The following is a 107,590-nucleotide window of genomic DNA, read 5'->3' as shown; positions in this document are numbered from 1 at the left end:
GGTGTTGGTGGCGGTGAGATCCAGTGACCAACAGCGCACGAGCGCCCGAAATCGGGCCTCGCTGATTTTCGAACGGCGGTAATACCTGTTTTTCTTTTGCATTTCAGGAAGATAGCTGCGTTATGGGGCAGCTTTGCTTCCTAAGACCCAAACAAAATCCCGCCGGTGAGGGCAGAGTTTGTATTCAGAAGGCATGGCTATTTGGACTGGCAAACGGCGTCAGCATTGCCCCAGTTGACTTGCAGAGCGTATGCGCCGCCCGATCCTAACGGGGTGATTTCCGCAACGAGATCGCCTTTGCAGTAACGATCAATGCCTCCGTACGCCACACGCACCTTGCGCCAGCTATGCGCTTCCATCCGCTTCTGGCCATCCTCCGCGGCGAGCACATAGCGTGCCCCCTTCATTTGCACGCGAGCAGAAATGTAGACAGATTTTTTGTCAAAAATTTCCACGGCGGATAACTTGTCACCGGGGAACGCTGCAATCACCTCTTCCAGCTCTCTATTGATGACCTCTCGACTTGGCCTCACTGATTTACTCAGGTAACGCATGTGGCTAACAACGAAGTACAAGCAGAAGGCTATGAAAGCCAAGCCAAGCACATTCTTGATAATGGATCGCAGCGACATCACCACCCCGGAAGCGACCACGACGTCTGAGCACCGACGGAACCAGGCGAGACTTCCACGCCAGCCCCCACGCCGTAGAGGACCGCACCACCACTGCCTGGGGAATATGCAACACCTCCGCCGAACACGTCGTGTGCAGTGGCGGAATAGCCAAGACTCGTAAGGAACTTGTCGGTTTTAGCTCCTTGCTCTTTTGCATTGGGGCAATACGACATCAAGCTTCCTCCGTTCAACGAGAAGCTAAGTCCACGTACCCAGTTTGGATATGCTTTCGCGAAACCGCCAGACGCAAAGATATTGCCGCTACGGCTCAGTGTGAGGCTGGCGCCAATCACATATACCGATGCCGACAACTGAATGAAATCTGGCGCTCGCCCCCCTGTGCTTTGCCCAGTTCCACCGTCGGCAAGATAGACCACTCTGTATGCTGCCCCCGCCTCCAATCCAAGTGGGTCGGTATACGAGATTGGGTTCCCCCCGACATAGGCATATGTATTTATCCCACCTGCCAACCCAATCGGATCCTCACTGATAAACCGCGCCATCCCGGGATGGTAGTAGCGGGCCCGATAGTAATACAGTCCGCTATCGTCCCGTTCGCGCCCCGCGTACTGGTATGGATTACTAAACCCGCCCTGCGACGCCTCAGTCTGACCATAGGGCGTATAGTCGTAGCGCTGCACCACCGCGCCACTCGCGTTCGACAACGCCTTCGTGCTGCCCAACGCGTCGGTCAGAAAATACGTTCGGCCTGATACGTCAGTGCGCGCAAAGCGTTCGTCGATGCCCATACCGGTCAAGATGCCACTCACCACCGCGCCGCGCGTCTCTTGCACCGCGTCCAGGCCATCGTGCAAATATTGCACCGTCTGGCCGTTCTCGGTTTTTCCCGCACGGCGGCCCAGCGGGTCGTACACATAGCTGGCGATCGTCTGGCCGCCCTGCTGGATCGACACCAACTGATCGCGGTTATTCCACACATAGGTGCGGGTGCCGTCGTCGATCAGGTTGCCATTGGTGTCATAGCGCAATGTTTGGGCGTGGTATTGGATCTGCCGATGATTGTCGTCGAACGCGCTGCCGTCACTCGCCGCAGGCAACAAGGTGTTCGCCCATGAACCCGTTTGCGCTATGCGGCGACCGATTCGATCATAGCCGTAGCCCATAGCGCCCAATACCGCCCCATCAGCCTTGGCGTAAGCCAGTCCGACCAGATCGCCCGCATCGTTGAAGTCGTATGCCGCCGTTACGCCATTCGGCAATGTCATCGTCTTACGACGACCAATCTCGTCGTAGTCGAATGCGACTTCTTCCGTACCCTGCAAGATCCGGCGCAACTGATCGCCGTCGTCGTAACGGTACTCGACCTTGGCCTGGCTCCCAGCGGTCATGCCGATACGCCTCCCTACTTCGTCGTAATCGTACGTCACCGTGCCAGCGGCGCTGGTTTCGCTGCGCACGCGGTCGAACTCGTCGTACTCCCAGCTCAAGGTTCCGGCGGCCGTGTCTATCAGCTGGCGGCGGCGGTCGGCGGCGTCGTACACGACGGTCTGGGTGCTGCCGTCCGCGAGCGTCACCTTATCTGGACGTCCCAATACGTCGTAGCTGACAGTCGAGATTTGATCGCGGCGGTTCTTATGGGCCTTGACCCGGTCGCCGTCAAAATACGTCCACGTCTCGACCTGATCCAGGCTGTCGCGACGCTCCTTTACCCGGTCCCGTTCGTCGTAGACGTAGGTAATGCCGTTGCCATGCGGCAATAGCACCGCCGAGACGTTGCCGTTGTTGTCGTAACTGATCTCGGTGGTCCGCTGCATCGGATCGGTCACGGTCCGCACCCGATCGTTACTATCGTAGGTGCGCCGTGCGATCCGGCCTTCCGTATCACGCACCACCACCACCCGGCCCAGCGTGTCATAGGCCATACCGGTGGCACGGCCCAACGGATCGATCACCGCCGCCAATTCGCCGCCCTCGTAGTGGTAGGCCATCGTGTAGCCCTTCGCATCGGTGGTCGTCAGCGGCTGGCCCGCGAAATTGCACACGATCTGGGTGCTGCGGTTCAGCGGATCGGTAATCCGGCTCAAACAGCCGTCCGTGTATTGCAGTGTCGTCGTGCGATTCAACGGATCGGTCACACTGCGAAGGTCGCCATTATCGTAGTACGACATCCGGATCGATTGCGCCTTCGGCGTACCCGCCATGCCCGTCACCTGCGTGACCTGGCTTGCGGCGTTGTACTGATACTCGGTCTTGCGCCCCAACGGATCGGTGCGCGCCTTGACTTGCCCCGACGCATAGCGCTCGAACAAGTACGTCTGCGCCTTGTCCGTGCCGTATCCATAGGTATCGCTGATCGGATACGGCGCGGCGTTTTCGTCGAACAACACTCGGCGCTTGACTCCGTCCGGACGCGTCACCAGCACTGCCAACAGCCCTTCCGGCGTGTTGCTATAATTGAATGCGTAAACGCTGTTATCCGCCAGCGTCTGCCTGGATATCCGGCCGATCCAGCTACCGTACTTCGGATATTCGTTATAGACCACGCGATTCCCACGGCGGTCTGTCACCGACTCCATCACATGTTGCTGTAGGTACGTGCCGAACTTCTTGTGGTCCTTCGCATACAGGCAATAGCGCGGATCGACGTTGATCCCCGACGGGCATACGTCGAAGTCATCGGCAAACGTACTCACCAAATAGGTGTAGCGCTTGGCCGTCTGGTCCGGATAGGTCACCGTCGAGAGCAGACCCTTGTCGTTGTAGTCGTAGGTCCAGCTGCGACCGGTGTGATCCTGCGCCGTTTTGATCCGGTTCTGTGCATCATACGTAAACTTCACAGTTCGTCCGTTCGGCGATACCAATTGAGTCAGCAGGCCCGCGCTGTAGACCAATCGGGTCTGGTTGCCGAACCGGTCCTGCACCCATTGAAGCCGAGTGTTGTTATAGCTACCGAACTGCATCGTCGCGCCGTCGCGCAAAGTCACCCGGTACGCACGGCCATATGGTTGTTCCGGATCTGAGTCGAAGATCGAGCGCATCACGGCGCCCGCATAGCCGGTGCGCGATCCATTCTGGCGCCATTCGCCTTGCGGACCGGTGCCCGATAAGCGATCGAACTGCACGGCCGAACCATTCGGAAGCACGATGCGGATGGCCGCATAGTCATCGGAGGTGCGCTGCAAATAATGGCCGTACCCAAGCGACATGCCCAGCCCGAATTCGCGCTTGCCCATGTCACGCGGCCGGTAGTGCCGCTCGAGCGACAGCGGCACCACGTCGTTGATCGTCACGTCGGTGTCGGCGTAGATGAAATCGCCAGTGTGCAAGTCGACCGGGTCGCCCTCGGTGCCCGCACCACCCGCCTTAGCGTTCTGGTCCGCGCACTTCGAATCGGGGCATTCGCCGCTCTGATCCGGCGGCATACCATCCTTCGGCGGCGGATCGTTATTGGGCACGCTGTACATACCGCCCATCGTCTGGTGCAGCGCCACCCCGCGCTCGGGTTCGAACTGGCGTCCGTCCGCCGATACCGTGCCTTGGCCGTACACGCGCCAGCCTTCGCGCGGGTCGTAGATCCAGAAGTCCGCCACTGTCCCCGCCGGCTTGCGGTCGTAGTTCGGGTAATACACCCGGATCCCACCCGACGCCGTCGGCGTCAGACCTTGCACCTGCGCGCCACCCGGTTCCAGCGTGAACGCCATCGGGTGATTTTCCTTCACCGGGAACGGCGCGCGGTTCACCGGCGTCGGCACGATCGCCAGTTCGGTCACCAACCGCCCCTTGCGGTCGCGGATCACCGCGCCCGCCGGGATCCGCAACTCCAGGCCCGGCATGTCCGGATGGCCGATGCGCATCTCCTGCTTCAACGGCGAGGCAATCTGGATCTTGTCGCGCGCGGTGATCCGCGGCAGGTGCAGTAGATAGTTCAGTTCCGTCAGCTTGCCCTTGGCCACGCGCATGCCGACCACGAATTGGCCGTACTCAGCCTGCGCGCTATTGGCCGTACTGCCGTCCACGTACAGTTCCTGCCAGCCCGGCGTCGCGTCCAGCAAGGTGAACCAGCCGTCCGCGTCGGTCCGCGCCTTGTTCGCGCCGATGCTGACTTCCACGTTCGCCACCGGCTGTTCGTCGATCCGCACCACCCGTCCGCGCACCACCGTCACGCCGTACAGCGCCGCGGTCTTGGCCATCGACGGATTCGGCGTCGGCGCCTCATCCTGAGTATAGATACGCCAGCGACTGTCGGTGTTATCCGCGCCGGGATACCACACGGCGTCGTTGAGTTCCGAGCGCGCTCGGCATGGCGCGTACCACGCGCCCTTCTGCGCGCATCGACGTGCTTCGCCTTCACCTGTGATCTGCACTTCGCTCTGCGCCGTTGCCGGCAACTGGGCAGCGTTCAACGCAGCGGTGCGGAAATCGATCGCCGTGGTCGCCAGCGACTGGCCGTTGCGGCCGCGCACGCCATCGATCAGCAGCGTGTACGGCGAATCCGGAAACAGCGCCTGCTGCGGCGTTACGAACGCCAAGCGACCGCCTTCGGCCGGCACCACCTTCGCGGCGGTGCGGCCGCCGGGGCCGAACAACACCACACTGCTGGCGTTCACTTCCGCCGCTTGCAGCGGCTGGTTAAAGCGCAGCCACAGCCGGCCGTCCGGCGACACGTTCTGCGCCTTCGCCGCCGGCCACGAACCCGACAGCACCGGCGCCGCATTCTTGGCATCGGCCACGGCTGGCACCGCCGGCCCGAAGCGCTGTGCCTGCGGATCGAAGTGGGCATCGCCGCTCACCCGCCGGCCCTGCGCGTCCACGCCTCCAGACAGCCGCACCGTGCCGTCGCCTTCCAGCGAACCGGTATGCCCCAGCCGCGGCTGCGTCCAGGCGCCGTCCACCACCTGCACCACTCCGTCGCGCGCATCCCACACTTCCGCCTTGGCCACGCCCGCCACGCCCGGCGTCCAGCCGCCGCTCACCAACAACCGGCCATCGCTCAGCAACGTCGCCGCATGGCCCGCACGCGGCGCCAAGCCCGGCACCTGCGCCGGGGATAGCGTCTGCGCCGCCGGATCGAACCACAGGCCTTCGTCCTGCACCCTGCCAGCATCGTCCACGCCTCCCCACACAAGCACCCGACCGTCGGCCAGCACGTTCACGCTCGCTAGGCGGCGCGGCGAGATCAGCGGCCAGCGCCGCACCTGACTGCCCTTCGAATCGTCGCGGCGCAGGCTGAGGCCACGGCCGTCGCGCTCGAGCACCAGCCAACGGCCGTCGGGCAACTGCGCGCTTACTTCGCGCGATTGCAGCGCCAGCTGTTGCGACAACGATACCGGTAGCGGATCCAGCGCCGCGACCACTTCGCCCGGCCGCAGCAATGCCGCGCCCAGCGATAGCCCCAGGGCCAGCGCGATCGTGCCGATCCGCCAAGATTTGCGCTTTCCCTGCTCGATACGGTTCATGACCTAGATCTTCCTGAAGCTGTTTTATCAATTAGAGAACCACAGCGCCGAGATACTCGCCTGGCGGGAGCCGATGCTCAGTTGGGCAACGTACGCAATGCCGCGGAAAAACTCATCGTCCCGCTACCATTTGCAGGAGCAAAAATTGAAACGGTATGACGCCCCGCCGACAGGTTGCGCAGGTCCACACCACACCCGCCATCGGAGGCGTAGCAGGCTAGGCTGGTCACCTGAGTGCCGTCGCTGCGATAGATGTAGACCATCGCAGCGGCAACTGTATTCGGCGTCGTCAAAGCGCTGATCGCCAGACGGAAATTGGCACCTTGCGCGGCAGTAAAATCCAGATAAGCGTTCTGCCCGGACAATTGCGTCGACAAGTTCGCCGAAGTGCCATCCGCCATCAAGGTGGAAGACTGTCCGGCCAGCAGCCCCACCACCGCACTCACCGCCTCGCCACTGTTCGGATCAACGAACAACAGGTACTCACCGCTGACCGGCACATTGGCGATATTCATAGTCAGCGTCGTCGTGGTGTAGCTCTGCTGCAGAACGCTGCCATCGGGCTTGTATACGGTGTAGTAGACGCGGCGCCCCGTCGGCACCGTGTTTTGCCCGGATACGCTGAAAGCGAAGGACTCACCGGCGCTGGCAGAGAATCTGAGCCGAGCGTTCTCGCCGATTCGCGCAAGTGCCAGATTCAACGACGAGCCCGGCGTCAGTACATGCGCAGCATCCAGACTTACGGCAGCGTTGAAGCTCATCGTCGCGGTGTTGACGTTCGGGATGACCGTGACGGTGTAACGCCCAGCCTCCAGGTTCCACAGATCCAGATCGCAGCCGTTGTCATCGGTGCTGCAGCCTCGGCTGGTGACGCGCGATCCGTTCGCTCGATCCACATACACGGTCGCCGAGCCTTGGCTGATGATCAGGCTGCCGATGCCTATTCCGACATTCGCGCCCTGTTGGGCATCGAACCGGATGTAACCGTACTGCCCGGGCGACTGAGTGGAGAAGCTGCGCTCCGCACTGCCTGGCTGCAATTCCGCGGTTTGGCCCGTCAGCAGAGTCACCTGCATATTCGCGGTTTCGCCGCTTTCGGGATCAACGAAAAGCATGTATTCGCCGCTGACCGGCAGCTCATAAAGATTCATCGTCGCCGGCCCGGTGGCGTAGGCCTGCTGAAGCACGGTGCCATCCGGCCTGTAGACCGTGTAGTACACCTTGCGACCGCTTGGCATAGTGGTTTGGCTGGCAATGCCGAATGCGAAGCTCTGGCCCGCGTTAGCGGCGAACTTCAGGCGCGCATTCTCGCCGCGGCGCGACAGAGTCAGCGCCTTCGCAACGTCGGGAGTCAAGACGTGCACGGCGTCCAGACTGGCTGAAACACTGAAGTTCAGCACTCCCGCACCGCTGTTCGGGATGACCACGACGGAGTAACGACCGGCCGCCAGATTCCATAGATCCACGTCGCAGCCGTTGTCGCTCGGGCTGCAGCCACGACTGGTTACTTGAGAACCATCCGCGCGATATACGTACACCGTCGCCCCTGCACCGTTCGATCCGGCTATGGTCAGATCAGCGATACCGATGCCGACGTTGGCGCCTTGCTGGGCATCGAACTTGAAATAAACATTTTGTCCAGGCGCCTCGGCGGTGAAGCTGTGTGGTGCGCCACCGAATTGCAGGTCCGCCGACTGACCGACTGACAGCTTTACCTGCGAGCTCGCGGATTCGCCGCTCTCTGGATCGACGAAAAGCGTGTAATCGCCACTGACCGGTAGATCGGGCAGGTTCATGGTCAGGCCCGACACTGCGTAGCCCTGCTGCAACAATCCCCCGTCGGGCTTGTTCACTGAGTAATAAACTTTGCGCCCCACCGGCATAGAGATCTGGTTGGTCACGTTGAACACAAATGTCTGGCCAAGGTTGGCAGCGAATTTCAGCCGCGCATTCTGGCCGCGGCGTGGCAACGACAAATCCAGAGGCGTGTTCGGCGTCAAGCTATTAACGACGTCGGGGCTGACAGTGAGATTGAAGGTCATCACCCCATTTCCGTTGCTCGGCGGATAGACGATGGCCGTGTAGCGGCCGGCGGCAAGTCCTGCCAGATCGAGGTCGCATCCGCCGTCCGTCGCGTAGCACGAGCGACTGGTCAACTGGGTGCCGTCGGGGCGATACACGTATACCGATGCTCCGGCGATCGTTCCCGGCGTGGCCAGGTCGCTGATGCCCAGACCCAGGTTGGCTCCTTGGGTCGCATTGAACGAGAAATAGGCGTATTGACCGTTGATTCGAGTCAGGAAACTGGTCGGATCACCGCCGACGGCGATCGACTGCGACTCGCCCGAGCCCAGGATTACTTGCGCAGACACGGTTTCGCCCGCGCGAGGATCGACGAATACGAAATACTCTCCACTCGCCGGCAGCTCGAACAGATTCATCGCCACCGCGCTACTGGTACTGGCCTGTTGTAGCAACGAGCCGTCTGGCTTGTGGACCGTGTAACTGACGCTACGGCCACCCGGCACGGTGTTTTGCCCGCTGACACCAAAGGCGAAGGTTTGACCCGCGTTGGCGGAAAAGCGCAACCGTGCATTCTGGCCACGCCGATTCAGCGCCATGTTCACCGGCATGTCAGTGGCTAGCGTGATCACCGCATCGGCGCTTACGGTGGCATTGAAGCTCATCGTGCTTGCGGCCGCCGGCGGCGCCACCAGGACGCTGTAGGTGCCGGCAGTCAGGTTACTCAAGTCCAGATCACACCCACCATCGGTGGCGTAGCAGGCACCGCTGGTCAATTGCGTGCCATCGGGGCGATAAACGATCACTTGAGCACTGGCGATGGTGCCGACGGTCAGCAGATCGGAAATGCCCAAGCCAAGATTCGCGCCTTGCTCGGCGGTGAACTCGAAGTACACGTTCTGGCCGGGGGCTTTGGTCGCGAAGCTTCGCGGCGGCGTACCGCCATCGACCACGCCAACCTCTCCGGGCAGCAATGTCGCTTGCGCGATATAGGTTTCCCCATGATCAGGATCAATGAACAACGTGTACTGCCCGCTTACCGGCAACTTGGACAGATTGATCGTCAGATCGCCCGAGATGATGGTGTTGTACAGCGAGGCACCGTCGGGCTTATACAACCGATAGTTCACTTTGCGGCCCGCCGGCGAGGTCTTCGCACCGGTCAAACTTAGGGCAAATGTCTGCCCCGCCTCGGCGGAGAAAGTCAGCCGACCGTTCTCACCCGGCCGGGGCAGTTCGTAATTCAACGGAGCGTTGAGTGTCAATGGGGAAACCTTGTCCTCACTCAACGTCGCCTTGAACGACATCGTCCGATTGCCGTTGCTCGGCGGCATGACGGTGACGTTGTAGGTGCCGGTTTCGGGAATGGCCAGATCCAGATCGCAGCCGTTTTCAGAAGTGGAGCAGTTGACCGAAGCCAACTCGCTGCCGCCAGGCTTGTAGACGTAAACAAGCACCGAAGCCACGGTACCCGGTGTCAGCAGGTCGCTGATGCCCAGTCCCAAGTTCGCATCCTTGGCAGCATCAAATGTGAAGTAGACGTTCTGTCCCGGCGTTTGCGTGGCAAAGCTTCCGAGCGAGCCACCCGGATCCGGGCCGCCGACCTGGCCGGACACGAGCTTCGCCTGCATCGAAGCCGCTTCACCCTGCCCCGGATCCATGAAAATCGTATATGTGCCGCTTGCAGGCAAACCCGGCAAGTTCAAGGTCAAGTCGTCGCGTGTGTCGGCCTGATGCAACACACTTCCGTCCGGCTTATAGACTGTGTAGTAGACCTTTCCGTTCTCCGGCTGAGTGGACTGCGCAGATACGTTAAAGGCTCGCGTTTGCCCGGCTTGCGCCTGGAATGTCAGTCGCGCGTTCTGTCCTGGACGGGGAACAGTGATGGCCTGGAGTTCGGCGTCTAGGCTCAGAGGCAGAATCAGGTCCGTGCTCAAACTAGTCTTGAACGACATCGTGCGCGCGCCGGTGGCCGGAGGCGTCACCATCGCCCGATAGGCTCCTGCCGGCAGATTCGCCAAGTTCAGGTCGCACCCTTTGTACTCGGCGTAGCAGTACTCATAGGACAGTTGACTGCCGTCGGGACGATAAACATAAACGGTAGCCGGGCCCGTGCCGCCTGGCGTGGCCAACTCGCTCAGGCCCAACCCCAAGTTGGCGCCCTGTTCGGCCGAAAAGCTGAAGTAGATGTTCTGTCCGGCAGCGGCTGTGGAAAACGACAGCGGATCCTGTCCAGCCCCTATAGCGCCAGTTTCGCCTGGAATCAGTGTGATCTGGGCGGTAGAAGTCTCGCCATTCTTCGGATCCACGTACAATAGATAGCTTCCCGCGACCAACGCCTCCAGGTTCAAGGTGAGATCCGACTTGCTTTGTGCCTGCTGCAGCACGCTGCCGTCGGGTTTGTAGACCGTGTAGTAAACATCACGATCTGCGGGCGTGGTTGATTGCCCTTCGACTCGGAAAGCGAATGTCTGACCAGCCTGAGCGGAGAATGACAAGCGGCCGTTCTGTCCAAATCGGTCCAATATCAGCGTTGTAGGCACTGCGGGCGCCAAGCTAAGCGCACGATCCTCGCTCAGGCTTGCCTTGAACGACATCGTCCGGTCGCCTATAGAGGAGGGCTGCACGATCAAGCTGTATTGTCCAGGCATGCCGACGGTTAGGTTCAGGTCGCAACTACTGGTTTGGGCGTCGCAGTTCTCATAGCTCAATTGGCTACCGTCCGGGCGATACAGCCGAGCCTGGACTGCGCCAACCGAGTTTGGCGTAAGCAATTCGTGCAGACCGATACCGATATGACCGCCGACGTCGAGCTTCATCGTCAGGCGCTTGCTCTGGTTGGCCACGATCGTCGCCATCGCTACTGGTTCTGCCTGCGGGCCCAGCACGGGATTCTTTTCCCAGGCGAGATTCCACGAGGCTGGCGCACCGGGCTTCAACAACAGCAAGTTCACGCCAGCGGAAAGCGGCGGCAGATGCAACGACGGCACCTCTCCACTCGCCTCCCCTGTTATCAGCAGGCGATTGTCGGGCGCATAGACGCTGTACGTGAGCTTCGTAGAGCCCAGCCCGGAGAACTGCAGGCTGGTCATTTCCGCGCCCATCGTCGGCAACAACAGCGCAACCGATTGGCCTGCTGTGTTCGTCGCCACGGTACGCTCGCCCGCATCGAGCGCTATGCGCCCGACATTGATCACATCGGCCGGATTCGTGCCGGTGGGCAAGACGACGAAATCCGATTCGGTTTGTGCGCTGCCGTACGGTGTACTGATCGAAATTTTACCGGACCCGGCACGGCTGGGCACAGCGAATATGACCTGCGTGTTACTGGCATCACTGTGCACCGCCACGCGCGTGCCGATCAGGACCCGGCTCATGTCCGGCGCGGGATACAATCGTTGCCCCGTGACGGTGACGACCGTCGAGGCGTTGCCGATCATCGGTGTCACACCGGTGATCACCGGCGGCATGGCGCTCTCGTCAACGACGAAATCAGCCGGCCCCGATACGGTCTGGCTGCCGACAGTGACGGTCAACGGGCCAGTGGTAGCGCCGGCGGGGACAAGCACGTCCAACTCGGTGAGCTTGGCGACGATCACTGGCGCAGCGACGCCGTTGAAGCGCACCAGATTGTCGGTGGGAATCTCGCTGAACCCCTGACCTTCGATCCGGACGGTGATCCCACTGGCGCCGCGTGCCGGCGTAAATGAGAAAATCGCCACCTGTCCGGCCGCCAGCCGATCGATTTTCAGCAGATTGCCTACTTTGTCGTAGACGTAGCGCGCGCTCTCCCCAGACTGTTCATTGACGGTCACCACCAGGCGGCCGTTGTCGTCGTAGACATATTTGGTGGCCACAGCCCACGATGCGGTGAGCAAGGCCAGCATGCCAATGAACGGGGCCAGCCAGAACAGACGTGAGCGGCCCGCGGCATTCCGTTCCGATGATCGAAGCGTCCGCAGCAAGGGGAGCGCAGTCCGGGCGATTTCAGCAACGCGGTCTTCCATGCGACTTTCTCCGAGGGCTCCACCAACGCGGGTATTTGCCCTCAATCCGATGATTCATCGCAAACCGCCCGGCAGCGTCTGGCATGCCGGCCGGTCTGCTCGCGCCCTCACTGCCCGCCGTTAGGCGAAGGCGGCTGCGCCACTTCGATTTCCTGCTGTCCAACCCGCTTACTGCCGAAGTCCACTTCGACCAGGTAACGACCGAGACTCCAACCGCCGTCGCCTTGCTTGACGAACTGCAAATTCGTAGTGGCAGGCGCCGACAGAGTGACGGTCCTTTGCAACTCGGTCACCGTAGCGCCGTTGGCCATGGCGATGAGACGTGCGGAGATCGGCACGTTCTCGCCCTGTCCCGTGGTGCGGATCGAGGCGATGAGCTTGTCGTGCGGAGCGAAGCGCGTGGCCGCAGCGACGGAACCGTCGTCCTTGGATTCGTTACCGATGTCCAGGGCGAACAGCATCAAGCCGACGTCTGGTTGCGAATCGGCTCGGAGCGCGGGCGCCTGCTGCGAGATCGGCGGGTCGCCGTCGCTCTTGCCGCATCCGGCCGCGGTCGCTGCGAACAGCAGCACCGCCCAGAGCGTCTTGTGTCTCCACCACGACATCTTCGCCACCTCGTTTAGGTTTGTTGTCTTATGTACGCGCCGGAAACGGCAGACCGACTCCAGGCCAATCGCGCATGCAGATGGATCGTCGGCGTCGCCGGCGACCGTCGGTGTTGATGTCGGTATCCCCAATCGTCCATCCATGAGACTTCGCTGAGCGCTTGCAACGGCTAGCACCCATCGCCGCCGCCCCATTGGCCATGTTTCAGTATCGAAACATACAGCTCCGACACGAAGCTAGATAGCTATTCGATTTCGTTAATGAATCGTACAAAATCATATTTATGTGACGAACAACACCGATTCTGAAATTCTACGCGTAGCCATTCGCCACCGTACGCGCCTTATGGCAGACCCGTCTGCACTGTCACTGTGCCCATTGGTCCGACAGCGCTCTAGTAGATGAAGTAATGCGTGTGCCGCCGCCACAGCACGACTGGTATCCGTCTCAAGATGAGGCCGTTAAGGCCAACAGCTACTCCGAGCGAGCTCGCAATGCAGCCTGCTCGGCGATGGTGAGAGCGACGTTGTTGCGTAGGTACGCCGGTTCGATACGCTCGGGTGCGACGCTCTCGCCACGTGCGTAGGCGGCTGCGGCAAGGCGGGCGAGGTCGGCGGCGTGCGGCAGCGCGTTGGGGTCGATCGCGGCGAAACGCGCGCCCAGGCGCTGGCGCAGGGCACCGTCGGCGGCGGCGAAGCCGGTGCCGACGCCGAACCATACATTATCGGCTGCATTGTCGCCGAGGTCGGGCAGCGCTACGGCGTCGGGACCGAGCACTGCTTCGCGGTCGAGCACGAGCGGTTCGCCATCGCGCAGTTCGTAGGCGGCGGCATAGATCTCACCCATGCGCGCGTCGATCGCGCTGAGCACGCATCGCGGGCCTGCGCCGGTGGTCAGCGGCTGCGCACGCAGAGCCAGCACGGCGAGGGTGGAGATCGGAATCACCGGCACGTCCAGCGCGAGGGCCACACCTTGAGCCAGGGAGATCGCCAGGCGCACGCCGGTGAACGCGCCAGGGCCGCGGCCGATCGCGATTGCGTCGAGCTGGCTGCGCTTGAGGCCGGCTTCGTCCAGCAACTGCTCGGCCCACGGCAGCGAGAGCTCGGCGTGACGGCGCGGCGCGAGTTCGTAGCGTTCGCGCACTTCGCCGTCCAGCCACAGGGCGACGGAGCAGGCTTCAGTGGAGGTTTCGAAGGCTAGGAGGTTCATTGTTGCTCGTGGTTGTTGCTTTGGGTGTTGCGCGGTCGTTGGTGCGGCCTGGGTCTCGCATTCGTTTTTTGCTCGTCATTCCCGCGAACGCGGGCTCTGCTTTACTTCGGCGGAGCCGAACATCCAGGGCCTTTCGTGCGAGAACGCTTGAAGTCGCTGGATTCCCGCGTTCGCGGGAATGACGGGGTGAGGGAGCCGCGGCAACTGGATAGGTCGAAGTGTGGGCGCGCGCGATCGGATGAGGGGAAGTAGTCGCGCGAAAATCAATCACCCGCAACACAACCCCTCACCCACCTCACTCCGCAACCACCGCCGGATCATTCGGATTCGGCTGCCACAATTCGATCAGCCCGCCTTCCGGATCCACCACATACCCGAACTTGCCCTGCTCGCTTTCCTCATAACGATCGAGCACCTGACAGCCTTCCTCGCGCAGCGCCTGCAGCGTGGCCTTCAGATCATCGACGCGGAAGTTCAGCATGTAAGGCTTGTCGCTGGGCTTGAAATACTCGGTGTTCTCCGCGAACGGCGACCAGATGGTGTAGCCGGTCTCGCCGGTCTCCTCGCGCTGCCACGAGAACATCGCGCCGCCCCAGCCCTGCCCGCCGATGTCGAGGTGGCGCTCGTACCAGGCCGACAAGGCCGACGGATCGCGCGCCTTGAAGAACACGCCGCCCAGTCCGTGCACGCGCGGCTTGCGCGCCGACGCAGTCTGATTGTCTTCGCTCATGCTCTCACCCTCCCAGGTCAGCGGTAGTAATCGTCGTCGTCCGACGACGAGGCCGAAGCCGATTCTAGTACCACCGGCCGGCCGGAGAAGAAATCGGCCACGTCCTCGATCCGGCGCGTGCGCGGCAGCGGCGGCAGCGAGTCCAGGAAGGTCTTGCCGTAGCTCTTGGACAGCAGGCGCGGGTCGCACAGCACCAGCACGCCGCGATCGGTTTCGCTGCGGATCAGGCGGCCGGCGCCCTGCTTCAGCGCGATCACCGCCTGCGGCAGTTGCTCGTCGCGGAACGGGTTGCCGCCGCCGCGCTTGATCGCATCCAGGCGCGCTTCGAACACCGGATCGTCGGGCGCGGCGAAAGGCAGCTTGTCGATCACCACCACGCTCAGCGCCTCGCCGGCCACGTCCACGCCTTCGCGGAAACTGGCCGCGCCCAGCAACACGCCGTTGCCGGAGGCGCGGAAGCGTTCCAACAGCACGTGCCGCGGCGCCTCGCCCTGCACGAACAACGGCCACGGGCCGCCGCGCAGCAACTCGGCGGTTTCGCGCAGGGCGCGGTGCGAGGCGAACAACACGAAAGCGCGGCCGCCGGAGGCTTCCAGGATCGGCCGCAGCTTATCGACCAGGCTTTCGTTGTAATGCCGCACCGCCGGATCGGGCAGTCCCGGCGGCAGATACAGCAGCGCCTGTTGCGCCCAGTCGAACGGACTGGGCGCCAGCAAGGTCGTGGGCTCGGCCAAGCCGAGCTTTTGCGCGTAATGCTGGAAATGCCCGCCGACCGCGAGCGTGGCCGAAGTGAACACCCAGGCCGCGCGCGAACGTTCGCGATGCTCGGCCAAGGGCCCGGCGACATCCAGCGGCGTGCGCGCCAGGCGGAAGCCGCGCGCGGTGAGTTCGTACCACAACACGCTGGTGTCGGGCGCGGCCGGCGCTTCGGCGTCCTGCCCGGCATCGGCGGTTTCGTCCGCCTCGGCGCTGACCACCGGCTCGCGCGGCGGCGGCGAGAAGTCGTCGTATTCGGCTTCTTCCTGCACCGGCCGCGGCACCGGCGCACCGCGCCAGCGCTTGAGCTTGGTTTCGAAATCCTTCGCCCGCGCGTGGCAGCTGTCGAACCCCGGCGCCGCGGCACGCAGCGAATCGAGCGCGTTCTGCATCGCCCGCAGCGCTTGCTCCAGTTCGTCGAAGGCCGCTTCCACCGCCGGCAATTCGGCGGCGCGGCGGCGGGTCGCGCGCACCGGCAGGTCGTCCATCGCCGCGCGCAGGCCGCGCACGGCTTGTTCCAGATCGCGCGCCGGCACCTGCACCGTCGCCAGCGCGCCGGTCACCGTCTTGCATTCGGCCAGCGCGTCGCGCGCCAGTTCCACCAGCGGACGCGCGCTGATCGCTTCGCCGAAGAATTGCGAAGCCAGCTCCGGCAGCTGATGCGCCTCATCGACCACGAAGGCCTGCGCGCCGGGCAGGATTTCGCCGAAGCCTTCCTGCTTGAGCGCCAGATCGGCGAGCAGCAGATGATGATTGACCACGACCAGATCCGCCGCCTGCGCGCGCTGGCGCGCCTGCACGACGAAGCAGTCGGCGTACATCGGGCATTCGCTGCCCAGGCAGTTTTCCGCCGTGGAGGTCACCATCGGCAGCAGCGGCGAGTCTTCCGGCAATGCGTCGAGTTCGGCCAGATCGCCGGCGCGGGTGCGCCCGGCCCAGCTGACGATGCGCTGGAACTGGGCGGCGTATTCGCGGCTGGTGAAGCGCGGCTCGCCCTTGGCCTGCTCGGTGCGGTACTTGCACAGATAGTTGGCGCGGCCTTTCAGCAAGGCCGTCTTCAAGCCGATGCCCAGCGCGTCGCGCACGCGCGGCAGGTCGCGGTGATAGAGCTGATCCTGCAGCGCGCGGGTGCCGGTGGAGACGATGGTCTTCAGCCCCGACAACAGCGCCGGCACCAGGTAGGCGAAGGTCTTGCCGGTGCCGGTGCCGGCCTCGGCCAGCAGGGTCGAGCGCGACTCGAACGCATCGGCGATCGCCACGGACAAATCCTGCTGCGCAGATCGCGGCGCGAACGCGGCGATGTTGCGCGCGAGGTCGCCGCCTTCGCTCAGCGCGGCACGACTGGCGACGCCAAGGCGGCTGGGTTCCATGTAAGGCTCAGTAGCGCGGTTGGGCGGCGACGGTGCACACGCCGATCTTGGCCTGCGCTTGCTTGCGCGCCTCGGTCAGCGCGGTGCGCTGCGGAATCAACGCGTCGTAATGATCCTGGCGCTGGGCCAGTTTCATCGCCGCGTTGACCCCGTCGAGCTGGCCCTGCTTGGCCTGGGCGATGGTCGCCCAATGCCGGCGGCACAGCGGCCCGACCCGCGAGCCGCCGTTGTAGGCCTGCTGCGCGTAGCGTTCGGCGTCGTCGAGGCGGTGCAGATACAGCGCGGCTTCGGCGCGTTCCTGCAGCAGCGCCGGATCGTTGCCGTTGATCTGCAGCGCCTGATCCAGCGCGGCCGCGGCTTCGGGGTATTTGCGGGTTTTTTCCAGGGCATCGGCGCGCTGGCGCAGATCCTCGACCTGAGTGTCGCGGATCGGCTGCACGTCGAGCTCGCGCGCGTCGGCGCCGCCGGCGGCGCGCACCGCGGCGACCGCGGCCTCGCCGTTGAAATTGGCTTCGGCCAGCGCCGAGGGTTGCGGCGGCGCGACCGTGCAGGCCGCGGCCAGTGCGGTCAGGACCGCGATTGCGGCGCCGCGGGGGACGGCGCCGGCTAAGGAACTGCGCTTCATTGCTTACTGCTCCGGGGGCGGGGGATTGTTCGACGGCGCCGGTTCGCGCGCGGGTTCATCCTTGTCCTTGCCGATACCGAACCACGAGCGCCAGCCGCCGCCTGATTCCTCCGCGCCGGCCTCGGGCTGCGGCTCGGGACACGGCGCGTACTGCGGCGCGAAACCGGCGACGAACGGGAAGCGGCGCGCGCCTACGCAGGCGGCGTCGGTGGTGTTGGTGCCGATCACCGACTGCCAGTCCAGGCCCTTGTCGGTGACTTTCAGCGGCGCGGTGGGAAGGCGCGAGAAGATCGCCGACCACACCCGCATCGCGCCGGTGGCGCCGTACAGGCCGGTGGTCTGGTTCTGATCGTTGCCGACCCAGATCACCGCCAGATGATCGCCGGTCCAGCCGGCGAACCAGCTGTCGCGGCCGTCGTTGCTGGTGCCGGTCTTGCCGGCCGGCGACAGACGGCCCAGGCCGTCGCCGACCAATTGCCGGCCGGTGCCGTTGGTGATCGCCTGCTGCAGGGCGATGGTGATCAGGCGCGCGGCGATCGCGTCGCCTTCCTGCGCCGGCGCCGGTTCCTTGTCGTAGCGCTTGACCGCCTTGCCGTCGGCACCGAGCACGCCGCGCACCGCGTGCAGCGGCTGCACTTCGCCGCCGGAGGCGAGGAACTGGTACAGCTGCGCCATCGCGTACGGGCTTTGATCGACCGCGCCGAGAATCAGCGAGGGATTGTTCGGCGCCTGGATGCCGGCAAGCTTCTGCACCAACTCGCCGATGCTCTCCGGCGAGACCTGCATGCCGATGCGCACCGTGGCCTGGTTGTAGGACATGGCCAGCGCATCGACCATGCGCACCAGGCCATGGCTGCGGCCGTCGGAGTTGCCCGGATTCCAGTTGCGACCGCGGCCGAGCTTCACCGTCACCGGCGAATCGTCGATCCAGCTGGCGAGGTTGAACTCACTGGGCCGCGCCAGCGCCAGCAGATACACGAACGGCTTGAGCAGCGAACCCACCGGCCGCTGCGCTTCCACCGCGCGATTGAAACCGGGCTGGGTGAACTCGCGGCTGCCGACCACCGCCACCACTTCGCCGTTGTGCACGTCGGTGACCACCAGGCCGCTTTGCAGCGGCGGGCGGCGCTTGTTGTCCAGGCTCTTGAGCGTGCGCGCCACCGCGCCTTCGGCCTGCGCCTGCGCCGACGGCGACATGCCGCTCATCACGCTCAGGCCGGCGCCGGCCAGCGCATCGGCCGGATAGTCGCGCGCCAGTTGGCGGCGGACCAGATCGACGTAGGCCGGGAAACGGTTGGCGGCGATATTGCCCGGGTTCTGGGTGATTTCCAGCGGCGCCTTGATCGCGCGATCGTATTCTTCCTGCTTGATCAGCTGGGTCTCAAGCATTTCGCCCAGGACGAAATTGCGCCGCTGCAGCGCGCGCTCGGGATTGCGGCGCGGATCGTAGTAGGACGGGCCGCGCACGATGCCGATCAGCAGCGCGACCTGCTCGGTGTTGAGGTCGCGCAGATCGCGGCCGAACCAGAACTCCGACGCGGCGGCGACGCCGTGAATGGCCTGCGAGCCGCGCTGGCCCAGATAGACCTGATTGAAATAGGCCTCGAGGATGGTGCGCTTGTCGTAGCGCGCCTCGATCAGCAGGGCGTAGATGATTTCCTTGCCCTTGCGCGTCAGGGTCTGTTCCTGGCCGATGCCGAGCAGACCGCTGCGCGCGAGCTGCTGGGTCAGGGTGCTGGCGCCCTGCTTGGCGCGGCCGGCGGCGACGTTCTTGAACGCGGCGCGGATCATGCCGCTGATGTCGATGCCGATGTGGTGGTTGAAGTCGCGGTCCTCGACCGCCTGCAGGCCGGTGACCAACAGCTCGGGCACCTCCTCGATGCGCACCAGCCGCCGTTCTTCCTGCTTCTGCCCGTACAGCGTGGCGATGCGCGCCGGGTCCAGGCGCGCGACCCGGATCGCCTTGCGCGTGGTCAGGTCGCGCACGCCGGCGACGCGGCCGCCGGAGACGATCACTTCGATCCGGCGCGGTTGCACCACGCCGTCGACATCGTTGAAACCGCGGCTGGCGATGGTGAACTTGCCGCCTTCGCGGGCGTAGGTGCCCGGACGCTCGCCGCCGTCCTCGCGATAGGAAGCCGCGTCGAGTTCGGTCTTCAGCGTGGCCGGATCCAGCGCCAGGCCCGGCGCGAGTTCCAGCGGCCGCGCATAGACCCGCGTGGGAATCTGCCATTGCAGCTGGCCGAAGCGCTGGCCGACCTCGTGATTGAGGTAGAGCGTGTACGGAATCAGGAAGCCGAGCCCCAGGCCGACGGCGGCCAGGGCCCAGGTCACCAGACGGCGGCGCCAGCTCGGCGCGCTGCCGTTCTCGTCGCTGTCGTCGTCGTGCTCGTCTTCGTCGTAATCGATTCGGGCCACAGGGGTGCCGTACAGGGGGTCGCGGGGAAGTCTAGCGCAGGCGTCCGGGGGCCGTGCTCAGGCCGGACGGCAGGGGCATTGCGCATTCAGACCCTGTGAATAAGCGATGGTTCAGGCAGATGGGCCGTTTCCCGGCGTGTCTTCGATGTGGGAGGGGCTGTTCTAGTCCGCTTGGGTTGGCATCGGCCCTTGCCGACCCAGCACACCATCGCGCAGACCGCGCAGCATCGCGCCCAGATACGCCAGCCGCGGCTTGAGGAACAAAGCGGTGCCGACGAACTTCAACACCAGCCGCGGCAGATCCTGCGCCGCCCAGCGCCCGGGCACCTCGGCGCGGCGGTACAGCAGCACGCGGTTGCGCATCATGTAGTACAGCCGGGTCGGGCTGTGGACGACGGTGCGGTACGGCAACAGGCTCGACACCCGCACCAGATCACCGATGCGGTGCTGCATGCGCGCATCGCACACGCCGAACAGCTTGTAGCCGCGATGGCGCGCGCGCGAGCTCCATTCGATATCGACGTTGTCGATGAACAAACCCTCGTCCATGCCGCCGACGACATCGAGCACGTCCAGCGGCAGCAAGGTGCCCGAGGTGATGAGGAAATCGCAGTCGATTACCTGCCCCGGCCCGCCGAACAGCTTGCGGTTCATCGGAAAAGCGATGCGCACGAACGGCGCGACTTCGCCGGTGCGCTGGTCGCGGAACTGCGGCCCGACCGCGGCGACCGGGCCGTGCGTCTGCAACTGGCTGAGCTGATGGTGCAAGGTCGCGACCATGCCGGCATCGACGATGCTGTCCTGGTCCATCAGCAGGATCTGGGCGAAACCGGCCTCACGCGCGGCGCGCGCGGCCTGGTTGATGGCGCTGCCCAGGCCGACGTTGCGCGGCGAGCGCAGCACCTTCACGCCGCGTGCGCGCAGTTCGTCGAAATAGGCCTCCAGGGCCGCGCCGGTGCTGGCATTGTCGAAAATCGCGACCTGTCCGACCTGCGGCAACACCGCGGCGATCACCTGCTCCAGCAATTCGATCTGCGGGTGGTAGGTGACTATGGCGGCGCAAATCCCGGACACGCCGGATCGTGCGGAAGCGCTCATGCCGGACCGATTCCCGAATGCGGCCGGGCGCGTCCGCGCACCGGCAGGTAAGGCGCGCGCGGCGACGGAAGGCTGCAGAGAAAGGGCATGCGACCATTATCGCCCATCGCCGCGCCGAGGGTGCGGCGCGGGCGCGGGCAAGGCCATCGTCACGGCCATGCGGGCCGGACACGCAAACCGGACGGCGCCCGATCCTGCGATCGGAAAGCGCCGCGACCCGGCGCCACCGCGCCCGCCGGCAACCCCGCCCCGGCCGCGTAAAAACAACGGCCCCGGATCTTTCGATCCGGGGCCGATTTCAAAGCCGGTCGAACCGTCGATCGCTTTCGATCACGGCTCCTGGCACAACGGGCAGGTCGGATTGGTCGGCCCGCCCGGCGGCGGCTCGTCGGACCTCACGCCACGCACGTCGACGCTGGAAATCGTCGTGGCGCCGCTGCGCAGGGAAAAGCGCACGGTCTGTTCGGTGATCCAGGGCGCGGCCTGGGTGCCGGTCTGCGCGCGCGCGAACAGCACCGGGTTGGTGTTCTGCGTATCGGCGACCCAGACCTCGGCGTCGGCACGGTTGGAGTTCCAGCCGATATTGACCGTGCAGGCGCTCTGCCCCGCATAAATGATGCAGGGACTGGGGCTGACGCCGATCGAACCGCTCGGCCCGGGAGTGACGTTCACCGTCGTGAGCGCCGTCGCATCGCCGAACCACGCCTGCGTGTCGGCCACCATCCGCCATTGGAACGCGTAGTGGCCCGGCGCCGACGGCGCCAGCGCGTTGAACTGGAAGGTCACGCTCTGCTGCGGCGCGACCGTCGCCGGCAAGGCGACGCGATGCGTGCCCCAGGTGCTGTTGTCGATGGGGTTCTGCGAACCCAGGCGTACATGGCTGCCGGCAACCCAGGTGCCGGTGCCGGTGTTCTTGACGGTGATGCTGACCGGATAGAGCTGCCCCGCCGTCATCGTCGCCGGCACCGACTGGCCGAGGAACTGCGCCGCCAGCCCGAACTTCACCCTCGAACCGATTTCGCGGTATTGGTCGCGCAAGGCCGGAATGCCGCGGGTGCCGTTGGTGTCGGCATGCCCCCACAAGAACGGCATCAACATGATCACGCGCGCTTCGCTGTTGGCGTAGGCGGCCATCCGTCCCGGATCGTGATAGCTGTTGTCCAGCATGCCGCCCTGCGCGGCTTGCGGAACCACGATGATGCGCTGCTGCGGCCGCAGATTGAAGCTCAGCATCAGCAGGTCGTACAAGTAGCCGTCGTTGTCGGTGCCGTAGTTGTCCAGGCCGACCCAATCGAACAGGCGCAGGCCCTGGATCGCCTCGTCGTATTTCTTGCTGCCGATGCTGGCGACGGGAAAGTTGCTGGTGCGGGCATCGCCGCGAATGGCGTTGACCGCGTTGGCGAGCGCGGGATGCGGCGCGCCGCCCTGATCCTTCAGCCCGCACAGTTCGGGTTCGTCGATCGGATAGAACGCGACCACGGTGCTCGCTTCCGGATCGTTCGGCACCAGATAACCCGCGGTCACCAGATCGTCCACCAGCACGCGGAAATCGGCGGCCGCGCTGGGCGAGTTCGCGTACGGGCAGCCGCCGGAGGCGGCGAACACGAAGGAGTCGACGGACACGACCGCCTTGATCCCATAACTCTTGGCCTGTTGCAGTTCCGCCAGGATGATCGACCTGGCCTGGGTCCGGTCAGGGCCGGTCCATACATGGGTGATGTTGGTGTGCGCCTGATTCTCGGATTGATACGTGTTGTTGGCGAAATAACCGAAATAACGCAGGTGCTCCTGCGCCGATGCCGGCCGGGCGCAGACTAAAAGCAGAACGATCAGGATTCTGTAGAACATGGTCTTCTTCCATTCGTGCATGCATGACAGCTCGCGCGACGCCGAAACCAAACGCTCCCGCGACGCGCTCCACCGGCTCGTCCTTTCTGGGCCGGTCGGCGCCAATCATGCACAGACGAATCTCAAAGTCCGAATCGGACCCGAGCTATTACACAAAAAAACGCTGATACATCGCCGAAGCTGCGCAAGGACAACGGCCCGTCGATGAAATAAAAGCGTCTGCGCGCCGCGCACGCTGTTCGGATACGAAGCCGCGCTTCAGTCGCCGGCGGCCCGCGCCGTCTTCACCCGCTCGGTCAACTCGTGCAAGCCCGGGGCGGACGCATCGAGCGAACGCGCGGCCTGCAGGGCAGCGCGCGCGGCCTGCACTTCGCCCGCGCCCAGGCGCTCGTCGCCGACCGCGATCCAGCGCAGGGCCAGGCGCGAAGCGGCTTCGCGCAACGGCGCGCTGCTGCCTTCCAGAGTGCGGCGCGCGTCCAGGCATTCGCCGGCGCGGCCCAGACGGTTGCCGCTGAGTTCGCGTTCGAAGCAGCGCTTGGCGGTCGGCAGCAGCCGCGCCACGGCGGCGCGCACGGCCGGATTCTGCGGCGCGATAGCCTGCGCCGCGCGCAATTTGTCGTAGGCGCTGTCGCCGGGCGGGGTCAGCAGATCGCCGCGCTGTTCGGCGGCCGCGGCCTGCGCCAACAGGCGCTGCAAGGACTGGCGCTGCTTGCCCGGCGCCTCTTGGTCGAAACGTTTGTGCGATTCGCGCGCGCGGTCCAGATGCTGGCGCGCGACCGCGATCGAGGGCGCAGCCACCGCGATCTCGCGCGCCTGCGCCAGCTCGGCCTCGGCCTGGACGAAGTCGAAATCGGCGGCCAATCGCTCGGCGCGCGCGGCGTGGGCATCGGCGATGGCGACCAGGCCGTTGCGCGCGGCGCCGTCGTCGGCGCGCACCGCGAGCAGGTCGCGATAAGCGGCCAGGGCGAGATCCAGGCGCTGCCGGCGCAGAGCCTGATCGGCTTCGCGGCGGCGGCGTTCCAGATGGCGCTCGAGCACGGTGAGGCTGTCGGGCAGATCGGCATGGCCCGGATCGGCCTCCTGGGCGCGCTGGATGCCCTGCGCGCCGCGCACCAGCTCGCCGTTTTCCAGGGCCTGGCGCGCCTGTTGCAGCAGTTCGGCCAGGGTGTCGTCGCGGCCTTCCAGGGCGTCGTTGCGCTGCGGCTGCAGCTCCAGCACGCGCTGGTACAGCGGCAGGGCGGTGTCCGGCGCGCCGTCCAGGCGGCCTTGCTCGCGCGCGCTCGCCGCGGCGGCGACCATCCGGTCCAGGCCGGCGTGGGTGGCTTCGCGTTCGCGCAGGCGCTGGGCGAGGGTTTCGACCCGGTCGCGCGGGGTGGCCAGATCGCGGGCCAGATCCAGACGGCCGCGGGCGAATTCGAAATGGCCGCCGTCGATGGCCTGTCGCGCCTGCTGCAGCGCGGCCTCGCCGGTGCGGGTCAGGCCGGTGCGGGCGTCGCTGCGGTCGGGGTCCAGCGCCAGCGCGGCTTCGTACAACTCGCGCGCGCCGCGGCCGTCGGGCGAGGTCAGGCGGCCTTCGGCCAGCGCGCGCGCAGCCTGCTCGCGCAGGCTTTGCAGGCGGGTGTCGGGCCACAGCCATTCCGACAGCGGTTGCCGCCACACGATCAGCGCCGACAGCACCGCCAGCGCGGCGACCGCCAGCGCGATGCGGGTCCAGCGCTGGCGGCGGGCGCGGTCGGAGGCGGGATCGCGGCGCGGTTCGTCGTCGAAATGCAGCGCGCTCCAATCGCCGGCGAGGGGTTCGATCCGCGCGGCGCCGGCGGCGTGCGTGGCGGAACCTTCGGGCGAGGACGGCGGGCGTGATTTCACGGCGACAGGATAGCGCTACGAGGATGACGGTCGTGCTGTTATTTTCGCCATGGCGTGCGAGCGCAGTGCGAAGGCGAAGCGCGATGAATGCCGGTGTGGGGGGCCGGGTAGCTGATCGAAAGGCATCGGGGCTGAAAGCCCCTCCCACAACAGATTGCGAAAGCCGCGAAGTCTTTTGTGGGAGGGGCCTTCAGCCCCGACGCTTTTCGACCCGCCGCCGCGCAGCGCCCCACCTCAACTGCGCTGCGCGTACTCCACCCCCGGCAGCGACGACAGCTTGCCGAGCAGGCTCGACAACTGCCCGTAATCGCCCACCCGCAAGCGCAGCCGCAGCCGCACCTGCGCGCCGTTGCGCTCGACATCGCTGCGGATGCTGATCACGTGCGCGTTGCCCTGGGCGATCACGTTGCTGACTTCCTTGAGCAGCCACTTGCGGTCAAGGGCCAGGACTTCGATATCGACCTCGTAGCCCGAGCCCTTGCGCCCCCACTCCACCGGCAGCACCCGCTGCGGCTGGGCGGCGGCCAGGCGCTCGAACGCGCCGCAGCCGGGACGATGCACGCTGACGCCGCGGCCGCGGGTGAGGTAACCGACGATCGGCTCGCCCGGCAGCGGCTGGCAGCAGCGCGCCAGCTGCACCAGCAGGTTGCCCACGCCTTCGACGGTAAAATCGGTGGACTTGCCCGGCACTTTGCGCGGCGCCGGCGGGATGGTGGTGGTTGAACCTGAGGTGGGCGCCGGCGGCGGCGCCGACATCGCCCGTTCGTGCTCCAGCAGGACCCGGCCGATCTGGTGCGGGCCGATGTCGCCGAGCGCGACCTGCACGTACAGATCGCCGTCGCCGGCCAGATTGAAGCGTTCGCGCGCCGGCGCCAGATCGGCGCCGAGCACGCCGAGCCGGCGCAGTTCCTTGTCCAGCAACTCGCGCCCGGCGGTTTCGTTGCGCGAGCGGTCCAGCTTGTGGAACCAGTTGCGCACCTTCTCGCGCGAGCGGTTGCTGGCCAGGAAACCGTTCGAGGCCACCAGCCAGTCGCGGCGCGGTTCGCCGGTCTTGGCGGTCAGGATTTCCACCCGGTCGCCGGTGCGCAGCTTGTGATCCAGCGGCACGATGCGGCCGTCGATCTTGGCGCCGCGGCAGCGATGACCGACTTCGGTGTGCACGTGATAAGCGAAATCCAGCGGCGTGGCGCCGGCCGGCAGATCGATCACCTCGCCCTTGGGCGTGAGCACGTAGACCCGGTCTTCGACCAGTTCGGTGTCCAGCTCGCTGGCCAGCGCCTCGTCGCCGCCCTGGCCGCCTTCGCTCTTGGCGTCGAGCAGGCGCCGCATCCAGGCGATCTTGCGGTCGAACGCGGCATCGGCGCTGTGGCTGCCGACTTCCTTGTATTTCCAGTGCGCGGCCACACCGAGTTCGGCCTGGCGATGCATTTCGTGGGTGCGGATCTGCACTTCCAGGGTCTTGCCTTCCGGCCCGACCACGGCGGTGTGCAGCGAGCGGTAGTCGTTGCGCTTGGGCCGGGCGATGTAGTCGTCGAACTCGCTCGGGATCGGCGTCCAGGTGGCGTGGACCACGCCGAGCGCGGCGTAGCACGCGCCCACGTCGTCCACCATCACCCGCACCGCGCGCAGGTCGTACAACTCGCTGATCGGCGCGTCCTTGCGCTGCATCTTCTTCCAGATGCTGTAGATGTGCTTGGGCCGGCCGGCGACTTCGGCCTTGAGGCCCTGCGCGGCCATGGCTTCGCGCAGGGTGCGCTTGACCTGCTCGATGTAGCGCTCGCGATCGCCGCGCTTTTCGTCCAGCAGGCGGGCGATCTTCTGATAGGTCTGCGGTTCCAGATAACGGAACGCCAGGTCTTCGAGTTCCCACTTGAGCTGCCAGATGCCCAGGCGGTTGGCCAGCGGCGCGTGGATGTCGCGGGTCAGCGCCGCCAGTTCGCGCCGCGTCTCCGGCGCCAGGGCGTCGGCGTGGCGCATGCGCGCGAGCTGGCGCGCCAGCAGGATCGGCACCACGCGCAGGTCGCGCACGATCGCCAGCAACAGCCGGCGCAGGCCCTCGGTGCCCGAGCGCCGGCTTTGTTCGGCATGCAGCGCCCAGACCTGGCCGGCGGCGCGCTGGCCGTCGAGCAAGGCGGCGACCACCGGATGTTCGCGCTCCAGGCCCGGGCCCAAAGCCGCGGCCCAGCCCGGATAGACGTGCAGGATCGCCGCGGCGACGGTGTCGCTGTCGGCGTCGAGCAGGGCCAGCGCGTCCATGGTCGCGGCGACCACCGCCGGCGAATCCAGCGCGCCGGCGCCGGCCTCGGGCTTGAGCGCGGCCGCGCTCAGCGCCTTGCGCAAGGGCGCGGACAGGGCCGCCGCCGCGGGCAGCGCCAGCACGTCGGACAGGGGCGAATGGGACTCGGCGGGGGAAGCGTTCACTGCGAAGGGTCGGTGTGCTGGCGGAGCCTGTTCGTTGGGGAGCGTGCGGGTCGGGCGGCGGGCGGAACGGTGGCGGTGAACGGCGACCGCGCTGCGGCGGCGCGGCGCGCGCGATACATCGAAGCGGGCGCGGCTAACGTCTACACTAGCGAGCAACCGCCCCGAGGAACAGCACGAATGTCCGCGATTCCCCCTACCGCGTTGCGCCGCCTGCCCACCGCCTTCGCGCTGGCCGCCTGCCTCGCCGCCGCCCTGGCCGCACCGGCCGCGATGGCGCAGCAGAAGATCGAACAGCAAATGAGCGCCGAGCAGTTCAAGAACGCCGGCCTGACCAAGCTCAGCGACACCGAGCTGAGCAACCTGAACGCCTGGCTCAACCATACCGTCGATGCCGAGGCCAGCAAGGCCGCGGTCAAGGCCAAGGAAGAGTCCAAGCACGAGCGCACCGGTTTCCTGTCGGTCGGCGCATCCAAGGAGCCGGTCGTCGCGCGCCTCAACGGCAGCTTCACCGGTTTCAACCGCGGCCAGACCTACGTGCTCGACAACGGCCAGGAATGGCGCCAGGAAGACAACGCCGACCTGCCGGGCGTGCGCACGCTGGAATCGCCGCAGGTGCGCATCACCCCCAGCATCATCGGCAACGCCTGGTACCTGTCGGTGCAGGGCTACAACACCCGCGCCAAGGTCAGCCGCGTCAAGTAAACCGTCCCTGCTCCCGCGCGCGGCCTCGCGCGCGGGCCCCAACCGCTTGCACATCCCGCTTCGGAGTTCGTCATGCGTGTGCTGTCTTCGTTGACCGTTGCCGTGCTGTTCGCGATCGCCCCCGCCGCCTTCGGCGCCGAGCGTCCCTACGTGCCGGTCGAACAACGCTTCACCGCCGAACAGCTCAAGGCCACCGGCCTGGACACGCTGTCGGCTCAACAGTTGCAGGCCTTGAACGAGTTGTTGTCGCAAGACCAGAACGTGGCGGTCACCGAAGCGGTCAAGCAGGTGCGCACCGAGCGCAAGGGCCTGCTCGATCGCGGCGACGTGGAACCGGTGACCAGCACTTTGAAGGGCGAGTTCCGCGGCTGGTCCAGCGGCACCGTGCTGACCTTGGAAAACGGCCAGCGCTGGCGCGTGGTGGAAGGCTCGCTGTTCCTCGGCAAGTCCGTGCCGGCGCCGAAGATCACCATCCGTCCCGGCCTGATGGGCGGCTGGTATCTGGAAGCCGAAGGGCAGACGCCGAAGGCCAAGGTCAAGCGGCTGGATTGAGGCTGGCGATCGGATAGAACGAAGGCGGCCAAGGCCGCCTTCGTTGTTTCTGCCCGAGGTCTCTGTAGGAGGGGCTTCAGCCCCGATGCTTTCCGATCAGAGGCGATGAAGCTTGTTCGCTCATAGTTCTACAGCGATCTGAGCCGAGAGCTTCGGGGCTGAAGCCCCTCCCACAAAAAACCTCGGGGCTCTGCCGCAACGACAGCGCCAGCATCAACCGCGCAAGCCGGCCAACCGCTGCGCCAGCTTCTTCGGCGACACCCCGCCGCGCACGCCCAGCTCCTGCGCGAACAACGACACCCGCAGTTCCTCGATGTCCCAACGCAGCGCCTGCCAGCCTTCGCTGTCGTCTTCGCCGGCCGCATTGGCCGCGTCCAGCGCATCGACGAAAGGTTTGATCTCCAGCATCCGCGCCTGGTCGCGCACCGGGTCGCGCAGCGCGCGTTCGCTGCGCACCGACAAGGCCTTGAGGTAACGCGGGTACTCGGCCAACGCGACGGTGGCGACATCGCGCAGGAACCCCGGCGGGGTCAGCCGCGCCAGTTGCGCGCGCATGTCGTCGAGATTGCCGCTGGCCCAGCCCATCAGCGGCGACTCCAGGCGCGCGCGCACTTCGGCGACCGCGCTGAGGATCGCCTCGGCCTGGCGCAAGCGCTCCATCGCCTCGGGAAACAGCTTGCGCGCGACGGTGTCGCGGCGCAGTTCGAACGCGGCCGGATCGCGCACCGCGACGAGTTCGGCGTCGTCGCCCAGCAGCGATTGCAGGGCGCCATCGACCAGATCCTCGCGCAGGCGGTCGCTGTCGCGCGGGCGATCATGCGCGGCGGTGCTCTTCCCCGCGCTGGTCTGCAAGGCGGCGATCTGTGCCGCGCGGGTCGGCGACAAGCGCTCCTTGCGCGGCGCGGCCGATTCGATCGCCGCGTACAGCAGCCCGGTCTTGGCCTGGATCGGCAGCTGCTTGCGCGATTGCTTGAGCTTCTCCGCCATCGCGATCGTCAGCAGCCTGCGCACGCCGCGCGGATGCGCGCGCAACGCGGCCTCGCGCTCGGCGTGCACGCGCAGCGACACGGTTTCGCCGTCGTCGTGCAGGGCCGGGAACGCCGGCACGCCGGCCGCGCCGGGCACCGACATCGGGATCGGCTGCTCCGGGAACGCGGTCAGGCCGCGCTGGCCCAGGCCGTCGGCGGCCTGGGCGGCGAAGGCGCGCGCCGCGCGTTCGCCGAAGCGCGCGCGCAGTTCGTCCAGGTCGCGCGACTCGGCCAGCACCGTCGCCTCGCTCTGCTTGCCCTTGCCTTGCGGCGCATCGAGCAAGCGCAGATTCATGCGCAGATGCGGCTCGATCGACGCCGCATCGAAATCCGTCGGCGCGACCTCGGTGCCGCCGAGCTTGCGCAGGAAGCGCGCCAGCGTGCCGACCAGATCGTCGCCCTCGGAGCTGGGATAAGCCTCGAAGAACGCCTTGGCGAAATCCGGCGCCGGCACGAAGTTGCGCCGCAGCGTTTTCGGCAACGACTTGATCAAGGCCGCGGCCTTGTCGGCGACGAAGCCCGGCGCCAGCCACGACAGTTGGGCCGGATCGAGCGCGTTGAGCAGATGCAGCGGCACCGCCAGGGTCATGCCGTCGTCCGGCGCGCCCGGCTCGAAGCGGTAACTCACCGCCAGCCGCGCGTTGCCCAGTTGCAGATACGGCGGGAACCGCGCGGCCTCGCTTTCGCCGCCGATCATCAGATCGTCGCCGGACCACTCCAGCTTCGCCTTCTCATCGGCCGGCAATTTGTTGTACCAGACGTCCAGCGCCTGCACGTTGTGCACCTGCGCCGGCAAGCGGTCCAGGTACCACTGCGCCATCCATTCCTCATCCACCACCAGCCCGGCGCGGCGCTGTTTGGCTTCTTCTTCGTGCGCCTTGGCCAGGGTGGCGAGATTGCGCGGCAGGAACGCGGCGCGGGTGTTGATCTCGCCGGTCACCAGCGCGTCGCGGACGAAGATGATGCGGCTTTCTTCCGGATACAGCGCGCCGTAATGGATCGGCCGCTTCGGCGCCAGCACCAGCCCGAACAGGCTGATCTGCTCGCTGCCGACCACGCGGCCTTGCGAACGCGCCCAGCGCGGATCGTGATGACGCCGCGCCAGCAGATGCGGCAGTTCCTGGATCGCCCAGTCCGGCTCGATGTTGGCATTGGTCATCGACCACACCCGCTCGGTATCGAGCAAGGTCGCCGACAGCACCCACGGCGGCGGCTTCTTGGCCAGCGGCGAGCCCGGGAACAGCTGGAACTTGCGCCCGCGCGGGCCGTCGTAGAAACCCTTGTCGGCGCGGAAACCGATCTGGGTCGGCAGGCCCGCTATCAACGCGCGATGCAAGGTCGCGTAAGCAGCCGCGTCCATCGGTTCGTTCGACGGCGCGCGCGAGGCCCATCCAAGTTCATCGCAAAGCAGCTTCAACTGCCGATGCAGCTCGCGCCACTCGCGCATGCGCAGGAAGCCGAGGAAATTCTTCTCGCACCAGGCACGCAGCTTGGATTGGGTCAGCTCCTCGTGGGCGTTCTGATAGCCGTCCCACAAATTCAGGATGCCGACGAATTCCGAACGCGGATCGGCGAACAGCGCATGCGCGGCGTCGGCCGCGCCGCGCTGGTCGGCCGGGCGTTCGCGCGGATCCTGGATGCCCAGGAACGCGGCGATGGCGACCATCTCGCGCAGGCAGCCGTGGTCGTTGGCCGCGACCAGCATGCGCGCGAGCTTCACGTCCACCGGCAGGCGCGCCATGGTCCGGCCGATCGCGGTGAGTTTCTTGCCTTCGTCCACCGCGCCCAGTTCGGCCAACTGCTGCCAACCGTCGGCGACGGCGCGGCTGTCGGGCGGCTCCAGGAACGGGAAGTCCTCGATATGGCCCAGGCCCAGCGAGAGCATGCGCAGGATCACCCCGGCCAGCGCGGCGCGGCGGATTTCCGGATCGGTGTAGCGCGCGCGCGATTCGAAATCCGCTTCGCTGTACAAGCGATAGCAGGTGCCTTCGCTGATGCGGCCACAGCGGCCCGTGCGCTGGTCGGCGCTGGCCTGGCTGATCGGCTCGATGTGCAGGCGGTCGAGCTTGCCGCGCGGGCTGTAGCGCTTGACCCGCGCCAGGCCCGGATCGACCACGTAGCGGATGCGCGGCACGGTCAGCGAGGTTTCGGCAACGTTGGTCGCCAGCACGATGCGGCGCTTGGGGCCGGGATTGAACACCCGGTCCTGGTCGCGCACCGACAGCCGCGCGTACAGCGGCAGCACTTCGGTCTCGCGGTATTTGCGCCGCTCCAGCGCCTGGTGCGCGTCGCGGATCTCGCGCTCGCCGGACAGGAAGATCAGCACGTCCCCGCGCGGGTCTTCGCGAGTGATTTCGTCGCAGGCCGCGACGATGCCGTCGTTGGTCGAGATCGCGGCATTCGATATCCGGGATTCGGGATTCGGACGGCCCGGACGCCGCGAGTCCGCTTCAACGCCTCCCGACTCCCGACTCCCGGTTTCGGTGTCCTCCAAGGGCCGATAACGCACGCTGACCGGATACCCGCGCCCTTCCACGTTGACCACCGGCGCATTGTCGAAATGCGCGGCGAAGCGATCGGTGTCGATGGTCGCCGAGGTCACGATGACCTTCAGGTCCGGCCGCTTCTTCAGCAACTGCTTCAGATAGCCCAGCAGGAAGTCGATGTTGAGGCTGCGCTCGTGCGCTTCGTCGATCAGGATGGTGTCGTAGGCCGACAGCCAGCGGTCGGACTGGATTTCCGCCAGCAAGATGCCGTCGGTCATGAACTTCACCGCGGTGCGCTCGCCGACGTTGTCGTTGAAACGCACCTGGTAGCCGACGGTTTCGCCGATCTGGGTGTTGAGTTCCTCCGCCACGCGCCGCGCCACCGCGCGCGCGGCGATGCGGCGCGGCTGGGTGCAGCCGATCATGCCGGCGGCGCCGCGGCCGGCGGCCAGGCACAGCTTCGGCAACTGGGTGGTCTTGCCGGAACCGGTTTCGCCCGCGATCACCACCACCGGATGCTTGCGGATCAATTCAACGATGCGATCGCCTTCGGCCGCGATCGGCAAAGCCGGGTCCACCGGCGCGCGCGGCAGCGACTTCGCGCGCGCTTCGCGCTGCGCGACGGAAGCGGCCAATGCCTGCGCGAACGCAGCCTGCGCCTTGTCGTCGCCGGGCTTGCCGCTCCAGCGCGACCACAGGCCGTGCAGACGGCCGCGATCGCGGCTGAGCGCGCCGTCGATGGCGCGCCGCGCCTGCCGTAACGCAGCGCTCGCGTCGGCGTGATTAGACTGTTGGGTATGGCTGGTATTCATCGATAGATCGTTTGCATCGCAGCGCTAGGAACAAACCATTTCACATCTTTGGCGACAGCGCCTATTGTCGCCGCAAGTTCCGGAAAAACCGCTCCGGCACAAGCTCGAAATCCCCGCTTCAAATCCACAGAACCCCCGCAATGGAGAAGGAGTCGCACATGGCCAAGTCCACCAAGCCCGTCAAGACCAAACCCGGCAAGTCCAAGGCGCCGGTCAATCCGGCCGCATCGCCTGCCGCGGGCGACGGCGCGCCCTCGATCGATATCGGGATCTCGACCGCCGATCGCAAGAAGATCGCCGAAGGTCTGTCGCGCTTCCTGGCCGACAGCTACACCCTGTACCTGAAGACCCACAACTTCCATTGGAACGTGACCGGGCCGATGTTCAACAGCCTGCACGTCATGTTCGAGACCCAGTACACCGAGCAGTGGACCGCGCTGGACGAGATCGCCGAGCGCATCCGCGCGCTGGGCTTCAATGCGCCGGGTTCCTATGCCGAGTTCGTGCGCCTGACCTCGATTCCGGAAGAACCGGGCCTGACCGACGCCGCCGACTGGCACGAAATGGTTCGCCAGCTGGTGGTGGGCAACGAAGCGGTGTGCCGCACCGCGCGCAAGGTACTCGACCAGGCCGACGACGTCGATGACGCGCCGACCGAAGACCTGCTGACCCAGCGTCTGCAGACCCACGAGAAGTATGCGTGGATGCTGCGTTCGCTGCTGCAGTGATCGCCCGCGCAGTTCAGCCGGCGATGCGCTGAGCGCGGCGCCGGCTTGTTCGATCCGACCCCTTCGCCGGCAACGGCGGAGGGGTTTTTCGTAAGTCCCGCCGCCGCGCTCAGGCCGGCGCGGCTTGCGCCAGCGACGGCAACGGCGCGCCGGCGCGCTCGCATTCGGCGCGCCATGTCTCCAGGTCCTGCCGCGCCTGCGCCAGGACCCAATCGCGGAACGCGCAGATCTTGGCGCTGCCGCGCCGCACCTCCGGATAGGCCAGCCAGTAGTCGCGGCTGTCGCGCACGATCAGTTCGAACGGCTGCACCAGCCGCCCCGACGCCAGTTCGGCGCGGAACAGCAGCGGCGAGGTGATCGCCACGCCCTGTCCGGCCAGCGCGGCGGTGACCTCGTACTGCTCCACGCCCAGATCGATCGCCGAGACCAGCGGCGCCTCGCCCGCGGCCACGCCGGCCGCGTGCAGCCATTGCCGCCACCAGCGCTCGCGACCGATCCGCGCCAGTCCCAGCAGATCCGCCGGCGTGCGCAAGGCGCCGCTGGCCATCAGCGCCGGACTGCACAGCGGCGTGAACAAGCCCGGCAGCAGGAAGTGCGCGCTCATGCCCGGCCACTGGCCGCCGCCGTTGCGCAGGCTCAGGTCGAACTCGCCCTGGGCCAGATCGATCAAGGGCACGCTGGTGTCCAGGCGCACCGCCAATCGCGGCTGCGCCAGCTGGAAGCCGCCCAGGCGCGGCACCAGCCAGTTCGCGCCGATGGTCGGCAGCGCGGTGATCGCCAGTTCGCTCTGCGAACGCTCGCGGCTTTGCGCGAACGCGCCGCGCAGCCCTTGGAAGGCGTCGAGCACCGCCGGCGCCAGCCGCTCGCCGTCGCGGGTCAGCACGACCTTGCGCGCCAGGCGCTGGAACAGCATCAGGCCCAGGCGCTGCTCCAGGCGCTTGATCTGGTAGCTGACCGCGGCCTGGGTCATGTCCAGCTCTTCCGCGGCGCGGGTAAAGCTGCCCAGGCGCGCGGCGGCCTCGAAGGCGCGGATCGCGCTGAGCGGGGGCAGGGTCGGCCCAGTCATAAATTCAGCTTATGCATTGGCGTTGATTTTCGGCTTGTCCGGCGCCGCCCCGGATTCCTAGGATTCGCTGGAAGCAAAGCATAGCCCGCACCGACCGAAACGGCGCGAATCCGCCCCAGACCAAAGCCTGCCTAGGCCATCTTTACCCCGGAGTTCTCCATGCCGCGCCGAACCCTGCTGACGCTCGCCCTCGCGACGCTGTCGCTGCTGTCCTGCCCCATCCCAGCCCTCGCCGCCGCCGCGGCCACGCCCGCGGCGGTGGTCCAGGCCGACCTGCGCGCCCTCAACGCCAACGATCTGGAAGCCTTCCTCGCCCTGTACGCGCCGCAGGCGCAGATCTTCGGCCTGCCCAAAGACCCGCGCCGCCTGGCCGGCCCGCGCCTGGAGCAGATGTACGGCGCCGACAGGCTGCGCGCCTCGTTCGCCAAGGCGATGGCCGAACCGGCCACGCCGAAGATCCAGCAGACCGAATCGATCACGCTGGGCGAACTGCTGGTCGGGAAGGTGCGCATCGACGTGCCGGGCCAGAGCGAGCCGACCGTGATGATGGTGGTCTACCGTGTGCGCGACGGCCTGATCCAGGACCTGTGGCACGTGGTCCGCGAAAGCGACGACAACCGCGGCCAAAGCGCCGCCGCGCTGGCGACCATGCACGCGCTGGTGCAGACCAGCAACCGCGCCGACGCCGACGGCTTCCTGGCCCTGTTCGCTCCCGATTCGCGGCATAACCGCATGTCCGACGATCCCGATCGACTGGCCGAGGAACAGTCGAAGAACATCGTCGATGCCGCCAGCCGCGATCGCGTCTACCGCGCGCTGTACGCCAAGGGCGACGGCCTGCAGGTGCAGACCCTGGCCGCGTTCGCGGTCGGCGATCTGGTCGCCATGCACGAGCGCATCACCGACACCGCCAAGCCCGGCGAAGTGAAGGAACTGGTGTCGATCCTGCGCGTGCGCGACGGCCTGGTACGCGATCTATGGCCGCTGCAGCGCGTGGTGACCGGGGCCGCCGTCGCAGGGACCGGGCGATGAAATACTGGCGCTGGTGGTTGATCGCCGCCCTGCTGGCGGTGTCGTGGCTGGCGCTGGCGCAGGCCGAGAGCGCGCAGGAAGCGGTGGTGCGCCGCTACGTGCAGGCCTGGAACGACGACGATGTCGAAGCGTTCCTGGCTCTGGCCAGCCAGGACGCGCGCACCTATCGGCGCGATCGCGACGACGAAGGGCTGGCCGGCGCCTCCATCGCCGGCGCCGACGCCGGCGAACGCGCCCGCTTCTACCGCGGCGCGTTCGCCAAGCGGCCGCATGTGCGGGTGGACATCGTGCAGATGCAGGCGGTGGACGACATCGTCATGAGCCGCGAAAGGGTCAGCGGCGGCGCCGACGGCAAGATCGCAGATGAGCTCACCGTGTATCAGGTGCGCGATCGCAAGATCTGCAATGTGTGGCATGTGAAGCGGCGCTCGCGCTGAGGGATGGGGCGCGGCGATCTGAATGAAAAGCATCGGGGCTGAAAGCCCCTACCCAAAGCCGCGGCCATTCCCGACCGACCGAAGGACCGGCGCGGGTAAACTAGCCCCATGCCCTCCCCCGCTCTAGAAATCCTTCACCGCGTCTTCGGCCATACCGCGTTCCGCGGCGAACAGGCGCAGATCGTCCAGCACGTGATCGACGGCGGCGACGCCCTGGTGCTGATGCCCACCGGCGGCGGCAAATCGCTGTGCTACCAGATCCCCTCGCTGGTGCGCGAAGGCTGCGGCCTGGTGGTCTCGCCGCTGATCGCGCTGATGCAGGACCAGGTCGAGGCGATGCGCCAGCTCGGCGTGCGCGCCGCGTACCTGAATTCCACCCTGAGCGCGGACGCCGCCACCGAAGTCGAGCGCCAGTTGCTCGCCGGCGAGCTCGACCTGCTCTACGTCGCGCCCGAGCGCCTGCTCACCGGGCGCTGCCTGAACCTGCTCGACCGCGCCAAGATCGCCCTGTTCGCCATCGACGAAGCCCACTGCGTCTCGCAATGGGGCCACGACTTCCGTCCGGAATACCGCGAACTCACCATCCTGCACGAGCGCTGGCCCGACATCCCGCGCATCGCCCTGACCGCCACCGCCGACGCGCCGACCCAGCGCGAGGTCGCCGAGCGGCTGACCCTGGAAGACGCGCGCCGCTTCGTCAGCTCCTTCGACCGTCCCAACGTGCGCTACCGCGTCGTGCACAAGGACAACGGCACCCGCCAGCTGCTGGATTTCCTCGCCGCGCACCGCGACGAGAGCGGCATCGTCTATGCGTTCTCGCGCAAGCGGGTGGAATCGGTGGCCGAGCAACTGGTCGCCGCCGGGATCAAGGCGCTGCCGTATCACGCCGGCATCGAGGCCAGCGTGCGCGCCGGCAACCAGCGCCGGTTCCTGCAGGAAGACGGCGTGGTCATGGTCGCGACCATCGCCTTCGGCATGGGCATCGACAAACCCGATGTGCGCTTCGTCGCCCATATCGACCTGCCCAAGTCGATCGAAGGCTATTACCAAGAGACCGGCCGCGCCGGCCGCGATGGCGAACCGGCCGAAGCCTGGCTCTGCTACGGCCTCGGCGATGTCGTCAATCTGCGCCAGCTGATCCAGCAAGGCGAAGCCGGCGAAGAACGCAAGCGGCTGGAGCTGCGCAAGCTGGATTCCTTGTTGGGCTTCTGCGAGTCCACCGAGTGCCGGCGCAAGAGTCTGCTCGGTTGGTTCGGCGAACCGCATCCGGGCGATTGCGGCAACTGCGACAACTGCATGGAGCCGCCGCAGAGCTGGGACGGCACCACCGCCGCGCGCAAGGCGCTGTCGTGCGTGTACCGCACCGGCCAGCGCTTCGGCGCCGGCCACGTCATCGACGTATTGCGCGGCGCGGCGACCGAAAAGGTCACCCGCTTCGGCCATGAGGAACTGAGCACCTTCGGCATCGGCAGCGACCTGGACGCCAAGCAGTGGAGCAGCGTGTTCCGCCAACTGGTCGCCGCCGGCCTGCTGGAAGCCGACATCGAACGCCACGGCGCCTTGCGCCTGACCGCCGACAGCGCGCCGGTGCTGCGCGGCGAGCGCAGCCTGCGTTTCCGCACCGAAGCGCCGAAGGCCGCGCGCGCCAGCACGCGCAAGGCGCGCGGCGGCGCCAGCGCGGCGCCGATGATCGACCTCGATCCCGAATCGCTGATCCGCTTCAACGCCCTGCGCGAATGGCGCTCGATCACCGCGCGCGAGCAGAACGTCCCGGCCTACGTGATCTTCCACGACAGCACTCTGCGCGCGATCGCCGAACACGCGCCGGACGATCTGGACGAACTCTCGCGCATCCCCGGCATCGGCGCGAGCAAGCTCGACCGCTACGGCGAGGCGGTGCTGCAGCACTTGCTGGATCAGGCCTGATGCCGCGATCGGCGAGATGAATATGTAGAAGCGGCTCAAGCCGCGGCCGCGATATCGCAGCTGCGATGCAAGCGCGGTTCCGCGGTCGCGGCGTGTGACCGAAGCAAATCCCCGCGGGACGCCGCTCCTACCCCCAAAGCTGTGCTTCGCTTCCGGCCCCGCCCGTCCTCACTGCAACTGATACGAGAAATTCAGATTCCAGCGCGGCTTGCGGTCGTCCGCTTCCAGCGGCAGGTCCGCGGTCGGCTTGGCGTAGGCGAAATCGAGGTTGTAGTGCTTGTTGTCCGACAGCCGCAGGCCGATGGCGAGCGTGCCCAGCTTGTCGGGCTGCGGACGGCGGCCGTCGGTCAGCGATACCTGCGCGTGCTGCACCACCACGTACGGCGTCACCGCCTTGAGCCAACGCCGCTGCGGACGGAAATTGCGGCTGAATTCCAGGCCCACGCCCCAGCCCTTGTCGCCGGAGGTCTCGCCGGGATCGTAAGCCAGGCCGAAACGCGCGCCGCCGAAACTGATCTGCTCCGACGACGGCAGGCGCTGGCGGGTGTACTGCCCGCTCGCGCGCAACACCGCGGCGTAGCGCTGATCCTTCCACGTGCGCGTCTGCGCGTAGCCCAGGCTGTACTTGGTGAACGAAACGTCGCTGGCCGCGGCCAGATTCACGCCGCTCAGATTGGTCAACGTGTCCGCCGACGCGCCCCAGGCATTCAGGCCGCGCGCGATCGCGAAGCTGACCTGGCGCGCGCGATCTTTCTTGGCGTGGGTGTAGTCCAGCGAGCCCTGCACCACCCGGGTCTTGGAGCGCTGCTCCAGGCTGGCGCCGTTGATGGTGTTGAAGTAGCGGTCGGACTGATCGGCCGCGTAGATGCCGGCCGACACGAACAGCGAGCGCTCGTTGCTCAGCCGCAGCGGATAGCGCGCGCTGATCGCCACGCGGTCCTGCTCGACGCGGTGATCGAGAAACTCCGGCAACGGTGTATTGGTCACCGGCACGCCGCGATAGCGCGAACCTTCGGCGCGTCCGATCCAGCCGTCGCTGCCGAACAATTGCGAATACCCGGCGCTGTAGAAGCGCTCGTTGCCGCGTCCGTCCGGATACAGCGCCGCCAGGCTCCATTGCTCGGCCAGCGAAGTCAGCGCGTTGAGATTCAACGTCGCCAGTCCTTGAGTACCGGGATGATTGAACTCCAGCGCCCAGGTCGCGTCGTAGCGCTTGCCGTCCACGCTCAGATCGAGCGAGGTCGCGCCGTCGGTGGTGGTCGGCGCGGGCACGTTGATGTTGAGCTTGGCCCCGGGCAGGAAGCCCAGGATCTGCGAATAACGTTCGAAGGTGCTCTGGCGCAGCGGCCGGTCATCGACGATGTGCTGCGCGATCGCGCGCAACTTGCGTTCCAGATTGCCGGCCTTGCCGCTGATGTTCACCCGCGCGACATAGCCTTCCACCGCCACCACGCGCACCGTGCCGTCGGCGAAATCCTGCGTGGGGACATAACAGAACGACAGCGCGTACCCGCGGTCGCGATACAACTTGGTGCAGGCCGCGGCGGTGGTGAGCAGATCGCCGACGGTGATCTGTTTGCCGGCCAGCGGCGCGAACAAGGCGGTGACCTGATCGAACGGCACCGACTTGACCCCGGACACCTCGAACTTCGCCGGCGTGAGCTGCAACGCCAGCAACGCGGCCATTTCCGGATTCTGTTGCGGCGCGACGGTCGTGCTGACCTTGGGTTCGGCCTTGGGCAGCGGCGCCTGCGGCAGGGTCTGCAGCGGATTGCCGGTGCTCGGCAATCGCGGCGGGGCGGTCTGGGAATACGCCGGCACGCTCGCCTGCAACAGCGCGGTGACCGCCAGCGCGAGTGGATAGCGCTTCCCCCAAAGCCCTGTACCCATGCGGTACCCCTTTAGCGATGGCTGCAACGACTGCCAATGAGGACGCGCGCCCGCCCTGGGCCGAACGCGCATCCGCAAGTCCTGCTTTCACTCTATGCCGTTATGGCGCGACGGGAACGGCACCGTACCGTTCCCGCGCGCTGTGTCACACACCGCTTACGGCTTGTTGCCCTTCTTGCCGAGCAGGCCGGTACCGAGCAAGCCCCCCTTGCCGCTGTCCGTGCCGCCGAGCACGCCGCCGAGCAGGCCACCGTTGGCGTTGTTGAGCCCGGTCGCCCCGGCTACGCCGTTGACGACCGTGCTCAGCCCCTGGGTAACCGGCTGCAGCGGACCGTTCACGGCCGCCGTGGCTGTATTGCCGACCTGACTCACGCCCCCGCCCACGCCGGCGACCGCGCCGCCGACCAGGCTGGTGACCGGTGCCAGCGGCGTGTTCGCGCCGGTGCTGGCAAGACCGGTGCCGACGCTGCCGACGGTGCCGCCGAGTCCGGCCACGCCCGTGGTCACGCCCGCCGCGGTCACACCGACCGGGTTGGCGATCGAACCGGCATTGCCCAGGCCCGCGGTGATGCCCGCGCCGACCGTGCCGAGATTGCCGCTGACGCCCTGCACCGCGCCGCCGACCAGATTGGTCGCCCCGCCCGGTACCGGCGCGCCGCCGATGGCCGCGCCGAGCGCATTGCCGGCCGAAGCCACGCCGCCGACCACGCCGCCCGCGCCGCGCGACACGTTGGCGACCAGATTGCCGCCGCCGCTGCCGCCGGTACCGCCGCCGTTGGTCTGGCCCAGGCCCGCGATCGGCGTGAGCACCTGGCTCAACGCGCCGGTCAACTGCTGGCCCTGCGGACCTTCGAGCACGCCGCCGAGCTTGCCGCCGACGGTCTTGACGCCGTTGCCGACGCCCGAGACCAGTCCGCCGGCCGCGCTGGTGAGCGGCTGGATCGGCGAGCCCTGGAACGCGCCGACCGTGGCGACGGTCTTGCCCAGGTCATCGACCGTGGTGCCTACGTTGACCACCAAATTGTCCACGCCGCCGACGGTGCCGCCGAGCGGATTGCTGATATTGCCGATCTGGCCGAGGCCGCCGCTGGTGGAGGCGCCCAGCCCGCTTACGGTCTTGCCCAGGTCATCGACGACCTTGGCCAGACCCTGCGTGGTCGGATTGTTGCCGCCGAGCAGCGCCTGATTCGGAATCTGCGCGCCGAGCGTGCTCACGCCGCTGCCGATGCCCGATACCAGGTTGCCGGCCACGGTGACGATCGCGCCTACCGCGTTGCCCGGAGCACCGGTGCCGCCGGGGCCACCGGGATTGCCCGGACCGCCAGGACCGCCGGGGCCGCCCGGATTGCCGGGGCCGCCCGGACCACCGGGATTGCCCGGACCGCCAGGACCACCGGGTCCGCCCGGATTGCCGGGACCGCCCGGACCGCCGGGATTGCCCGGACCGCCAGGGCCACCGGGACCGCCCGGATCGCCCGGGCCACCGGGACCGCCGGGCTCACCGGGGCCGCCGGGACCACCCGGATTGGGATTGAAATTGGATTTGACCCCGCCGGAACCCGAGCAGCCGGTCGTGGATACCGTGATCGTCAAGATGCACGCCGCGAGCAGGCTGTAGGAAAGGGCCTTACGAATGCTGTGAGTATCCATCACGTCCTCCGAATGCAGCTCTGGGCAGCTTCGTGCCCTAGGGGTTAATCGCTACGCCTGCGTTCGCGGGGGCGACACCGGTCGAGCGCCGGTAACACACATTCGAGGTGTCATTTCGTGTGCACCGTGAACAGGCTGCTCCTGATTAGTGTTAAGGACACGTGATGAAACGGCTCGATCCGATTGGACCGGCGGAGATTTCCGATAGCCGGCATTTTCCGTGAGAAAGCGTGATTTTCATTCACGACGGCGTGCTGGAACGCGGGCCGCCGGGCAAAGCGGTCAATCGCCCTGCGGCGGGGTACGGACAGGCTTGGGCGGCCTCGGTTCGCTCACGCAAACTACCACCGTAAAGTGTGATCTGTTCGACCGTGTCAGGCGGCCGAAGATCTAACTTTCGGGATTAATGGGGCACCGACGGGCACTCGGACGATGTCTTAAATACAGAGGTCTGCGCCGCGGGAAACCGGAACGGCCGCACAGACCGCCGGTGCGGCAAAGTGTGATGAACTACGTAAATTACGCAAATCTACGCCAAGCGACTACGCAATTTAGACGTGCGTAATCGGAGCGCTCACCACTCCACCGTGCCGCGGATCACCGCCTGCACCCGGCCGCCGATCCAGACTTCGCCGTCTTGGTCGATGCGCAACTCGATATAGCCATCGCGGCCGACCTCGCGCCCCTGGCTGACGCTGTACGCATCGCCGCGCGCGACCCGGCCGGCGGCGAGCAAGGCCGAGGCGATCGCCGCGTTGGCGCTGCCGGTGACCGGGTCCTCGGCGATCCCGTCGCCCGGACAGAACGCCCGCACCACCCAGGCATGGCCGGCCTCTTCGCTGCGCGCGAACACGGCCAGGCCGAGCGAATCCTCGCCGCTGAGCGCGGCGATGGCGGCCAGATCCGGGCGCAGGCCGCGCACGGCGGCCGCGTCGGCCAACTCGGCCAGCCACCAGCGCGGGCCGTTGTCCCACAACGCCGGCGCCAAGACGCCGCGCGCCGCGCCGGCCAGCGCGGCGTCGATGAGTGCATCGTGCGCGGCATCGACCGCGCACGCGCGAGCGCGCGGCGTGCGGATGCTGATGCGAATCTGATCGGCGTCGTGCGCGACCTTCACCGGCAGCAGGCCTGCGCCGCATTGCTGGATCAACTCGACGCTGTCGGCCGCGACCCGCCGCGCATCCAGCACCGCCCAGGCGGCGCCGATGCTCGGGTGTCCGGCGAAGGCCAGTTCCTGGCGCGGCGTGAAGATGCGCACGCGGTAATCCGCGCCGGCCTCCGGCGGCAGCAGAAAAATGGTTTCCGGCAGATGCATCCACGCGGCGAAGGACTGCATCGCCGCCGTATCCATGCCTTGCGCGTCGAACACCACCGCCAGCGGATTGCCGGCGCCGATGCGGTGGGCGAACACATCCAGTTGCAAATAACGTCGCAGGCTCATGCCCCGATCGTAACGGCCGCGGCGGGCCGCGGCGATGTGGCTTTAGGCCTGTTGACTCGGGCCGAGGCGGCTCGCCGACGCGCCGCTCAGGGACAGGAGTTGGCGCTCTTGTAGTCGGTGTACTTGTCGCGGCCGTCGAAGTAATGGATCTGCGTGCCGTTGAACTTGATCTTCTGCAAGGCGCCGTTGAGCAACTGCTCATGGTGCAGATGCGCGCCGAACGAGGTGCCGGTGTTGCCGACCGCGCCGATGCCCTGGCCCAGGGCGACGTTGTCGCCAACCTTGACCGAATACGAATTCAGATGCGCGTACAGCGTGCTCCAGCCGCCGCCGTGATCGATCACCACGTACTTGCCGTAACTGGTGTTGCCCATATTGCGCACCTTGCTGACCCGGCCCTTGGCCGCGGCCACGACCTTGTCGCCCGCGCCGTTGTTGCGGCTCAGGTCCACCGCCAGCTTCGGGCTGTGGTTTTCGCGGGTATTGCCGTGCCAGACCTGCTTGCATGGAAACGGCATCTGGAATTTCGGCGCGGCGGCGAACGCGGACGGCAATGCGAGCGCGGCGCTCAATGCGACGGCGAGACGAACGTAAAAACCCGGCATGCGAACTTCCTCGAAAGAACATGGGATGGACGGCGGCGCCTGCGCGCCGCCGCGAATAAACCGCTGCGGAGCGGTCTCCATCCACGAGTGGAGACCGCACCGCAACGCTCCGCCAATCGCACGTCCGCCGAAGGAGAGCGCGGTCGGTCGGGCCCGAGGGGGCATAGGGCCCGTGAGTGCGTGGCGGAGAAACCACAGCGCGCCGGCACGAAGGTCGCAACCTTGCGCCGTCGCGCGAAACCATCAGCGCGCGTTGGCGTTGCGAGTCGGCGGCGCTGCGACGGCCGCGCGAGTGATCGCCGCTTCGCTTAGCGATGGTGCGACCGCCGGCTGGCCGCCGTCCGACAGCGCCTGCACCTGCGCCAGAAACGCCGCGCGATCGGCCGACAGCGCCACGCTGGTGACGAACGCCGCATACAGCGCCAGCATCCAGACAAAGCGCAGCCGGCGCCGCGCGGCGCGGCGATGCGGTAACGAAGACATACGACCACTCCAGAACAAGACACCGACCGTACCGGCGACAGCGAATGCCCGAATCCGAGCGCAAGCGTCCCCGGCCGCCGCGACCGGCGCGGCGGATCGAATCGAAACAGAACACGGCCGCGCGATAGCACGCCGCGACAGCGCCGGGCCGCGAGTCGTCCGCGGCCCGGCCCGGACGCTATGCGATCAGCACAGCGCCGGCCGCATCAGCGCCCGTCGATCAGGCGCGTGGCGATATCCGGCGAGAACGTCCCGGCCGGCGTGTTCGGCGCGATGCCGCAGGGGCCGTCGGAATCGCCCGGCACCTTCACCCACAACAACATCTCCGCGCCGCTGGTGGCGGTGCGCGAGACCACGCCGAGCTTGCGTCCGGCCGGATTGCACCACTCGCCGTTGGAGCCGTTGCCGTTGCGGCTGGTATCGACCACGAACGGTTTCTCGTAGCCGAACTGGCTCTTCAACTGCGCCTTGACCGAAGCGCCGTAGGCGTTGGAATCGGCGGTGGTCTTGTAGTTGGACACATTCAGGGCGAAGCCGCGGATCTCGCCGACGCCGGCCGAGTTCAGACGCCGCGCCATTTCGTCCGCGGCGATCCAGCCGGCGTTGCCGCCGTCGTGATAGACCGTCGCATTGGGCGCGCGCATCTTGAACTCGCGCGCGGCATAGCTCAGCAAGCCGAGCCGCTCGGTCTGCTTGAGCTCGCTCAGGCAGTCTTTCAACTGAGCCAGGGCGTCGGGCTCGATCACCACCACGGCGCGGCTGTTGCCGATGCCGGAGGCGAAGCTGGAAATCCAGGTGCGATAAGCCTCGGCGCTGCCGGCGCCGCCTTCGGAATGGCTGCCGCAATCGCGGCTGGTGATGTTGTACGCGACCAGGATCGGCAGCTTGTCGGCGGCGCGTGCGGCCTCGACGAAACGCGACACGGCGCTGCCGATGTTGCCGCTCCAGTTGCCGAACCAGCGCGCCATCGGTTTGGTCGCGATCGAAGTCTTGATCTTGCTCGCGCGCGAGTCGGAGGCATGATCGCGCACCCACACCGCCGGATTGGAATCGGGATCGACGTAGAAACCGCTGTTCTGGTTCGCCGCCGCCGCGCTGCCGCTGCCGAACACGGCGGCCACGGCCAGCAGCAAGGCCGCCGGGGCGAGGCGATTGCGCGAATGATTCCGGGCCTTCGATGCCACGGCCTTGTTTGTTTGACGCATGTCTCCTCCTGCAAGTGACGCGTTGACGGTAGTGGTGGGCGGCGATGCGTTCGTTTCGCGCGATACCTAGTTTTTGTTGCTACAGCCATCAGCTGTACTTTGTTCGCAAGCGCCTGCGCCCGGCAAAATGACCGCACCGCCGGCGCCGCACTTTTAAATTCCTCACACTTTCGAATATTGGTCGCGGCAATCATCGACAGTGAAAATTCGCCGTGTTAGTCGTGGACGCATGCTCCCTTCCCCGGAGCATGCGTCCATCAACTATCGGCCGGCCCGAACCACAACGATCAAGCGCAACCGAACACTCCCTCCAGAGCACGCGTTCAGTCTAAGCAGATAGGCTGTCGCCGACCTGTCGCAGTTGCGGCAACGACTCAGGCCGCAGCGCATCAGGCGCGAGACCGGCCTGTCGAATCCCCTATCACTTCGCTGCGCCGTTCGCGCAAGGCGCACGGCTATGCAGGTTATCCAGGAGTTTCAATGCGTATTTTCTTGATCGAAGACAATCTCGACCTGGCCCAGGCGGTGGTGCAACATCTGCGCCGCACCGGCAACGCCGTCGATCACGAATCCGACGGCCTCAACGCCTGCCGTTTTCTCGAACACGAACGCTACGATCTGATCCTGCTCGACATCGGCCTGCCGCGCATGGACGGCCTGAGCCTGCTCGCCGAACTGCGCCGCCGCGGCGACGCCACGCCGGTACTGATGCTGACCGAGCGCTCCGACATCGAAGACCGGATCAGCGCGCTCGATGTCGGCGCCGACGACTACATCGGCAAGCCCTTCGACTTCCGCGAACTCAGCGCCCGCTGCCGCGCCCTCACCCGCCGCCGCCAGGCGCAGACTTCGAGCCTGGTGCGCATCGGCCCGCTGGTGATGGACAACGCCGCGCGCCGGGTGAAGTTCGAAGACCGCACCATCGACCTTCCCAATCGCGAATACAGCCTGCTGGAAATCCTGGTAGGGCGGCTGGGTCAGGTGGTCAGCAAGAGCGAGATCACCAATCGCTTGTTCGCGCTCAGCGAAGAGGCCGGCTCGAACACAGTCGAGCTGTACATCGCGCGGTTGCGCAAGAAACTGCCGCAGCAGTTCCTGCGCATCGTCACCGTGCGCGGCTCGGGTTATCTGGCCGAGACCATCCGCGGCGAACCGATTCTGGCCGCGTCGGCCGGCGCCGCCCACGACTGAGCGCGCATGACCGAGCCCGAACACGCGCGCCCATCGATCCGGCGCACCCTGCTGCTGTCGATCGGCCTGTTGTCGCTGGTCGGCATGCTGCTGCTGTTCTTCGGCGCCAGCCAATATGGCCGGCGCGCCGCGGATTTGTCCTACGACCGCTTGCTCAACGCCTCGGCGCTGACCATCGCCGACAGCATCACCCTGGTCGATGGACAGTGGGAGGCGAACATCCCCTGCGCCGCGCTGGAACTGCTGTCGGCGGCGCCGGACGACCGCGCGTTCTACCGGGTGTTTCTCGCCGGCGGACGCACCCTCACCGGTTACGACGACCTGCCGCGGCCGCCGTCGGTGGCGAGCGATCACGCGAGTTTCTTCGATGCGCGGTACCGCGGCGAAGCCGTGCGCTTCGCCGTGCTGCGCCGCGCCGCCAGCAGCGCCGACGGCCCGGAAGCGGCGCTGGTGCAGATCGGCCAGACCCGGCGCGCGCGCGATGAAGTCGCCAAGGACATCGTCTGGCATGTCACCGGATGGATCGCGTTGTTCACCGTGGCGATTTTGTTGCTGGCGTGGTTCGCGATCGATCGCGCGTTGCAACCGCTGGTGCGGATCGAACAGGATTTCAGCGTGCGCACGCCGTTCGACCTGCGCCCGATCACCCGCGCGGTGCCGACCGAGCTGTCGCACGTGGTGACGGCGCAGAACCACTTCATGTCGCGGCTTTCCACCAACATCGACGTGTTGCGCACTTACATCGCCGAGGCCGCGCACCAGATGCGCAATCCGCTGGCCTCGCTGCGCGCGCAGGCGCAGTTGTCGCTGCATCAGAACAATCCGCAGCAGTGGCGGCAGGGGCTGTACGCGATCGAGCGCCACTCCGGCAAGCTCAGTCGCCTGCTCAATCAGTTGCTCAGCCACGCCAACGTGACCCATCGCGCCGAGCTGCACAACTTCAAGCCCTTGAACCTGGAAACCATCGCCCGCCAGGCCTTGCACGAATCGGTGCCGCTGGCCGAACCGCGGCCGCGGGTGAGTTTCGAATGCGAGGCCGGCGACACTGCTCTGCACGGCGATGCGCTGATGCTGCGCGAGGCGATCAAGAACCTGATCGACAACGCGATCAAGCACGGTGCCGGCGCCGAGTCGCCGGTGCAGGTGCTGCTGGAACAGGACGACTGCGGCCTCGCGCTAAGCGTCAGCGACGCCGGCCCCGGCATGAGCGCGGAGGATTGCGAGCGCGCGTTCGAACGCTTCGGCCGCGGCGAAAACGCTTCGGCGCAGGGCGCGGGATTGGGACTGGCGATCGTCAAGCGCGTGGTCGAAAGCCACGGCGGCCGCGTCGTGCTGGCGCCGTCGCGGCTCGGCGGCCTGAGCGTGCGTCTGCATCTGCCCAAGGACGCGGCATGAAACTGCTGCGACTGATCGCGACGATGGCGCTGTTCCTGATCGCTTCGGTCGGTGCGGTGTATCTAGCGCCGGCGCAGGCGCGGCCGAAGCAGAACGAGCGCATCGCCGTGTTCGAATCGTCCATCGCCCGGCAAGGGCGGCTGGTCTTGCACGGATCGGCCAACGTCGGCCTGATGCGCGCGTTGATCCTCGACTATCAGCGCATCCATCCCGGCGTCGAGGTGCGCTACTCGCATCTGGACACGCAGGATATCTATCAGCGCAGCGCGCGTTCGGCGGCGGCGCAGGAGCGCCCCGACCTGCTGCTGAGCGCCAGCACCGACCTGCAGATCAAACTCGTCAACGACGGCTACAGCCAGCCATACCGCTCACCGCAGAATCAGGCCTTGCCCGCGGCCGCGCGTTGGCGCGATGAGGTCTTCGCCTACGGTTACGAACCGGTAGTGATGGTCTACAACACCGCCCGCCTGGATGCGCAGCGCGCGCCACAGACCCGCAGCCAGTTGCAAAAGCTGCTGCGCGAACCCGCGCACCCGCTACGTGGCCGCATCGCCTTGCAGGACCCGCGCGACAGCGCCGTGGCGTATTTCATCGCCACACAGGAAGCCAAACTGCTCGGCAACGATGCCGGCCCCATGCTGACCGCGCTCGGCGAAAATCAGGCGCGCTTGTTCAAGCGCATGGACAACTTGCTCGATCAGCTCTCGTCCGGCGAAATGGTGGTTGCCTACGGCGTCTTCGGCTCGTACGCGTTGCAGCGCATCGAGCGCGGCGCGCCGCTGCGGATCGTGCTGCCGCGCGATCATCTGCTGTTGGTCGCGCGCACCGCGCTGATCCTGCGCGACGCGCCCAATCCGGCCGAAGCGCAGCGTTTTCTCGACCATCTGCTGTCGGCGCGCGGACAGGCGATCCTCGCCCGCGAAGCCAAGCTGATTCCGGCCCGCACCGACCTGCCCGCGTCGGCGCGCATCTACCCGGACCTGGACCCGAACAGCACGACCCTGCGGCGCACGCCGCTGGGCCTGGGCTTCCTGGTCTACCTGGACGAAGTGAAGCGGCGGCGCTTTCTGCAGCAATGGCGCAATTACCTGGCGCCCGACAGCGCCGCCACGGTGGCGGCGCGCTGAGTCGCCGCTTACGCCAACGGCACGAGCTGCAACTGCTCGAACAACTGGTTCTGCGCCTTCTTGGCGAGCGAGCGCGGCACCTTCGCTATGAACCCGCCGCCGCCCAGTCCGACATCGCCCTGGATGATGAAGCCGTTGATGCGCACGTAGCTGGTGATCGAATACTTCGTCCCCGAGCGGTCCAACTCCAGGAACATCGGCGCGGTCAGAAAGCCGCTGCCTTTCTGATAGGTGCGCTTATCGCCCTGGTTGTGCTTGAGCACGTAACCGTTGCCAGCGGCCCAGGCATCGACGATGGCGTACACGTCCTGCTGCGATTCGAACTCCACATGATCGCGCTGATTGCTGCCGTTCTTTGCCATCAACGCCATGACGTTAAGAAAAGCCAACCCGCACAAAGCGCCGAACAGCGCCAAACCGACGATTCCCATCAAACCCGCTCCTTTTAAGTGTTTGCGATGATCCAGCGCATGGCCGCAGCGTTTCCGGCGGCGACCAGCGGGCCGGCATCATAACAGCCGCGCCGCGTGCGCTATTTGCCGCTGGTGTTGGCCTGCGGCGCGGTCATGGCCATCCGACCAGCTTCACCGCTATGGACGCCGATACGCACCACAGCACGACCCACAGCGCGGAGGCTCTGACGGCCGCCAACAACACGAAGCCGATCACCGCGATGGCAACATCCGCCAGGCCGCGCACGCCTTCGGTCAGGACTGGATCGTAGAACGCCGCAACCAGCAATCCAACGACAGCGGCGTTGACGCCGGCCATCGCGTTGGCGGCCCAGGGCCGCTGCGCCAGGCGCCCCCAGACCGGCAGCACCGCCAGCAACAACAAGAAGCCGGGGATGAACACCGCCAGCAACGCAACGGCGGCACCCACCAGAGGCGAAGAATTCAACGGCACCTCGGCACCGAGAAACGCAGCCAGGGAGAACATCGGCCCGGGCATCGCCTGCGCAGCGCCGTAACCGGAAAGGAAACTGTCCGCCTCCAACCAACCGCTCTTCACCACCGATTCCTGCAACAGCGGCAACACGACATGACCGCCCCCGAACACCAACGCGCCTGCCCGGTAGAACGCGGCGGCCAGTCCTGCGATCGTGGGCTCATTCGCAGACGGCCACATCAGCGCGCCGCATAGGCCGAACAGGAAAACGCTTAGAAACACTATTCCGCCGCGACGGCCGTAACGGATGGGAAAGGCAGCGACGGCACCTGCGGTCACACGCCTGCATACCAAGATCCCGAGCATTCCTCCGAGCGCAATCGCGATGAGCTGCATCCAGGCGCTGCCGGTCGGCACGATCAGCGCCGCCGCACCGGCTGCGATCAGGGCACGCGTCGCATCCGGCGCCAGTTGCCGCACCATGCCCAACAGACCGTGCGCGACCACGACCACGGCAACCAACTTCAGACCGTGCACCGTCACCGCGCCAAGACCATGCCCGAGCCGCGGCGCCAGCGCGGTGAAGCCGATCATCAACAGCGCCGATGGCAGCGTGAACGCGACGAAGGCCGCAAACGCGCCGAGCCAGCCGCCACGGAACAACCCAATCGCAAAACCCATCTGGCTACTGGCCGGTCCCGGCAGAAACTGACACACCGACAACAACTGCGCGAAGCGGGCATCGTCCAGCCAACCCCGCCGCGTCACGAATTCCTGGCGAAAGTAAGCCAGATGAGCGATCGGGCCGCCGAACGACGTCAGGCCCAGACGCAGAAACACCCGGAACACTTCGCTCGCCGAGCCCGGACTTAGCGCGTCTTTGGGGGCTATATCGGACAACGGCGGCTCACTGTGAAAGTGAAGACAGGCGCCATGCTACCAACACGCCTGCGTCAGTTAGAGGCCGGGAATCCGCAGAGGGCTTGTGGGTTCGCATACCCATCACTGGGGCAATCGACAAGTTCGCTCCATAGACTTGATCGCGCCGGATCGAACTCCAACGCTGCCGTGCCGGCTAACGGATAAGACCGGCGGTACTAGCGCCCTTACCGCGCCAGAAGCCTGAGCGATCGCGCACGCAGAATAAGAAAAGGCACCTAGGGCGTTGGCCCCAAGTGCATCTTTTATTTGGTGGAGCGTGAGCAACCGGGATCCAACTCTCTTGATTACCCACGGTTATCCAGAGGTATTCCAAATCAAGACGCCTAGCCGGTGTAGCCCAGCCCTCTCGCCGCTGCCAGACCAAGCTGAGTCGCGACGTTGCCCGGCGGCCGCGCAAGCACGGCGCAGGATTATTTGCGACGCATCGGCGTGATCGCAGTCACGGCGAAAAACGCCATGTCGCGGCAGCGGCCGGGCTCGAAGCCGCGGCCGCGCAGGCGTCGCCGCGGCGCTAGGGTCGTTCCTAGCTTGCGGGCGCCCGAGCCCCCATTAAGGTTTAGCGCAAACCCCACTCGCACCCGCGCCCATGACCGACCCCACCCGTCCCGTCGCGCCTCCGCCGATCTTTCCGCTGCCCACCGATTCCAGCTACGACACTGCGGTGCTGGCCGAAGCCAACCGCATCGTCTCGGCCCACCAGTACTGCGGCCGTACCGATGTGGAAGGCATGGCCTACGCGGTCGCCGACTACACGCGCCAGCATCCCGAGCAGGGCCAGCAACTGCAGGACGCGATCGGCTCGCGCCTGCTGCCGATGGATCAGATCGCCCTGACTAATGCGGTGCAGACCGTGCAGCGCCTGGATCAGGCCAAGCCGATCGGCACCCAGCACGGCGTCGCCGTCGACATCGCCCCCGGCGACAGCGAGCGCAGCGTGCTCGACAAGGGCTACCGGCAGATGGCCGTCGACGCCGGGTTGTCACCGCAGGCCGCCGACGAGTTCGCGCGCCGCGCGCCGGCGCTGGACGACGGCAAGCTGCACGCGCCGTCCGGCGATCCGCAGCAACAGGGCGCGGCAATCGATTTGTCGGCCGCGCGCGACGGCAAAATCGAACTAGCGCCGACCTCGGCGCAGTCGGGCCTGCTCAAGCTGCTAGCCGCGCAAGACCGCTCCAGCCTGGATCCGAACGCGCCGACCGGCGCCGCCGCCGGCATTCCGTTCATGGCCGACGGCAGCCGCGCCGGCGCGCCCGGCAACGGCGCGGTGACGCCCGAGGTGGCGGCCGAACTGCTGCGCAATATTTCCGAAGGCAAGCCGCCGTTCCGCCCCGACCTCGGCAAAGTCGGCCCGGTGTCGTGGTTCGTCACCGAAGGCAATCCGCACGTCGGCGTCGGCAACGACAAGGGCGTGGTGGTGCCGGTGGAAGTCGCCAACACCAGCGGCAAGCCGCCGCTGCAGTTCGGCGAGCGCGAACTGCTGGAGATCTACGACCGCAAGCACGCCGCTGCCTACGCCGAGGTCGAGCAGCAGGTGCGCGCGAAGGCCCAAAAGGGCCCCGACGAGCCCCTGTCCAAGCGCAACCAGAACACCATCGAACGCAGCGCCAGCAAGATGGCCGAGCGACAGATGTGGACCGAGGTCGGCGAAGCCGTGGCCAAGTCCGAAAGCGGCGTCGGCAAGGTCAGCCTGCAAGACAGCGTGTTCTCGCGCTCGGCCAACGGCGAGTTCACCCTGACCAGCCGCGCCGAGAACGTACGCATCCAGGGCGGCGCGAAGGGCCTGCTCGATGTGATCAAGAACAACGGCGTGAAGGCCGATCCGGACGTGCTCAAGTCGGCCAACGAACTGGCCGCGCGCGAAGGCTGGGCCGGCAAGGTCGAAGGCGCGTTCCGGGTCGGTGGACGGGTGCTGATCGTGGTGGGCCTGGTCGCCGACGGGTACCGGATCTACACCGCCGAGGACAAGGTCAAGACCGTGGTCGAAGTGGCCGGCGGCTGGGCCGGCGCGGCCGCCGCCGGCGGCGCGTTCGCTTCCGTCGCCGCCCCGGTCAACGCCACCGGCCCGTGGGGCTGGGCCGCGTACGGCGTCGGCACGCTCGCCTCCGGCGCGATCGGCTACATGGCCGGCTCGGAAATCACCAAGACCGTCTATGAGCTGGTGGTGGAAGGCAAACCGATCGAGATCGGCGGCTGACGACGCGGCCTGACAGCGGCCCGACCCCGATCCGATACCGACCCTATTCCGGCAAGATGCAGGCCATGAACGCAGAACATCGATCCCACATCCTGCTGCGCGGCCCGGTCGGGCGCTGGCAATCGGCGCTGGGCACCGCCGCCGGCCTGACCGGCGACCGCATCGAATTCCACGACGGCGGCCACGGCGTGCTGCACAGTTGGTCGCCGGCGTTCGGACAGGAAGCGCTGCCGTTCGAATGGCGAATGCAGGCGCCGGGGCATTTGCTGGTGCGCCAGATCTATGACGACGGCGACGACGAAGTCGAAGCCTGGACTGAACTGGAGCTGGAGTTCCGCGAACGCGCCAGCGACCTCGGCGCGCAGATGGTGCTGGCGGAAAAAGACGCCGAAGGCTTCTGGCTAATGCTCGATCCATTGGCCTGGGTCGGCCCGCCGCAGTGACGCGGCGGCACGCGGCTCAGAAATCGCAGGCTTCCCAGACCGGCGCGGTGCCGTCGGTGGAGCGATCCTAGAAGCCCGCATTGAGGGTGTTCTGCGCCCAGGCGTTGGCCTGGACGATCTGCGCCAGGCTCAGGCCGGCAGCGACCGCGGCCAGCGCTTCGTCGGAATAGCGGCTGGATGTCGCGCTGCATCCGCGCTAGGTGGCGGCGTGGCAAGACCATGTTGCACAGTGAAATGGGGAAGGACCCGGTCTCTAGGCGCTTCAATGCCTGCGATCCACGAAAAGCTACAACTGGGATTCCGGCATTGGAGTGTCGCCTCTCGATATATTCGAGTTATGGATTTGCTTGATTGAACAGTTGCGAGCCCAGCACAGTGTGGACACGCCATCTTGCGTGGAATCGAAAATCCACAAACAGCACTACTGGACTCATGCGACCCATGCTGCTGGAAGCTAGCAACGTCACGTAGTGGAAGGCTGCGTCTAAGGCTCTCTTGCAAGCGCCTGCTTTCTGCTCGCAAAACTCAATCTACGAATTCGCTCTTGGCACCAAAGCGGCTTCGCGCAGAACGCATGCGAGATGCAAGGACAGGGAATTCAATCGACTGCCGCCGTCCGTCTTACAAGCCCTGAAGAGACTCTCGCATGTTGGCGATCGCTCCCCAGCGCTGTTGGCTGTATTGCCAGTACCGCTCGAATTCAAGCAATTGAAGGGAGATGAAACGGTGCAGTAGACGCGCGAAGCACGCTAATTTTCCCGGCAATTTTCCCGGAGCAAGAAAAAAGGTACTTAGGAGCGATCCTAAGCGCCTGTTTTATTTGGTGGGTCGTGAAGGATTCGAACCTTCGACCAAAAGATTAAAAGTCTTCTGCTCTACCGACTGAGCTAACGACCCGAAGTGGTGCGATTCGGTCCCGGCGCTGCGCCGGGTCGAGCATTCTAACAAAGCTTGCGCCGCCGAGTCAGGCCCCCCGGCAATTCGCGTTCAGTGGCGCGGCGCGGGCGGGGTCAGACGTAGTGCGTGGGGTCGGCGGCACCGGCGGCGTTGAAGCCTTCGGCGCGCAGGCGGCAGGCGTCGCAGTGGCCGCAGGCGCGGCCGGCGTCGTCGGCCTGGTAGCACGAGACGGTCTGGCTGAAATCCACCCCCAGGCGCAGGCCTTCACGGACGATGTCGGCCTTGCTCATGAACTGCAGTGGGGCCTGGACGCGCAGTCCAGCGCCTTCCACGCCGGCCTTGGTCGCCAGGTTGGCCAGGCGCTCGAAGGCTTCCACGAATTCGGGGCGGCAGTCGGGGTAGCCGGAGTAGTCCACGGCGTTGACGCCGCAGAAGATGTCGTTGGCGCCGAGCACTTCGGCCCAGCCCAGGGCGATGGACAGCATGATGGTGTTGCGCGCCGGGACGTAGGTGACGGGGATGTCGTCCTTGGCCGCGGCGGTGCCGATGGCGTGGCCGTCGTTGTCCAGCGGGACCGAGATGGTCTCATCGGTCAGGGCCGAGCCGCCGATGCTGCGCAGGTCCACGCTGACGGTCTTGTGCGCGACCGCGCCCAGGGACACGGCGAGGCGCGCGGCGGCGTCGAGTTCGGAGGTGTGGCGTTGGCCGTAGCGCACGCTCAGGGCGTGCACGGCGAAGCCTTGCTCGCGCGCGATAGCGATGACGACGGCGGAGTCCATGCCTCCGGAGACTAGAACGACGGCGTTTTTCATGGGGCGGGCTCTGGATCGGGAATCGGGAATCGGGAATCGGGAATCGGGAATCGGGAATCGGGAATCGGGAAAGGCTAAACGAAGCTGCGGGTGCCTTTGCTCGTTATTGCGGCGAATGCGGACTTACTGCGGCATGGCGCTGAAGTCACTGGATTCCCGCCTTCGCGGGAATGACGAGCAAAAAAGCCGGCAAATCGGAACATTGCAGCGCATTGCAACGCAACGCGTCGGGACGGGCCAGGTTCGCTTCAATGCACCCCGAATCCCAAATCCCGAATCTCCAATCCCCGCCCTTACCTTCCCGGCTCGTCGTTCCAAAGAATCTTGTGCAACTGCAGCTGGAACCGCACCGGCAGGCGATCGGCGACGATCCAGTCGGCCAGGTCGCTGGGTTTGATCTGGGTGAAGCTCGGCGAGAACAGGACGTCGCAGATCGCGGTCAGGCCGTGCTCGGCGACGATGGCCTTCGACCACTCGTAGTCTTCGCGGCTGCAGATCACGAACTTGATCTGGTCGTGCGCGGTCAGCAGCGGCAGGTTGCTCCACAGGTTGCGGTGGGCTTCCCTGGAATCGGGGGTCTTGATGTCCAGCACCCGCGAGACGCGCGTATCGACCGGGCCGATGTCGATCGCGCCGGAGGTCTCCAGCGAAACCTCATAGCCGGCGTCGCACAGCTTCTGCAGCAACTGGATGCAACGCTTCTGCGCCAGCGGCTCGCCACCGGTCACGCAGACGTGGCGGGCGCCGTGCTTGGCGACCTCGGCCAGGATCGCGTCGAAATCCCACCATTCGCCGCCGTGGAAGGCGTAGGCGGTGTCGCAGTACTGGCAGCGCAGCGGGCAGCCGGTCAGGCGCACGAACACGGTCGGCCAGCCGATTGTGTTGGATTCGCCCTGCAGCGACAGGAAGATTTCGGTCAGCCGCAGGCGCTCGGACGGCGCCTCGGCCGTCTGGGTGACAACGGCGTTCATGGGAAACCTTAGTTGCGCAGCCGGCTCAGCTGGATCGCGTTGAGGCGATCGGAGGCTGTGCGGGCCGCGTCGGTGCCGGGATAGCGGGTCGCGACGTCGGCGAGCGTGCGCTCGGCGGCATCGACCTGTTTCAGGCCGAACTGGGCCAGGCCGACCTTGAGCAGGGCGCCGGCGGCCTTGTCGTGGGTCGGATAGCGATCGAGCAGGGCCTGGAACTGCTCCTGCGCGAGCTGGTAATTCTGCGTGACGTAATAGCTTTCGCCGAGCCAGTACAAAGCATTCGGCGCATAGGTGCCGCCCGGGTGCGCGGCCAGAAATTCCTGGAACAGCCGAGCCGATTCGACGTACTGCCCGGCCTTCAGAGCGCCGAAGGCGGTGTCGTAGGCGGCGCGTTCGTCGCCGCTCTGGGCGATCAGACCCGCATCGCCGTGCACGGTCGGCGGGGTGTCCTTCACCGCCGCGGGCGGCGGTGTCGGAGCGGACGCCTGCGGCGGACCGGCGGCGGGCGCCGCGGGTGCGCCGGCACCGCCTTCGAGACGGTTGAGGCGGTTGTCGGTGTCCAGGTACTGGGCTTTGCTGCTGTCCTGCAACTGCTTGTTCTGCTGCTGCAGTTCTTCGATCTGCGAGCGCAGGGCCTGCATTTCGGTCCGCAGCTGGGTGACCTGGTTGAGCAGGTCGAGATTGGCCTGATTGTCCGAAGCGCGCTGCTCGAGCACCGCGACGCGGTCGGCCAGGCTGGCGCGCTGGGCAAAAGCGGGCGTGGGGGSCGTCGAGGCCGCCACGATCGCCAAGGCTAGTGCGAATTTACGCATCGCTGATAAGCCTTCGTTGTATAGCGTGGATGTTTACGACCGCGGCTTACTTGGCGGTGTAGACGATCTCGACGCGACGGTTCTTGGCCCAGCAGTCTTCGTTGGACTCGGTGCAGACCGGGCGCTCTTCGCCGTAGGAGGTCACGGTGATCTGGCTGCCCGAGGCGTTGTTGGCCTGGATCGCCGAGGACACGGCCTTGCCGCGGCGCTCGCCGAGGCCGAAGTTGTACTCGCGGCTGCCGCGCTCGTCGGCGTTGCCTTCCAGGGTCATGCGCGAGGACGGACGGTCGCGCAGGTACTTGGCGTGGCAGCCGACGATGGCCTGGAATTCCGGCTTCAGCGAATCCTGGTCGAGGTCGAAGTAGACCACGCGCTGACGCAGGCAGGCGTCGGTGTCGAGGTCGTTCGGGCCGTAGGCGCCGGAGGCGACCGGACCGGTATCGCCACCGGGCTGGGTGGTGGTCGGGCCGGTGGAGTCGGTCGGCGGAACTTCCTTGACCTTCTTCGAGCAGGCGACGGCCGCGGTGCAGAGCACGGCGGCGAGCAAAATGCGGGCAGCGTTGTTCATGGGGTATTCCTCGTCAGTTTATAGCGTGGGGCAGGAGTCGTTCGGGGGTCAGCAGGCGAGCTGGCGCGATCTGCGCATGGGGTCGGCCGGCGCTTCAGCGCGGCAGCCGGTAAGGTCCCCAGGCCGGTTCGCGCACGTCGCCGTCCGCGAGCACCAGGCGCTGGCGCACCCGGGCATCGGCGGAAACGGCATACAGCACGCCACGGCGTCCTTCGCGCGCAGCATAAATGATCATGGAGGCATTCGGGGCAAAGCTCGGCGACTCGTCGAGCGAACCGGGCGACAAAGTGCTCCAGCGCGGCGAGCCGAGGCTGGAATCCATCATCGCGATGCGGTAGGTGCTGCCGGCGCCCTGCGCGGTGACGATCTTCTTGCCGTCGTAGGACACGTCGGCGCTGGCGTTGTAGCTGCCCTGGAAGGTCACCCGGGTGGCGCCGCCGCCGCTGGAGGCGACCACGTAGATCTGCGGCTTGCCACCCCGGTCGGAGGTGAAATAGATCTTGCTGCCGTCGGCCGACCAGGTCGGCTCGGTGTCGATGGCGAAGTGGTTGGTCAGCTGGGTCAGCGCCTTGCTGCCCAAGTCCATCACGTAGATCTCCGGGTTGCCGCTGCGCGACAGGGTCAGGGCCAGGCGGCGGCCGTCGGGCGAGAACGCCGGGGCGCCGTTGATGCCGCGGAACTTGGCGATCAGCTCGCGGCTGCCGGTGCCGATGTTCTGGATGTAGATCGAGGAATTGCCGCCCTCGAAGCTCACATAGGCCAGCTTGTTGCCGTCCGGGCTCCACGACGGGGACACCAGCGGCTCGGGCGAGCGCACCACGGTCTGCGGGTTGTAGCCGTCGGAGTCGGCGACCATCAGCGCGAAGTTGCTGCCGCGGCCCAGGCCGGTGGCGGTCACGTAGGCGATGCGGGTGAAGAACGCGCCGCGCACGCCGGTGATCTTCTCGTACACCGCGTCGGCGATCTGGTGGGCGACATCGCGCATCGCGTTGGAGCGCGCGGTCAGGGCGAAGCCCAGCAGGCGCTGCTGCTTGGCCACGTCGAACAGTTCGTACTCGACCCGGTAGCTGCCGGCGCCGGCATCGGCGACGCGGCCGACGACGATGTAGTCCTGGTTGAGCGCGCGCCAATCCGGATAGCTGATCTCGCTGCCCTTGGTCGGCTTGGCGGTCATCTGCTCGACCGGCAGGCCGCGGAACTGGCCGGAACGGTTGAGGTCGTTGCGCACCACTTCGGCGATGTCGGTGGGCGGAGCGGCGCCGCCGCCCTGGTAGGGCATCGGCACGACCGCGATCGGCGTGGCCGAGGCGTTGCCGCCGACGATGTCGATCTCCAACCCTTGCTGCTGGGCCGCGGCGGCGAGGGGAAGCAGGAGAGCCAGCAGTGAAGCCAGCCAGCGCAGGGATCGTTTCATCGGCACTCCGTGGGGTTCAACGGGGGTTTGTTCAGGTTCGGCATTGTTAACGCTGTTGAGTGAACGTGGGCTCAAAACCTGGGGTCAATTTGCATTTCCGGCAGCCTGCGCCGGCCCAACGGTCGTCAACGGCGCGGATTGGCTGGGATCGGAGGCGAAAATTCGCGATCATCCGGACCGCTTCGGCACAACGCCGTTCGGCGGCCAGAGCGTCTCAGCGCTCCCGCAGACGTCTCCACCAGCGTTTGACCTTGCCGTCTTCCGCCTCGTCGGGCTCCTGCGCGCGCAGATTCAGCCGCAGCTGGCGCTTGAACACTTGTTCGTAGCCCTCGTACGGCAGCGGCTGGGCCGCCCGCACCGCCGCCAGCAGCGAGCTGCGGCCGGCCTCGTCGAGGTCGCAGGGGGCGACCGTCTGCACGGCCAGCACCTGCCCGCCCGGCGCCTGGCGCAGGTCGAGGGTGCAGGTGCTGTCGGCGGCGACGCTGGACGGCGGATGCCAGTGCCGCAGGATGTTTTCGCGCAGCAGCTCGTAATAACGCAACTGGTTTTGCGGCAGGCAGCGCTCGGGCTGCGAGCAGTCCGCGCCCATCGGCTCGGGGCGGCGCGCGGCGGCCGGCGGCGCGAACGCGGCGACGGCCATCGCCGCCACGGCGCCAAGCAAGGCCAGGCGCGAACCGCGCGCGACGGCGAAGGCGGCCATCAGCGGTCCTCGGCCTTGAAGTTGAGGTTGAGGTTGCGCGAGAACACTTTCTCGAAGCCGGCGTACGGCAGCGGCTGGGCCTTGAGCACCGCGGCCTCGATCGAACGCCGGCCTTGTTCGTCGTAGCCGCAGGGCTCGACCACTTCCACCGAAATCACGTTGCCGCCGGGCAACTGGCGGATGTTGAGCCGGCAGCCGGCGCCGATCGGCACGGTGTCCGGACGCGTCCACTTCTGCACGATCGCCGATTGCAGCGCGGCGGCGTAGCGCGCGGCCAGACCGGTGTCCACGCCTTCGTTGCCGGCCGGCTGTGACGGCGACGGCGTCGCCGCGTTCTGGCTGGCGTTGGCGGCGCGCGCGTCGGCGAGCTGCTGCAGCTTCTGCTCGGCCAGATTGGTCTGCTTCTGCAGCTTGGCGCGTTCGGCGCGGATCTTTTCGAGTTCCTTGAGCTTTTCCTGCTGCTCGGCGGCCAGACGCTGCTGTTGCTGCGCTTCTTCCTGGCGTTTTTGCTCGGTCAGATCGACCTGCTCCTGGCGCGCCTTGGCTTCCTGCACCTTCTGCTCTTCGGCGCGGTTGGGCGTGGGCGTGTCCACCACCTGTTCCTGGCTGGTGTCGTCGGGCACCGGGATGAAATCCTGCGGCGCCTGCTGCTGCGGCGCGGGCGCGTCCTGCGGCTTGGGCTCGGGGATCGGTTGCGGCAAGGGCGCGGCCTCTTCCGGCTCGGGCGTGGGCAGCGTTTCCACCGGCTTGGGGCGATTGCGCAAGGTGCGCTGCATCGCCGCCGACAGGTCGCTGATGTCGGTGAGTTCGGAGGAAATCGGCGAGCCCGCGGCGGCCACCTGCTCGCTTTGCCAATTCCAGAGCATGCTCAGGAAAATGGCCACGATCAGCAGGCCGTGCAGCAGCACGACCACGATCGCGGCTTGCACGGTGTCGGCGCGGGTTTCCCTCATTGCGCCCGGCTCCGCTGCTCGGGCTGGCTCATCAGGCCGACTTTTTCCACGCCGGCGTCCTGCAGCACCTTCATCGCGTCGAAGACTTTCTGGTAATTGGCCGTGCCTTCGGCGGCGATGAACACCTGCAGCTTGTCCTTGCCGTTCTGCTTGACCAGGGCGCCGATCTTGGTCGCCAGGGTGTCGCGGCTGACGGCTTCGTTGTTGCCGGCCTTCAGCGCCAGGAAGTAGTGGCCGTCCTTATCGACGCTGACCACGATCGGGTCGTTCTTGGCGTCGATGGACTTCACGTTGGACTTGGGCAGCTCGACGTCTACGCCCAGGCTGAGCAAGGGCGCGGTGACCATGAAGATGATCAGCAGCACCAACATCACGTCGATGTAAGGCACGACGTTGATCTCGGCCTTGAGCTTGCGTTTGCGCGGGCGGCGGATAGCGGTGCCGGACATGGCGGATTCCTCGTCGGTTGCGCTCGATTTACGGCGAGCGCAGCGGTCGCGCTGAGCGCGGGCTGGGCGGAGTGGCGATCGGCGCGGGCCGCATCACTCGTCCAGGTGCGACTGCCGCTGCAGGATCGAGGAGAACTCTTCCGAGAACGCGTCGTACCGCACCGCCAGGCGCTCCACGCTGGTGGCGAAACGGTTGTAGGCCCACACCGCCGGGATCGCCACGAACAGGCCCATCGCGGTCGCCAGCAGCGCCTCGGAGATGCCCGGCGCGACGTCGGCGATGCCGACCTGCTTGGTGGTGGACACCAGCGAATGCATGGTCACCATGATGCCGAACACGGTGCCGACCAGGCCGATGTAGGGCGAGGTCGAGCCGATGTTGGCCAGCAGTTCCAGGTTGTGTTCAAGGCCGTCGAGCTCGCGCGAACCGGTCGCGCGCATCGCCCGCTGGGCGCCTTCGAGCTGGGCGCGGGCATCCACGCCGCGACGCTGGCGGATGCGGTTGAACTCGCGGAAACCGGCTTCGAAGATCGCCTCCAGGCCGCCGACCGAGCGCGCGCGCTCGGTGGTGCCGGCGTAGAGCTTGGACAGCTCCGCGCCCGACCAGAAGCGTTCTTCGAAATGGTCGGCCTCGGACCGGGCGCGGCGGATCACCTTCCACTTGCGGAAGATGATGAACCACGAGGTGATCGAGGCGATCACCAGCAGGGCCATGATGAGCTGGACCGGCAGGCTGGCCTTGATCACCAGATCCCACAGATTGAAGCCGGCGGTGGCCGTGGCGGCCGCCGCGGCGCCTTGCGTCACGGCCTGGGCGGCTTCCTCCGGCAGGGCTTGCACAGTCGTGGCCAGAAGCGCGATCAGCGATGACGTCATGCTTGGTTCTCCGTAGCCCGATACGCGGGCCTGTGATGGGGCAGCGCGGTCCGTGGGGAGTCAACGAGCCGCGGGGTGTGGAGGGGTTGAAACGGTAATTTGATGCGGAAGTTTTTACAGCGAAGTTCGTGAAGCGCGGTGCAAGGCGCCGGGCGGGCCGCCGATGCGCTCAGCCGCCGTCGCCGGGCGCTTCCTGCGCCTGCAGTTGCGCCAGCAGCCCGGCCGGGATCGCGCACGGACGCCAATGCTCGGCGTCCACCGCGGCGACCCGGACCTCGGCGCTGATCAGCGTTTCCGCGCCGCGCCGCACGGTCTGCGCGAAGATCAGGCTGGCGCGGCGGCAGCGCCGCAGTTCCACCGTGACCTCCAGCGCATCGTCCAGCCGCGCCGGCTTGAGGAAGCCGATCTGCATGCCGGCGACCACGAACAGCAGCCCGTGATCGCGGCGCAAACCGTCCTGGCCGTAACCCAGCGCACGCACCCATTCGCTGCGCGCGCGCTCCAGAAACGCCAGATATTGGGCGTGATACACCACGCCGCCAGCATCGGTATCTTCCCAATACACGCGTGTCGGCCAACTGAATAGCTGGGATTCGGGCGTCGGGGACGGGAAATCAGACGTCAAGAGCGGGCTCCCAGGACAATCGCTTGCATCGCAGTCGCGCTCACAGCTCCGGTTCCGGGTCGAACAGGCTGGGCGTGTCCACGCGCGGCTTCAGGCCCATCAGGCGATAGGCCTTGGGCGTGGCCATGCGGCCGCGCGCGGTGCGGATCAGATAGCCCTGCTGGATCAGGAACGGCTCGATCACGTCTTCGAGCGTGCCGCGCTCCTCGCTCAGCGCCGCGGCCAGCGATTCCACCCCGACCGGGCCGCCGTCGAAGGACTCGATGATGGTGCGCAGCAAGCGCCGGTCGAGATCGTCGAAGCCTTCCGGATCGATTTTGAGCATGAGCATGGCCGCATCGGCGGTGGCGTGGTCGATGACCCCGCCGGCGCGGACCTGGGCGTAGTCGCGCACGCGCCGCAGCAGGCGGTTGGCGATGCGCGGGGTGCCGCGCGAACGCCGGGCGATCTCGGCCGCGCCCTCGGGCACGCAGGAAATCCCCAGGATCTGCGCCGAGCGGCGCACGATCCGGGTCAGCTCCTCGGCGTTGTAGAACTCCAGGCGCTGGGTGATGCCGAAGCGGTCGCGCAGCGGCGCGGTCAGCAGGCCGGCGCGGGTGGTCGCGCCGATCAGCGTGAACGGCGGCAGGTCGAGCTTGATCGAACGGGCCGCGGGGCCTTCGCCGATCATGATGTCGATCTGGTAGTCCTCCATCGCCGGGTACAGCACTTCCTCGACCACGGGCGAGAGGCGATGGATTTCGTCCACGAACAGCACGTCGTGCGGCTGCAGATTGGTCAGCAGCGCGGCCAGGTCGCCGGCTTTCTCGATCACCGGGCCCGAGGTCTGGCGCAGGTTGACGCCCAGTTCGTTGGCGATGACGTGGCTCAGCGTGGTCTTGCCCAGGCCGGGCGGCCCGAAGATCAGCACGTGATCGAGCGCCTCGCCGCGCTGCTTGGCGGCCTCGATGTAGATCTTGAGCTGCTCGCGCACCGGCTGCTGGCCCAGGTACTCGTCCAGGCGCTTGGGCCGGATCGAGGCCTCGATGGCGTCGTCTTCGCGGGTGGCGCCGGGAGCGAGGATGCGTGGATCGTTCATGCGGATATGTTCGCATGGGACGGGGGGCGCGGGCAGGACTGGATGAAGGTTTGGCCGCGATTGACGCGATGACGCGGCGAATTCAGCGCGAATGAGCCCCCTTTGAAAAAGGGGGCGGGCGGCCATCGTGGTTGTGACGCCGCGATGTCGGTAGCGCGCCGGGGGATTTGCTGTTGCGCGGCTTCGTGAAAAGCGAATCCCCCCTGCCCCCCCTTTTTCAAAGGGGGGGAATCGACCTCGGGGATGCGCATAGACGGGCTGGTCAGACGAAATGCACGTCGTAGCGATCGTGCACCTGCGCCAGCGTCTGCGCATCGACCTCGCCGCGCAGGATGCTGGGCAGCATGCGGAAGTAGTCGAAGCGCTCCACGCCCGGGGTCAGGGTGATGAAGACGTCCGCGACTTCGCCGGCGGTGGCGGCGAAGGAATGCACCACGCCCGGCGGAATCACCGCATAGCCGCCCTGCTCCATCCGCACGGTGTCGCCGTCGATGACCATCTCCAGGACGCCTTCGAGCACATAGAAGGCTTCGCTGGAACGCTTGTGCAGATGCGGCCGGGCGCCGGCCGCGCCGGGTTGCAGGCGCAGGCGGTTGGCGCCGAGCGCGCCGCAGCAGTCGCTGGCGTCGGCGAGCAGCCACAGTTGGGTGCCGTCGCCGGCCATGGTTTCGGCGTCGGCCTGCTGGATGACGAACGCGCGCGGATCGGACATGGGGAAGCCTCGTGGTCGATGGAAGTCGGCACGAGGCTAGGCGCGCGCGCAGCGCGCGTCGCCGTTGCGGATGGAACGGTTATTCCCGGCTCGCCGCGCGCATCGCAGCGTTCTTGCAAAGCCGCTTGCCGATATGACAAGCCCTCGATCCAGCGACCGCTCAGATCTCGACCTGGGCGCCCAACTCCACCAGCCGATTGCCCGGAATCCGGAAGAAACCTGTGGCCGGCGCGGCGTTGCGATGCATGAAGGCGAACAGGCGGTCGCGCCAGATCGGCATGCCGCGATGGCGGCTGGCGACCACGGTTTCGCGGCTGGCGAAATACGTGGTCTCCATCGGATCGAAATAGATGCCGCCGGCGTCGCACGAGCGCATCAGCGCCAGCGGCACATCGGGCACTTCCATGAAACCGAAGCGGATCAGCACGCGATAGAAATCGTTGCCGATCGCTTCGATCTTGAGCCGCTTCTCCAACGGCGCGTGCGGCATGCCCAGGGTTTCCACGGTCAGGAACACGTTGCGCCGGTGCAGCACCTTGTTGTGCTTGAGGTTGTGCATCAACCCGTGCGGGACCACGTCCTTGTCGGCGGTCATGAAGATCGCCGTGCCGGGCACGCGCACCGGCGGCGCCAGCATCAGCCCGGGCAGGAAGCTGTCGAGCTGGATGCCTTCCTTGCGCACTTCCTCGTGCAGCAATTCGCGGCCGCGGCGCCAGGTGCGCATCATGGTGAACAGGATCAGGCCGAGCAGCAGCGGGAACCAGGCGCCGTCCATGAACTTGATGATGTTGGCGTAGAAGAACGCCACGTCCACCAGCACGAACACTGCCGCGAGCAGCCAGAACAACGGCGCCGGCACGCGGCTGTTGGCGCGCAGGTAGATGATCATCAGCACGCTGGTGATCAGCATGGTGCCGGTCACCGACACGCCGTAGGCGGTCGCCAGCGCGGTGGAACTGCCGAAGCCGACCACCGAGACGATCACCAGCGCCAGCAGCATCCAGTTGACCGCCGGAATGTAGATCTGGCCGATGGTGTCGCGCGAGGTGTGCTTGATCGCCATGCGCGGGATGTAGCCCAGCTGCATGGCCTGGCGCGCGACCGAATAGGCGCCGGTGATGACCGCCTGCGAGGCGATCACCGTGGCCGCGGTGGCCAGGCCGATCATCGGGAACAGCGCCCATTGCGGCACCGCCTCGAAGAAGGGATTGGCGACCGCCGCGGGCTTGTTGAGCATCAGCGCGCCCTGGCCGAGATAGTTCAAGGTCAGCGCCGGCAAGGCGAAATAGGTCCAGGCCAGGCGGATCGGCCATTTGCCGAAGTGGCCCATGTCGGCGTACAGCGCTTCGCCGCCGGTCACCGCCAGCACCACCGCGCCGAGCACGAACACCGCATGCCAATTGTGTTCGGCGAAAAAACGCATGCCCCACACCGGGTTCAGCGCCTTGATCACCTGCGGCGCCTCGACGATGTTGTACACGCCGATCGCGCCGAGCACGAAGAACCACACGATCATCACCGGGCCGAAGGCCTTGCCGACGACTTCGGTGCCGAAGCGTTGCGCGATGAACAAGATCACCAGCACCACCACGGTGATCGGCACGACGAAGCGGTCCAGGTGCGGCGCCGCCACTTCCAGGCCTTCCACCGCCGACAGCACCGAGATCGCCGGGGTGATCACGCCGTCGCCGAAGAACAGCGAGGCGCCGAAGATGCCGAGAATGCCGATGATGTAGACCGCGCGCGGATTGTGCTTGACCGTGCGCTGGGTCAGCGCGGTCAGGGCCATGATGCCGCCTTCGCCGTCGTTGTCGGCGCGCATGATCACCGCCACGTACTTCAAGGTCACCACGATCATCAGCGACCAGAACACCAGCGACAGGATGCCGAGCACGGTGTGTTCGTTCGGCACCAGTCCGTAATGCGGCGAGAACGCTTCCTTCAAGGTGTACAGCGGGCTGGTGCCGATGTCGCCGAAGACGACGCCGATCGCGCCGGCCACCAGGCCGGCCATGCCGGTCTTGGCGTGGCCGCTGACGCCGTCGGCGTGAGCGTGGGAGGGCTTGTTGGCGGACATGGGATTTCCCGGAATGGACGGCCGCCCCGGCGAACGGGCGCGGCGCTGCGCGAACTCTAGCGCTTTATGGATGACGCCGATGCGGCGGGCCCGGCCGGCGCGGCGCGAACCGCGTCACGCCCCGGGCCTGGGCCAGCGCTCAGATTTCGACCTGAGCGCCCAGTTCGACCAGCCGGTTGCCCGGAATCCGGAAGAAACCGGTGGCCGGCGCGGCGTTGCGGTGCATGAAGGCGAACAGGCGGTCGCGCCAGATCGGCATGCCGCGATGGCGGCTGGCGACCACGGTTTCGCGGCTGGCGAAGTACGTGGTGTCCATCGGATCGAAGTAGATGCCGCCGGCATCGCACGAGCGCATCAGCGCCAACGGCACATCGGGCACTTCCATGAAACCGAAGCGGATCAGCACGCGGTAGAAGTCGTTGCCGATCGCCTCGATCTTGAGCCGCTTTTCCTTCGGCGCATACGGAATGCCGAGGGTTTCCACGGTCAGGAACACATTGCGCTCGTGCAGCACCTTGTTGTGCTTGAGGTTGTGCAGCAGCGCGTGCGGCACCACGCCCTTGTCGGCGGTCATGAAGATCGCCGTGCCCGGCACGCGCGCCGGCGGCGCCAGCATCAGGCCGGGCAGGAAGCTGTCGAGCTGGATGCCTTCCTTGCGCACCTCTTCGTGCAGCAGCTCGCGGCCGCGGCGCCAGGTGCGCAGCAGGGTGAACACGGCCAGGCCGAGCACCACCGGGAACCACGCGCCCTGGAAGAACTTGGCGCCGTTGGCGATGACGAAGCCGACATCGACGATGAAGAACACCACGCACAGCGGCAGCACCCACTTGCGCCAGCGCGGCCACAGCGCGCGCGCGACCAGGGCCAGCAGCAGGGTGTCGATCAGCATCGTGGTCGCGACCGAAATACCATACGCGGTGGCAAGCGCGGTGGAACTGCGGAACGCCAACACCACGCCGATCACCGTGATCGCCAGCACCCAGTTGATGTACGGCACGTAGATCTGGCCGATGGTGTCGCTGGAGGTGTGCTTGATCTGCATGCGCGGGATATAGCCCAGCTGCATGGCCTGGCGCGCGACCGAATACGCGCCGGTGATCACCGCTTGGGATGCGATCACCGCCGCCATCGTCGCCAGCACGATCATCGGGTACAGGCCCCACGACGGCACCGCTTCGAAGAACGGATTCTTGACCGCCTCGGGATGATGCAGCACGAACGCGCCCTGGCCCAGGTAATTGAGCATCAGGCACGGCAACACCATCGTGTACCAGGCGTAGCGGATCGGCTTGGCGCCGAAGTGGCCCATGTCGGCGTACAGCGCTTCGCCGCCGGTCACCGCCAGCACCACCGCGCCGAGGATCAGCACCGAATGCCAGCCGTGTTCCATGAAGAAGCGCACGCCCCACATCGGGTTCAGCGCCTTGAACACTTCCGGGCCCTGGATGATGTTGTGGATGCCGATCGCGGCCAGCGCGATGAACCAGATCATGGTGATCGGCCCGAACACCTTGCCGACTTTCTCCGTGCCGAAGCGCTGCGCCATGAACACCATCACCAGGATCAGCACGGTGATCGGCACGATGAAACGGTGCAGCCCGGGCGCGGCGACTTCCAGGCCCTCCACCGCGCCGAGCACAGAAATCGCCGGGGTGATGACGCTGTCGCCGAAGAACAGCGACGCGCCGAAGATGCCGAGAATGCCGACCACGTAGGCCGAGCGCCCGCCCTTGGCCAGCGTGCGCTGGGCCAGGGTCATCAGCGCCATGATCCCGCCTTCGCCGTCGTTGTCGGCGCGCATGATGATGGTCACGTACTTCAGCGTGACCACGATCATCAGCGCCCAGAACACCAGCGACAGAATGCCGAGCACGGTGTCGTGGTTGCCGGTCAGGCCGAAATGCGGCGAGAACGCTTCTTTCAGCGTGTACAGCGGGCTGGTGCCGATGTCGCCGAAGACCACGCCAATAGCGCCGACCACCAACCCCGGAAGCCCGCGCTTGGAGCCGTGATGGCCGGAGTCGTGACCGTTCGCGACCTTATGGCCGTGAGCGTCTTTCGGACTGGAAGGAACAGTGGAAGACATTTCGCGTAGTTCCGTGGCGGAAGCCCGCCTTGGCTCAACGAAGCGCGGACTTTAGCGCTTTGCGGATGATGGCGGCGGCATCGTCGCCGGCGGCGAAGGCGTCGCGCGCCATGCGCGCGGCTTCGGCCGGCTTGTAACCCAGTTGCTGCAACGCGCTGATCGCCTCGCTCTGCGCGTCGGCGGGCACGCCGCCGTTGCCGCCGAGCGTCGCGCCGATGCCGGCCAGATCGGCGGCGCGGTCGCGCAGTTCGACCACCATGCGTTCGGCGGTTTTCTTGCCGATGCCGGGAATGCGCGTCAGCGCGGTGACGTCGCCGACCTGCACCAGGCGCGCGAATTCTTCCACCGGCACGCCCGACAGCACCGCCAGCGCGATCTTGGCGCCGATGCCGCTGACTTTCTGCACGTCGCGGAACAGGCGGCGCTCGCCCTCGCGCAGGAAGCCGTACAGCGAGACGCTGTCTTCCTTTTGTGCGTAGTGGGTGAACAAGGCGACTTCGCGGCCGATTTCGGGCAGATCGTAGAACGTGCTCATCGGCGCTTCGAGCTCGTAGCCCACGCCGTGCACGTCGATGACCAGCCACGGCGGCTGCTTGTGCACCAGGATGCCTTTGAGACGACCGATCACGGTGAGACTCCAAACGCGGTATGCGGCACGCCGGGATCGGCGCGCCGCGAGGATTCAGGATTCGGACAATGTCGCCGTTGGGCGATTACGACAACGCGGCCGCGCGCACGGGGCCCTACCCCGCACGCCGCGTACCTCGCGGCGATCCCCGTGTCGGCGATCATTTCAGGCCCCGCGCCTGCGCAACTGCTGGGTGGAAATACCGGTGCGCTGGGCCGTAGCACTCATGTGGGCATGAGTCAGCGCGACCGCAAGCGCGTCGGCGGCGTCGGCCTGCAGCTTCACTTCGGGAATATTCAGCAACAGCCGCACCATATGCTGGACCTGCTGCTTGTCGGCCGCGCCGCGCCCGACCAGCGACTGCTTGATCACCCGCGGCGGGTATTCGGCGATCTTGATCCGCCGTCGCACCACCGTGGCCAGCGCCGCGCCGCGGGCGTGGCCCAGCTTGAGCGCGGAGGTCGCGGACTTGTCCATGAAGACGGTTTCGATCGCGACCTGGGCCGGCTGGAACTCGTCCAGGATCGCCTCCAGCCCCTCGCACAGCAGGCCCAGGCGTGAGGGAAAATCCTCCGCGTCCAGCAACTTGAGCGCGCAGGCGTGGACGAACGTGCAACGCCCGTCGCTGGCGACGTCGATGACGCCCAGGCCGGTGCGCTGCGAGCCCGGGTCGATCCCTAGGATTCTGATCACGGCTGGAGTCTACGCGTTACGCGTAGGCATCCTCGCCCAGATCGGCATTGGAGTAGACGCTCTGCACGTCGTCCATGTCTTCCAGCCAGTTCAGCAGCTTGACCACTTGCTGCGCGGTCTCGCCGCCGACGGCGATGTTGTTGTCGGCGCGATAGGTGACCTCCGCCTGCCCGGCGATCAGGCCGGCGGCGTCCATCGCCGCCTTGACCGCGGCGAAGGCGTCCGGCGAGGTCAGCACGTCGATCGAGCCATCCTCGGCGTAGACCACCACATCGTCCGCGCCGGCGTCGATCGCCACCTCGGTGATCTTTTCCTCGTCCGCGCCGGCCTCGAACCACAGCACGCCGCGCTTGGCGAACATGAAGGACACCGAGCCGTCGGTGCCCAGGTTGCCGCCGAACTTGCCGAAGGCATGGCGCACGTCGGCGACGGTGCGGACCTTGTTGTCGGTCAGGCAGTCCACGATCACCGCCACGCCGCCCGGGGCGTAGCCCTCGTAGCGCATTTCCTCGTATTCCACGCCTTCCAGCGCGCCGGTGGCCTTCTTGATGGCGCGCTCGATCACGTCCTTGGACATGTTCGCCGACAGGCCTTTATCGACCGCGGTGCGCAGGCTCGGATTGCCGTTGGGATCGCCGCCGCCGCGACGCGCGGCCACGCTGATTTCGCGGATGATCTTGGTGAAGATCTTGCCGCGCCGCGAATCCTCGGCGTTCTTGCGTGCTTCGATCGACGGACCTCTACCCATGGCGTTACCGGCGTGTTGTATGAACAAGCCGGCGATTTTACCCGATCGGGTTAAGGCGCGGACTCGAAAACGAGGATTAATGCCGCCCGCGCCGCCGGCCCGGCCTCAGTCGCCGAAACGGCCGCGACGGAAGAACGCCTCGGCCATGCGCGCGGCCTGCGCGGAAAACAGCAGGCCGCTGTGGCTGGCCGGGATCACCGCGTGCGCGGCCAGACCGGGCAGGCGCGTCTCGGAAACCGCCACGGTGCCGTCGCTGTCGCCGTCGAAGCGGCCGAAATAGCGGCCCAGGCCGTGCGGGCTGCTGCCGGCGATCAGCCCGATCTGGGCCTCGCCCCGCCACGGCGGGCAGCCGGTCTTGAGCAGGTCCGCGGCGCGGCCCAGCGCCGGCGCGCTCCAGGCATGGCTCGCCAGACCGTGGGCGGCGGCACTGCCGAGCAGCGGCGAACCCAGGCAGACCACGCGCCGCACCGGCAGGTCGGGGTGATCGCTCAGCGCGCTCAGGGTGATCAGTCCGCCCAGGCTGTGCGCCAGCACGTGGCCAGGGGCGCGGCGCAGGCTGTCGATCAGACGCGGAATCGTCGCCTGCGGGCCACCGCCGGCGCCGGCGTAGGCGAACACCTCCGGCTCGAACCCGGCCGCCGACAGCCGCGCGCCGAGCCAGGCCATCGACACGCCCGGCATCCAGATGCCGTGCAGCATCACGACCCTGCGAAGGCTGGGGGGTTTCGCCATATGCGTTCCTCGCTGCGGCTGTGGTCTTCGCAATATCGGGCCGTCGGGGTTGCGATCCAAGCGTCGCCGGGGCGGGCGGGGGGCGCGAGGGGTCAAACGCTGGCGGCTTTCGCGAATCGCCGCGGCCGCTGAGCGCGGCGATGTCGGCGCATCGGTCGAGCGCGGACGGATCGTCGCGGCGCGCCGTCAGACCCGGCTGTCGGCGGTGCCGTGGCAGGCAGCAATCGCACAGTTTCACCGCACTCGCAGCGCCGAATCGCCCCTAGACTTCAGCCCGGCCGGTGCACCCGGCTTGCAGGCCGCGCTACAAAACGAAACAAATTCGGCAACAAACCCATCACATCTCGATTGAAATAGTGACGAATACCTGCAAGACGAAAGGTAAAGAACGATAAACCCTGCATAGCGTGATTCAGGTCCGTTTGCCCGCGCGCACAAGCGCCAGGATTCGCGCCACCCCTGGCCTGAGTACTGCGCATGAGCCCGCGACACCCCGCCTCACCCGTCCTGACCGTTCTGGCTTCGGCCGCCGTGGCCGCGCTCGCGATGCTGTCCGCGCCGCTCGCCCACGCCGGCGAACTGCGCCCGGCGCAGAGCAGCGACGATCTGCCCAACCCGCATCGCGGCTTCCTGCTGTGGGGAACCACCGTCGGCGCCGACGGCGGCCTGCCGGACAATCACTACGGCGCGTCGATGTACCAGATCTACGTGCCGTGGCGCGAGATCGAGACCGCCGACCAGCAGTTCGACTGGGCCGGTTTCGAACAGCGCCACCTCGCGCCGATCCTGGCCGAGAACCCGAAGGCGACCTTCGTCCTGCGCCCGGTCGCGGACTATCCCGACGGCGTCAGCAACAACATCAGCTTCTATTTCAACAAGACCGAAGGCCAGCTCGAACGCGACTATCCGAAGTTCCTCGAACTCTCGCCGGTCAACGTCGTCGGCCACGACTACACCAGTTGCGGCGGCGACGGCCCGGGCCGCGCGCCGGAATACAACACGCCGCAGATGCGCGAGCAGTTGCGCCAGTTCGTGACCGCCTTCGGCCAACGCTACGACGGCGATCCGCGCATCACCGCGATCCATGTCGGCCTGCTCGGCTTCTGGGGCGAATGGCACACCTCCGGCTGCGAAGCCTGGGAACCGGACGCGACCACCCGCCAGATCGTGCGCGACGCCTACGCGGCCGCGTTCGTGCAGACGCCGGTGCACACGCGCTACGCGCGCGCCAGCGACCTGGGCGGCACGACCTTCGGCATCAGCGAGGATTTCTTCCCCTCCTTCACCGCCATGTGCAGCGCCTACAGCCCGAAGATGCCGCGCTGCGACGACACCGGCTGGTGGAATCTGGAATGGGGTTTCCGCAACGAAGTCCCGGCCGCGCGCGATAACTGGAAATCCAATCCGATCGGCGGCGAAAGCCCCTACGCCGATCAGAAGAAAACCTGGACCTCGCGCACCGCCAACATCGTCAAGATGCTCAAGGACTACCACTTCACCTGGCTCGGCCCGGCCGGCCAGCACGAGACCGCCGGTTACGCCAGCCAGATGCGCACGATCAAGCGCGCGCTGGGCTACGAGTTCACCGTGCGTCAGGTCAACTGGCCCGACAGCATGCGCGCCGGCGCTTCGATCCCGCTCAAGCTGAGCGTGGAGAACACCGGTTCGGCGCCGCTGTATCACCTGTATCAGACCGAGCTGCACTGGGTCGATGCCGGCGGCACCACCCGCGCCAAGGCCGCTTTCGACTATCCCTTGAACACCTTGTTGCCGGGCGCCGCGCCCAGCCTGCTCGATCGCACCGCGACGGTGCCGGCCACGCTCGCACCGGGCAGTTACTCGCTGCGTCTGGCGATCGCCGACACCGCCGCCGGCCGTCCCGGCATCGCCGCGCAGAACAGCGGCCGCGACACCAGCGGCCGCCTGCCCTTGGGTACGGTGACCGTCACCGCGGCCCGCTGACCTTGTCGCGAGCCGGCGCCCTGCGCGGGCGCCGGCTCGCGGTTTCGTCCCGGATCGCACGGGCGGATTCGGGGCGGGACGGTTACAAACGGTCAGCCAAGCCGAAGTTCGATCACAGTTCGATGACAACACGCACCGGTCTCGGCGAGACGGTGGATGACCGCCGTCACGAAGCTTTGTAGCAAATGAAACCAGTCAAGCCCTTTGGAAAAAATTGGACAAATAAAAGAGTGATGCGCGTCAATTAAACACACGCCAGAAACAGCAAACCCTTACTAGTGTGACGGCGCGCAATTATTCGGGGGCGGCGCCCGCTTCAGGATGCGCGCCACTCCCCCGCCGACGGCAACGCGTAATGGCCCACAGCCACCCTGCACTGCCCATCGTCAACGTCCTCGCCTCGGCCTTGCTGGCGGCGGTGGCGATGTACTCCGCGGCGCCGGCTTCCTGCCATCCGCGACGGCACGTGTCGTTGATCAATCCCATCCATCTGTATTTCGACCGGCTCGAAACCCAGCTTGAACACGACTACCCGCTGCTGCTGCGCTGGGCGCCGGACAAGCTGATCAGCCAGGGCCGCATCGATTGCCGCTGCGAGCAGATTCCCGGCGACCCGGGCCTGAGCCATGACGTGTCGCAGATGCGCAAACAACTGCGCAGCTTCATGCGCAGTTTCGGCTGAGGCCAAGCGCCGTCGCCCCTGCCGGCGCGCAGGCGTTCACGCCCGAGTTCCGCTCCGAAGACGCCGCCGCTCACATAAGCCGAAAACGCCATAAGACCGTGCGATGACGCCGCCGCGATCCGCGTGCGCAGTCACGTTTGCGGCCGCGGCCGGCTTCTAGATTCCGGCCACGCCCAACGAGGGCGATCACCAGGGAGTCGGTATGAATCGATCGTCGTGGTTTCTGGCGTTGAGCCTCGCGCTCGCGCCCTGCCTCGCCGCACACGCAGCGCCGCCGCGGGTCACCAATGGCCTGGTCGGCGAATGGCATCTGGACCTGTCGGGCACCACCGCTTACGACACCAGCGGCTACGGCCGCAACGGCACCGTGCTGGGCGGATCGGCCTCGTCGTGGGGCTGGCTGAACACTTCGGCCGACCTGAGCGGCGGCAAGTATGTGGAGGTTCCCAATTCCTCGAACCTCAACTTCGGCACCGGCAGCTTCACCCTCGCCGCGTGGATCCGCATGGCCGCGCCGGGCTCGTCCGGAGTGAAGACCGTGATCGAGAACCGCGGCGGCGGCAGCGGCCGCGGCTACGCGTTCGGCGTCGATCAAGGCCGCAACGTGCTGCTGCAACTCAACGACGGCACCACCTGGGCCAACTACGTCTCCGACGGCAGTCTGATCATGGCGCCCAACCGCTGGCATCACATCGCCGCGGTGGTCAACCGCAGCAGCGCGCCGTACACCATCTCGTTCTACATCGACGGCCGCCGCACCACCGCACAGCCCTCGCCGATGCTGGCCAACATCGACAACACCGTGCTGCCGTTCCAGATCGGCGGACACATGAGCACGCCGTCGTATCGCTTCAGCGATCGCGTCGACGAAGTGCTGGTCTACAACCGCGCGTTGCCGGCCGACGCCACCGGCGGCCTGGGCGACATCATGTTCGCCGGCCGCACCAACTTCCAGCCGACCTACTGGAACGACGGCAGCACGCGCCAGCGCAACAACAACTGCTACAACTACGCCAACAACAAGGGCACCAACACCTTCGCCCAGCCCGGGCGCGCGGCCGGCGGCATGTACACCTCGCTGACCTGCACGGCGGTGCGCGCGGCGGCCGAGCGCGACGGCCTGGAACCGGTCGCCGACTCCCTGATCAACGCCAGCAGCTACAAGAACATTTCCGCGCTGGTGGTCGGGCCCAACTACGACTACCACTGGTACCGTCGCGACGCCAACGGCAAATGGACGCACAAACCCGGCAGCACCGCGGCCACCAACCGCGACAACTCCGGCAACGAAATCACCGATCCGCGCACCGCCAATCGCGGCCCGTACACGGATTTCTGCGGTTTCTACCGCGTGTGGTCCGACAGCATCGAGGGCAGCGGTCATGAACAAGTCAACTAATAAGCCAGCGGCTCACGGAGGAACCATGCACAAGCGTTTGCTCAAGACTCTGATCGCCGCGTTGGCGTTGCTGTCCGCGCCGGCCCTGGCCCTGGCGGCCGAGGCGCCGGGATTGCAGATCACCTACCTGGTGTATTCGGGCCGTCCGAACCCGGTGGTCACCGTCACCGACGCCGCGTCGATGCGCGCGATCGAAACCCGCCTGACCGACGCGCTGGCGGCCCCGGCCAAATCCGGCGCGGCGGCCGAGCCGATCCTGGGCTACAACGGCATCCTGATCGAGCATGTCGGCGGTTCGTCGGCCAAGAGCAGGCCGCAGCCGTTGGTGATCAAGGGCCGGCAGGTGCGGATCGACACCGCGCCGGCCAGCGATCTCAAGTCGGCGACGGCGACTACGCGCACGTCGGCGGCGGCGGGGGATCTGGAGGCGATGTTGCTCAAGCTCGGGCAGAAGCGCGGGGCGTTGGATGCCACGACGTTGAACGTGTTGCTCGACGGGCGTTGATGGTCTGATTGGCTGACGTCGTCGGACGCACGGCCCTGCTTCGCGATGGCGAGGCGGGGCCGTTTTGTTTTGGGGATCGAGTGGGCGGTGTGAGCGCTGCTGGCGAGGAAATTTGCTCTGGCTCTTGCTCTGTTTCTTGCTTTTTTTGCCCCGCTTCCAGCTCTAGCTTTGGCATTGCTTTGGCTTTGGCTTTGGCTTCGTCTTCGCCTTTGCCGTTGCTGGGCGCCGCTAGTAACTCGCGAGACCAGGGACACCCGGAGGGCGGCGCACATGGACGTGCGCCGGGTCCCGCCGTGGGCAGGATGCCCACTGCGGGACCTGCCCGCGCTAGCATCGCACTCGTGGCTCTTGACTCGAAACAGCCAAAGCGTTTTCTTTGGTTACTTTCTTTGTGGCTTTGGACAAAGAAAGTGACCCGCCGCTCTATGGCGGAAGCTTTAGGCGTTTGATCTTGCTTTCGCTCTTGCTCTTGCCCTTGCTCTTGCTCTTGCTTGAGGCTTCTGCTTTTTGCTCGTCATTCCCGCGAAGGCGGGAATCCAGCGACTTCAAGCGTTCTCGCACGAAAGGCCCTGGATTCCCGCTTTCGCGGGAATGACGATAGGAGGGAGTGCGCAGGCCTAGTTGTTTCGATCAAGGACGTTGGGCTCTTAGAAGCTTCAAGCAAGATCAGAAGCTTCGAGCAAGATCAAAAGCCTCAAGCAAGATCAAACGCTAAACGCTTCCGCCATAGAGCGGCGGGTCACTTTCTTTGTCCAAAGCCACAAAGAAAGTAACCAAAGAAAAGGCTTTGGGCTGTTTCGAATCAAAAGCCACGAGTGCGGTGCTTGCGCAGGCAGGTGCCACATTGGGCATCCTGCCCAAGGTGGCACCCGGCGCACGTCCATGTGCGCCGCCCTCCGGGTGTCCCTGGTCTCGCGAGTTACAAGCTGCGCCCAGCAACGGCAAAAACAAAGGCAAAGGCAAAGGCAAAGCAAAATCTTGGCAACTGCAACTGCAACTGCAACCGCAGAGCTAAGCCAAGACGGAGCAAAATCTCGGCAAGGGCAACCGCTTCAGCCCGCCGCGCCTCTTCGCAAAATAAACTCGTGGTCGTGAGTACCACCCACAATGAACTCGTACTCACCCACCCGCTCAAACCCATAGCGCGCATAAAACCGCTGCGCCCCGAAATTCTCCGACCACACCCCGATCCACAACGTGCGCGGCCCATCGCGTAGCAGCCATTCCAGCACCGTCTCGAACAAACGCGCGCCCCAGCCGCCGTTCTGCGCCTCGCGCAGCAGGTACAGACGCTTCAATTCGCCATCGCCCGGCGCCACCTGCGGATGCGGCAGGCCGCAGGGGCCCGCGGCGGCGTGGCCGACGACGACGCCGTCGCGCTCCAGCAGGAAAATCGCGTAGTCCGGATGCGACAGGATGATCGTCTGCTTCTCGATCGAATAACTGTCGCGCAGGAAAAACTCCAGATCCTCCGGCGGATACATGGCGCCGAAAGTCTCCACGAACGTGCGCGTGGCGATATCGGCCACGGTCGCGGCGTCGGCGACGCCGGCGCGGCGGATCGAAAACTGCGGGATTTCGCTGCTCATAAGGCCTCGCATGGAACGAAATTCATCGACATGCCAACGGATCGGAACCAAACCGATCCCCTCAAATGCATCGACCCGGCGCGAAGCCGGGTCGATGCGCCTATCCAGCTCAGATCAAGCCGATCTCAAGCCGAATCTTTCTTCGGCCGCACCATCACATGCACTTCCGCCAGCTGCGCGTCCGGAATCGGCGACGGCGCGCCAGTCATCAGGCATTGCGCGGTCGTGGTCTTCGGGAACGCGATCACGTCGCGGATCGATTCGGTGCCGGCCATCAGCGCGGCGATGCGGTCGATACCGAAGGCGATGCCGCCGTGCGGCGGCGCGCCGTACTTCAAAGCGTCGAGCAGGAAGCCGAACTTCGCCTCGGCTTCCTCCGCGCCGATACCGAGCAGATCGAACACCGCCGACTGCATCTGCGGACGATGGATGCGGATCGAACCGCCGCCGATCTCGTTGCCGTTGAGCACCATGTCGTAGCCGCGCGACACCGCGGTCTTGGCGTTGGCGCGCAGGTCGGCGATGTCGTCCACCGCCGGCGCGGTGAAGGGGTGATGCAGGGCGACGTAGCGCTGCGCCTCTTCGTCCCATTCGAACATCGGGAAGTCGGTGACCCACAGCGGCTTCCAGCCTTCGCCGACCAGATTCAAATCCTTACCCAACTTCAAGCGCAGCGCGCCCATGAAGTCGCTCGCGGTCTTGTAGTCGGCCGCGCCGAAGAAGATCGCATCGCCGCTCTGCGCGCCGGTGGCTTCGACGATCTTCGCCAGCGTCGCGTCGTCGAGGAACTTCGCGATCGGCGAGTTGATGCTCTCGCGGCCCTTGCCGGCGTCTTCGATCTTCATCCACGCCAGGCCCTTGGCGCCGTACTTGGCCGCGTGCGCGCCGGCTTCGTCGATCTGCTTGCGCGAGAACGCGCCCGCGCCCGGCGCCCGCAGCGCGATCACGCGGCCGTCAGCGTGGTTGGCCCAATCGGTGAAGACCTTGAATTCGCAGGTCTTGACCAGTTCGGAGATATCGACGAATTCCAGATCGATGCGCAGGTCGGGCTTGTCCGAACCATAGCGACGCATGGCTTCGGCGTAGGTCATGCGCGGGAACTGCGCATCGAGTTCGACGTCGATGCTTTCCTTGAACACCACCCGGATCATGTCCTCGACCGTGTCCTGCACGTCGCGCTCGGACACCCAGGCGAACTCCATGTCGAGCTGGGTGAATTCGAGCTGGCGGTCGGCGCGCAGCGCTTCGTCGCGGAAGCAGCGCGCGATCTGGTAGTAACGGTCGAAGCCGGCCACCATCAGGATCTGCTTGAACAGCTGCGGCGACTGCGGCAGCGCGTAGAACTCGCCCGGATGCATGCGCGCCGGGACCAGGAAGTCGCGCGCGCCTTCGGGCGTGGCCTTGGTCAGGATCGGGGTTTCGATGTCCTGGAAGCCGCGCGCGTCGAGCCAGCGACGCAGCGACTGCACCAGACGGATGCGGGTGCGCATCATCTTCTGCATTTCCGGGCGGCGCAGGTCCAGGTAGCGGTAGGTCAGGCGGGTTTCTTCGCCGGCGTTCTCGTGGGCGTGGAACGGCAGCGGCTCGGCCTTGTTGAGCACTTCGATCGAACTCGGCAGCACTTCGACCTTGCCGCTGCGGATCTTGTCGTTGGCCGCGCCGCGCGCGCGCACGGTGCCGGTGACGCGCACGCAGCTTTCCACGCTCAGGTCGCTGGCGGTCTTGAACAGGTCGGCCATGTCCGAATCGACCACGATCTGCACCACGCCTTCGTGATCTCGCAGATCGGTGAACACCACGTGGCTCTGGACGCGATTGGTGTTGACCCAGCCGCACAAGGTGACGGTCTGGCCGATCAGCGCCTCATCGACGAGGCCGCAGAAGTGGGTACGCATGGAAGCTCCGATAGGTGGATCTGTGAATCGTGGGGGATGCAGCAGGCTGATGGACCGGGCCGCGGCGGGTGGCCGGGCCGGATCGCCTCACCGGCCGGGGGCCGGGACCGGACATTCTAGAGCACCGGCAGCGCACCGGGGGTTCGGCTGATCTGGTGGGAGGGCCTTGGGGCCGAGGCTTTTCCGTCCGCCGCGGCGATCGGAGCCGAAAGCGTCGGGCCTGAAGGCCCTCCCACAAAAGGCTCTGGCGGCGTCTTTTGAGAGCGATGGGAAATAAGGACCGTTCCCCCAAGCCGTCATTCCCGCGAACGCGGAAATCCAGTGTCTTGCCGCGGTCTGGACGAAAGTCGCTGGATGTTCGGCTCCGCCGAAGTAAAGCGGAGCCCGCGTTCGCGGGAATGACGGACTTGAAAGGACGTCGCTCAAGGGCGGGCGAGTCCCCCAAAACAGAAAGGGCGCCTTCCGGCGCCCTTTCACAATCACATCGACGGCTCAGCGCCGAAGGTTCAGGCCGCTCCGCCGCCCGTGGCCGGCTTGCTCGCCGGCGCCGATTCGGCCTTTTTCTCGGGCTTGCTGTCGGCCTTCTTCTCGGCCGGCTTGCTGTCGCCGCCGGAGGCCGCGGCGGACGAAGACGAACCGCCCGAGCTGCCCTCGCCGGCCAGATTGCGCTTCTTGTCGCCGTCCTTCTTGAAATCGGTCTCGTACCAGCCGCCGCCGGCCAGGCGGAACTGCGGCGCGGTCAGCTGGCGGCCGACCTTCTCGGCGCCGCATTCGGGGCAGATGGTCGGGTCGGCGTCGGACAGCTTCTGCAGGCGGTCGAAGCTGTGGCCGCAGGCGCTGCACTGGAAGGCGTAGATGGGCATGGCGATGGCTGTGTTCAGGACGGCGAAGGTGGACAGTTTGGGGCGAGATGGAGCCGATACAAGCGCAATCGGCCCATTTCGCCGCCGGACCGCCCCCAGATCGGGCTAGCCGAACCGGACATGCCTGCATCCGATCGCCACCGACCCTGCCCTTCCGGTTGCAGGAAGGGACAGAGCCGATGGGAAGAGTCGCCGACCGAACTCAGGGCGCGGCGGGCGGCACCGAGGACAGACAAGAGCCGGCGACGCACTCGATGTAATCGGCGCGCGAATCCAGCACCTGCACTTCCAGAGGCCCGGTGTGGTCGGCGGGGACTAGCAGGCTGTTGGAGTAGAAGTCCACCACGCCGTACCAGCGCGCGCCGACCCGCTGTAACGCCTTGAAATAACGCACTCGGCTGGGCGCGCAAACGGTCGCGCCGGTGGCGAAGGCGCTCTGGCAGTCGTTCGCGGCACGCGTCAGCGGAGAACTGGGGAACTTCGCCGCATACTGATAATCGGCCACGCTCCCAAGCACCGACCTCCAGGTGCCCGGAACGAACGGCTCGCTGCCGGAGGCGGTAATCGTCACGTCGCGCCCGGTGTTATTGGTGAAACGCCGGATTTCGAACTGACTGGTCGGAGCCGGATACGCCGCCAACCGAGCCTGCGTACTCGGACCGCGCCACGATCCCGCCGGATTAGTGAAGTAAAAGTCGTACTGCGGGGTCATCGCCATGCTGGCGCCGACGAAACTGGCGCCGACGATTTGCGCAAGATAGATCACCGGTCGCCGCTCCTGCGTACCGGCCTCATAGCGCCAGAACGTGGTGCTGACCGTCGGCTGCTCGGCGTTGTAGTTCAGCGAAACCTGCAAGCCACCGTCCGGGTTGATCTGATAGCTGAAGGTGCGCGATCCGTTCGAGAGCACCGGTTGCATGTGATCGTCGAAGGTCTCCCCGTTGTAGCTATAGCCGTTGCCGTAGCCGCCGAGATTGAAGCGGAACCAGTGCTCCAGCTGCGCGCACTTGCCGAAAGCCGGCAGATGCGCCGCGCGCCGGCTGGTGCTGCACGCCGCCGGCAGCCAATACCTCGTCGTCTGGCTTTCGAACTCATCGCCGAACAACGGGCGCCACGAATTCGCCGCCGAGACGGCTTTCGTATCGAACGCCGACCACATCGAATACTCGGTGTTTTCCTGTTCGTAATCGCCGGCCGAGGAATGGTGACTGTCGAGCCAGACCGAGCGCGAAGCCCACAGGCTGTAGACCTCGCCCACGACCAGACGACGCAGCACATGACCATGCGAAACCCGATGCACGGGCAACTGCTCGGACGGCCGAATCGGCAGATAGCGCAGCACGTTACGGGTGCCGGCATCGCCCTGCGGCGCCAGCGCGACGCCACCCTGCGCGGTCAAGGTCGCGGTGTAACGCGGATGCACGATCAGAGGCTCTTCTTCGAACAAGGCGTAGCTGCCGTCGCTTTGCCGATACAGCATCTGCAGGTCGGACACCGACATCGCCGGTTCGTTGAGCGGAATCGGGCCGAGCATGGCCAACGCATCGGGCAATTGCTCGAGCGCGGTCAACGGCACGTTGTCGGCCTGATCGAACAGATAGGCCATCGCCAGACTCGTGTTGATCGACGCGGCCTGTGCGTACGCAGCCGGCGTCTCCAACACTTGCTGACCGTCCTGATAACCCAGCGGAAGGGCGATGCTGCCGGTGCTCCAGCCATTGAGCAGATACGCCGCGATGGCCATATGCGAACCGACGATGGAACGGGTGACGTTCTCGAACTCGGCATCCGACACCGCATCGCGACCACCCAAGCCGACGCGCACCATCCAGGCCAATGCGCTGCTGTAAGGCGAGACGCGCAGCGAGGAACGTTCGGCCACAGTCACGTTGCCATCGCCGCCGGCGGCGATCGCCAAACGGCCGGCGCTGCCGAGGATCGAACGATAGCGGGCGCGCGTGGATGCGACCTCGACCACGACCATTTCGTCCGCGTTCAACGCGATGAAGTCCGCGGCATAGCTATTGCCCTGCACCGTCGCCGGATAGCTGCGATCGCCGATCACCACAGTCGCCGTCGCCGATGCTCCGGAAGCCAATCCGGCGATTTCGCCTTGAAGGCTCAACGCGAGCGGCACCGGCTCATCGGCGGCGGACCTGGGAGACGCGGGGTGGCGCTCGGAGGGATCCAGCGTTGTCGCCGCGGTCTGCCCGGACTGCGGCGCGGCCGAGGATTGCTCGGTGATCCCTGCGCCGATGAACGACGCCATCGAAACGCCGGCCACGGCAATGATCGAAGCGGCCAGCAGGCTCTTCCTTGCTTGCATCTGTGATTCCCCTGAGATCGAAGCCCATCGTCCTGGACGGCAAGCGCCTTCCTGGCGGCGACAACCCTGTCGCGGCCGAACTGTCTTCGCGCGGGAATCTAGCTCAAGGCCGGGTAACTCGCTAGGGACTGCGCCTGTTCATCGGAGTGGCCGTCGTGGCGAAAAGCCAAAGAAAATCCCCCGGCACAGACGTTTTCATCTGAGGCGGGCTACGCAAGCGCCAGCCCACTTTTTCAAAGGGAACCGTTCGCCACGAATCCGTGGACGGGCGTAGTGGTGAGGCGCTTCGATTTAGCGACACCGGCCTTGTTGTTCCCCCCCAGTCCCTTCCCTTTGAAAGGGGGCTAGGGGGATTTGCTCTTCGCCGACAACCTCAAGCCGCGTCGTACAACGCCATCCACTCCGCCTCGGCCTTGACCAGTTCGGCCGCGACCTGTTCGCGCTGCTTGGCCAGCTCGGCCGCGTTGTCGCCGCCGCCGGCGTACTTGGTCGGATCGGCCAGATCCATGTCCAGCGTGTGCAACTTGGATTCCAACTCGGCCATGCGCTTTTCGGCTTCGGCCAGCTTGTGCGGATTGGCCTTGCGCGCGCCCTTGCCGGCCGGCGCCGCCTTGCCCGCGGCGGTGGCCTGCGCGGCGGCCTTGGCCGCGGCCGCGCCCTTGCCGTCGTTGCTGTTGTCGCGCGTGCGCAGCCACACCGCGTAGGCGTCGAGGTCGCCGTCGAACGGCTGCGCCACGCCATCGGCCACGCGCCAGAAGGTTTCGCAGACCAGGCCGATGAGGTGGCGATCGTGCGAGACCAGCACGATCGCGCCGTCGAAATCCGACAGCGCTTCGGCCAGCGCTTCGCGCACGTCCAGGTCCAGGTGGTTAGTAGGTTCGTCCAGCAGCAGCACGTTCGGCTTGCGCCAGGCGATCATCGCCAGGGCCAGGCGCGCGCGTTCGCCGCCGGAGAAACCATCGACCGATTCGAAGGCGCGGTCGCCGGGGAAATTCCACTTGCCGAGGAAGTCGCGCAGTTGCTGCGTCGACACCCCCGGCGCGATCTCGGCCAGATGGTCGATGGGGCTCACGCCCTCGTGCAGCGATTCGACCGTGTGCTGGGCGAAGTAGCCGATGCGCAGGTCCGGATGGCCGCCGCGCTCGCCGGTCAGCAGTTCCAGCTCGCCGACCAGCGATTTCACCAGCGTGGATTTACCCGCGCCGTTGGGACCGAGCAGGGCGATGCGGTCGCCGGCTTCGAGGATGAAGCTGACATCGTCGAGGACGACGTGATCGCCGTAGCCGCAATCGGCGTGGATCAGGCGCAGCAGCGCGTGCGGCAGCTTGGTCGGGGCCGGGAATTCGATGCGCAGCGCGCGTTCCTGCCGCACCGCCTCGGTGCCGACCATCTTGGCCAGGCGCTTGACCCGCGACTGCGCCTGCTTGGCCTTGGCCGCGCTGGCGCTGAAGCGGTCGATGAAGCTCTGCAGATGGGCGCGCTCGGCCTGCTGCTTTTCATGGGTGATCTGCTGCAGGCGCAGGTGCTCGGCGCGCTGGCGCTCGAAGGCGGTGTAGTCGCCGGTGTAGAGCTTGGCCTTGCCGTCGTGCAGATGCAGGGTGTGGGTGGTGACTTCGTCGAGGAACTCGCGGTCGTGCGAGATCAGCAGCAAGGTGCCCGGGTACTTCAGCAGCCATTGCTCCAGCCACAGCACCGCGTCCAGGTCCAAGTGGTTGGTCGGTTCGTCGAGCAGCAGCAGGTCCGACGGCGTCATCAGCGCGCGCGCCAGGTTCAGGCGCACGCGCCAGCCACCGGAGAATTCCTTGACCGCGCGTTCGTGGGTGTCGGCGCTGAAGCCCAGGCCGTGCAGCAGCTTGCCGGCGCGCGCGGTGGCGTCGTAGCCGCCCAGTTCTTCGAGCTGGTGATGGGCCTCGGCGACCGCCTCCCAGTCCTCGCGCTCGACCGCTTCGCGCTCGGCGACGATGACCTTGTAGACGTTGGCGTCGCCGGACAGGACGAAGTCCAGCGCCGGGTCGTCCAGGGCCGGGGTTTCCTGCGCCACGCTGGCGATGCGCACCCGGTTGGGCACGTCGATATCGCCGCGGTCGGCCTCGACTTCGCCCTGGATCGCCGCGAACAGCGAGGACTTGCCGGTGCCGTTACGGCCGATCACGCCCACCCGCCAGCCGGCGTGCAGGGTCAGGTCTACGTTGGACAGCAGCAGGCGTTCGCCGCGCCGCATGGCGAAATCACGGAAAGAAATCATGCGGATATGGTCGCATGACTGATCGGTATTTGCTCATGAGGACAAGTTCGGCCGCGGCCGGGGCGGCCGTCGAATAATCGGAACGTCGGCCTCAGACCGCCCCCACGCGTCAACGAGATCGCCTCCCGCGGCAAAGCGCCCCTCGCGCCGGCCGTGGCGGCCGCGCTCGCCCTGACGTCCCCCGTTCGACCGCCCGGAGTGTCCATGTCCCGCCGCCTGTCCCTGCTCAGCACCGCCGTATCGATCGCCCTCGCCAGCTCGCCCGCCTGGGCCCAGGACGCCGGCGCCCCCGAGGCCCCGGCCTCGAATCCGACCAACCTCGACACCCTGATCGTCACCGGCACCCGCGTGTCCGACCGCACCGTGGCCGAGTCCACCGCGCCGATCGACATCATCACCCCGCAGACCCTGGAGTCCACCGGCACGGTCGAACTGGCCACCGCCCTGGCCCGCGCCCTGCCCTCGCTGAACTTCCCGCGCCCGGCCATCACCGACGCCACCGACGCGGTGCGTCCGGCGCAGTTGCGCGGACTGGCGCCGGACCAGGTGCTGGTGCTGGTCAACGGCAAGCGCCGCCACACCACGTCCCTGATCAACCTCAACGACAGCATCGGCCGCGGCTCCTCGCCGGTGGATCTCAACGCGATCCCGATCGCCGCGATCGAGCGCGTGGAAGTGCTGCGCGACGGCGCCTCGGCGCAGTACGGCTCCGATGCGATCGCCGGCGTCATCAACATCGTGCTGAAGGGTTCCGGCGAAGGCGGCAGCATCGCCGCGCGCTATGGCCAGTTCAGCGCCGGCGACGGCAAGCAGTATCAGTTGTCCGGCGACGCCGGCTTCAAGCTCGGCGAGAACGGCAGCGTGCATCTGTCGGCGCAGGGCGGCCACAGCGACAACACCGACCGCGCCCGGCCGTACCTGGGCCCGGTCACCCCGACCAGCAATCCGCCGGGCAAGGTCGTGCATCGTTACGGCGATCCGGAAATCGATCAGGCCGCGGTGGCCTACAACGCGCAGTACAAAGCCGCCGAGGGCGTGGAGTTCTATTCCTTCGGCACCGCCAGCCGCCGCCGCGCGATTTCCAACGGCTATTTTCGCGCACCCGGCAACGCGAACAACATTTTGTCGGTGTATCCGAACGGCTTCCTGCCGCAGATCGACAACGTCAGCAAGGACCGCGCGCTGGTGCTGGGACTGCGCGGCCAGACCGGCGGCGGCTGGAATCTCGACCTGAGCTACAACTACGGCCAGAACCAGCTCGACTTCGACGTGCGCAACAGCTTGAACCGCACCCTGGGCGTCGCCTCGCCGCACGATTTCTATATCGGCGCGCTGGAAGTCACCCAGAACGTGCTCAACGCCGACTTCAACAAGGCCTTCGACGTGGGCTGGCTGAAGTACCCGCTCACCTTCGCCTTCGGCGCGGAATGGCGCGGCGAGAAATTCAACCAGAGCGCGGGCGAACTCGCCTCCTACGTCGCCGGCCCCGAACCCGGCGCGCCGGGCGCGCAGGTGTTCCCCGGCTTCACCCCGTCCGACGCCAGCCGCCGCGATCGCCACAGCTATTCGTTCTACGCCGACGTGGAAACCGACGTGACCGACAAGCTCTCGCTCGGCGCCGCCGCGCGCTACGAGAGCTACAGCGATTTCGGCGAAACCACCTCCGGCAAGCTGTCGGCGCGCTATGCCTTCACCGACAAGGTGGCGTTGCGCGGCACGGTCTCGACCGGTTTCCGCGCGCCGTCGCTGCAGCAGCAGTTCTATCAGTCCACGCAGACGGTGATCGTGCTCGGCGATCCCAACCCGTTCCAGGTCCGCACCTTCGCCGTCGACGATCCGGCCGCGATCGCGCTCGGCGCCGAGCCGCTGAAGGCCGAGGAATCCACCAACATCGGCCTGGGCCTGGTGCTGCAGCCGGTGGAAGGCCTGTACATCACCGTCGATGCTTATCAGGTGGACGTGGACGACCGCATCATCCTCTCGGAAAACCTGCGCGGCCCGGCGGTGGCGAGCTTCCTGGAAGCGCGCGGCTATCCCGGCATCAACGGCGGTCGCTACTTCACCAACGCGGTCGATACCCGCACGCGCGGCATCGACATCGTCGGCAGCTACAAGTGGACGCTCGGCAACGGCACGCTGGATCTCACCGGCGGCTACAACCACAACAAGACCACGCTGGAACGCATCGCCGCCAATCCGCCGGAACTCACCGCCGGCGGTCTGAACCTGCAGCGCATCGGCCGGGTCGAACAAGGCCGCATCACCCAGGGCGCGCCGCGCGACAAGTTCTTCCTCGGCGGCAGCTGGAACACCGGCCCGTGGCGCTTCGACGCCACCGCGACGCGTTACGGCGAGTTCCACACCTTCAACGACGATCCCAGCGGCGTGCGCGATCAGACTTACGCGGCGAAGTGGACGTTGGATCTGGCCGCCACTTACGCTATCGACGGTTGGGAGTTCACCGTCGGCGGCGACAACGTGCTCAACGAATACCCGGACGAATCCATTTACGCCAACAGCGAGAGCGGGCAGTTGCCGTACAGCGGCAATTCGCCGTTCGGGTTCAACGGTGCGTTCGCTTATGCGAAGGTCGGGTACAAGTGGTGATGGATCGCAGCTAAGCGATCAGGATGCGAACGAATCAGGGCCGCCCAGTGCGGCCCTGATTCGTTTTGCACAGGCCGCATCACCGCGAGACGCCGCCAGTCTTTTGTGGGAGGGACATCTTTTGTGGGAGAGACATCTTTTGTGGGAGGGAGCTTTAGCCCCGATGCTTTTCGATCCGACGCGGTGATCTGAAACAAAAGCATCGGGGCTAAAGCTCCCTCCCACAATCGAAAAGCATCGGGGCTAAAGCTCCCTCCTACAAAAGACCTCCCCACGCCGTTCCCGCGCCCTGCACACCGCCGCGGCTAGGATTTCGCGCAAACCGGCCGCTGCGCGCGCGATCGACGGCGCGGGGCTGAACCGGAATTCATCCGGACAGTGCCTGCCCGCAGTCCCCGCGGCCGGTCGCGAACGAAGTGCGGCGCAGCCCTGCCGGCCAGCATGAAGTCGTTGCGCCAGGTTCGCGCCGGCCTCCGGATTTCCAACAAAAATCTCGCAGAAACAATCGTTTGCGAGCGCCTGACAAACGAGAAAGACTTGCATCGGGCGCCCCCAGCACACATTCTCTAAGGACCAGACCACAGGAGATCCGATGCACCACACGTCCCTGATCGCGATCCTGGTAGCAGGCTTCGTCCTGGCCTTCATCTTCGGAATGATTGCGCAACGCCTGCGGTTGTCGCCGCTGGTGGGCTACCTCATCGCCGGCATCATCGCCGGTCCCTTCACGCCGGGTTTCGTCGGCGATCAAACCCTCGCGCCGCAGTTGGCCGAAATCGGCGTCATCTTGCTGATGTTCGGCGTCGGCCTGCATTTCTCGCTCGGCGATCTGCTGGAGGTCAAAGCCATCGCCTTGCCCGGCGCGATCTTGCAGATCGCGGTGGCCACCGCGTTGGGTTGGGGCATGGCGTGGTACCTGGGGTGGTCGCACGGGGCCGGACTGGTGTTCGGGCTGGCCTTGTCGGTCGCCAGCACCGTGGTGCTGCTGCGGGCGCTGGAAGAACGACGGCTGGTGGAAACCGCCAAGGGCCGCATCGCGGTCGGCTGGCTGATCGTGGAAGACCTGGCGATGGTGCTGGCGCTGGTGCTGCTGCCGGCGCTGTCGGGACTGCTCAAGGGCGAAGACACCGAAGGCTCGGCGATCTGGAGCCAGTTGTTCGTCACCCTGGCCAAGGTCGGCGCCTTCGTCGCCTTCATGCTGATCGTCGGGCGGCGGGTGATTCCGTGGATTCTCGAACGGGTCGCCGGCACCGGTTCGCGCGAGTTGTTCACTCTGTGCGTGCTGGCGATCGCGCTGGGCGTGGCGTTCGGCTCGGCCGAGCTGTTCGGAGTGTCGTTCGCGCTGGGCGCGTTCTTCGCCGGGATGATGCTCAACGAATCCGAATTCAGCCATCAGGCCGCCAACGAAACCCTGCCGCTGCGCGATGCATTCGCGGTGTTGTTCTTCGTCTCGGTCGGCATGCTGTTCAATCCGATGATCCTGATCGAGGAACCGCTGGAAGTGCTGGCGGTATTCGCGATCATCGTCTTCGGCAAGTCGGCCGCCGCCTACGCGCTGGTGCGCGCGTTCGGCAAGCCCAATTCCACCGCGCTGATGATCTCCGCCAGCCTGGCGCAGATCGGCGAGTTCTCCTTCATCCTCGCCACCCTCGGCATCGAGCTGAAGATCCTGCCCAAGGAAGGCCAGGACCTGATCCTGGCCGGCGCGCTGATGTCGATCGTGGTCAATCCGCTGCTGTTCGCCTGGCTCGACCGCAAGCAGGCGCGCGAAGCGGCCGCATTGCAGGAAGCGCAAATCGACCCGGTGATCGCGCCGGTGCCGGCCGATATCGACAAGCACGTGATCCTGATCGGCTACGGCCGCGTCGGCAGCGAGCTGGCGCGCCTGCTGACCGAGCACAGCGTGCCGCTGGTGGTCATCGACGGCGAAGACAGCCTGATCGCCAAGGCGCGCGCGGCCGGTCTGCCGGCGATCCTGGGCAACGCGGTCAACGAGCGCGTGCTGCGCGAAGCCGTGCCCGAGCGCGCGACCACGGTGATGCTGGCGATTCCGCAGGCGCTGGAAGCCGGCGAGATCATCGCCAAGCTGCGCGAGATCAATCCGGCGCTGAGCATCGTCGCGCGCGCGCACAGCGACAACGAAGTCCGTCATCTCATCCAGCACGGCGCCGACGGCGCGGTGATGGCCGAGCGCGAATTGGCGCACAGCCTGGCCGAGATGGTGCTGGCCGCGCCGGTGTACCGCGGCGACCGTCATCTGCCGCCATCGACGGCCTTGGTCTGAGCGCGCTAGGCTGATCCCGTCTTTCTGGAAACCCGCACGACCATGAGCGCAATCGATATCTCCGAACCCGAGTCCACCGGCACCGAAAGCACCGAGGCCGATGCCGCGCCGGAAAACCTCGCGCCGCAGCTCAGCGCGACCGAGGCGCGCATCGTCGGCAGCCTGATCGAAAAGGAAGCGACCACGCCGGACGCGTATCCGCTGACCCTCAACGCCATCGTCACCGCGTGCAATCAAAAGACCTCACGCGAGCCGATCACGGCGCTGGAACAAGGCGAGGTCGCCAACGCGCTGCGCCGGCTGGAACCGCGCGGCTGGGTGAAGTCGCAGCACGCCTCGCGCGCGGAGCGCTATTCGCACCGCGCCGGCACGGTGCTGGACGTGACCCGTCCGCAGAGCGTGCTGATCGCGCTGCTAATGCTGCGCGGCCCGCAGACCACGCATGAGTTGCTGGTGCGCAGCGAGCGCATGGCCAAGTTCGAATCGGCCGGCGACGTGCAATACGCGCTGGAACGGCTGGCGCAGCATTCGCCGCCGCTGGTGCGGCTGCTCGGCCGTCAGCCCGGGCAACGCGAGGATCGCTACGGCCATCTGCTGTGCGGCGAGCCGGTGTGGAACGGCAGCGTCTCGGGCGGCTCGGAGGACGGCGGCGGCGCGTCGCCGGCGGCGCAATCGGCGCTGATTCAACGCATCGAGGCGCTGGAGGCGAAGGTGGCCGAACTGGAAGCGCGGTTGGAAGCGGCCGGGGCCTGAGTTTCGTCGCGGGGACGGGTGCGGTCGCGGCTACGAATCAGCGGCGATCGCGCGGGTTTCGAGGTAAGTGTCGTCGCACGCCGCGCCTGCGCTAGGCCAGCGGCAGATAGATATCCGTGCGCAGCAGCGCCGCGGGCACTTCGTCGGGATCGTCCAGATATTCGTGATGCAGCGGCGCATCGCGCAAGGATTCGCCGCTGCCGGGCAACCACAGCGCCAGCACCGCGTCGGTCAGCGCCTCCAGGCCATCGAAGGCGCCGACATGGCGGACGCGCGCGTAGCGGCCGCCGCCCAGTTGCATGCTGCGGATGCCGGCGGCGGTAACCGGATCGAGGCGGAACGGCGCGCCCAGCGCGAGCATGCAATCGAATCCGCAGGCCTGCGGCTCCACGTCGCGGCGATCGTCCCACGGCACGCCGTACAGACCGCGCAGCGAATCCAGCAATCCGTTCTCCGCCGCCCAACCGAACAAACGGCCGTAGCCCTGGTTCTGTTCCGGATAAGCGCCGGTCACGCGCAAGGCGACGACCTGGAACGGATCGACGCTGACCACTTCCACGCGCAGCGGCGCCGCCGTCGCGGCATCGTCGGTCTGCGGCGGCTGCGACAACCGGTCGATTTCGCGCCACAAACGCTCGGGCTGCGCGCGCAGTTCGCTCGGCGTGCCGCCCACGCCCTGGCGGAACGCGCGGGTGAAGGCCTGCGGGGTCTGGTAGCCGACCGCGAGCGCGGCGTCGGTGATCGAGCGATCGGCGCTGGCGAGCAGGCGCAGCCCTTGCAGCAGGCGCAATCGCGCCACGGTCTGGCCGGTGGTTTCGCCGGTCATCGCCCGGTACACACGATGGAAGTGGAACGGCGAGAACGCCGCGGCCTCGGCCAAGCGGCTCAGTTCGGGCGGGTCTTCGCCGCGCACGATCGCTTGCTCGATCAGCGCGACCGCGCGCTCGATGCGGCGCTGATGGGCGTTGCGGGTGACGGGCTTGAACGCGCCCTTGGCGCGTTCGCGCGAGGCGTCGTTGCCGGCATCGTTATCGGTCCCGGTGGGCGGCGCAGTCGCGGCGGCGGGATGGTCCTTCACGGGGGACATGGCGGGCGCCTCGCGGCATGGGAGGGGATCGGTCGCCAGCGTCGCAGGCGCGGGCCCGGCCGGCGGTTCCTATCTTGCGCTTTCGCCGTCGGCCTTACTGCGACAAGGCCCAGGCGACCAGCACGCCGGCTTCGGTCAACTCGGTCAAGGCCCCGCAGGTGTCGCCGGTCATGCCCTGCAGGCGGCGCATGCAGGCGCCGCGCCACAGCGCGAACAGCGTCAGCGCGGCGAGCAGCGCCACGCCGCCGCGCCAGCCGGCGAGCGCGCACGCCGCCGCGCTGACCAACAGGGCGACGATGCACGCCGCGCGCGGCGCGTCGACCAGCGACTGCCCCAACCCGCCGCTGCGCACATAGGGCGTGGTCACGAACGCCAGGGTCAGCGCTGCGCGCGCCAGCATCGGCGCCAGCAGCAGCGCCGCCCACGCCGGCGCCGGCAGGCTCGCCAGCGCGGCGAATTTCAGCAGCAGCGCCAGCACCACGGCGACCACGCCGATCGGGCCGCTGCGCGGGTCTTTCATGATCGTCAGAGTGCGCTCGCGCCGTTGCGCTTCGTCGCTGCCCATGCCGCCGACCCAGGCGTCGGCGCTGTCGGCCAGGCCGTCCAGATGCAAGGCGCCGGTCAACGCCACCCACAACGTCAGCAACAACGCCGCCGCCAACAGCGGCGGGCGGGTCTGCAACAGCCAGGCCAGCGCGCACAGCAAGGCGCCGATCAGCAGACCCGCGGCCGGATACCACACCAGCGAACGCGTCTGCGCGCGCGGATCGGCGAACACCCGCGCCGGCACCGGAATCCGGGTGAGGAACCCGATCGCGGCCAGCAGCGCGCGCATCAGCCGCCGACCGGATCGGCCTGAGCCAGCGCGGCCTGGCTTTCGCGCGCCGGCTTCGGCGGCCAGTTCAGCGCATGCAGCGAGGCATGCGCGACATCGATATTGAGCAGGTCGGTGTAGCGCCGTCCCACCGCCAGACAACGCAGCAGCCGGATCACCCCGCCATGAGTCACCACCAGCACGCGCTGACCGGCGTAGCCGCGCACGATTTCATCCGCGGCCGCGGTCAGGCGCGCGGCGAAATCGGCGAACCGCTCCGCGCCCGGCGGCGGATGCGCGACCGGATCGGCCCAGAACCGCGCCAGCGCATCGCCCTCTTCCGCGGCGATCGCATCCACCGGTTTGCCCTGCCATTGGCCGAAGTGATATTCGCGCAATCGCGGCTCCAGGCTCAGCGGCAAGCCGCGCACCTGCGAGAGTTCCTGCGCGAACGCCGCGCAACGCTGCAGCGGCGAGCTGACGATGGCGTCCCAGTCGCGGCCCAACACGGCGTCGCGCATTTGCCGCCAGCCCAGTTCCAGCAGGCTGTCGTCGAGTTGGCCGCGGTAGCTGCGATGACCGGTGTCGCCGTGGCGCAGCAGATCTATAGGGGCGGCGCTTGAGCTCATCGCGGCATCGTTCCTTGTGCGCGGTCGGCGATCGTGGGCCACGATGATGCCTGCTCTGCGTCCGCTCGGGAATGGGACCGCGAGCGCACTTGCGCAGGTCCATACACTTGCCCGTCGCGGCGCGGCCGAGGGCTCACGCGGGCGCGCCGGCCGAGACGCCGGCCTGGGCGAAGGTCGCCATGGCGTTGTGCAGATCGCAGGCCAGCCGCAGCAGCGGCACCGCCACCGCCGCGCCGCTGGCTTCGCCCAGGCGCAGTTGCAGATCCAGAAGCGGCTGCGCCTGCAGGGCGTCGAGCACCGCGGCGTGGCCACGCTCGTGCGAGCGGTGCGCGTACAGCAGCCAGTCGCGGCAATCCGGATTGAGCCGCAGCGCCGTCAGCGCGGCGACCGAGGCGATGAAGCCATCGACCAGCACCGGCAGCCCGGCCTGCGCCGCGGCCACATACGCGCCGGCCAGCGCGGCGATTTCGAAACCGCCCAGGCAGCGCAAGCGTTCCCAGTCGTCGCCGGCGCCGGCGTGCAGCGCCAGCGCGCGTTCGATCACCGCGACCTTGTGCGCGATGCCGGCCGCATCCAGGCCGGTGCCGGCGCCGGCCAGTTCGGCCGGCGCGCGTTGCAGCAGCGCGCAGGCCAGCGCCGCCGCCGAGGTGGTGTTGGCGATGCCCATCTCGCCGCCGATGAACACCTGCGCGCCGGCGTCCAGCGCCGCGCGCACGCTGGCCGCGCCGGCGGCGAGTGCGGCCTGCAGTTGCGCCTGACTCATCGCCGGGCCTTCGCAGAAGTTGCCCGTGCTCGGCGCAATGATGGCGCGATGCACGCCGGCCACCGGGCCCGGATCGTTGACCGTACCCAGGTTGACCACGTCCAGATTGGCGCCGAGGCTGCGCGCGAGCACGCTGATCGCCGCGCCGCCGCTGGCGAAGTTGCGCACCATCTCGCCGGTGACCGCCTGCGGAAACGCCGACACGCCTTCGGCGGCGACGCCGTGATCGGCGGCGAACACGCTGATCCACACCCGCTGCGCCGACGGCGTCGGCGTGCGCTGCAACCACGCCAGCCGCACCGCCAGCGCTTCCAGCGCGCCCAGCGATCCCGGCGGCTTGGTCAGCTGTTGCTGCCGCGCCAGCGCCTGCGCGCGAATGTCCGCGTCCGGGCGCTTGCACTCGCCCTGCCACCACTTGCCTTGCTCGTTCAAATCCAAGTCTCCTTCGATCGCCGTACTCACAACGCGGGCCCTTTCAACACCAGCGGCAAACCCGCGGCGACGAAGACCACCCGCTCGCACACCTGCCCCAGCGCCTGATGCAGGCGCCCGGCCTCATCGACATAACGCCGGGTCAATTCGCCCATCGGTATCACGCCCAGGCCGACTTCGTTGCTGACCAGCAGCACCGTGCCGTCCAGCCCGGGCAAGGCCGACAACAAGGCGCTGCGTTCGCGCTCCCATACGCTTTCATCCTCGGCGCCGAGCAGATTGCTGAGCCACAGCGTCAGGCAATCCACCAACAGGCAGCGCCCCGGCGCGGCTTGCGCGCGCAAGGTGTCTGCCAGGGCGAACGGCTCTTCGATGCAGGCCCACTGCGCCGGCCGGCGCGCGCGGTGATGGGCGATGCGCTCGCTCATCTCGCCATCCAGCGCCTGCGCGGTGGCGATGTAGACCACCTCATCGAACGACGACGCCAGCCGTTCGGCCAACGCGCTCTTGCCCGAACGCGCGCCGCCGAGAATCAGACTGTGCATGCGCCCGGCTCCAATCCGAACAACTGCGCCAATGCCGCGGTATCCAGATGCGCTTGTACCGCATCGGCCAGCCGTTCGATGCTGGCCTCGCGCAGGCCGCGCAGATCCAGCGCCTGCGCCTGTTCCAATCCGCCCCAGCGCAACAACGCGGCCAGGGCCTGCGGCTTATCGAACACGCCGTGCAGATAGGTGCCGAGAATCTGGCCGTCGGCGGAAATCGCGCCGTCACGGCGGCCGTCCTCCAGATGCATCGCCGGCCGTTCCAGCGCGGCGCCGCTGCTGATGCCGCAATGTATTTCGTAACCGCCGACCGCCGCGTCGGCGAACGCGAGCCGACCGCGCACATTGCGCAGTTGCTTGTGCGCGTCCAGGGTGGTCTCCAGATCGAACCAGCCCAGCCCGGTGCTGGAACCGGCCTCGCCTTCGATGCCGAGCGGATCGTGCACGGCGCGGCCGAGCATCTGCCATCCGCCGCAGATACCGATCAACTTGCCGCCGTAGCGCAGGTGCCGGGAAATCGCCGACGGCCAACCCTGCCGGCGCAGCCAGTCCAGGTCGGCGCGGGTCGATTTCGATCCGGGCAGCACGATCAGATCGCACACCGGCGGGGTTTCGCCCGGGCCGACGAATACGCACTCGACCTGCGGATGCGCGCGCAGCGCGTCGAAGTCGTTGTGATTGCTGATCCGCGGCAAGGCCGGCACGGCCACGCGCAAGCGCGCGCCCTGCTTGCTTTCGTCGGCGCGCGGCAAGGCGTCCTCGGCCTCCAGGTGCAGGCCGTGCAGATACGGCAACACGCCCAGCACCGGCTTGCCGGTTTCGCGCTGCAGCCAGTCCAGCCCGGGTTGCAGCAGGCCGAGGTCGCCGCGAAATCGGTTGATGACGAAGCCTTTCACGCGCGCGCGTTCGCTCTCGGACAACAGCGCCAGGGTGCCGACCAGATGCGCGAACACGCCGCCGCGGTCGATGTCGGCGATCAGCAGCACCGGACAGTCCACCGCTTCGGCATAGCCCATGTTGGCGATGTCGTTGGCGCGCAGATTGATCTCGGCCGGGCTGCCGGCGCCTTCGACCACCACCGCTTCGAACAGATCGGTCAGGCGCTGGTGCGAGACCAGCACCGCTTCCATCGCCACGCGCTTGTAGTCGTGATAATCGCGCGCGTCCAGGTTGGCTACGGCGCGGCCGTGCACGATCACCTGCGCGCCGGTGTCGCTGTTGGGCTTGAGCAGGATCGGGTTGAAATCGGTATGCGGCGCCAGCCCGGCCGCCTGCGCCTGCACCGCCTGGGCGCGGCCGATCTCGCCGCCGTCCTCGGTCACCGCCGAATTGAGCGCCATGTTCTGCGGCTTGAACGGCGCGACCGCGACGCCGCGACGCCGCAACCATCGGCACAGGGCCGTGACCAGCGCGCTCTTGCCTGCATCCGACGTGCAGCCTTGCACCATCACTACCCGCGCCGTCATGTATCGCTCCCGTCGTGATCGTGCATCGTCGCATCCTTGCGGATTTGCGCCAGCGCGTCGTCCAGTCGCTGCCACTCGTGTTCCGCGCCCGGCAAACCGAAACGCAGGCTGGGCGGTTGTTCGAACAGGCGGGTCAGGATGCCGCGTTCGGCCAAGGCCTGATGCCATTGCAGCGCGCGGCGATCCCGCCGCCACTGGAAGAACGCGCTGCCGCCGCTGGGCGCCAGGCCGTGCGCGCTCAGCAACCGCGCCAGCCGCGCGCCTTGCGCCAACAGTTGCGCGCGCATCGACGTCTGCCAATCGCGATCGGCCAGGGCGTGGCGCAAGGCGTAACGCGCCGGCCCGGTCAGCGTCCACGGGCCGAGCCGATCGCGCAGACCTTCGAGCAAGGCCGGCGCGGCGCAGACGAAGCCGGCGCGGGCGCCGGCCAGGCCGAAGAACTTTCCGACCGAGCGCAACACGATCAAGCCCTCGCGGGCGCTGTCCGCGCACAGGCTGCGTTCGGGCGTGGCGTCGATGAAGGCTTCGTCGATCAGCAGCCAGCCGCCGCGCGCGGCCAGTTGCGCGTGCAGGGCCAGCAGCGCGTCGCGTTCGAAAGCATCGCCGCCGGGATTGTTCGGATGGATCAGCACGATGACTTCGAACTCATCGGCGCGGGCGAACAACTCCGCCGCCGAATGCATCGTCACCTGATGTCCGGCACGCCGCCACGCGTGCGCATGCTCGGCGTAGCCGGGCGCGAGCACGCCCACGCGCGAGGACGCGCGCAGCTCGGGCAAGGCCTGGATCGCCGCCTGCGAACCGGCGACCGCGAGCAGATCGCCCGCGCCATAGTAATCGCGCGCGACATCGAGCAAGCCGTCGTCGTCTTCCGGCAAGCGATGCCAGGCGCGCGCGGGAATCGCCGGCACCGGCCAGGCGACTGGATTGATGCCGGTGGACAGGTCCAGCCAATCCTGCGCGGGAATGCCGTAGCGCTGCGCCGCGCGCAACAGGCGGCCGCCGTGTTCAAGCATGGTCGTCGCCTCCGCGTGCGAACCGCTGCAGTCGTGTCGTGTCGACGCGGCCGGGCTCATGCATCCGCATACAGCCACCAGCCGAAGGCGAGCAATAGAAATCCGCATAACCAGTACGCGGTGCCGCGCACCACCAGGCTCAGCGCACGCATGATCGAATCGGCGTCGGGCGCCGCGCCCTCGCCCAACAACGGCCGCGATTCCCACACGCCGTGATATGGGGCGTCGCCGCCCAGCCGCACCCGCAGCGCGCCCGCGCCGGCGGCCATCACCGGGCCCGCGTTGGGGCTGTCCCAGGCGCGCGCCTGGGTGCGCCAGCAACGCAGCGCGCTGCCGGTGTGGCCGAGCGCGGCGTAAGTCATCGCGGTCAGGCGCGCGGGAATCCAGTTGAGCACGTCGTCGATGCGCGCCGCCGCCCAACCGAAGCGACGATAGCGCGCGGTGCGATAGCCCCACATCGCATCCAGCGTATTCGCCAGCCGATACAGTACCGCGCCGGCCGCGCCGAGCACGGCGAACCAGAACAGCGCCGCGAACACCGCGTCGCTGCCGTTCTCCAGCACCGATTCGGTCGCCGCCGCGGCCACGCGCTCGGCGTCGAGCGCTTGCGTATCGCGGCTGACGATGCGTCCGACCGCCTCGCGCGCGGCCGGCAGATCGGCGGCGGCCAGAGCGGCGGCGACCGGCGTGGCGTGTTCGCTCAAACTGCGCAGGCCGATAGCGAAATACAGGGCCGCGGCGGCGTAGACGCAATCGGCCCACGGCGACCACGCAAGCAATTGCCGCTGCAGCCACCACGCCGCGGCGCTGAGCGGCACCACCGCGAGCAACCATGCCATCACGCCGCGCACGCGGCTGTCGCGATGCAGGACCGATTCGATCGCGCGCGCCAGCCGCCCGAACCCCACCAGCGGATGCGCGCGCCGCGGCTCGCCCAGCAGCGCATCCAGCAGCACGCCGGCCAGCATCGCCAGGGCCAGCGGCATGAGGTTCATGGCAGAAACAGTGACAGGGCCGCGGCAGGGTTGGACGGGAAATAGAAGTGGACGAAGCTCGCGGTGAGGCGCTGGCGCCGATACACCGCTTCGCGGCTGGGGCCGCCGTTGGGATTGGTCGAATCGGCGATCGCCTCGGCCTGGATCTCGGCGCGCGCGTAGTGGAAGGTGTGCCCGCGCAGCTCGCCTTCGGCCAGCGTCACCGCCTGCATTCCCAGCGCCGCCAGACGCGGCTGGATCGTCGCGCTGCCGCGCAGCAGTCCGGCCATCGCGGCGCTGGCGCCGTCGCGGTCCTGCAAGCTGTCGAGCGCGTACAACAGGCCGCCGCATTCGGCCAACACGGGCTTGCCGGCATCGACGTGCGCGTGCAGCGCATCGCGCAAGCCGCGATTGGCCGACAGCGCCGCCAGATGCAGTTCCGGATAGCCGCCCGGCAACCACACCGCATCGCATTCGGGCAGGCCGTCGCCGGCGATCGGCGAGAAGAACGCCAGTTCGGCGCCGGCGGCGCGCAGCAGGTCAAGATTCGCCGGGTACAGAAAACACAGGGCCGCATCGCGCGCGATCGCGATGCGACGGCCGGCGAGCGCGCGCTCCACCGCGGCCTGCGCGGCCGGCGCGAACGTCACCGGCGGCGGCAGTTCGATATCGGCATGCTCGGCCCAGGCATCGGCGAGCGCGTCCAGGCGCGCGTCGATATCGCTCAGTTCGCCGGCCGCGACCAAGCCCAGGTGCCGCTCCGGCAGCGCCAGCGCGGGATCGCGCGGCAACGCACCGAGCCAACGCAGGTCGGCGGGCAGACTCTCGCGCAGCAGTAGCGCGTGATACGCGCTGCCGATGCGGTTGGCGGCGACGCCGTACACGCGCACGCCGTCGCGATAACGCGCCAGACCGGTGGCGAGCGCGCCGAAGGTCTGCGCCATCGCCGAACCGTCGATCACCGCCAGCACCGGCACGCCGAGTCGCTCGGCCAGATCGGCGCTGGACGGCGCGCCGTCGAACAAACCCATCACGCCTTCGATCAGGATCAGATCGGCTTCGCCCGCCGCGGCGTGCAGACGCGCACGCACGTCGGCTTCGCCGCACATCCACAGATCCAGTTGCTGCACCGGGTGGCCGCTGGCGCGTTCGAGCACCATCGGATCGAGAAAATCCGGCCCGGTCTTGAACACCCGCACGCGCCGGCCCTGGCGCGCGTGCCAGCGCGCGATCGCGGCGGCGACGCTGGTCTTGCCTTGGCCGGAGGCGGGGGCGGAGATGAGCAGCGCCGGGCAATCGACAGGAATCGGCAATGGGGAATCGGGAATGGCAACGGCGGTGGCGACGCGGGCTTTTGCCGTTTCGACTCCCGATTCCCCATTCCCGATTCCCGACATCACAACTCGATCCCCTGCTGCGCCTTGATCCCGGCCTTGAACGCATGCTTGATCACGCGCATCTCGGTAACCGTGTCGGCCGCTTCGATCAAGGCATCGGGCGCGCCGCGGCCGGTGATGACCACGTGCTGGCGCGGCGGCCGCGCCGCGACCGCGGCCAGCACGTCGTCGAGGGCGACATAGCGATGCGCCAGGGCGATGTTGAGTTCGTCCAGCAGCACGAAGTCGTAGGCTTCATCGCTCATCATCCTGGCCGAGATGGCCCAGGCCGCCTGCGCCGCGGCGATGTCGCGCTGCTTGTCCTGGGTCTCCCAGGTGAAGCCCTCGCCCATCACGTGGTAATCGAGTTCCTCGAAACGGCGGAAGAAGGCTTCTTCCCCGGTCGAAAAACTGCCCTTGATGAACTGCACCACGCCGCACTTGAAGCCGTGGCCGAGCGAACGGGCGAGCATGCCGAAACCGGAGGAACTCTTGCCCTTGCCGTTGCCGGTGTTGACCACCAGCACGCCGCGCTCGATGGTCGCCTTGGCGATCTTGCGATCGATCAGCTCCTTCTTGCGCTGCATGCGCTCGCGGTGTTTTTCCTCGCTCAGGCCGGCATAGCCGGCGCGATCCGTGGCTTCCGCCTCGTCGCCGGGCGCGCTCACGCCGCCGCTCCGAAGCGATCGCGCGCATCGACCAGACGGGCTACCGCATAGACCGCGAAGCCCACGCCGACATAACCGGCCAGGGTGCCCAGGGTGCGCGGGTAGTACTGCGGAATGCGATCGATGAAACCGGCCAGCGTGGCGTCCGGATAGCGGCCTGAGAGGAAATAGAACCCGCCCTTGGAGATCAGGTAGGCCACCACCGAGGTCGCCAGCAGCACCAGCACCAGCCGCGGCACGCTGCGCCAGTGATCGCGATGCATGCGCGCGTAGAAGCGTCCGCCCATCCACAGCGCGCCGTAGGCCAGCGCCAGCGCCCAGTACGCCGGCGACAGGCACCAGTCGGTGACCCGGCCCAATGCCAGGCTGGCCAGGTCCAGCAGAGAGGACAACACGAACAAGGCCGGAAACACCCAGCCCGGCCGCAGCATCGCTCCGGCCAGGAAGAACACCGCCCACGACGCGCTGGGCAAGGCGTCCACGGTGGCGAAATGCTGGCCGCGCGTGCAGATCATCAACACGGCCAGGAGCGCGGCGGTGGCTATCTGCGCGTTGCGCGAACGCAAGGGCAGGACCGCATCGCTGGGGGCAAGCAGGATCGACATGTTCGAACTCCCGAATCGACTGGCAAAACCGATAAGCGCTTGCGCGGGCGGTCAGACCCGGGTGCGCGACTGCGCCGCGTGCACCGGCGCGAAACGCGCGATCAGCGCATGCACCAGGAACCCGCTGGCGATGTAGATCATGGTGGTGCGCACGAACAGCGGCCCCCATCGCCACAGGCGCGCCAGATACTGATCGAGATTGGGATGCGGATAACGGCCGCCGAACCAATAGAAGGCGCCGTTGGAAATCAGGAACGACACGGTCGCCGCGACCAGCGCCAGGCCCAGCCCGATCGCCACCGCGCGTCCGTTCGCGGCCATGCGCGGCGCGTACATCCGCCCGGCGTACCACAGCACCGCATAGGCCAGCAGCAAGGAGGCGTACGACGGCGTCACGCAGTAATGCTGGTAGAAGCTCAGGCCGCGGCCGGTGATGGCGACATAGTCGATCGCCACCGCCAACAGCATGAAACCGGCGAACAGCGCATGCCGGCGCAGATACACTCCGCCGAGGAAGAACACCGCCATCGACGCGTCGGGCAGGTGCAGCGCGCTGCCGAAGTGATGGAAGCGCGTGGCGATCATCAGCGTCAGCAGGATCGCGACGATGCTGGTTTTCACGGGCACGGACAGATCGTTCATCTCAGGCTCTCGGTGGAAGCCGGCCGCGCGGACGCGGCCGGGGTGGCGCGGTGACATCAGCGAAGAGGACGGTAACGCAGCGTCAGCAGATAGTTGCGGCCGGGCTGATTGTAGAAGGCCGCGGTTTCGTAATGCCGGTCGAACAGGTTATTGGCCGATAACTGCAAGCTCCAGGCCGCGTCGAAGGCGTAGCCCAGGCGCAGGTCGGTCAGAGCATAGCCGCCCAGGCTGCGGGCGTTGGCCAGATCGTCGTAGCGCTGGCCGGCGGCGTAGACGCTGGCGCCGAACGACACGGCGCGGGCGGCGCCCAGCTCGAAGCGGCGGTCCAGGTCGATGCGCGCGCTGCGGCGGGCGCGGCGCGGCAGGTAGTTGTCGTTGTAGCTGCTGCGGCTGTCGTTGCGCGGGTCCAGCCAGGTCGCGCTGGCGCGCAGGTCCCAGTCGGCCAGGCGGGTGTCGAGCACCGCTTCCAGGCCGCGGATGCGGGCGCGATCGACGTTGCCGGGCGCGCCGCGCGAAGCGTCGTAGGCGATCAGATCGTCGATCCGGGTCTGGTAGGCGTTGAGCGACCACATCTGCCGGCGTTCCCCACCGAATGTACCGCGCAGCCCGAGTTCGAAGCTGCGCGAGGTTTCCGGCGAGAGCTCCGGATTGCCGTAACCGGGGAAGTACAGCTCGTTGAAGGTCGGCGCCTTGAACGCGGTGCCGTAGCTGGCGGTCAGGCGCAGCGATTCGGTGAAATCCCAGCCCCACAGCACGCTGCCGGTGGTTTCCCCGCCGAACTGGCTGTCGTCGTCGCGGCGCAGGCTGGCCTGCAGCGCATGCGCGCCGAAGTCGCGCTGCCATTGGCCGAAGGCGCCGCGCAGGATGCGATGGTCGCGCGCATAGCGGGTATTGCTTTCGATCTCGTCGCGCTGCCAATCGAAGCCGGCGGTCAGCAGATTCTGGCCGAGCCTGAAATCGCCCTGCACCGAACCGAGCTGACGCCGTGTATCGAAGGTGCTCGAATACTTGCCGTTCTTGTAGTTGTCGCTCAGATCGGCGCTGCGCCCGGCGTTGAGGCTCACGCTGACGCGGTCGTTGGGCTTGTAGCGCAGCTTGGCGCCGGCCACTTGCTGCACGGTGTCGGCCTGATTGTTCTGGCTGCCGTCGTAGAGGTTGTTGGCTTGCGCGCGCAGCACGCGCGCCTCGGCGTCCCATTGTTCGTTGAAGCGGTAGCCGCCCTGCACGGTCAGCGAGCTGTTGCGGTAGCCGTCGCGGTCGGGCGAGTTGGTGAAGCAGCCCGCGCCGCCCGGCGAGGGCTTGCCGCGGCAGGCGTTGATGCCGTCGGTGTCTTCGTGCGCGGCGTTGATCGAATACCAGCCGCGCTCGCCCTTGCCGGCGACGCCGGCGGAGCCGCGATGGGTCTGGTTGCTGCCCAGCGACAGGCTGAAGTTCGGCGCGAACGCGCCCTGCGGGCGGCGGGTGAAGATCTGGATCACGCCGCCGATGGCTTCGGAGCCGTACAGGCTGGAGAACGGCCCGCGCACGATTTCCACGCGTTCGATCTGCTCCACCGGAATGTCCTGCAGCGAGGCGCCGCCGCTGGTGGCCGAGCCGAGCTTGATGCCGTCGATCAGCACCAGCACGTGATCGGATTCGGTGCCGCGCAGGAACAGCGAGGTGGATTTGCCCGCGCCGCCGTGGTTGGCCAGCGATGCGCCCGGCGTGCCGCGCAGCAGGTCCGGCAGCGAGGCCGGCTGCAGGCGCTCGATGTCGGCGCGATCGATCACCGTCACCGCGGCCAGGGTCGCGTCCTGGGTCTGGGCGGTGCGGCTGGCGGTGACCACGACCTGGTCGATATCCACCGCGGTATCGGCGCTGGCGCCGAAAGCGGCGCCGGCCAGGGCGGCGCACAAGGCGGTGTTCAGGACAAGCCGCGCGGGGCGCGGCGAAAATGCAACGGCAACTACAGACGCAATCACTGGCAGGTCTCCACGGCCGCGCCTCACCCGCGCGGTCCAGACTAGGTCGGGACACACGAAGAGCGGCAAGGGAGGCAGGCGCGAGCGCAGGATTCCCGAGACACGGCCCTCCGCCTGTCGGTTCGCGCTCCGGGCCGGTCTCCGGGCTCGCGAGCGGAAGCGATCGGTGCGAACACCCGATCGCGGTTCCCGCAACGCGCCTTCCCGTGCATCAGCACAGTGGCCAAGAGCGTTGCGTTGACTCGCCTACCGTTGCGGGGGCAGCTCCGGCTTGAGCGTTCGGCATGAGCCGCGCGCCACCGGATTCCCGTTTCAATCGCCCGACTGTGTCGGCGATCACCTTGAGCGCGGGCATCTTAACAGTGCCGCCCGGTGGCGGCGCCAGGGTATGGGCCTCGATGGGGCACATGCCCGGCCCCCCAGGCACATTTCAGACGCGTCTGATTCATTCGCGGGCGCGGTCCGTGGACCATGCACTCACCCGCCGCGACCCGATCCCGCCGATGAATGCCACCGACTTGCGCCTGAGCCCCGCCCCGAGCGTCCGCAGCCTGATCCTCGGCGCGCAGTCGGGTATCGGCCGCGCCCTGTCGGCGCGTTTGTCGCGCCGCCGCGGCCAGCTGACCCTGGCCTGCGCCGATCTGCAGCAGTTGGACGCCACCGCCGACACCCTGCGTCCGCTGGCCAAGTCCAGCATCGACACCCATCGGGCGCAGTTGGACGACACCGACAGCCTGCGCCGCCTGTTCGAGCGCGCCGGCCGGATCGACCACCTGATCATCGCCGCCAGCGCGCCGGCACCGGTCGGGCACTTGGCCGAGCTGGACCTGGATCAGGCGCGGCAGGCGTTCGAACGCAAGCTGTGGGGCTCGATCCAGGCCGTGCAGCTGGCCCTGCCCTATCTCAGCGGCCACGGCAGCGTGACCCTGACCAGCGGCATCGTCGCGCGCAAGGCCACGCCCGGCGCGCTCGCCCGCACCGTGATCAACGCCGCGCTGGAAGCCAGCGTCAAAGTGCTGGCGCGCGAACTGGCGCCGCTGCGCGTCAACGCCGTCAGCCCGGGCCTGACCGACAGCGACGGCTACCAGGGCATGGAACCGTTCGCGCGCATGTCGGCGCTGGCCCGGGCCGGCGAGAAGCTGCCGGTCGGCCGGATCGGCCGCACGGACGAAATCGCCTCGGCCTATCTGTTCGCGATCGACAACGCCTACGTCACCGGCACGGTGATCGACGTCGATGGGGGCGCGTTGATCGCCTGAGCCGCCCCGCGGCGCATGTCGCCGCACCCTCTTCCGGACGCCGGGATCGCTATTGTTGCGACCCGGCGTTTTTTTTGGGGCCGGGATTCGGGATTGGCCGCGCTTCGGAGCGCCCCGGCGCCAAAACTGGGGCGCGTACCACTTTTTGGCTACTTGCGTTAGGCACAGCTTGGCCGCTTTATTGACCCACTTGTTATAAGCGTGTTAAACCCGATTGCCATCGATGTCATCCCCATCAGGAGTCTTCATGCACGCCAGTCGCAAGCTCACCGGCCCCCTTCACCCACTGGCCCTGGGCCTGCTGATCGCATTCGCCGCGCCCGCCGCCTTCGCTCAAGACGCGGCCCCGCAAGGCGATCCCAAGACCCTGGACCAGGTCATCGTGACCGGCACCCGCGTGTCCGACCGCACCGTCGCCGAATCGACCGCGCCGATCGACATCATCACGCCGGAAACCCTCGAAGCCAGCGGCACGGTCGAACTGGCCACCGCGCTGGCGCGCGCCCTGCCCTCGCTGAACTTCCCGCGCCCGGCCATCACCGACGGCACCGACGCGGTGCGCCCGGCGCAGTTGCGCGGGCTCGCGCCCGATCAGGTGCTGGTGCTGGTCAACGGCAAGCGCCGTCACACCACCGCGCTGATCAACCTCAACGGCAGCCAGGGCCGCGGCTCTTCGCCGGTGGACCTCAACGCCATTCCGATCGCCTCCATCGAGCGCGTGGAAGTGCTGCGCGACGGCGCCTCGGCGCAGTACGGCTCCGACGCCATCGCCGGCGTGGTCAACATCGTGCTCAAGGGCAGCGATTCGGGCGGCAGCATCGCCGCGCGCTACGGCCAGTACAGCGCCGGCGACGGCGAGCAGTACCAGCTGTCGGGCGATGTCGGCCTCAAGCTCGGCGAAAACGGCAAGGTGCATCTGGCCGCGCAGGGCGGACATCAGGACCAGACCAACCGCGCGCGTCCGTTCCAGGGCGTGGTGGAACAGCGCTACGGCGATCCCGAGATCGACAGCGGCGCGGTGTCGTACAACGGCGAATACAAAGCGACCGATTACCTGACCTTCTATTCATTCGGCAGCTACAGCAAGCGCGATGTGCTTTCCAACGGCTATTTCCGCTTCGCCGGCGACGCGCGCAACATCCCGTCGATCTATCCGAACGGTTTCCTGCCGCAGATCCACAACATCAGCAAGGACCGCGCCGCGGTGGTCGGCCTGCGCACCGAGACCGCGGGCGGCACCCAGATCGATTTCAGCTACAACTACGGCCACAACGGCCTGACCTTCGACATCGAGCACACCCTCAACCGCAGCCTGGGCCCGACTTCGCCGACGCAGTTCTACGCCGGCGCGCTGGAAGTGACCCAGCACGTGTTGAACCTGGACTTCACCCGCCCGGTGGATTTCGGCTGGCAGTACCCGGTGACCTTCGCCTGGGGTGCGGAATGGCGCGGCGAGGAATTCAGCCAGCGCGCCGGCGAACCGCTGTCCTACGCCAACGGCGGCGTGCCCGCGTCCAACGGCCAGATCATTCCCGGCGCGCAGGTGTTCTCCGGCTTCCGCGCCAGCGACGCCGGCCAGTTCGACCGCCACAGCTACTCGCTCTATGCCGATGTCGAGGCCGACCTGACCGACAAATTCTCCGCCGGCCTCGCCGCGCGCTACGAGAGCTACAGCGATTTCGGCGACACCACTTCGGGCAAGCTGTCGGCGCGCTACGCTTTCACCGACAAGGTCGCGCTGCGCGCCACTGCCTCCACCGGCTTCCGCGCGCCGTCGCTGCAGCAGCAGTTTTTCCAGTCGATCGCGACCAATTTCATCAGCGGCGTTCCGTATGAAATCGGCACCTTCCGCGTCGATAACCCGGCCGCGGTCGCATTGGGTTCCGAGCCGCTGAAGGCCGAGGAATCGACCAACTACAGCCTGGGCCTGGTGCTGCAGCCGTCGGATGGCTTGTACATCACCATCGACGCGTACCACATCACCGTGGACGATCGCATTCTGCTGTCGGAAAACCTGACCAGCGCCGCGGTGCGCAATTATCTGCAGGCCAACGGTTATCCGGGCATCGGCGGCGGGCGTTACTTCACCAACGCGGTCGACACCAAGACGCAGGGCGTGGACATCGTCGCGACCCAGGCCTGGGATTGGGCGTCGGGCAAGCTCAACCTGACCTTGGGCTACAACTACTCCAAGACCGAGATCGAGAAGATCGCGCCCAACCCGGCGCGCCTGGCGGCGATCGATCCGAACGCGGTACGCATCGGCCGCACCGAGATCGGCCGCATCACCAAGGGCGCGCCGAAGGACAAGTTCTTCCTCGCCGGCGACTGGAAGACCGGCAACTGGAGCTTCAACGCCACCGCCACGCGCTACGGCGAGTTCACCGAACTGCACGCGACCGATCCGCTGCAAGACCAGACCTACGGCGCGAAGTGGACGCTGGATCTGGCCGCGACCTATCGCTTGAACAACTGGGACTTCACCTTGGGCGGCGACAACGTGCTCAACGAATATCCCGACGAGCAGAAGCTGGTCCTGGGCACTCGCAACTACCTGCCGTACAACACCGCCTCGCCGTTCGGCTTCAACGGCGCCTTCGCTTACCTGAAGGTCGGCTACAAGTGGTGAGTTAGGACTCAGGCGACACACGCGACCCGACGGCCCGGATTTCCGGGCCGTCGTTTTTCCGGGCGATTTTCCATCCTTCCGGCACATACCCGGATGGCCCGGATCGGCTATATACCAAGCCTGCCACCGCACGCACCGGCCATCGCCGGACCTGAGCAAGTGCGAGGCTCCGCACATCGCCCTTACGCAAAGCCGAGGCCCACGCCATGCGCATGACCGCTCCGCTGTTGCTGTCGCTCGTCCCGATGATGCTCGCCCTGGCCGTATCCGACGCCCTCGCCGCGCCCGGCAAGCGCGAGCAGACCGTGTTGATGCAAGGCAAGCCCGCCGGCCAGCAGAGCGTGGACACCGCCGCCGACGGCAGCGCCCAGGCCGAATTCCAATACCAGGACCGCGGCCGCGGCGATCACATCAAGAGCCGCTGGACCCTGGACGCCGCCGGCATCCCGACCCAGTACGACGCCGAAGGCAACAACTACCTGAAAGTCCCCAT

At 66.9% G+C, this 107,590-nt stretch carries 82 protein-coding genes, 1 tRNA gene, 1 pseudogene and 1 riboswitch (1 of these 85 only partly in view); of the genes and pseudogenes, 22 read left to right on the top strand and 62 right to left on the bottom strand.

Annotated features, from left to right (window positions below; genetic code table 11):
* From AB4Y92_RS07520 to AB4Y92_RS07455, 14 genes and pseudogenes are all read right to left on the bottom strand, one after another.
* Window positions 1–102 (bottom strand): annotated as a pseudogene (locus tag AB4Y92_RS07520) (IS1595 family transposase); the annotation flags it as partial.
* Window positions 103–197: 95 nt separating this feature from the next.
* The gene (locus AB4Y92_RS07515) at window positions 198–632 is read right to left on the bottom strand and encodes a hypothetical protein (protein ID WP_441819048.1); all 435 of its coding nucleotides are present in this window, start codon (window positions 630–632) and stop codon (window positions 198–200) included.
* Entirely contained in the window at window positions 632–6,091 is a 5,460-nt protein-coding gene (locus AB4Y92_RS07510; RefSeq protein ID WP_441819047.1) for an RHS repeat-associated core domain-containing protein, read from the bottom strand. The genes AB4Y92_RS07515 and AB4Y92_RS07510 overlap by 1 nt, the downstream gene beginning before the upstream one ends.
* Window positions 6,092–6,168: 77 nt before the next feature.
* Window positions 6,169–12,120, bottom strand: a complete 5,952-nt coding sequence (locus tag AB4Y92_RS07505) for an IPT/TIG domain-containing protein (RefSeq protein ID WP_441819046.1) — start codon at window positions 12,118–12,120, stop codon at window positions 6,169–6,171.
* Window positions 12,121–12,227: 107 nt separating this feature from the next.
* On the bottom strand, window positions 12,228–12,869 hold the full coding sequence (locus AB4Y92_RS07500; RefSeq protein ID WP_441819045.1) for a hypothetical protein: 642 nt from the start codon (window positions 12,867–12,869) through the stop codon (window positions 12,228–12,230).
* Between the two features lie 331 nt (window positions 12,870–13,200).
* Complete coding sequence (tsaB, locus tag AB4Y92_RS07495; RefSeq protein WP_441819044.1) at window positions 13,201–13,935, bottom strand: tRNA (adenosine(37)-N6)-threonylcarbamoyltransferase complex dimerization subunit type 1 TsaB; 735 nt, start codon at window positions 13,933–13,935, stop codon at window positions 13,201–13,203.
* Window positions 13,936–14,230: 295 nt separating this feature from the next.
* Window positions 14,231–14,665, bottom strand: coding sequence for a VOC family protein (locus AB4Y92_RS07490; protein ID WP_441819043.1), 435 nt, complete (start codon window positions 14,663–14,665; stop codon window positions 14,231–14,233).
* A gap of 17 nt (window positions 14,666–14,682) precedes the next feature.
* Window positions 14,683–16,791: an ATP-dependent DNA helicase gene (locus AB4Y92_RS07485; protein WP_441819042.1), complete on the bottom strand. Its 2,109-nt coding sequence runs from the start codon at window positions 16,789–16,791 to the stop codon at window positions 14,683–14,685.
* 7 nt (window positions 16,792–16,798) lie between these two features.
* Window positions 16,799–17,416 (bottom strand): hypothetical protein, encoded by a 618-nt coding sequence (locus AB4Y92_RS07480; RefSeq protein ID WP_441819041.1) that lies wholly within the window; start codon window positions 17,414–17,416, stop codon window positions 16,799–16,801.
* Window positions 17,417–17,419: 3 nt separating this feature from the next.
* Window positions 17,420–19,834 carry a penicillin-binding protein 1B gene (mrcB, locus tag AB4Y92_RS07475; RefSeq protein ID WP_441819040.1) on the bottom strand — a complete coding sequence of 805 codons (2,415 nt, stop codon included), beginning with the start codon at window positions 19,832–19,834 and terminating at the stop codon, window positions 17,420–17,422.
* A gap of 162 nt (window positions 19,835–19,996) precedes the next feature.
* On the bottom strand, window positions 19,997–20,932 hold the full coding sequence (locus tag AB4Y92_RS07470) for a glycosyltransferase family 2 protein (RefSeq protein WP_441819039.1): 936 nt from the start codon (window positions 20,930–20,932) through the stop codon (window positions 19,997–19,999).
* A gap of 330 nt (window positions 20,933–21,262) precedes the next feature.
* Window positions 21,263–22,780 (bottom strand): NBR1-Ig-like domain-containing protein, encoded by a 1,518-nt coding sequence (locus AB4Y92_RS07465; protein WP_441819038.1) that lies wholly within the window; start codon window positions 22,778–22,780, stop codon window positions 21,263–21,265.
* A 258-nt stretch (window positions 22,781–23,038) separates the two neighbouring features.
* Entirely contained in the window at window positions 23,039–24,646 is a 1,608-nt protein-coding gene (locus AB4Y92_RS07460) for a hypothetical protein (protein WP_441819037.1), read from the bottom strand.
* A gap of 234 nt (window positions 24,647–24,880) precedes the next feature.
* Entirely contained in the window at window positions 24,881–27,067 is a 2,187-nt protein-coding gene (locus AB4Y92_RS07455) for a RelA/SpoT family protein (RefSeq protein WP_441819036.1), read from the bottom strand.
* Between the two features lie 177 nt (window positions 27,068–27,244).
* Here AB4Y92_RS07455 and AB4Y92_RS07450 point away from each other — a divergent pair, with 177 nt between their 5' ends.
* Window positions 27,245–27,769: a hypothetical protein gene (locus AB4Y92_RS07450; RefSeq protein ID WP_441819035.1), complete on the top strand. Its 525-nt coding sequence runs from the start codon at window positions 27,245–27,247 to the stop codon at window positions 27,767–27,769.
* Between the two features lie 72 nt (window positions 27,770–27,841).
* Window positions 27,842–28,321, top strand: a complete 480-nt coding sequence (locus AB4Y92_RS07445; RefSeq protein WP_057944016.1) for a hypothetical protein — start codon at window positions 27,842–27,844, stop codon at window positions 28,319–28,321.
* A 213-nt stretch (window positions 28,322–28,534) separates the two neighbouring features.
* On the opposite strand, the gene hrpA is transcribed toward AB4Y92_RS07445, so the two are convergent.
* Complete coding sequence (gene hrpA, locus AB4Y92_RS07440; protein WP_441819034.1) at window positions 28,535–32,647, bottom strand: ATP-dependent RNA helicase HrpA; 4,113 nt, start codon at window positions 32,645–32,647, stop codon at window positions 28,535–28,537.
* Between the two features lie 158 nt (window positions 32,648–32,805).
* Between hrpA and AB4Y92_RS07435 the strand changes: the two genes are divergently transcribed.
* Entirely contained in the window at window positions 32,806–33,375 is a 570-nt protein-coding gene (locus AB4Y92_RS07435) for a Dps family protein (RefSeq protein WP_057945572.1), read from the top strand.
* A 109-nt stretch (window positions 33,376–33,484) separates the two neighbouring features.
* Here the strand turns inward: AB4Y92_RS07435 and AB4Y92_RS07430 are convergent, their stop codons facing one another.
* A complete protein-coding gene (locus AB4Y92_RS07430; protein ID WP_441819033.1) occupies window positions 33,485–34,441 on the bottom strand; it encodes a LysR substrate-binding domain-containing protein in 957 nt (318 codons plus the stop codon).
* A gap of 159 nt (window positions 34,442–34,600) precedes the next feature.
* Between AB4Y92_RS07430 and AB4Y92_RS07425 the strand changes: the two genes are divergently transcribed.
* The 3 genes from AB4Y92_RS07425 to recQ all read left to right on the top strand — a co-directional run bounded on the left by AB4Y92_RS07425 (window position 34,601) and on the right by recQ (window position 37,836).
* Window positions 34,601–35,473, top strand: a complete 873-nt coding sequence (locus AB4Y92_RS07425) for a nuclear transport factor 2 family protein (protein WP_441819032.1) — start codon at window positions 34,601–34,603, stop codon at window positions 35,471–35,473.
* Window positions 35,470–35,910: a nuclear transport factor 2 family protein gene (locus AB4Y92_RS07420; RefSeq protein ID WP_441819031.1), complete on the top strand. Its 441-nt coding sequence runs from the start codon at window positions 35,470–35,472 to the stop codon at window positions 35,908–35,910. Before AB4Y92_RS07425 ends, AB4Y92_RS07420 begins: the two co-directional genes overlap by 4 nt.
* A gap of 108 nt (window positions 35,911–36,018) precedes the next feature.
* Window positions 36,019–37,836 carry a DNA helicase RecQ gene (gene recQ / locus AB4Y92_RS07415; RefSeq protein ID WP_441819030.1) on the top strand — a complete coding sequence of 606 codons (1,818 nt, stop codon included), beginning with the start codon at window positions 36,019–36,021 and terminating at the stop codon, window positions 37,834–37,836.
* Between the two features lie 168 nt (window positions 37,837–38,004).
* Here recQ and AB4Y92_RS07410 read toward each other — a convergent pair whose 3' ends face one another.
* The 6 genes from AB4Y92_RS07410 to AB4Y92_RS07385 all read right to left on the bottom strand — a co-directional run bounded on the left by AB4Y92_RS07410 (window position 38,005) and on the right by AB4Y92_RS07385 (window position 45,110).
* Window positions 38,005–39,726, bottom strand: coding sequence for a ShlB/FhaC/HecB family hemolysin secretion/activation protein (locus AB4Y92_RS07410; protein WP_441819029.1), 1,722 nt, complete (start codon window positions 39,724–39,726; stop codon window positions 38,005–38,007).
* Window positions 39,727–39,882: 156 nt separating this feature from the next.
* The gene (locus AB4Y92_RS07405; RefSeq protein WP_441819028.1) at window positions 39,883–41,376 is read right to left on the bottom strand and encodes a collagen-like triple helix repeat-containing protein; all 1,494 of its coding nucleotides are present in this window, start codon (window positions 41,374–41,376) and stop codon (window positions 39,883–39,885) included.
* A gap of 574 nt (window positions 41,377–41,950) precedes the next feature.
* Entirely contained in the window at window positions 41,951–42,817 is an 867-nt protein-coding gene (locus tag AB4Y92_RS07400; RefSeq protein ID WP_441819027.1) for a PhzF family phenazine biosynthesis protein, read from the bottom strand.
* A gap of 86 nt (window positions 42,818–42,903) precedes the next feature.
* A complete protein-coding gene (locus tag AB4Y92_RS07395; RefSeq protein WP_441819026.1) occupies window positions 42,904–43,422 on the bottom strand; it encodes a M23 family metallopeptidase in 519 nt (172 codons plus the stop codon).
* 243 nt (window positions 43,423–43,665) lie between these two features.
* Window positions 43,666–43,905, bottom strand: coding sequence for a hypothetical protein (locus AB4Y92_RS07390; protein WP_441819025.1), 240 nt, complete (start codon window positions 43,903–43,905; stop codon window positions 43,666–43,668).
* 206 nt (window positions 43,906–44,111) lie between these two features.
* Window positions 44,112–45,110, bottom strand: a complete 999-nt coding sequence (locus AB4Y92_RS07385; protein WP_441819024.1) for a glycoside hydrolase family 6 protein — start codon at window positions 45,108–45,110, stop codon at window positions 44,112–44,114.
* Between the two features lie 480 nt (window positions 45,111–45,590).
* On the opposite strand from AB4Y92_RS07385, the gene AB4Y92_RS07380 reads away from it, so the two are divergent.
* Genes AB4Y92_RS07380 through AB4Y92_RS07370 form a run of 3 tightly spaced genes read left to right on the top strand, consistent with a single transcriptional unit; the run spans window position 45,591 to window position 48,823 of the window.
* Window positions 45,591–46,301, top strand: coding sequence for a response regulator transcription factor (locus AB4Y92_RS07380; RefSeq protein ID WP_441819023.1), 711 nt, complete (start codon window positions 45,591–45,593; stop codon window positions 46,299–46,301).
* A gap of 6 nt (window positions 46,302–46,307) precedes the next feature.
* Window positions 46,308–47,696, top strand: coding sequence for a sensor histidine kinase N-terminal domain-containing protein (locus tag AB4Y92_RS07375; protein ID WP_441819022.1), 1,389 nt, complete (start codon window positions 46,308–46,310; stop codon window positions 47,694–47,696).
* Window positions 47,693–48,823 carry an ABC transporter substrate-binding protein gene (locus AB4Y92_RS07370; RefSeq protein ID WP_441819021.1) on the top strand — a complete coding sequence of 377 codons (1,131 nt, stop codon included), beginning with the start codon at window positions 47,693–47,695 and terminating at the stop codon, window positions 48,821–48,823. Before AB4Y92_RS07375 ends, AB4Y92_RS07370 begins: the two co-directional genes overlap by 4 nt.
* An 8-nt stretch (window positions 48,824–48,831) precedes the next feature.
* Here AB4Y92_RS07370 and AB4Y92_RS07365 read toward each other — a convergent pair whose 3' ends face one another.
* Window positions 48,832–49,254 carry a hypothetical protein gene (locus AB4Y92_RS07365; RefSeq protein WP_441819020.1) on the bottom strand — a complete coding sequence of 141 codons (423 nt, stop codon included), beginning with the start codon at window positions 49,252–49,254 and terminating at the stop codon, window positions 48,832–48,834.
* 133 nt (window positions 49,255–49,387) lie between these two features.
* Window positions 49,388–50,611, bottom strand: coding sequence for a chromate efflux transporter (gene chrA / locus AB4Y92_RS07360; protein WP_441819019.1), 1,224 nt, complete (start codon window positions 50,609–50,611; stop codon window positions 49,388–49,390).
* 628 nt (window positions 50,612–51,239) lie between these two features.
* Here chrA and AB4Y92_RS07355 point away from each other — a divergent pair.
* Both AB4Y92_RS07355 and AB4Y92_RS07350 read left to right on the top strand, forming a co-directional pair.
* Window positions 51,240–52,847: a hypothetical protein gene (locus AB4Y92_RS07355; protein ID WP_441819018.1), complete on the top strand. Its 1,608-nt coding sequence runs from the start codon at window positions 51,240–51,242 to the stop codon at window positions 52,845–52,847.
* 65 nt (window positions 52,848–52,912) lie between these two features.
* A complete protein-coding gene (locus AB4Y92_RS07350; RefSeq protein WP_441819017.1) occupies window positions 52,913–53,290 on the top strand; it encodes a hypothetical protein in 378 nt (125 codons plus the stop codon).
* Between the two features lie 129 nt (window positions 53,291–53,419).
* Here AB4Y92_RS07350 and AB4Y92_RS07345 read toward each other — a convergent pair whose 3' ends face one another.
* From AB4Y92_RS07345 to AB4Y92_RS07250, 20 genes are all read right to left on the bottom strand, one after another.
* Complete coding sequence (locus tag AB4Y92_RS07345) at window positions 53,420–53,680, bottom strand: ogr/Delta-like zinc finger family protein (RefSeq protein WP_441819069.1); 261 nt, start codon at window positions 53,678–53,680, stop codon at window positions 53,420–53,422.
* Window positions 53,681–54,111: 431 nt separating this feature from the next.
* Window positions 54,112–54,187: transfer RNA gene (locus AB4Y92_RS07340), tRNA-Lys, on the bottom strand.
* Window positions 54,188–54,300: 113 nt separating this feature from the next.
* Complete coding sequence (gene queC / locus AB4Y92_RS07335; protein ID WP_441819016.1) at window positions 54,301–54,999, bottom strand: 7-cyano-7-deazaguanine synthase QueC; 699 nt, start codon at window positions 54,997–54,999, stop codon at window positions 54,301–54,303.
* A gap of 293 nt (window positions 55,000–55,292) precedes the next feature.
* The gene (gene queE, locus AB4Y92_RS07330; RefSeq protein ID WP_441819015.1) at window positions 55,293–55,970 is read right to left on the bottom strand and encodes a 7-carboxy-7-deazaguanine synthase QueE; all 678 of its coding nucleotides are present in this window, start codon (window positions 55,968–55,970) and stop codon (window positions 55,293–55,295) included.
* An 8-nt stretch (window positions 55,971–55,978) separates the two neighbouring features.
* Complete coding sequence (gene ybgF / locus AB4Y92_RS07325; protein WP_441819014.1) at window positions 55,979–56,782, bottom strand: tol-pal system protein YbgF; 804 nt, start codon at window positions 56,780–56,782, stop codon at window positions 55,979–55,981.
* 46 nt (window positions 56,783–56,828) lie between these two features.
* Entirely contained in the window at window positions 56,829–57,350 is a 522-nt protein-coding gene (gene pal / locus AB4Y92_RS07320; RefSeq protein ID WP_441819013.1) for a peptidoglycan-associated lipoprotein Pal, read from the bottom strand.
* Between the two features lie 94 nt (window positions 57,351–57,444).
* Window positions 57,445–58,764, bottom strand: coding sequence for a Tol-Pal system beta propeller repeat protein TolB (tolB, locus tag AB4Y92_RS07315; RefSeq protein WP_441819012.1), 1,320 nt, complete (start codon window positions 58,762–58,764; stop codon window positions 57,445–57,447).
* A gap of 214 nt (window positions 58,765–58,978) precedes the next feature.
* The gene (locus tag AB4Y92_RS07310) at window positions 58,979–59,464 is read right to left on the bottom strand and encodes a hypothetical protein (RefSeq protein WP_441819011.1); all 486 of its coding nucleotides are present in this window, start codon (window positions 59,462–59,464) and stop codon (window positions 58,979–58,981) included.
* The gene (locus AB4Y92_RS07305) at window positions 59,464–60,417 is read right to left on the bottom strand and encodes a cell envelope integrity protein TolA (protein WP_441819010.1); all 954 of its coding nucleotides are present in this window, start codon (window positions 60,415–60,417) and stop codon (window positions 59,464–59,466) included. The genes AB4Y92_RS07310 and AB4Y92_RS07305 overlap by 1 nt, the downstream gene beginning before the upstream one ends.
* Window positions 60,414–60,866 (bottom strand): protein TolR, encoded by a 453-nt coding sequence (gene tolR, locus AB4Y92_RS07300; protein ID WP_057944045.1) that lies wholly within the window; start codon window positions 60,864–60,866, stop codon window positions 60,414–60,416. Before tolR ends, AB4Y92_RS07305 begins: the two co-directional genes overlap by 4 nt.
* A gap of 93 nt (window positions 60,867–60,959) precedes the next feature.
* Window positions 60,960–61,742, bottom strand: coding sequence for a protein TolQ (gene tolQ / locus AB4Y92_RS07295; protein ID WP_441819009.1), 783 nt, complete (start codon window positions 61,740–61,742; stop codon window positions 60,960–60,962).
* A gap of 169 nt (window positions 61,743–61,911) precedes the next feature.
* A complete protein-coding gene (gene ybgC / locus AB4Y92_RS07290; protein WP_441819008.1) occupies window positions 61,912–62,367 on the bottom strand; it encodes a tol-pal system-associated acyl-CoA thioesterase in 456 nt (151 codons plus the stop codon).
* 40 nt (window positions 62,368–62,407) lie between these two features.
* On the bottom strand, window positions 62,408–63,445 hold the full coding sequence (gene ruvB / locus AB4Y92_RS07285) for a Holliday junction branch migration DNA helicase RuvB (RefSeq protein ID WP_441819007.1): 1,038 nt from the start codon (window positions 63,443–63,445) through the stop codon (window positions 62,408–62,410).
* Between the two features lie 262 nt (window positions 63,446–63,707).
* Window positions 63,708–64,157, bottom strand: coding sequence for a cupin domain-containing protein (locus AB4Y92_RS07280; RefSeq protein ID WP_441819006.1), 450 nt, complete (start codon window positions 64,155–64,157; stop codon window positions 63,708–63,710).
* A gap of 160 nt (window positions 64,158–64,317) precedes the next feature.
* Window positions 64,318–66,171 (bottom strand): potassium transporter Kup, encoded by a 1,854-nt coding sequence (locus AB4Y92_RS07275; protein ID WP_441819068.1) that lies wholly within the window; start codon window positions 66,169–66,171, stop codon window positions 64,318–64,320.
* Between the two features lie 202 nt (window positions 66,172–66,373).
* Window positions 66,374–68,320 carry a potassium transporter Kup gene (locus tag AB4Y92_RS07270; protein WP_441819005.1) on the bottom strand — a complete coding sequence of 649 codons (1,947 nt, stop codon included), beginning with the start codon at window positions 68,318–68,320 and terminating at the stop codon, window positions 66,374–66,376.
* 34 nt (window positions 68,321–68,354) lie between these two features.
* Window positions 68,355–68,948: a Holliday junction branch migration protein RuvA gene (gene ruvA / locus AB4Y92_RS07265; protein ID WP_441819004.1), complete on the bottom strand. Its 594-nt coding sequence runs from the start codon at window positions 68,946–68,948 to the stop codon at window positions 68,355–68,357.
* Between the two features lie 165 nt (window positions 68,949–69,113).
* Window positions 69,114–69,641 carry a crossover junction endodeoxyribonuclease RuvC gene (ruvC, locus tag AB4Y92_RS07260; RefSeq protein WP_057944053.1) on the bottom strand — a complete coding sequence of 176 codons (528 nt, stop codon included), beginning with the start codon at window positions 69,639–69,641 and terminating at the stop codon, window positions 69,114–69,116.
* Between the two features lie 16 nt (window positions 69,642–69,657).
* A complete protein-coding gene (locus AB4Y92_RS07255; protein ID WP_441819003.1) occupies window positions 69,658–70,389 on the bottom strand; it encodes a YebC/PmpR family DNA-binding transcriptional regulator in 732 nt (243 codons plus the stop codon).
* Window positions 70,390–70,494: 105 nt separating this feature from the next.
* On the bottom strand, window positions 70,495–71,121 hold the full coding sequence (locus tag AB4Y92_RS07250; protein ID WP_441819002.1) for an esterase/lipase family protein: 627 nt from the start codon (window positions 71,119–71,121) through the stop codon (window positions 70,495–70,497).
* 477 nt (window positions 71,122–71,598) lie between these two features.
* Between AB4Y92_RS07250 and AB4Y92_RS07245 the strand changes: the two genes are divergently transcribed.
* The 4 genes from AB4Y92_RS07245 to AB4Y92_RS07230 all read left to right on the top strand — a co-directional run bounded on the left by AB4Y92_RS07245 (window position 71,599) and on the right by AB4Y92_RS07230 (window position 75,669).
* Window positions 71,599–73,083, top strand: coding sequence for a DUF4832 domain-containing protein (locus AB4Y92_RS07245; protein ID WP_441819001.1), 1,485 nt, complete (start codon window positions 71,599–71,601; stop codon window positions 73,081–73,083).
* A 355-nt stretch (window positions 73,084–73,438) separates the two neighbouring features.
* Complete coding sequence (locus tag AB4Y92_RS07240) at window positions 73,439–73,765, top strand: hypothetical protein (RefSeq protein ID WP_441819000.1); 327 nt, start codon at window positions 73,439–73,441, stop codon at window positions 73,763–73,765.
* Between the two features lie 202 nt (window positions 73,766–73,967).
* Window positions 73,968–75,164: a LamG domain-containing protein gene (locus AB4Y92_RS07235; RefSeq protein ID WP_441818999.1), complete on the top strand. Its 1,197-nt coding sequence runs from the start codon at window positions 73,968–73,970 to the stop codon at window positions 75,162–75,164.
* A gap of 25 nt (window positions 75,165–75,189) precedes the next feature.
* Complete coding sequence (locus AB4Y92_RS07230) at window positions 75,190–75,669, top strand: hypothetical protein (RefSeq protein WP_441818998.1); 480 nt, start codon at window positions 75,190–75,192, stop codon at window positions 75,667–75,669.
* Between the two features lie 1,052 nt (window positions 75,670–76,721).
* Here AB4Y92_RS07230 and AB4Y92_RS07225 read toward each other — a convergent pair.
* Window positions 76,722–77,258 (bottom strand): GNAT family N-acetyltransferase, encoded by a 537-nt coding sequence (locus tag AB4Y92_RS07225; RefSeq protein WP_441819067.1) that lies wholly within the window; start codon window positions 77,256–77,258, stop codon window positions 76,722–76,724.
* Window positions 77,259–77,383: 125 nt separating this feature from the next.
* Window positions 77,384–79,153 carry an aspartate--tRNA ligase gene (gene aspS, locus AB4Y92_RS07220; RefSeq protein ID WP_441818997.1) on the bottom strand — a complete coding sequence of 590 codons (1,770 nt, stop codon included), beginning with the start codon at window positions 79,151–79,153 and terminating at the stop codon, window positions 77,384–77,386.
* Window positions 79,154–79,300: 147 nt separating this feature from the next.
* Here aspS and AB4Y92_RS07215 point away from each other — a divergent pair, with 147 nt between their 5' ends.
* Complete coding sequence (locus AB4Y92_RS07215; protein ID WP_441819066.1) at window positions 79,301–79,414, top strand: DUF6053 domain-containing protein; 114 nt, start codon at window positions 79,301–79,303, stop codon at window positions 79,412–79,414.
* A 245-nt stretch (window positions 79,415–79,659) separates the two neighbouring features.
* On the opposite strand, the gene AB4Y92_RS07210 is transcribed toward AB4Y92_RS07215, so the two are convergent.
* The 3 genes from AB4Y92_RS07210 to AB4Y92_RS07200 all read right to left on the bottom strand — a co-directional run bounded on the left by AB4Y92_RS07210 (window position 79,660) and on the right by AB4Y92_RS07200 (window position 84,587).
* The gene (locus AB4Y92_RS07210) at window positions 79,660–80,016 is read right to left on the bottom strand and encodes an FmdB family zinc ribbon protein (protein WP_441818996.1); all 357 of its coding nucleotides are present in this window, start codon (window positions 80,014–80,016) and stop codon (window positions 79,660–79,662) included.
* A 202-nt stretch (window positions 80,017–80,218) separates the two neighbouring features.
* Window positions 80,219–82,342, bottom strand: coding sequence for a hypothetical protein (locus tag AB4Y92_RS07205; protein ID WP_441818995.1), 2,124 nt, complete (start codon window positions 82,340–82,342; stop codon window positions 80,219–80,221).
* A gap of 373 nt (window positions 82,343–82,715) precedes the next feature.
* Window positions 82,716–84,587, bottom strand: a complete 1,872-nt coding sequence (locus AB4Y92_RS07200; protein ID WP_441818994.1) for an ABC-F family ATP-binding cassette domain-containing protein — start codon at window positions 84,585–84,587, stop codon at window positions 82,716–82,718.
* A 204-nt stretch (window positions 84,588–84,791) separates the two neighbouring features.
* Here AB4Y92_RS07200 and AB4Y92_RS07195 point away from each other — a divergent pair, with 204 nt between their 5' ends.
* The 3 genes from AB4Y92_RS07195 to AB4Y92_RS07185 all read left to right on the top strand — a co-directional run bounded on the left by AB4Y92_RS07195 (window position 84,792) and on the right by AB4Y92_RS07185 (window position 90,231).
* Complete coding sequence (locus AB4Y92_RS07195; protein WP_441818993.1) at window positions 84,792–87,194, top strand: TonB-dependent receptor plug domain-containing protein; 2,403 nt, start codon at window positions 84,792–84,794, stop codon at window positions 87,192–87,194.
* Between the two features lie 592 nt (window positions 87,195–87,786).
* Window positions 87,787–89,478 (top strand): YbaL family putative K(+) efflux transporter, encoded by a 1,692-nt coding sequence (ybaL, locus tag AB4Y92_RS07190; RefSeq protein WP_441818992.1) that lies wholly within the window; start codon window positions 87,787–87,789, stop codon window positions 89,476–89,478.
* A 42-nt stretch (window positions 89,479–89,520) separates the two neighbouring features.
* Entirely contained in the window at window positions 89,521–90,231 is a 711-nt protein-coding gene (locus AB4Y92_RS07185; protein WP_441818991.1) for a YceH family protein, read from the top strand.
* A gap of 91 nt (window positions 90,232–90,322) precedes the next feature.
* Here AB4Y92_RS07185 and AB4Y92_RS07180 read toward each other — a convergent pair whose 3' ends face one another.
* The 13 genes from AB4Y92_RS07180 to btuB all read right to left on the bottom strand — a co-directional run bounded on the left by AB4Y92_RS07180 (window position 90,323) and on the right by btuB (window position 103,215).
* Complete coding sequence (locus AB4Y92_RS07180) at window positions 90,323–91,318, bottom strand: AraC family transcriptional regulator (protein WP_441818990.1); 996 nt, start codon at window positions 91,316–91,318, stop codon at window positions 90,323–90,325.
* Window positions 91,319–91,412: 94 nt separating this feature from the next.
* Window positions 91,413–92,156: an adenosylcobinamide-GDP ribazoletransferase gene (locus AB4Y92_RS07175; RefSeq protein WP_441819065.1), complete on the bottom strand. Its 744-nt coding sequence runs from the start codon at window positions 92,154–92,156 to the stop codon at window positions 91,413–91,415.
* The gene (locus tag AB4Y92_RS07170) at window positions 92,153–92,761 is read right to left on the bottom strand and encodes a histidine phosphatase family protein (protein WP_441818989.1); all 609 of its coding nucleotides are present in this window, start codon (window positions 92,759–92,761) and stop codon (window positions 92,153–92,155) included. Before AB4Y92_RS07170 ends, AB4Y92_RS07175 begins: the two co-directional genes overlap by 4 nt.
* Before the next feature lie 133 nt (window positions 92,762–92,894).
* Complete coding sequence (gene cobT, locus AB4Y92_RS07165) at window positions 92,895–93,956, bottom strand: nicotinate-nucleotide--dimethylbenzimidazole phosphoribosyltransferase (RefSeq protein WP_441818988.1); 1,062 nt, start codon at window positions 93,954–93,956, stop codon at window positions 92,895–92,897.
* A 26-nt stretch (window positions 93,957–93,982) separates the two neighbouring features.
* Window positions 93,983–94,501: a bifunctional adenosylcobinamide kinase/adenosylcobinamide-phosphate guanylyltransferase gene (cobU, locus tag AB4Y92_RS07160; protein ID WP_441818987.1), complete on the bottom strand. Its 519-nt coding sequence runs from the start codon at window positions 94,499–94,501 to the stop codon at window positions 93,983–93,985.
* A complete protein-coding gene (locus AB4Y92_RS07155) occupies window positions 94,489–95,967 on the bottom strand; it encodes a cobyric acid synthase (protein WP_441818986.1) in 1,479 nt (492 codons plus the stop codon). Before AB4Y92_RS07155 ends, cobU begins: the two co-directional genes overlap by 13 nt.
* Window positions 95,964–96,983 carry a threonine-phosphate decarboxylase CobD gene (gene cobD / locus AB4Y92_RS07150; protein WP_441818985.1) on the bottom strand — a complete coding sequence of 340 codons (1,020 nt, stop codon included), beginning with the start codon at window positions 96,981–96,983 and terminating at the stop codon, window positions 95,964–95,966. Before cobD ends, AB4Y92_RS07155 begins: the two co-directional genes overlap by 4 nt.
* A 56-nt stretch (window positions 96,984–97,039) precedes the next feature.
* Window positions 97,040–97,969, bottom strand: coding sequence for an adenosylcobinamide-phosphate synthase CbiB (gene cbiB, locus AB4Y92_RS07145; RefSeq protein WP_441819064.1), 930 nt, complete (start codon window positions 97,967–97,969; stop codon window positions 97,040–97,042).
* Window positions 97,970–97,974: 5 nt separating this feature from the next.
* Window positions 97,975–99,270, bottom strand: coding sequence for a cobyrinate a,c-diamide synthase (locus AB4Y92_RS07140; protein WP_441818984.1), 1,296 nt, complete (start codon window positions 99,268–99,270; stop codon window positions 97,975–97,977).
* Between the two features lie 83 nt (window positions 99,271–99,353).
* On the bottom strand, window positions 99,354–99,947 hold the full coding sequence (gene cobO / locus AB4Y92_RS07135) for a cob(I)yrinic acid a,c-diamide adenosyltransferase (protein ID WP_441819063.1): 594 nt from the start codon (window positions 99,945–99,947) through the stop codon (window positions 99,354–99,356).
* 50 nt (window positions 99,948–99,997) lie between these two features.
* Window positions 99,998–100,597 (bottom strand): hypothetical protein, encoded by a 600-nt coding sequence (locus tag AB4Y92_RS07130; protein WP_441819062.1) that lies wholly within the window; start codon window positions 100,595–100,597, stop codon window positions 99,998–100,000.
* 60 nt (window positions 100,598–100,657) lie between these two features.
* Complete coding sequence (locus AB4Y92_RS07125; protein ID WP_441818983.1) at window positions 100,658–101,248, bottom strand: hypothetical protein; 591 nt, start codon at window positions 101,246–101,248, stop codon at window positions 100,658–100,660.
* 56 nt (window positions 101,249–101,304) lie between these two features.
* On the bottom strand, window positions 101,305–103,215 hold the full coding sequence (gene btuB, locus AB4Y92_RS07120; RefSeq protein WP_441819061.1) for a TonB-dependent vitamin B12 receptor: 1,911 nt from the start codon (window positions 103,213–103,215) through the stop codon (window positions 101,305–101,307).
* A gap of 109 nt (window positions 103,216–103,324) precedes the next feature.
* Window positions 103,325–103,568, bottom strand: a riboswitch (cobalamin riboswitch).
* A 144-nt stretch (window positions 103,569–103,712) separates the two neighbouring features.
* Here btuB and AB4Y92_RS07115 point away from each other — a divergent pair.
* From AB4Y92_RS07115 to AB4Y92_RS07105, 3 genes are all read left to right on the top strand, one after another.
* Entirely contained in the window at window positions 103,713–104,468 is a 756-nt protein-coding gene (locus AB4Y92_RS07115) for an SDR family oxidoreductase (RefSeq protein ID WP_441818982.1), read from the top strand.
* Between the two features lie 247 nt (window positions 104,469–104,715).
* Complete coding sequence (locus AB4Y92_RS07110; protein ID WP_441818981.1) at window positions 104,716–107,097, top strand: TonB-dependent receptor plug domain-containing protein; 2,382 nt, start codon at window positions 104,716–104,718, stop codon at window positions 107,095–107,097.
* 206 nt (window positions 107,098–107,303) lie between these two features.
* On the top strand, window positions 107,304–107,590 hold the 5' end (the start) of the coding sequence (locus tag AB4Y92_RS07105) for an amidohydrolase family protein (RefSeq protein WP_441818980.1). The gene runs 1,759 nt beyond the window's last position; 287 of the gene's 2,046 nt are visible here — the first part of the coding sequence; its start codon is at window positions 107,304–107,306; its stop codon lies off the right edge, out of view.

The sequence above is a fragment of the Lysobacter sp. TAB13 genome, assembly GCF_052113885.1.
Taxonomy (GTDB): domain Bacteria; phylum Pseudomonadota; class Gammaproteobacteria; order Xanthomonadales; family Xanthomonadaceae; genus Lysobacter; species Lysobacter gummosus.
This window is presented reverse-complemented; position numbering and strand designations above follow the sequence as displayed.

Excerpts from the sequence above, each read along its gene's own strand:
- tolR (WP_057944045.1), bottom strand. The coding sequence starts at position 60,866 with ATGTCCGGCACCGCTATCCGCCGCCCGCGCAAACGCAAGCTCAAGGCC.
- AB4Y92_RS07180 (WP_441818990.1), bottom strand. The coding sequence starts at position 91,318 with ATGTCCCCCGTGAAGGACCATCCCGCCGCCGCGACTGCGCCGCCCACC.
- cobU (WP_441818987.1), bottom strand. The coding sequence starts at position 94,501 with ATGCACAGTCTGATTCTCGGCGGCGCGCGTTCGGGCAAGAGCGCGTTG.
- ybaL (WP_441818992.1), top strand. The coding sequence starts at position 87,787 with ATGCACCACACGTCCCTGATCGCGATCCTGGTAGCAGGCTTCGTCCTG.
- queE (WP_441819015.1), bottom strand. The coding sequence starts at position 55,970 with ATGAACGCCGTTGTCACCCAGACGGCCGAGGCGCCGTCCGAGCGCCTG.
- AB4Y92_RS07480 (WP_441819041.1), bottom strand. The coding sequence starts at position 17,416 with ATGAAGCGCAGTTCCTTAGCCGGCGCCGTCCCCCGCGGCGCCGCAATC.
- AB4Y92_RS07515 (WP_441819048.1), bottom strand. The coding sequence starts at position 632 with ATGTCGCTGCGATCCATTATCAAGAATGTGCTTGGCTTGGCTTTCATA.
- AB4Y92_RS07115 (WP_441818982.1), top strand. The coding sequence starts at position 103,713 with ATGAATGCCACCGACTTGCGCCTGAGCCCCGCCCCGAGCGTCCGCAGC.
- cobD (WP_441818985.1), bottom strand. The coding sequence starts at position 96,983 with ATGCTTGAACACGGCGGCCGCCTGTTGCGCGCGGCGCAGCGCTACGGC.
- AB4Y92_RS07380 (WP_441819023.1), top strand. The coding sequence starts at position 45,591 with ATGCGTATTTTCTTGATCGAAGACAATCTCGACCTGGCCCAGGCGGTG.
- tolQ (WP_441819009.1), bottom strand. The coding sequence starts at position 61,742 with ATGACGTCATCGCTGATCGCGCTTCTGGCCACGACTGTGCAAGCCCTG.
- hrpA (WP_441819034.1), bottom strand. The coding sequence starts at position 32,647 with ATGAATACCAGCCATACCCAACAGTCTAATCACGCCGACGCGAGCGCT.
- aspS (WP_441818997.1), bottom strand. The coding sequence starts at position 79,153 with ATGCGTACCCACTTCTGCGGCCTCGTCGATGAGGCGCTGATCGGCCAG.
- AB4Y92_RS07465 (WP_441819038.1), bottom strand. The coding sequence starts at position 22,780 with ATGTTCTACAGAATCCTGATCGTTCTGCTTTTAGTCTGCGCCCGGCCG.
- AB4Y92_RS07435 (WP_057945572.1), top strand. The coding sequence starts at position 32,806 with ATGGCCAAGTCCACCAAGCCCGTCAAGACCAAACCCGGCAAGTCCAAG.
- AB4Y92_RS07235 (WP_441818999.1), top strand. The coding sequence starts at position 73,968 with ATGAATCGATCGTCGTGGTTTCTGGCGTTGAGCCTCGCGCTCGCGCCC.
- AB4Y92_RS07385 (WP_441819024.1), bottom strand. The coding sequence starts at position 45,110 with ATGCGTCAAACAAACAAGGCCGTGGCATCGAAGGCCCGGAATCATTCG.
- AB4Y92_RS07250 (WP_441819002.1), bottom strand. The coding sequence starts at position 71,121 with ATGGCGAAACCCCCCAGCCTTCGCAGGGTCGTGATGCTGCACGGCATC.
- AB4Y92_RS07240 (WP_441819000.1), top strand. The coding sequence starts at position 73,439 with ATGGCCCACAGCCACCCTGCACTGCCCATCGTCAACGTCCTCGCCTCG.
- AB4Y92_RS07430 (WP_441819033.1), bottom strand. The coding sequence starts at position 34,441 with ATGACTGGGCCGACCCTGCCCCCGCTCAGCGCGATCCGCGCCTTCGAG.
- AB4Y92_RS07420 (WP_441819031.1), top strand. The coding sequence starts at position 35,470 with ATGAAATACTGGCGCTGGTGGTTGATCGCCGCCCTGCTGGCGGTGTCG.
- AB4Y92_RS07505 (WP_441819046.1), bottom strand. The coding sequence starts at position 12,120 with ATGGAAGACCGCGTTGCTGAAATCGCCCGGACTGCGCTCCCCTTGCTG.
- AB4Y92_RS07445 (WP_057944016.1), top strand. The coding sequence starts at position 27,842 with ATGCGTGTGCTGTCTTCGTTGACCGTTGCCGTGCTGTTCGCGATCGCC.
- cbiB (WP_441819064.1), bottom strand. The coding sequence starts at position 97,969 with ATGCCGCTGGCCCTGGCGATGCTGGCCGGCGTGCTGCTGGATGCGCTG.
- queC (WP_441819016.1), bottom strand. The coding sequence starts at position 54,999 with ATGAAAAACGCCGTCGTTCTAGTCTCCGGAGGCATGGACTCCGCCGTC.
- AB4Y92_RS07485 (WP_441819042.1), bottom strand. The coding sequence starts at position 16,791 with ATGGAACCCAGCCGCCTTGGCGTCGCCAGTCGTGCCGCGCTGAGCGAA.
- AB4Y92_RS07370 (WP_441819021.1), top strand. The coding sequence starts at position 47,693 with ATGAAACTGCTGCGACTGATCGCGACGATGGCGCTGTTCCTGATCGCT.
- AB4Y92_RS07355 (WP_441819018.1), top strand. The coding sequence starts at position 51,240 with ATGACCGACCCCACCCGTCCCGTCGCGCCTCCGCCGATCTTTCCGCTG.
- AB4Y92_RS07195 (WP_441818993.1), top strand. The coding sequence starts at position 84,792 with ATGTCCCGCCGCCTGTCCCTGCTCAGCACCGCCGTATCGATCGCCCTC.
- AB4Y92_RS07510 (WP_441819047.1), bottom strand. The coding sequence starts at position 6,091 with ATGAACCGTATCGAGCAGGGAAAGCGCAAATCTTGGCGGATCGGCACG.
- AB4Y92_RS07270 (WP_441819005.1), bottom strand. The coding sequence starts at position 68,320 with ATGTCTTCCACTGTTCCTTCCAGTCCGAAAGACGCTCACGGCCATAAG.
- AB4Y92_RS07500 (WP_441819045.1), bottom strand. The coding sequence starts at position 12,869 with ATGGATGGACGATTGGGGATACCGACATCAACACCGACGGTCGCCGGC.
- AB4Y92_RS07155 (WP_441818986.1), bottom strand. The coding sequence starts at position 95,967 with ATGACGGCGCGGGTAGTGATGGTGCAAGGCTGCACGTCGGATGCAGGC.
- AB4Y92_RS07345 (WP_441819069.1), bottom strand. The coding sequence starts at position 53,680 with ATGGCGTGTCCACACTGTGCTGGGCTCGCAACTGTTCAATCAAGCAAA.
- AB4Y92_RS07280 (WP_441819006.1), bottom strand. The coding sequence starts at position 64,157 with ATGTCCGATCCGCGCGCGTTCGTCATCCAGCAGGCCGACGCCGAAACC.
- AB4Y92_RS07365 (WP_441819020.1), bottom strand. The coding sequence starts at position 49,254 with ATGGGAATCGTCGGTTTGGCGCTGTTCGGCGCTTTGTGCGGGTTGGCT.
- AB4Y92_RS07405 (WP_441819028.1), bottom strand. The coding sequence starts at position 41,376 with ATGGATACTCACAGCATTCGTAAGGCCCTTTCCTACAGCCTGCTCGCG.
- AB4Y92_RS07245 (WP_441819001.1), top strand. The coding sequence starts at position 71,599 with ATGAGCCCGCGACACCCCGCCTCACCCGTCCTGACCGTTCTGGCTTCG.
- AB4Y92_RS07275 (WP_441819068.1), bottom strand. The coding sequence starts at position 66,171 with ATGGCCGGCCTGGTGGCCGGCGCGATCGGCGTCGTCTTCGGCGACATC.
- AB4Y92_RS07125 (WP_441818983.1), bottom strand. The coding sequence starts at position 101,248 with ATGAACGATCTGTCCGTGCCCGTGAAAACCAGCATCGTCGCGATCCTG.
- AB4Y92_RS07185 (WP_441818991.1), top strand. The coding sequence starts at position 89,521 with ATGAGCGCAATCGATATCTCCGAACCCGAGTCCACCGGCACCGAAAGC.
- AB4Y92_RS07305 (WP_441819010.1), bottom strand. The coding sequence starts at position 60,417 with ATGAGGGAAACCCGCGCCGACACCGTGCAAGCCGCGATCGTGGTCGTG.
- AB4Y92_RS07225 (WP_441819067.1), bottom strand. The coding sequence starts at position 77,258 with ATGAGCAGCGAAATCCCGCAGTTTTCGATCCGCCGCGCCGGCGTCGCC.
- AB4Y92_RS07470 (WP_441819039.1), bottom strand. The coding sequence starts at position 20,932 with ATGAGCGCTTCCGCACGATCCGGCGTGTCCGGGATTTGCGCCGCCATA.
- AB4Y92_RS07395 (WP_441819026.1), bottom strand. The coding sequence starts at position 43,422 with ATGCCGGGTTTTTACGTTCGTCTCGCCGTCGCATTGAGCGCCGCGCTC.
- AB4Y92_RS07200 (WP_441818994.1), bottom strand. The coding sequence starts at position 84,587 with ATGATTTCTTTCCGTGATTTCGCCATGCGGCGCGGCGAACGCCTGCTG.
- pal (WP_441819013.1), bottom strand. The coding sequence starts at position 57,350 with ATGAACAACGCTGCCCGCATTTTGCTCGCCGCCGTGCTCTGCACCGCG.
- tolB (WP_441819012.1), bottom strand. The coding sequence starts at position 58,764 with ATGAAACGATCCCTGCGCTGGCTGGCTTCACTGCTGGCTCTCCTGCTT.
- AB4Y92_RS07310 (WP_441819011.1), bottom strand. The coding sequence starts at position 59,464 with ATGGCCGCCTTCGCCGTCGCGCGCGGTTCGCGCCTGGCCTTGCTTGGC.
- AB4Y92_RS07450 (WP_441819035.1), top strand. The coding sequence starts at position 27,245 with ATGTCCGCGATTCCCCCTACCGCGTTGCGCCGCCTGCCCACCGCCTTC.
- AB4Y92_RS07400 (WP_441819027.1), bottom strand. The coding sequence starts at position 42,817 with ATGAGCCTGCGACGTTATTTGCAACTGGATGTGTTCGCCCACCGCATC.
- AB4Y92_RS07210 (WP_441818996.1), bottom strand. The coding sequence starts at position 80,016 with ATGCCCATCTACGCCTTCCAGTGCAGCGCCTGCGGCCACAGCTTCGAC.
- AB4Y92_RS07170 (WP_441818989.1), bottom strand. The coding sequence starts at position 92,761 with ATGAGCTCAAGCGCCGCCCCTATAGATCTGCTGCGCCACGGCGACACC.
- AB4Y92_RS07390 (WP_441819025.1), bottom strand. The coding sequence starts at position 43,905 with ATGTCTTCGTTACCGCATCGCCGCGCCGCGCGGCGCCGGCTGCGCTTT.
- AB4Y92_RS07350 (WP_441819017.1), top strand. The coding sequence starts at position 52,913 with ATGAACGCAGAACATCGATCCCACATCCTGCTGCGCGGCCCGGTCGGG.
- tsaB (WP_441819044.1), bottom strand. The coding sequence starts at position 13,935 with ATGAACCTCCTAGCCTTCGAAACCTCCACTGAAGCCTGCTCCGTCGCC.
- recQ (WP_441819030.1), top strand. The coding sequence starts at position 36,019 with ATGCCCTCCCCCGCTCTAGAAATCCTTCACCGCGTCTTCGGCCATACC.
- AB4Y92_RS07425 (WP_441819032.1), top strand. The coding sequence starts at position 34,601 with ATGCCGCGCCGAACCCTGCTGACGCTCGCCCTCGCGACGCTGTCGCTG.
- AB4Y92_RS07410 (WP_441819029.1), bottom strand. The coding sequence starts at position 39,726 with ATGGGTACAGGGCTTTGGGGGAAGCGCTATCCACTCGCGCTGGCGGTC.
- AB4Y92_RS07205 (WP_441818995.1), bottom strand. The coding sequence starts at position 82,342 with ATGCAAGCAAGGAAGAGCCTGCTGGCCGCTTCGATCATTGCCGTGGCC.
- AB4Y92_RS07230 (WP_441818998.1), top strand. The coding sequence starts at position 75,190 with ATGCACAAGCGTTTGCTCAAGACTCTGATCGCCGCGTTGGCGTTGCTG.
- ruvB (WP_441819007.1), bottom strand. The coding sequence starts at position 63,445 with ATGAACGATCCACGCATCCTCGCTCCCGGCGCCACCCGCGAAGACGAC.
- AB4Y92_RS07375 (WP_441819022.1), top strand. The coding sequence starts at position 46,308 with ATGACCGAGCCCGAACACGCGCGCCCATCGATCCGGCGCACCCTGCTG.
- AB4Y92_RS07490 (WP_441819043.1), bottom strand. The coding sequence starts at position 14,665 with ATGAGCGAAGACAATCAGACTGCGTCGGCGCGCAAGCCGCGCGTGCAC.
- AB4Y92_RS07110 (WP_441818981.1), top strand. The coding sequence starts at position 104,716 with ATGCACGCCAGTCGCAAGCTCACCGGCCCCCTTCACCCACTGGCCCTG.
- AB4Y92_RS07255 (WP_441819003.1), bottom strand. The coding sequence starts at position 70,389 with ATGGGTAGAGGTCCGTCGATCGAAGCACGCAAGAACGCCGAGGATTCG.